Raw genomic sequence first — 115,343 nt, 5'->3', positions numbered from 1 at the left:
CGGCACATCAGCGGGCGGGAGGCGGGTGAACGACCGGCCTGTCTGCTGGACTATTTCCCCGACGACTACCTCGTAGTGGTGGACGAATCGCACGTGACGCTGCCGCAAGTGCGCGGCATGTACAACGGCGACCGGGCCCGTAAGCTGACGCTGGTGGATTACGGCTTTCGCCTGCCGAGTGCGCTCGACAACCGCCCGCTGGTCTTCGAAGAGTTCATGGATCTGGTGCCGCGCCTGATCAGCGTGTCCGCAACGCCCGGCGAACTCGAACTGCAGCTGTCGGAAGGCGTGGTGGTGGAGCAGGTCATTCGCCCCACGGGGTTGCTCGACCCCATCATCGAGATCCGACCGGTGAAGGGGCAGGTGGACGATCTGCTGCACGAGATCCGGCAGCGCGAACGCCGCGGGGAACGCGTGCTCGTCACCACGCTCACCAAGCGCATGTCGGAGGACCTCACCGATTATCTGCAGCAGATGGGAGTGCGGGTGCGCTACATGCACTCCGACATCGACGCCATCGAACGCATGGAGATCGTGCGTGGGCTGCGGCTCGGCGAGTTCGATGTGCTCGTCGGCATCAACCTGCTGCGCGAAGGGCTCGACATGCCCGAGGTGTCGCTGGTGGCCATTCTCGACGCCGACCAGGAAGGCTTCCTGCGCAGCGATCGCTCGCTCATTCAGACCATCGGCCGGGCCGCGCGCAATCTGAACGGCATGGCCATTCTGTATGCCGATCGCATCACCGGCTCCATGCAGCGCGCCATCGAAGAGACCGATCGCCGGCGGGCCATGCAGCGCGAATTCAATGCCGCGCATGGCATTGTGCCGAAGGGGGTCACCAAGAGCGTGGACGAGGTGCGCTTCATCACCCGTGTGGCCGATGCCCGCGACGAGCGCGAAGGGCAGGCACCGGCCCCCAAGAAGCTCGCGAGCGAATCGGCGCCACGCAGTCGCGAAGAGCTCGAGACGCTCGTTGGGGAGCTCGAAGTCGCCATGCGCGAGGCGGCCACGGCTCTCGACTTCGAGGCGGCCGCCCGGTTGCGCGACCAGCTCTTCGAAGTGCGCACCGCGCTCGGCCAGGCGCCCGCGCAGGCGCGAGGGAATGCGGCCGCACCCAAGCGGCCACCCGGCAGCGCGCCGATGCGGCGTGGAGGTGGGCGACGTGGTCGGTAAGCGCGCGGTGCCCCCCACCTTGACGCACCTGCTGTCGCGCGGTGCGCCGCGCAGCCCCGATCGGGATTCGCTCGAAGCGTGGGGGCGCGCGCTGGGAGCAGTCCTGCCGCGACCGGTCTGTCTGGCGTTCGAGGGGGATTTGGGTGCGGGCAAGACCACTCTCGTTCGCGCCATCGCCGACGGACTTGGGGTCCGGGATCTCGGAAGCGTCACCAGCCCGACCTTCTCGCTCGTGCAGGAATACGACGCCCCGCGCGGGCCGGTCCTGCACGTCGATCTCTACCGGCTGCGCAGTGCCGCCGAGTTGGAGGCGTTGGGGTGGGAGGAGATTGTCGATCAGGCCCCGGTGCTGCTCGTCGAGTGGCCCGATCGCGCCTTTGGTACGCTCCCCTCCGACACCATCACGGTGACGCTGGAGCACGACCCGACCGATCCCGCACGACGCTTGCTCAAGGTGCAGCCGCCCGGCCCACGCTGAGGCGGCTGGTCCCACCGAATCCGGGGGGATCGATCAAGGAAAGCACCGAACGAGCCGATCCTGATCAGGGAGTCTGCTCACTGGTGACCCGTCGCGCTTCCGCCGTGCCTCTGTCGTTTCCCGCTCGCTCTGCTGCCCTCTCGCACCCGACCCCCGTTGCCGGTGGTGGTGCGACCATCCGACTCGCCGAGGTGATCTCAGCGCTGACCTTCGCGCTGGACCTCACCGAAGGACAGCGCCCCGGTCACACGCTGCGCACCACGCTGATCGCGATGCGCCTGGGGGCGGAGCATGGCTGTGACGCCGCCACGATGGAGGCGCTGTTTTACGCGGCGCTCCTCAAGGACTCGGGCTGCTCCAGCAATGCCGCGCGCATGGCCGCGGTGTTCGGCAGTCCCGATCAGGAGCTCAAGCGCAACATGCGTCTGGTGGATTGGCATGATCGCTGGAAGCTCGCGCTGCGCACGGCGCAGAGCTGCGGCATCGGTCGCAACCCGCTGGCGCGGATCAAGCATTTCCTGCAGATCGCACAGACGCCCGATTTCACGCGCGAAATCATCAAGGTGCGCTGTGAGCGCGGGGCGCAGATCGCGCGCGTGTTGGAGTTTCCGCCGGCCACGAGCGATGGCATTCTGCACGTGGACGAGCACTGGTGCGGACTGGGGCATCCGGTCGGCATCGCCGGTCACGACATTCCGATCATCTCACGCATCCTGCTGCTCAGTCAGACGGTGGAAGCGTACCTGAGCGAGAACGGGCGGGCCGCGGCACTCGACATGGCCCGGCGGCGGCGCGGGACGTGGTTCGATCCGGCATTGGTCGATCGTTTGGTCGGCTGGCGTCGGGATGACGCGTGGTGGGGGAGCCTCGCTGATGCGGATCACCTCGAAGCGCGCGTCATCGCGCTGGAGCCGGGGCGCGACCCCATGGTCGCCACGGACGAGCGGCTCGATCGCATCGCCCACGCGTTTGCGGCGGTGATCGACGCCAAGACGCCCTTTACCGCGCGCCACTCCACGAATGTGGCGCGCTATGCGGTGGCGATTGTCACCGCGCTCGGGCACGATGCCGGTACCGCCCGCACGTTGCTGCGCGCGGGGCTGCTGCATGACATCGGCAAGCTCGGGGTGTCGAATCGCATTCTCGACAAACCCGGCAAGCTGACCGATGAGGAGTTCGCCGAGATTCGTAAACACCCCCGGTGGACGCTGCAGATTCTGCAGCAGGTCTCGGCGTTCGAAGCCTTCGCACAAGAGGCGGCCCAGCATCACGAGCGCTTGGATGGCCGCGGGTACCCGTGGAATCTCCCGGCGGCGCACTTGAGCGTGGCGGCGCGCGTGCTCGCGGTCGCCGATGTGTACGAGGCGCTGACCGCCGATCGACCGTATCGCGCGGGGCTCGCCGTCCCTCAGGTGCAGGACATCATGCGCCGGGACCGGGGCACGGCGTTCGATGCCGAGATTCTCGACTGCGCCTTCGCCCTCGCCGAGCGGGGCACCTTTGCCATGCTCTCGGAGTCGGTGGATGCCGGGTTCGAGCAGCTGGCGATGCCGGTACCGCGCGGCCTGATCGCCCGGGTCGCCTGAGCGGACTCGCGCGCCACGTCGCCCGCGACCCGTCGGATTGGCCCGCACCAGGGCTGGGGGGCGGCGCGCGAACGCGGTAGAATCCAGCATGGCCGCGCTCGATTTCTCCCGTCCCGTGTTGGTGCTTGAAGCGGCCACCAGTGCCGGCAGCGTCGCGCTCCTGCTGCCGTCGGGCGACACGCCGGCGGTCGCGGTGCCCATGGGTGCCGGCGCGGCTGACGGGCTGTTTCCCGCCATCACGGCGCTGCTCCGCGCCCATGCCGTTGACGTGGGGGCACTGGGCGCCGTCGTCTGCGGCGCCGGCCCCGGCAGCTTCACCTCGCTCCGCATCGCCGCCGCCCTCGCCAAGGGCATCGCCCATGGCGCCGGACGGCCACTCTACGCGGTCCCGTCGCTTGCCCTGGCGGCCGCAGCGTTGCCGAGTCAGGCGGAGGTCGGCGCATTCCTGGTGCACGCCGACGCGTTGCGCGGGGAGCGCTACGCGCTGGAGGTCGTTCGGGACGCGAGCGGGCAGGTCTCCTGGTCGGAGGCGCCACGCCGCCGGTCCATCGACGATCTGCGCGAAGCGTCGGTGCCGCTGGTGTCGGTGGGGCCGTCGCCCGCGGCGCTGACGTCGGCCTATGAACTGTGGCCGGAGGCCAGCGCCGCGCGGCGCGCGGATGGGCGCTGGCGCGAGGCACCAGTCGACCTGCGCGGGTGGGAGCCGCTCTATGGCCGTCTCGCGGAAGCGCAGGTGAAGTGGGAGGCGTCGCACGGTCGCCCGCTTCCCGATGTGCGCGACGCGTGAGGATGGTCGCGTGAGGATGGGCGCGTGAGCGATGCCGAGGACCGCCCGGTGCGAGACGGCCGAGCGCCGCACCGTCCACGGGTGGAGATCCGCCCCATGCACGGCACCGACGTACGGGCGGTCGCGACGATCGAGGCGTCGGCCTTCTCCGACCCGTGGCCAGCCGAGGCGTTCGACTCGCTGATCGGGCGCCCGCATGCGCGGCTCCAGGTGGCCGTTGACGCCGAGGGGACCATCCTCGGGTACTGCGTCGTGATCCGCGCCCTCGACGAAGGCGAGGTGGCGAATATCGCGACCAGTACGGCGGCCCGCGGATGCGGGGTCGGGGGGGCACTGCTCGACGAAGCCCTTGCACACGGTGACGCCACGGGGGTCGCCAGCATGTTTTTGGAGGTCCGCGTCTCGAACGACGCGGCGCGCGGGCTCTACGAATCACGCGGGTTCCGACCGGTCGGGCGTCGCCGGGGTTACTATCAACGCCCGGATGAGGACGCGCTGGTCCTCCGGCGCGACGCCCCCGCGGGTGCGGGTGCCGGACCCGGCCGCTGACCCACTCGTTCGAAAAACACCACGCGCGTTGTTCTGGTTTGGTGGGTGTCAGCCGCCTCCCCTAGCTTACGCCGCGTTCCCCATCCCTACTGCACTTTCGAGGAGGCACTGTGAGCCGCAGCCTGAACAAGGCCATTCTGATTGGCAACGTCGGGGGCGACCCCGAGATCCGCTCCGTGGGCACCGGCTCACGGGTTGCGCAGTTCTCGCTCGCCACGAGCCGCACCTGGAACGACCAGGGCGGCAACCGGCAGGAGAAGACCGAGTGGCACCGCTGCGTGGTCTGGAACAATGCGCGCGGCCCGGGCCTCGTGGACGTCGTGGAGAAGTACGTGAAGAAGGGTGAGAAGATCTACGTCGAAGGTGAGATCGAGTATCGCCAGTGGCAGGACAAGGACGGCCAGACGCGCTACACCACGGAGATCAAGGTGCGTGAGCTCATGCTCCTCGGTGGTGGCACCGGGCGTGGCGGCATGGGGGGCGATGACATGGACAGCGCGCCGCGCCGTTCGTCGGCGCCCGCCCCGCGGGCGGCCGCGAAGCCGGCGGCCGCGAGTGGCGGGGATGATTTCAACGACTTCCCCGGCGCACTCGAAGACGAAGACGACGATCTGCCGTTCTGAGTCGGTAGGCTGATGGGGGGCGCCGGCTTCACGGGCCGGCGCCCTCTGCCGTCAATGTGCAGCACGATGGTGTAATGCTTGGCGCCACCCACGTGATGGTGAGCGCGTTGCCTGTGTCGTTTCGGCGCGTCCCCTAAGTGGATTCCCGGAGCATCCGCCCCGGGCCAATCGCGCCGCATGGCGCGCGACCTTCTTGCTCGTGAGGCCTCCTGATGCGCGCTGCCGATCAGGCGCACTCGACCCCGACTCATACGGATGGGCACGCCGCTGGCGCGCTCCTCAAGTTGCTGGTGGCCGTGATCGCCACGCTGGCCCTGCTCACCATCTGGCGCCCGTCCGTCGTGGGTGCGCAGGAGGCCTCCAAGGCCGCGCCCCAGGCGGCGCCGCAGCCCCCCGCGGAAGCGAAGCCGGCCGCCGCCAAGCCGGCCGTCGCGACGGCGCGCACGCACGTCGTGAAGCCCGGCGAAACGCTGTGGGCACTCGCTGCGCGCTACTACGGCGACGGACACGCGTGGCAGCAGCTGGCGAAGGCCAACAAGATCGCCACCGATGGTGACAAGCCGCCCCTCGAGATCGGCATGACGCTGCAGGTGCCGGTCTCGAAGAAGGTGGCGGGCACCAAGGCCGCCGCCGTCGCGGCGGCCCCCGCGGATAGCACGGTCCCCAAGGTGGCGCTGATCAAGGCGGGCGAAGGAACCCTCCCCGCGCCGCCCGCCGAGTCGAAGGCCGAAGCGAAGGCCCCGTCCGGCTCGCTCGCCGCGCAGACGGCCGGCAAGGGCAACGCGTCCGGCAAGGGCGCTTCCCGCCCGGCGCCGAAGACGCCCAAGGATGCGGCCGCGCCCGTGGTGAGTGCGGCGGCGCCCGCGGCGCCTGCACCCGCCGAGCCGGAGTCGCTCGCCCTCCAGCGCCGTCAGCAGACGTTGCTCGGTCGTGAGGGGCGCGTACGCATCGGGCTGGTGAGCAATGATGACCAGACGGCCTCGCGGAAGAGCTCTGAGGTGCTGACGGTCTTCCATCGGGACATTCCGGATGCGGCCGAAGCCGAGCGTCGGACGAAGGCCGTGTTGCGGCCCAACACGCCGGTGCCGCGGCAGGGCGAACTCGACGCCGCGCCGTACCTCCTGACCGAAGCGGAGCATGCGCAGGCCGGTTCGATCGCCGGTCGCATCGGGGCGCCGCAATCGGAGCTGGAAGCGTATCCCGATCGGGCGTTGCGCAGCGACGAAATCGCGCTGCGGGCGGCCCCGAAGAAGAGCTTCCGCGTGGGCGAGGTGTTGCAGAGCTACGCCAGCATGCCCTCGTCGATCAAGGGGCGGCTGGTGGCCGTCCCGACGGGTGTGGTCGAAGTCACCGCGGTGCGCCCGAACGGCGAGGCGGTGGCGGTGATTCGCGAGCAGTCGGCGCGCATCGAGCAGGGGCAGCGACTCGCGCCGGCCGCCGGTGCGCCGGCCCCGCGGATCGATGCCGAGAAGCTGTCGACGCCTGACGTCGCCACCACGGTGGTATGGCTCGACCCGTCGCAGACCATCCCCACGTTGCAGAGCTATCTGCTCGTTGGCGCCGGCTCGGCGAAGGGCGTGAAGGCGGGTGACGAGTTTGCCCTCTACCATCATCCCAAGGGTGGCACCGAGGCGCAGATGGCGGTGGCGCGCATTGTCCGCGTGGGCGGTGACTATGCCGCGGCGGTGATCGTGCGGCAGAGCGGCGCCGATATCCACGCGGGGATGACCGCTCGGCGCATCGCGAAAGCGCCCTGAATCACAGCGCTGACGCGCTTCCATCTTTCCACACGCGCCGGGCGCCCCATGGGCCCCGGCGCGTGTTTACATTGCGGGACCTTCCACCACTAACTGAGAGGCAGACCGCGGCATGGCGAACACGATTCTGGTGACGGGCGGGGCCGGCTTCATCGGCTCGCATGTGGCCGACCGCTTCCTGGCCGAAGGCTGGAGCGTCACCATTCTCGACGATCTGTCGAGTGGCCGTGAGGAGAACATTCCGGCGGCCGCGCGCTTTGTTCGCGGCGACATCACGACCCCCGAGGCGGCAACGCTCGTGCGCGAGGGGCGCTTCGATGTCATCTGCCATCTCGCCGCACAGATCGACGTGCGTCGCAGTGTGAATGATCCGGCGTACGACGCCACGAAGAACATTCTGGGTACGCTCAACATCATGGAAGCCGTGCGCGCGAGTGGCTATCCGACGCGCACGATCTTCTCGTCGACGGGCGGCGCGTTGTATGGCGACTTCGAACCGCCGCCAAGCCCGGAAACGCAGGAGAAGAATCCGGAAGCGCCCTACGGCATCGCCAAGCTGTCGTGCGAGTACTATCTCGCCTACTACGGCCGCGTGCATGGCCTCGACACCGTGGCGTTGCGCTACGGCAATGTGTACGGCCCGCGTCAGGATCCGCATGGCGAGGCGGGCGTCGTGGCGATCTTCTGCAACCGGCTTCTCGACGGACGGGCGCTCACCGTCTTCGGCGACGGTGAGCAGACGCGCGACTACGTCTACGCCGGCGATGTGGCGGGGGCCAATTTCGCGGCCGCCACGGCGACGCTCCCGCCAAAGGGACGGCTCGATGCGCGCGCCTTCAACATCGGCACCGGCGTCGAGACGTCGGTGAACACGCTCGCCGAAACGCTGCGCGCGGTGTCGGGGGCCACGGCACCCATCGAGTATGCGCCGGCGCGCGCCGGTGAGTTGGCGCGGTCCGCGCTGAATACGGCCAAGGCCCGGGAGATCCTTGGCTGGACGCCCAAGGTCTCCGTGCGCGAAGGGCTGGAGCGCGCATTCGAATTCTTCGCCGCGCGTCGGCGCGGAGCGGGCCAGTGATCGCTGGCGGAACCGGGCTGGTGGCGCTGCTGCAGCTGTCCACGACCAATGGGGCCGCGAACACGTCGATCTTCGCGCTGATCGCGAACAGCGATGTCGTCACCAAGGCCGTGCTCGTGCTGCTCGCGCTGCTGTCGCTCCTCTCGTGGGCGCTGATGTTCGCCAAGTGGCGCGCGTTCTCGGGCGCCGAGCGCAACGGCGACACGTTTGTGCGGGAGTTCGAGCGTGCGCGCGGCATCGATGAAGCGGCGCTGTTGGCGCAGCGGTCGAAGCCCAGTGCGTTCACGGCGGTCTTCGCGCGGGCGGTGCAGTTCCTCAATGACACCAAGCCCGCGCTCGGCGCCACGTCTGATCGCACGGCGCGACTGTCCGGCTCCCAGGTGGAGGCGCTCCGGCTGGTGCTGGACGCCGAAACGGGGCGGGAGCGGGAAGAGCTTGGCCGCTTCATCCCGTGGCTCGCGACGATCGGCAGCGTCAGTCCGCTCATCGGCCTGTTCGGCACGGTGCTCGGGGTGATCGAAGCCTTCCAGGGGATCGCGACCAAGGGCTCCGGCAATATCGGGGCGGTCGCGCCGGGTATCTCCACGGCGCTCCTGGCCACCGCCGCGGCGCTGGCCGTGGCTATTCCCGCGGCATTCGCCTACAACGTGTTCGCGGCGCGACTCAATCGCTTTGACAGCGCGCTCGAGGGCTTCGGCTCGGAGCTGATCGCACTCATGGTGCGCGAAGGGCGGATCTAACGCATGCGTCGCGGCCGCCGCGGGGAGCGCATGGGCGTGAATGGCGAGATCAACGTGGTCTCGCTGATCGACGTCATGATGCTGCTCATGGTGATCTTCATGATCACGGCGCCGATCATGACCGGCGGCGTGGACGTGTCGTTGCCCAAGGCCGATGTGGCCCCGCTCGAACCGAAGAGCGGGTTGGTCGTCACCATCGATCGACGCGGCAAGATCTTCATCGACGACGTGCCGATGTCCTTCGCGGAGTTCTCCGGCGCCATCAAGGCGTTGCACGAGAAGAAGGGCGGGGGCGGTGTGCTGGTGCGCGGGGATGAGGGCGCGCAGTACGGCATCATTCTCCGTGTGGTCGCCGCGATGAAGTCGCAGGGGATCACCGAGGTGGGGCTGATGGCCGAACCAGAGGAGAACCGGTGACGCACGCCGCGCTCCGCCCGGATCTCCGTCCGGCGGGACGCACGCCATCGCGACTGGGGAGCGGGATCGCGGCCTCGGTGGCCGTGCATGTCGCGCTGGTGCTCCTGGTGCTCTGGTGGGGCGGCCGCCCCGAGCCGGCACGCCCCCCGGTGTATCGGGTCGAGCTGGTCGGGCAGCTTGGGCCGCGCCGGGTGGGGGTGGAGAAGTCCACGGAGGCCGCGGCCCCCGCCCCCGACGCCGCGGGGGCCGAACGGGTGCCGGAGGAGAAGCCTGCCCCCACCACCAAGGCGGTGAAGAAGGCCGCCGCCACCCCCAAGGCCACGCCGTCGCCCGCCAAGAGCAAGAAGGCCGGTGACAAGACCGCGGCCAAGTCGAGCGCCAAGGCGGCGCCGCAGGCGGGGGCGGGCGCGAATGGCGGCAAGAAGGGCGCCGATGTCGTCAACATCAAGACCGACGGGATCGAGTTCCCGTATCCTGGGTACCTGAACCAGATCACCCGCCAGATCGCCCTCAATTGGGATCCGAGCAAGGTCTCGGCCGCGCTGATCACCGAGGTCAAGTTCACGATTCGGCGGGACGGCTCGGTGACCGACATTCAGGTGGTCAAGCGCTCGGGCGACATGCTGTACGACGCCGACGCCCGCGGCGCCATCGAGGCCGTCGGCGCCGCCCGCAGCTTTGGCCCGCTCCCCAGCGGGTGGAAGGACGACGTCCTGGTGGTCTACTTCACGTTCGATTACTCCTTGCGCCCCAAGTGATGGCTCTGCGTTTGCCCTCCCGGTTCCTGCGTCCCATCCGCGCGACCGCGGCCCTGTTGCCGGTGCTGGTCGGTCTGGCGCTTCTGCCGGCACCGGCCCTGCGCGCCCAGGACGCCCCCGGCGTTCGCCTGGGCCTCAAGTACGTAGCCGGCGAAAAGAAGGCGCTGATCGTCCTCCCGATTGCCGGCACGCGCGGCGACTCGCTCGCGCTCATGCTGAGCCGCGACTTCACCAACAGCGACCGCTTTTCGGTGGTGTCGACCTCGGCGGCGCCGCCGGTGAACGGCTCGCCGAACTACCCGCTGTTCTCGAAGCTGGGCGTGGATGGCATCGTGCAAGTGACCATCCTCCCGTCGGGGTGGGCTCGCGTAGCCCTGCATGACGTGGGGCTCAAGGTCGTGAAGAACACCCGCGATTTCCCGCTCCCGGCGCCGGTGCTGTCGCCCGCCTGGCGCATGGCGGTGCACGGGATCGCCGACGCGGCCGAGGAATGGATCACCGGGCAGCGCGGGATCGCCCAGACGCGCATCGCCTTCACCCGCGGCGGGCGGATCTACACGGTGGATTCGGACGGGGCCAATGTGACCGCGGTGACGCCAAGCGGCATGTCGCCCCAGTGGCTCCCGACCGGGCGGGGGATCGTCTACCACGTCCTCGACGGCGTGCGCAACCCGATCATGTACACCGACCTCGTGACCGGTGCGCAACGCACGATCGCGAGTGCCCCCGGCGTCGAGCACAGCTCGGCGGCCGTCTCGCCCGACGGCCGCACCGTGGTGTACGCGCGGGGCACTGAGTCGGGCACGGACCTCTACGCCCAGCCGCTCGAGGGCGGTCCGGCGCGGCGGATCACCGTGGGGCGGGGGCGCGCCTCGACGCAGCCCAGCTTCAGTCCCGATGGCCAGCGGCTCACGTACATGAGCGACCGTTCGGGGCATCCGGAGGTTTATATTTCCGACGTGGACGGCGCCAACGTGGACCTGCTCACGTCGGGGTCGTTCGGCGATAACGATTACCGGTCGGGACCCGATTGGTCACCCGACGGGCGGCTGGTGGCGTTTTCGTCGCGCAACAACAAGACGTTTCAGATCATGACGATCAATCTGCGTGATCAGACCACGCGCATCGTCACCACGGACGGACGCAACGAGGATCCCTCGTGGGCGCCCGATTCGCGGCATCTGGTGTTCACCTCGACCAAGTCGGGGACGCGGCAGTTGTGGATCGTTGATACGGAGTCCGGCGCCACGCGGCAGTTGACGTTTGGTCCGGAGGCGCGGTTGGCCGCCTGGTCGCCGCGGTTGTTGTCGCAGTAAGTCGTTCGCCGTGGTGTGGTTCGTTCCTGGTCATTACTCCCCTCCCGAAACGGAGTTGCCGACATGATGCGCGTTGCTCGTCCGATGCTGTTGATGGCGTCCGCTGCCCTGGTCCTTGGTGCGTGCAAGAAGAAGCCGGTGGCCGAGCCGCCCAAGCCGGCGCCCACGCCCGTGGAAGCGGCGCCCACGCGTCCGACTGCTCCGGCGCCCGCGCCGCGCGACACCATGGCCGAGTACAACAACAAGGTCGCCACGGCGCGTGCGAAGCTGCTCGAGACGATCTACTTCGAGTACGACGCCGACGAGCTCCGCGATGATTCGAAGGCGATCCTCGACGAGAAGATCGCGATCCTCAACGCGAATCCGAATCTCAAGGTCCGTATCGCCGGTCACTGCGATGAGCGCGGCAGCGATGAATACAACATCGCGCTCGGTCGGCGTCGTGCGGTCGCTGCGAAGCAGTATCTGACGGACCGCGGGATCAGCGAAGCGCGCATCGAGACGCAGTCGTTTGGTCGCGAGCGTCCGGCGGTGCCGGGCTCGAGCGAGGAAGCGTGGTCAAAGAACCGTCGCGACGAGTTCGAGATCCTCGCGGGCGGCGAGACGTTGAAGCCGGCCAAGTAAGCGGATGCGCCACACCGGAGACCAGAAGATGATGCCCACCCGACTGTGGCGCTTTGGACGATGCCTTCCCCTCGTGGCCGTGGTGGCCACGGGGGGCTGTTTTGCCACCCGTGGTGACGTGCGGGTCCTGCAGGGCGATATCGCCCAGATGCGCACCGATGTCCTGAAGAACCAGCAGGAGCAGCGGGAGGCGCTCAATCAGGTGGCGCGCCAGCTGCAGGTGGCCAGTGATTCCCTCGCCCGCGTGAGCGCACGGACGGTCGGCCTGCAGGGTGATGTGCGCGGCGAAACGCGCGCCATCCGGGAGCAGCTGCTGCAGGTGCAGACGCTGCTCGGGCAGAGCCAGGCCACGATTGCGCGGCTGCGGAGCGAACTCGAAGCCGTGCGGAATGCCGCGGTGCCGGCCGGCGTCCCGGCCGCACCCGCCGCGCCGACCCCCGGCGCGCCCGCCGGTGCGGTGCCACCAAAGGCGACGGGCGATACGGCGACCACGCCGGTGGCCAGCCAGCCCGGCCCGAGCCAGCTCTACCAGAAGGGGCTCGACCTGATCAACCGGAATGCCTACGCCACCGGTCGGGCCGTGCTGCAGGAGCTGCTGACCTCGTATGCCACGTCGGACCTCGCGCCCGACGCGCAGTACTACATCGCCGAGTCGCTGTTCCGCGAGAAGAACTGGGCGGCGGCCGACCCCGCATATGCGGCGGTCGTGTCGAGCTACCCCAATTCGTCCCGTGTTCGAAACGCGCTCTACAAGCGGGGGCAGGTGGCCGTGCAGCAGGGGAACATCCCGCAGGCCCGGCAGTACTTCGAGCAGGTCATTGCGCGGTTCCCGCGCAGCGACGAAGCCGAGCTCGCGGCGGAAACCCTGAAGACGCTGCGCTGAGTCCAGCGCCGACCCCGAATCTCGCATGGCTGGAAGTCACTCCGCGGAAATGCCGTTCCTCGAGCACCTCGAGGAACTGCGCTGGCGTCTGTTCCGCTGCGCCGTGGCGATCGCGCTCGGCGTGGGGAGCTCGTTCGGGCTGCTGTACTCGAAGAAGGTGGATGTCATCGGCTTTCTGGAGCAGCCGATCCTCCCCTATCTGAAGCAGCCGTTGGTGGTGACCCACGTCGGTGACCTGTTCGACATTGTGATGAACGCGTCGATCACGCTGGGCCTCATCGCGGCGTCTCCGGTGATCGTCTGGCAGATCTGGGGCTTCCTGTCGCCGGCACTCTACGGCCACGAGAAGAAGGTCGTGATCCCCGCGCTCGTCTCCGCGGCCTTGCTCTTCCTGGCCGGCATGGCGCTGAGTTTCTACTACGTGTTGCCGGTGACGCTTGGCTTCTACGCCAGCTTCCAAAGCGAGTCGGTGCAGATCATGCAGACCGTGGAGGGCTACATGTCCTTCGTGACCTCCATGTGCCTCGCGTTCGGGGCAGTGTTCGAGCTGCCGGTCGTGATCGCGATGATGTCCGCGCTGGGCATCGTACAGCCGCAGTATCTCTCGCGGTTCCGCCGGCATGCCCTCGTGGGTTGCCTGATTGCGGCGGCCATCATTACGCCCGGTAGTGATCCCACGTCGCTGATCCTGCTGACGATCCCGCTGTACTTCTTGTACGAAGCGTCCATCACCGTGTCGCGGGTCATCGCGCGGCGCCGTGAGGCGCGGCTCTCCGCCGAGGTCGCGTGAACGCTGGGCCGGGCCTCGCGCGCCTCGTCCGGCGCGTTGGTCGCGGAGGCGGGAAGCTGCTGAGCGCCACAGCGCTCGTGCTTGCCGCGCTGCGTCCTGCCGAGGGCCAGCGCCCGACCGGGCGCCCCAGCACGATGCAGCCGCCCGCCGGTGGGCAGGCGGGCGGCAAGCGCTCGCCGAACGACAGCACCCGGGCACTGAGCAAGGAGCGGCGCGTCTTCGACTTCGCGGCGCCCGACTCGGCGATGCGCGAACTCCTCGACAAGGAGGGGTACAAGCGGGTCCTCTATCAGGGCGACACCGTCAAGTTCGACGCCGTGACGCGGCTCCTCACGCTCAAGGGCAAGCCTTCGGGCGTGCAGCGTGACGAAACGATGCTGGTCGGCGATTCCATCGTCTACAACGACTCCACCAAGAAAGTGGTGGCGCTCGGCGACACGGTGCTGCTGCGCGATCCGACGCAGCAGGATGCCGACGACTTCATCGCCAATGGCCGGATCGAATACGATCTCGAAGCCAAGCAGGGGATCACCGGTGCCTTCTCGACGTCGGTCGTGTCGGGGCAGCGGCTCTTCCTGACGGCGCGCCGCAGTACGATCCTCGCCGATACGCTCGTCAGTGGCCGTCATCTCGTGTACGCGAAGAACGGCTCGTTCACCTACTGCGATCACACCGAGCCGCATTTCCACTTCACCACCAAGGACATGAAGTTCGTGTCCGAAAATGTGATGGTGGCGCGGCCGGGCATCTTGTACATCGGCGAAGTGCCGGTCTTCTGGATCCCGTTCTTCTTCCAGGACGTGCGCTCGGGGCGCCGGTCGGGCATGCTCACGCCGAATTTCGGTGTCGCGGAACTCTTCCGGAACAGCCCGTCGTATCGGCGCAGTGTGCAGAACATCGGCTACTTCTTCGCGATCAACGACTTCATGAACGCGGAGGCGTCGTTCGACTGGCGCAGCGGCGCGCGCGCCACGGCCACCGATCCAGGCTTCCTGCGTGGCAATGCCGAGCTGCGCTACAAGTGGCTCGATCGGTTCGTGAACGGCGAGCTGGCGTACTCCTTTCAGGACTTGCGGAACGGCACCACGAATTCGTCGTGGACCCTGAATCACAATCAGGATTTTTCCCGAAACACCCGGCTCACGGCACGGCTCAACTGGGTGCAGAACACCCAGGTGCAGCGACAGACGGCGATCAATCCGTTTCAGTCGATGGCGACGATCCGGTCGCAGCTGAATTACCAGACGAAGGTCGGCCCGGCGCAGATCTCGATCGGTGGCTCGCGCGTGCAGTATCCGGGGCGGTCGCAGGTCGACATGGACTTCCCCTCGCTGAACGTGACCGCGGGCACGCTGCAGGCCGGCGCCGCGTCGTGGACGCCCAGCTTGCGCTTTTCGCTGAGCGGGCAGAGCAAGATGGACCAGGGCATTCAGTTCCCGTTCGTCTACAAGGCCAGCACGACCGGCGGGATCGACAGCTCGCGCTTCAACGCCAGCCGGCGCAACATGCAGTTCGGCTTCGATACGCCGATCAAGTTGTGGGACTTCCAGTGGCAGAACTCGTTCACCGTCAGCGAGAACGTCCGCAACTATCCGGAGCAGCGCGAGATCATCGGCGTGCGGGATACCTCCCAGCGCGTCATTCGCGTCTTCGATCGCACCTACGAGACGAACGTCGACTGGACCACCGCGTTCAATCTGCCCCGATTCTTCCAGGGCACCTGGAACATCGCGCCGTCCATCAGCGTCGCGAACGTCGATGGCGCCTCGGGCCTGTTCGTGCGCACCGAGCGCAGTGGCGGCAAGTTCGTCAGCCAGTCCAAGCGCCTGAGCTACAGTGTCGGTGCCTCGCCCACGCTGTACGCGATGCTCCCGGGGCTGGGGCCGGTGGCCAAGCTGCGTCACTCGATCAGCCCGGGCATCAGCTGGTCGTACTCGCCGGCGGCGAGCGTGAGTGACGAGTACCTGCAGGCGTTGGGGCGCACGCGCGTGGGCTATCTCGGCGCGCTCGCGCAGAATCGCGTCACGCTCTCGATGAACACCAACCTCGAGGCCAAGCTCCGGGCGCCGGCCGACTCGTCACCCGAGAGCGGCAAGAAGATCAAGCTGCTCTCGCTCAACTTCTCGTCGCTGACCTACGACTTCGTGCGCGCCGACAGCACGGGCAAGGGCTTCACCGACAAGATGTTCAACATCTCGGGGCGCACGGATTTGTTGCCGGGGCTGGATTTCCGCACGGCCTACGATCTCTTCCAGGGTGACCCCATGTCCGATACGGCGACGTTCAGCCCGTATCGCACGGACTTCGGCGTCACCTTCTCCATGGACAGCAAGTCCGCCCTCTTCGCGTTCATCGGGCGTCTGCTCGGCTTGAAGAGCGAGGTCGCGGTGGATTCGGCGGGCGCGCCGGTCTCACCCGGCGGCGAGCGTTCGCTCGGCGAGCAGAACATCACGCGGCAGTCGCGCAACATGAACGCGGCCGGTGGCGCGAACATGCGCGGGCTCCAGATGGCGTTGCCCTCGGGCGGTGGCTGGCGCCTCAATCTCCAGTACAACGCGGCTCGCCAGCGGCGCCCGCGCGGCGGGACCCAGATCGTGAACGATCCGGCCGCGTTGTGCGAAAATCAGCGCTCGCTGGGCATCCTCGTGTATCAGAACTGTCTGCTGCTGGCGCAGAGCGCCCCCGCCACGGGGCTGAACACCGGGCAGAGCGCCATCGGCGCCCCCGTGTTCATTCAGCCGCCCACGCAGAACGTCACGGCCAATCTGTCGTTCAACATCACGCCGAACTGGGCGGCCCAGTGGAGTACGCAGTACGACGCGGTGCGCAAGCGCTTCTCCAGTCAGCAGGTCGGCCTGCAGCGCGCACTCCATGACTGGAACGCCGTGTTCTCGATGTCTCAGGCGCCGAACGGCAATTTCTCGTTTAATTTCTTCATCGCCCTCAAGGCGCAGCCTGAACTGAAGTTCAACTACGACCGGCAGACGTTCCGCAACTCCTCGTTCTAGCCGGTGTCCTCCCGCCTGCTGTCTTCCCGCCCCCGGGCGACAGGAGACCCCTCTGTGCTCCAGCTCGACGGTCGTTCCCTCCGCATCGCCGATGTCGTGGCGGTAGCCGATGAACGCGTCCCGGTGGCGTTGTCCGCCGAGGCGCGGGCCCGCATGCAGCGCACCCGTGCCGTCGTGGATGGCGCAATTGCGAAGGGCGCGCCCGTGTACGGCATCAACACCGGCTTCGGTAAGCTCTCCGAAGTCACCATTCCGAACGATCGGCTCGCGGCCTTGCAGCGCAATCTCGTGCGCAGCCATGCGGCCGGCGTGGGCGATGCGTTACCGGAGCGCGAGGTCCGCGCCATGATGCTGCTGCGCGCCAACGTGCTGGCCACCGGCTACGCGGGGGCGCGCCCCGAGGTCGTGGACGCCGTGCTCGCCATGCTGAATGCCGGCGTGTGGCCGGTGGTCCCGGAGCAGGGAAGTGTCGGTGCGAGTGGTGACCTCGCGCCCCTCGCGCATCTGGCGCTGGTCCTGATCGGTGAAGGGATCGCGCGCTATCAGGGGCAGGAAGGGGAGGCGGCGGCGATCCTGCAGGCGGCCGGGCTCACGCCCCTGACGCTCGCGGCGAAGGAGGGGCTGGCGCTGATCAACGGCACGCAGGCCCACACCGCGGTGGCCGCGCTGGCCGCGGCCGAATTGGAGCGCCTCTGGCGCGCGGCGCACATCGCTACCGCCATGAGCCTCGAAGCGCTGCTCGGCACCCCCGACGCGTTCGATGCGCGCATCCAGGAGGCGCGTGGCCAACTTGGGCAGGCCGAGTCCGCGGCGATCCTCCGGCGACTGCTGGGCGAGAGCGAAGTGCGCGAATCGCACCGGTTCGGCGATCCCCGGGTGCAGGATGCCTACGCGCTGCGTTGTGTGCCGCAGGTGCATGGCCCGGCCCTCGATACCCTGCGCTTTGCGAGTGCGATCATCACGCGCGAGCTGAATGCGGCGACCGACAACCCGCTCGTGATGGAGAGCGGGGAGCTGCTGAGCGGTGGCAACTTCCACGGGCAGGCGGTGGGGATGGCGAGTGACTTCCTCGCGATCATCAGCGCGAACCTGGCGGTGGTGGCGGAGCGTCGTATCGATCGGCTCGTGCACCCCGATCTCAATCAGGGGCTGCCGGCGTTCCTGGCGGCGGAGCCGGGGCTGGAGTCGGGACACATGATGTCGCAGGTCACGGCGGCCGCACTCGCGAGCGAGTGCAAGCAGCTGGCGCATCCGGCGAGTGTCGATTCCATCCCCACCGACGGCAACAAGGAAGACATCGTGCCGATGGCGATGGGCGCGGCCACCAAGTTGCGGCGCTCGGTGCGAAACCTCCGGCACGTACTGGCCATCGAGCTCATCACCGCGGCCGAAGGCCTCGAACATCGGCGGCCCCTGCGAAGCAGTCAGCCCGTGGAAGCCGCGCACGCCATCGTCCGTCAATTCGTCGCGAAGGCGGCCGGAGACCGCTCGCCCTCCCCCGACATCACCCGCCTCGGTCTGGCGCTCGCCGCCGGGGCCTTTGACTCGATTACCGACCCGGTGCTCGCATGACCACCCTCGCCATGCCTTCGTCCACCGTCTCCGGCCCGCGTCCGGTACGCGCGCCCCGTGGGGCCACGCTTCGGTGCCGCGGGTGGGAGCAGGAAGCCGCGCTCCGCATGCTGATGAACAACCTCGATGCCGAGGTGGCGGAGCGCCCCGATGATCTCGTGGTGTACGGCGGCACCGGTCGTGCCGCGCGCAGCTGGGCGGCCTTCGACGCCATCGTGCGCACACTCGAGACGCTGGCCGACGACGAAACGATGCTCGTGCAGAGCGGCAAGCCCGTCGCCGTCTTCAAGACGCATGTCGACGCGCCGCGCGTCTTGCTGGCGAACGCCAATCTCGTCGGCCGCTGGGCCACGTGGGCCGAGTTCCGCCGCCTCGAGCAGCTGGGGCTCACGATGTACGGGCAGATGACCGCGGGCTCGTGGATCTACATCGGCTCGCAGGGCATCGTGCAGGGCACGTACGAAACGTTCGCGGCGGTGGCCGACCGACACTTCGGTGGTACGCTCTCGGGGCGCCTGGTCGTCACGGCGGGATTGGGCGGCATGGGGGGCGCGCAGCCGTTGGCCGCGGCCATGAATGGGGCGGCGGTGCTCGGCGTGGAGATCGACGAGTCGCGGATCGACATGCGGATTCGCACGCGCTACTGCGACCGGAAGACGGCGTCGCTCGATGAGGCCCTCACGTGGCTGCAGGAGGCGCAGGCCGAGCGGCGCGGATTGTCGGTGGGCTTGCTGGGCAATGCGGCGGAGGTGCTCCCCGAACTGGTGCGACGCGGCATTACGCCCGATGTCGTTACGGACCAGACCAGTGCGCACGACATGCTCGTGGGGTACATCCCGGCGGGGCTGTCGCTCTCGCAGGCGGCCGCGTTGCGTCGCGAAGACGAGGCGGCGTATCTCGAGTGCGCCACCGCGAGTGTGGTGCAGCATGTGCGGGCCATGCGCACGATGCAGGATCGGGGCGCGATCGCCTTTGACTACGGCAACAACATCCGCACGGTGGCGTTCGACGCCGGCGTGGACGACGCGTTTCGCATTCCTGGTTTTGTGCCCGAGTACATCCGCCCGCTGTTCTGTGCCGGCAAGGGGCCGTTCCGCTGGGTCGCGCTCTCCGGCGATCCCGCCGATATCGCGCGCACCGATCGTCTCGTCCTGGAGCTCTTCCCCGAAGACGCCGCGCTCAAGCGCTGGATCTCGCTGGCGCAGGAGCGCATCGCCTTTCAGGGGCTGCCGGCGCGCATCTGCTGGCTGGGCCAGGGCGAGCGCGCACGCTTTGCGCTGGCGCTCAACGATCTCGTGGCGCGGGGCGAAGTCTCGGCGCCCATCGTGATCGGGCGCGACCACCTCGACACCGGCAGCGTGGCCTCGCCGTTCCGCGAGACGGAGGCGATGAAGGACGGCAGCGATGCGATCGCCGATTGGGCGATTCTCAACGCGCTCCTCAATACCGCGAGCGGGGCCTCGTGGGTCTCCTTCCATCACGGCGGCGGCGTGGGCATTGGCAACTCCCTGCACGCGGGGCAGGTCATTGTTGCCGATGGCACCGAGCGGATGCGGCGCCGCCTCGAGCGCGTGCTCACGAACGACCCGGGGATCGGGGTCGCCCGTCACGCGGAAGCGGGCTACGACATCGCCATTGCCACAGCGGAACGCGAAGGCATTCGCCTGCCCATGCGGGAAGGCTGATGCTGTCGAGCCGGTACCGGCCCTGGCACATTCCGATCTTTCTGTCGAAGTACGCGTGGTTGCGGGTGCGGAAGCGTCCGGTCTTGCTCAACTTCGAAGTCACGATGCGCTGCAACGCGCGCTGCGGGTTCTGCGATTACTGGCAGACCCCGGCGAGCGAGAAGGAGCGGGAGTGGGCCAACTTCGCCGCGATCACCAAGCACTTTGCGCCCATGCTGGTCACCTTCACCGGGGGCGAGCCGCTGCTGCGGCGCGACCTCGAGGACGTGGTGCGGGCCGTGCGGTCGTCCGTGCGCTATGTGTACGTGCAGCTCATCACGCACGGGGCGCTGCTGTCGCTCGATCGGGCGCAGTCGCTCTGGGACGCCGGCGTGGATCAGTTCAACATTTCGCTCGACTATCTCGACGGGCGGCATGATGACGCACGCGGGATTCCGGGGCTGACCGCCAAGATTCTCGATGTGGTGCCGCGCATGCGCGCCGCCGGTATCGGCGGCGTGCGCTTCAATACGGTCATCAAGAACGACAACCTCGATCAGATCCTGCCGATCGTGCACAAGGCCGCGGAGCTGGGCGGGGGCGTGAACTTCTCGGTGTACACCGCGCTCAAGAACGGCAATCGGGAGTTTCTGTTCCAGGAGCAGGACCCCGCCGCGCTGGAGCGCGTGGTGGAGCAGCTCCTCGCCTACAAGAAATCCCGCCGCGGCGTCATCACCAACTCCGATTACTACCTCGAGCAGATCCCGCGCTACATCCGCGGCGAGATGAACGAGCCGTGTCAGAGCGGGTCCACCACGATTCACATCGATCCCCAGGGGCAGGTGCGGCGTTGCCCGGACTTCAAGCCCGATGGGCCGTGGGAGTCGTATCAGGGGTACGAGCCGATCAACTGCAACGCCTGCTACTACGCTTGTCGCGGTGAGGCGCAGGCGCCGCTCCGTTTGATGTCGCGCGTGCGCGATGTGTTCGCCACCGTGGAACCTGCCGCGTCCTGACCCTTTCGCCGCCTCCCGCCATGTCTGAGATCACGCTCTTCGTCAACGCGGCGCAAACCGTCACCGCGCAGGGGCCGGCACGGGCGCGGAAGGGGCGCGAGATGGCCGATGCCGGCGTGCGCGAAGGCATCGGCGTGGCCGTGCAGGGTGATCGCATCATCGCGGTCGCGCCCGATGACGAGTTGCACCGGACCTACCCCGGCGCCCACGTCATCGACTGTGCGCGCGGCGTCCTCGCGCCCGGCTTCGTAGACAGTCATACGCACACCGTCTTCGGGGCCGCGCGCTTTGCCGAGCACGAACTGCGCGCGACCGGCGTACCGTATCTCGAGATCGCGCGCCGGGGCGGCGGCATTCACAGTTCCGTCCGCGACCTGCGTCAACGCACCAACGAGGAGCTCCACGCCCTCGCGCTGCCGCGGCTGCGGGCGCTGGCGGCGGGGGGCGTGACCACCGTAGAGATCAAATCCGGCTACGGCCTCACGGTCGCCGATGAGCTGCGAACGCTCCGCGTCATCCGGTCGCTCGCCGGTGACGCCACCGTCAACATCATCGCCACGTGCCTCGGCGCCCACGAGGTGCCACTCGAGTACCGGGAGCAGCCCGGTGGGCGCGAGGCGTGGATCGCGGCCATCTGCGACGAACTGTATCCCGCGGTTGGGGCCGAACAGCTCGCCGACTTTGCCGATGTGTTTTGCGAGCCGGGCGTCTTCACCGTGGACGAGGCACGGCGTCTCCTCACCGCGGCCCGTCCCTTTGGAATGCGCCCCAAGCTCCACGCCGACGAGCTCCATGACGGCGGCGCGGCCGTCCTGGCCGCCGAGCTGGGGGCGGTCAGCGCCGATCATCTGGCGGCGATCTCCCCCGCGGGGATTGCGGCGCTCGCCGCCAGCGAGACGGTCGCCACGCTCCTGCCGGGGACCATGCTCTTCCTCGGAACGGGCCGCCAGGCGCCCGCTAGAGCCCTGATCGAAGCCGGGGCGGCGGTTGCCCTCGCCACCGACCTGAACCCCGGCACATCGCCCCTCCAGAGCTTCCCGCTCGTCCTGACCCTCGCCGTCTCCGAGCTCCGGATGTCGGCCGGGGAGGCGTGGGTCGCCGCCACCGTCAACGGCGCGGCCGCACTTGGCCTGGCGGGGGTCACCGGGCAGCTCGTCCCGGGCTTCCGGGCCGATCTCGCCGTACACGGCGTGGACGACTACCGGGCGTTGCCTTACTGGTTCGGCGAGCGTCTGTGTACTGGATCGTGGGCTGCCGGCCGGCCGTGTCACGTGGCACGGTAAAGACGCATCGCGGCGGCTCGGGATCTCTGCGTCTCCGCGTGACAGGGGGTGCCCGACGGGGAACCCTCGTGGCGCGGAGTGCACCACGTCCGGTGGTCGCCGGCGTGGGTCTACCGCCTCTCGGAGTCAGCCTCGAACGCAATGTCCAACGCCGCGAAGCACCGAAAGAAGGCGGCTGAGTTCGAGCAGCTGAAGCAGATCGACCGGGCGATTGCCGCCTATATCAAGTCGATCGAAGAGAGCGAGTCCGCCGGCGAAGAGGTGGATGTTGCCCTTTTCAACAAGGTGGGCGATCTGGCCCTGCGCCAAGGGCGTGTGCCGGACGCGATCACGTATTACGAGCGCGCCGTCGAGCACTATGCGACGTCGGGGCTCTTCAACAACGCGATCGCCCTCTGCAACAAGATCCTGCGCAGCGCGCCCGGGCGCGCGAATGTGTATTTCACCCTGGGCCGCATCTGCGCCCGGAAAGGATTGCGCGGCGACGCCACCAGGAACTTCCTCGAATACGCCACGCGCATGCGCGAGGAAGGGCGGGTCGAGGAAGGCATGCGCGCCCTCGCCGAAATTGCCGATCTCTCGCCCGAGCTGACCGAAGTTCGGAAGTTCGTGGACGAGTACGCGCAGCGCGCCGGGATCACCCTCCCGCGTCGCATGACGCCGCCCATCGCGCCCAAGGCCGTCGAGGACGGCACACCGCGGCCGCCGCAGCGCGAGGAGAAGTCGCAGGACCTGGTGTTCATCCAGGTCGACTACGGCCAGGCCGAGCCGGCCCCGTTGTCGCGCCATGTCCGGACCCCCGTCAAGAGCCGCACGCCCGTCCGGGCCAAGCCCGCCGTCGATCCGCTCGCGGCGGCGATTATCGAGCCCGGCCCGGGGCTCCAGCTCCTGCGCAACATGGCCACGCCGCGCGATCTGACGCCGGTGGCCACCGCGGCGATCGTCGCGCTGCCAGTGAGCAACGACGGCCAGCCCGGCTCGATCATCGACGACGCGATCCCGGCACCCGTGGCGGAGCCGGTCTTCGATATGGTGCCGGTCGTGCCGCTCGACGGGCTCGAGGCGAATGGCGAGTACATCGCCGACGTCCCCGCGCTCGAGGGGCTGACCGTCGACGAGACGCCGGCGGAGGCGGGCGACGCGCTCCCCGAGCCGCACGTCGAAGGGTTGCCGTTGGTGCCGCACGAACTCGAAACGGCGGCGTTCGGCCACGTGGACCTGCTCCAGGATGTGGTCGTCGAAGATTTCGAACACGCCGCGGAAGATCCGACGATCGCGAAGATCATCGCGACCGAAACGCCGCCGTTTGTGGACGCGATCGTGGTCGACCCCACGCCGATCGCGACCGCGACGATCGGCGAGGTGGTGCCGCCCGCGGTCAGCGATGCCGTCATCGACCCCACGCCGCTCGATGTCGAAAGCGTGCCGGAGCTTGAAGCGGCCATCGCCGAGGGCGAGGCCGCGGCCGTGGCGTTCGAGAGCGAGCCGGTGGAGCTCGAACTCGGTGATGTGCCCCTGATGGACGTGCCCGCCGTGCAGGTGGCCCGCATCACGCCGCTGATGCTGGACTTCGACCTGGATACGGTGGAAGAGCACGCGCCCCCGACGCGCCCGCCCTTCCGCGTCGATCCGCACGACTTCATCCTCCCCGGCGAACTGCCGCCGCTGCTCCTCGACGACGCCATTGTCGATGCCGGGCTGGCGGCCGCGAGCGCCCCGCGCCCCACGCCGCGCGCTGTGACGCCCATCGCGGCGGCGCCGGCCATTGCGGCGACGACCGACGACGTGCCGGTCACAACCGAGGCCGACGCGGACGACGATCTCCTCGACGTCGAAGCCGACCTGGCCGCCCTGTCCACGCCGGCGCCTGCGAACCACCTAGCGAACGCGGCTGACGAGGCCGTAACCCCAGTCGTGGACCTCGAAGCGGCGCCCGACACCGACGAGACGCCGGTGCCGCTCGACGAACCCGTCGAGGGCGCGGGCGACCAAGCGGGGCAGGAATCGGTCGAGGAATCGGTCGAGGAATCGGTCGAAGAATCGGTCGAGGAATCGGTGGAGGCCGCGGTCGAGCGAGGGGGCGAGGCCCCGCGGGACGCGGCGGTCGACACGGCGGACGCCTCGCACGCGGACGCGGAGATCGAGACGTCGGCCGAGGACGAGTTGCCCACGGCCGAAGAATTCGATGCCGCCGCGGACTCGCTCGACCCGGTGGAGGTCGCGACCCCCACCCCCATCGCGTCGCGCGCGGTGATGCCGACGCCGTCGCTGCCGATCGCGGCGGTCGCGGCCGAAGCCACCATTGTGGCGTCCTCACGTCGCGACGCGCTGCGGGCGGCGGTGAGCCGCTTGCCCCACAACTGGATGCTCCGCCGGCGTTTGGCCGAGGCGCTCTTGGAATCGGGCGAGCGCGAGGAAGCACTGACGGAGCTGGAGACGGCGCGTCAGGGCTTCATCGACAATGGCGATCTGTCGACGGCCGCCGATATCGGCGACGAGATGGTGCACGTCAGTCCGGAACGGGTCGCGTATCACCAGCGTCGGGTCGAACTCGCCGTGGCGATGCACGACCTGCAACGGCTGCGGATGGCCTATCTCGATCTGGCCGACGCGCTGGTGCGGTTGGGCGAGGAAGGGCGGGCCCGGGCGGTCTACGCGCGCGTCCTCGAGATCGATCCGCTGGACGATCGGGCCCGGACCGCGCTCGGGGCCGCCGCCCCGCCGCCGCCGCCGCCCTCCCCGCGTCCGGACGACGATTTCGTCGATCTCACGACGTGGCTCAAGGACGATGACGGCCAGGCTGGCGACACCCGCCTCCGGATGCGGGAGCCGGTCATCAGTGGCGACGAGCAGGCCGACTTCGACGAACTCCTGCGGCACTTCAAGGAGGGCGTCGCCCGGTCGCTCGGCGAGGACGATTTCGAGAGCCATTACGACCTCGGGGTCGCCTATAAGGAAATGGGCCTCCTCGACGACGCGATCGCGGAGTTCCAGAAGGCGCTGCGAAGCCACGGGAACCGACTACCGGCGTACGAGGCTTTGGGGCAATGTTTCGTGGAGCAGGGCCGACATCAGGTTGCGGCCACCGTCCTGACCCGGGCGTTGCATGAGCCCGGACTTGGCGATGAGCAGCGGGTCGGGGTACTCTACCTTCTCGCATTTTCGTGCGAGGCCCTGCAGCGATTCGACGAAGCCCGTAGCTATTATCAGCGCGTGTACGCCACCGACATCCAATTCCGAGACGCGGCCGCCCGCTTGGCGGCCCTGGAGCATATCGCGCGATGACGCTTTCCACGCGGACTCCGTCCGCGCTGGCCGCGGCATTGCGTGACATCCAGGCTCCTGTACGCGACGAGCTCACCCTCGTCTCGCAGGAGCTGTGGCGCATCGTCGCCGCCGATGTACCGCTGGTGCAGGACGTCCAGCAGCATCTGATGGGCATGAAGGGGAAACTCTTCCGCCCGACGCTGCTGCTCTTGTCCGCGAGCATCGAGCAGGCGCCGCCGCCGCGCGCCACCACCTTTGCGGCGGTGGTGGAGCTGATGCATCTCGCCACGCTGATTCACGACGACTCGGTCGATCACTCGGCGCTCCGTCGCGGCATGCCCACCGTCAACTCGCTCTTCAGTCACCAGGTCTCGGTGATCATGGGCGACTACCTCTATCTGCGCGCCCTGCGCGAGCTGGTGGAGATCGGCGATCTGGAAGCCATGCGCGCGATCACCTTCGCGTCGAACGAGATGACGCTTGGCGAGATTCGCCAGCTCTCGGCGTACGATGCGCTGGCGTTCTCCGAGCAGGACTACGAAACCCTCATCCGCGCCAAGACCGCCGCGTTGTTCATGGCCGCCTGTGACGTCGGCGCGCTGATCGGCGCGCCGAGGCATCGTCGGGCGCTCACTCGCTTCGGCGAGCGCCTGGGGATGGCCTTCCAGGTGGCCGACGACCTGCTCGACTACACCGAGCAGCAGGAGATGACCGGCAAGCCGAGCGGGCTTGATCTCAAGGAGCACAAGGTCACGCTGCCGCTCATCGCGGCGCTGCGTTCGATGTCGCCGGCGGCGCGGGCACGGGTGGAGGCGTTGTTCGCGGCGCCGGAGCCCGATGATGAGTCCATCGCCGAAGTCGTAGGGATCGTGCGGGACTCGGGAGGCCTCGACTACGCCCGTCGTCGTGCCGACCAGTTCTCCCACGAGGCGGAGGAGGCGCTGGCCGAGCTGCCGGACTGCCCGGCAAAGACCTCACTCGCGGATTCCATCGCTTACGTGGTGGAGCGGCGCTGGTGATGGCCCGCGGCCCCTCCAAGCATCGGCCCCTGTTTCATGTCCTCGTGCTGGCCAGCGGGTTCATTTCGGGGGGGCTGCTCGCCCAGGTGTCCCGCCGGTTCCTCCCGGCTGGGGCCGTTAAGGAGTTTCTAACAACCGGGGTGACCCCTTCCCTCGGGCCGCTCCACGTGGACCTGATTATATTGAAGTTCGCGGTTGGACCCGTCGCCCTGGATGTCTCGCTGTTGAGCCTTCTGGGAGTTTTGATCGCCTACCTCATCGCGCGGTCCCTCTTCTAGGAACATCCCATGAACTTCGGCAACTTCGGCTTCGGCGAGATTCTCATCATCCTCGTGATTGTGCTGCTGCTCTTTGGAGCCAAGCGCATCCCCGAGATTGCCGGATCCCTCGGCAAGGGCATCAACGAGTTCAAGCGCAACCTGAGCGACGCCCAGAAGCAGATCACCGACGCGCCGCGCACCGAACAGCGGATCGCCCCGGGGACCCCGGTCGACGCCCGCGAGGAAGAGCGCCCGGAACCCAAGCGCCTCATGCAGTAAGTCGGTCGGGCAGGCGATGGGAGCATCTCCCGGAGCTCCCGAGACAAAAAAGCCCCCGCGATGCCTGGCATCGCGGGGGCTTCTTCGTGAGCGGGATCAGGTGCCCGACTGACGGCGCAGCTGGGCGAGGACGGTCGACCGCTTGTCCTCGACCTTCACGCTTTCGCGCAGATTCGTCAGGAACTCTTCCACCTTCTGCTGGCGGAGCGACTGCATCATCTGCTGGCGCAGCAGCGACTTTTCCGTCTCGAACGCCGTCTTCTGGGCATCCGTGCGGCTGTCGACGCGCAACACCACCATGGCGTCCTGCCCCTTGAACGGGCCGCCGACCTGGCCAACCGGCACGGCGAACGCGCCGCCCACCGCGGCCGTGTACTGGCCAAGGCCCGGCACGGCATTGATGCGCGAGAACGGCTGGCTCTTCTCCACCGAGAGGCTCTTGGCCGCGGCCGCGGTCTCGAGCGTGCCCGACTTCGCGGCGGCCACGAGCTGCTCCCCGATCGGGCGGAGCTTCTCGATACGCTTGTCGCGCGCGAGGCGGCGCTGGATATCGGCCTTCACCTCGCTGAGCGGCTGCTGCCCACCCGGCGTCAGCGAGTCGATGCGGGCAAGGTAGTAGGCGTCCGGTGCATCGAAGAGATCGCTGGTCTCACCCGGGCGCACGCCCGAGAAGGCCCACGCGCTCACGCTCGGCACGTACCGGCCGGCAAACGACAGCGGCTCGTTCTCGATGGTCACCACGCTCACCGGCGTCACGCCGAGCGACTTCGCGGCGTCATCGAACTTCTTGCCGTCTTCGAGGTTGGCAGCCTTGCTCGCCAGCGAGTCGGCGCGGCGGTCGGTCCGCGTCGCGCTCGAGTCGCTCTGACCCACCGCCACCAGAATGTGGCTCAGGTCCAGCGTGTCACCGTTGCCCTTGGCGTTGAGCTTGATGATGTGGTAGCCGAACTGCGTCAGGATGGGCTGCGAGATCTCGCCCACCTTGAGCGCGTACGCGGCGGCTTCGAAGGCCGGCACGTACGAGTTCTTGCCACGCTTGCCCAGCGCGCCACCCTGCGCAGCGGACACCGAGTCGATCGACTCCCGCTTGGCCACATCCTCGAACTTGGCACCGCCCACGACTTCGGCGCGGATACGCTCGGCCTTGGCCTTGGCGTCGGCCGAGTCCAGCGCGGTCACCGTGCGCGGCACCGTGAGGAGCGACACGACCGCGCGGCCCGGCTTCTCGAAGCGCTTCTTGTTGCGCTCGTAGAACTGCGAGATCTCGGCGTCACTGACGGAGACCGTCGTGTCACTGCCCAGGAGCTGCGGCCCGAGCACGACGTAGCTCACCGATGCGCTGTCGTGACGATCCCGGTAGATCTGCCACAGGCGCTCGTCGGAGAAGTACGCACCGCTCGCCACCTGATCGAAGAGCTTCTGCTTCGGGATCTCGGTGCGATAGTAGGCCTCGAGACCGGCCAGCATGCCGGACTGGCGCGCCATCGGGCTCGCCAGCAGGCGCTGGTACTTCTCAATGTCGAACTGGCCGTTGGTCTGCAGATCCGGCGACTGCATGGCCGTCGGCGGCGGCGCCACCTTGGCGGCCTGCAGGATCTCGTCGTCGGATACTGTAATGCCGCGACGCTTGTACTCCTGCTGGAGCAGGATCTCGTTGACCAGCTCGTTGAACGCGCGATCCTCGAGCGTCTTGCGCTCATCCAGCGTCAGGCCGCGACCATTCTGCTGTTGCTGCTGCTGCTCGAGGGAATTGACCGCATTCTGCCAGGCCGTGAGGAGGATCTCCTCGCCGTTGACGGAGCCAATGGCCGTGGACGTCGTGACCGGCTGCCGGCCCGCGAGGCCGGAGGTCTCGTACAGCAGGAAGCTGCCGACGAAGGCCACGATGAGGATGATCCAGATGTATTTCGCGGCGCTCCGCATCGATTGCAGCACGGGGCGGCACTCCTTGGGACTGGTAAGAACGGCGGGAACGGAAAGGCACACGCACCTCCCCGAAGAAGGGCGTGTGCCGCAGAGTCCGGAAACCTAGCGGTCGTGTTCCGCTAAAGGCAAGACAGGTCACGACTTCGCCGAATGGCTGCTGATTGACTTCCCGGCGCGTGCGGACAATAAGTACACGGGAAGACCACCGGTCAGACTCGCGTCCGTCGCTCGCTGTGACAGCCTTGGCCAGCACCGGGCGTTTCCTTCGGGCCGTCTGTGACGTCGTTCGGGGACACCACTTGAGGGCATCGCACGGATGAGTACCGCTCCCCGGATCGACGAGCTCCGGAAGAAGTTCGAGGAGAACCCGCGTCGCTATTTCGCGCCGCTGGCCAATGAGCTGCGCAAGGCAGGCGACCTGAGCCAGGCCATCGCGCTCTGCCGCGAGCACCTTCCCAAGCAGCCAGGCCACATGAGTGGCCACATTGTCTTCGGGCAGGCCCTGTTCGAGAACGGGGATCTGGAAGAGGCGCGGACCGTCTTCGAACAGGCGCTGGCCCTCGATCCGGAGAACCTCATCGCGCTCCGCCATCTGGGTGATATCGCCCGTCGCCAGGGCGATGCCCCATCGGCGCGCCGGTGGTACGAGCGGGTCCTGGAGGCGGACCCGCGGAACGACGACATTGCCGCCCAGTTGGCGACCCTCTCGGCGTATGCGACCCCGGCGCCGACGGCGGCCCCGGTCGCGGTCACGCCGCCGACCAGTGCCGCGCCCGTCAGCCAGATGGTGACGCCGGTCGATCTCGCGTCGATCGAGGTGCCCGACTTCGCCGCGCCGATACCGGCGGCCGACACCGAGGCGCTGGCCGTCGAGGCCGTTGCCACGGAGCCCGCGCCGGCGGCACCGACGACCGCGGCGGTCACCCCGCTGGGGACGGTGGCGCAGGATCTGCTCGCGCTCTCGCCGCTTCAGGCGGCCAGTGAACTGCCGCCGCTGCCCGAAGAGGAGCGGGTATTCCTGGACCTCGAGGCCATCGAAGCCGCCGCCTCGGAAGTCGAGGCCATCGCGCAGGCCGAGGAGCAGGCCAAGAACGACCCGTTCTTTGGGCGGCTGGCCGACGCTCCCACCGACGAGGTGATCGCGGCCGCCGAAGCCGAAGCGGAGGCCGCGTTCGAGGAAGGATTTGTCGCAGCGGAATGGCCCGATACCACCGATTTGGCCGTCCGGGCCGCAACGCCCCGGTCGGCGACGCCGGTGGCCGTCGACGTGCCGGCGGAAGTCGTCGAGGCCTTCGGACGGGAGGCCACCGACGCGGTCGCGGCGGAGCTGCCGGCCCCTGAGGTCGAACTGGCGCTGCCCGACGAGGAAGATCTGCCGTTCACCAACGCCCCCGAGGCGGTTGTCGCCGAGGCGGTGGAAACGGCGGTCATTGCCGAGGAGGCCTCGCCCATCGACGTCGCGGAGGAAGAACCGGTCGCCGCGGTGGAGGCGGAGGCCGACGATGAGCCTGTCGCCGAGGTGACGGTGCAGGATCTGGGGATACAGGTCGGCACCTCCATCCTCGATTTCGAAGACCCCGAGACGTTCGCGGTGCAGGAGACGCCCGCGGAGGCCGAGCTCGCGCCGGTGGTGATGCAGGAGCCGGAGTCAGAGCCCGAGTCCGCGACGGAACCGGTGCAGGAGTTGCCCTGGCTCGCCGAACCGGTCACGCCCACCGACGATGTCGAAGAGATCGTCGAGGCGTTTGCCGAAGACGCCCGGGCCAAGGGCGAACCCGACGACGTCGCCGTCGTGGCGATGCCGATGGCGCTCGTGGCTCAGGTCGACGACAAGCACGAGGCCAGCTTCGCCGACGTGCTGGACGAGCCGATCGCCGCGGAGGCGGACGCCGAGTCGGCCCCCGCGATGGCGAATACGGCCGACATCGCCAGCGGGGCCTTCGTCACGGAGACGATGGGGGAACTCCTGGTCTCGCAGGGCTTCCTCGACCGCGCGATCGCGGTCTATGAGGAGCTGGTGCGTCGCCGCCCGTCGGATCCCGTGCCGCTTGGGCGCCTGGCGGAGCTGCGGGCCGAGCAGGCGCGCGTGGCGGCGGCGAGTATGCCGGCCGCGCCGGAACCCACGCCGGAACCCGTATCGGAAGCCACGCCGGAGCCCGTCGCGGCGGTGCGCACGGCTCAGGCGTGGTTTGCGGCGCTCGCCGCCCGACGCGTGGAGCGCCGGACGCCGACCTCCACGGCGGCAGTGCCAACGCCGCGAAACGCCACGCCGATCGCGAGCGCGCCGGCGGTCCACGAGCCCGCCATCCTCCCGCCGTCCGTCCCCACGCCCGTGCGGGTGACGCCCGTGGGCGCGATCCCGGCGGAAGACTCGCTGGCGTCGCTCTTCGGCGGCGACAGCGCCGGCGGCGACGACACGGCCGCGCAGCAGTTCGCGACAGCCTTCTCGGGGGCGGCCGTGGAAGGCGCCCGCGAGAACCTCTTCGCCAGCGGCGCCATGGCCGCGGTGCGCGAACCCACGCCGGTCGCCCCCGTGATGGCGCAGCCGGAGTCGCTGGCGCCCGCTGGCGCCGGCTTCTCCTTTGACCGATTCTTCCCGGACCCGGCGACGACGCAGACGGTCTCGCCGTCCACTGCCAGCGCCGCGCCGACCCCGGCCGCGCCCGGGACGCCCACGTCGTCACCGGCTGCGGAGAGCAAAGCGGCCGACGATCTGGCGCAGTTCTCGGCCTGGCTCAAGGGACTCGGTAATCCGTGATCATTGGCATCCTGAACGGCCCCAATCTCAACCTCCTCGGGACGCGCGAACCCGCGATCTACGGAACCACCACGCTCGCGGAGATCGTGACGCGCCTCGAGACCGTCGGGGCCTCACTCGGGGTGGAGATTCGGGCCGCGCAGGCCAATGGCGAAGGGCAGCTGATCGACACGCTGCATGCGTGGCGGGGAACGGTGCAGGGGGTCGTCGTGAATGCCGGCGCGTATACGCACACCAGTCTCGCGTTGCGGGACGCCTTCAGTGCGACCGCCCTCCCGTTCGTGGAAGTGCACCTCAGCAACATTTACGCGCGAGAACCGGAGCGGCGGCACTCGATGCTCGCGGGGGCCGCCATCGGGTTGATCTGCGGCCTGGGCGCCGACGGTTACGAGTTCGCGCTCCGGGGCCTCGTGGCCACGCTGCGCGCGCGGGGCTGAGCCCCGTGGGCCGGCCGTGAACTCGCCCGACGTCCGCACCGACACCCGCCCGGCGCGCCTCGCCGCCCTGCGTGAGGCCCTGGGAAAAGCCGATCTCGATGCGCTGCTGGTCAGCGCGCTCCCGAATATCCGCTATCTCACCGGGTTCTCGGGGAGCAACGCGATCCTGCTCGTGAGCGCGCTCGAGTGCGTGCTCCTCACCGACTTCCGGTACGCGACGCAGGTCGAGGCCGAGGTGGGCGACGCGGCGTCGGTGCGGATCGAGCCGACCAGCCTGTGGAACGGCGTGTGGCCCTCGCTCACGGCGATGGCCGGCGTGGAACGGGTCGGCTTCGAGTCCGCCCATCTCCTGCACAAGGATTTCACGCGCCTGTTGGAGCAGGGGACGCGCTGGCTGTGGCGTCCCGCCGTGGATCTCGTCGAGGGGCTGCGCGAGATCAAGGACGCGGGGGAGATTGCCGCCATCGAGCGCGCGGTGGGGATGGCCGAACGGGCGCTCACCCGGACCCTGGCGATGGTCCGCCCGGGCCTCACGGAGGCGGCGTTGGCGGGGATCCTCGAGCACAGTCTCCGCGACGAGGGCAGCGAGGCCTATCCATTTGCCAGTATCGTGGCATCCGGACCGCGCTCGGCGCTCCCGCATGCGGGTACATCGGACCGGGTGCTGGCGCGCGGCGATTTCGTGCTGCTCGATTTCGGCGCCGTGGCCGACGGCTACTGCTCGGATGTGACGCGGACCGTCGTGCTCGGGAAGGCCTCCGAGCGGCACCGGGAGATTTACGAGATTGTTCGTGAGGCGAACGCGCGCGCTTCGGGCGCGCTTCGGGTTGGAATGAAGGGGATGGCTGCAGATGCGGTCGCGAGAGAGTACATTGACGCCCGCGGGCACGGTGAGGCATTCGGACATTCCCTGGGCCATGGCATCGGCCTGGAGGTGCACGAAGGCCCTCGTCTGGCCCGCACGATCGAGACGTCGCTGGCGGCCGGCATGGTCGTGACGGTTGAGCCCGGGATCTACCTCCCGGGCTTCGGCGGTGTCAGAATCGAAGACGATGTGCTCATTACGGCGTCGGGTCCCCGGGTACTGACCGGGTTGGACCGGACGCTGCTCGAAATCGACTGATCGACCGCCTGACCTCGCCGGCGCCCTCGGGGCGCCGCGCTTTTCTCCAGCCTGCTCCCCGCCATGATCGACTTGCGCTACGTGAAGAAGCTGATCGAGATGCTCGACGGCTCCACGGTGGATTCCATCGAGATCTCCTCCGATAAGGGGATGAAGCTCCGGATCTCGAAGAGCCCCCAGCGCGCGGCCATGACCGTGGCCCCCGGGATGGCCGCCATGCCGGCGCCGGTCGCCATGCCGGCCGTGTTGCCCCCGGCCCCCGCGGCGCGTCCAGTCGAGGAGGGAGGGGCTCCGGCGCCGAAGGCCGAGGCATCGAAGTCTGCGGCCCTCGAGATCAAGTCGCCCATGGTGGGGACGTTCTACTCGGCACCTGAGCCGGGCGCGAAGCCGTACATCTCCGTCGGCGATCGTGTCAGCAAGGGCCAGATCGTCTGCATCATCGAGGCGATGAAGATCATGAACGAGCTCGAGTCCGAATTCGACGGCGTCGTGCGTGAGGTGAACGTCACCGATGCACATCCCGTGGAGTACGGCCAGGTGCTCTTCCGCATCGACCCGACCGGCTGAGATATGACGCAATGACGACGGCGACCGGCGTTGAGAAGCCTGCCCGAAACGGAACAGCTCCTGCGCCCACGTTCGACCTGAAAGCGGCCCTCCAGAAGATGGTGCGGGAGGGCGCGTCGGACTTGCATCTCAAGGTGGGTCGCCCGCCGACATTGCGCCTCCATGGCGATCTCTTCCCGCTCGATCTCCCGATCCTGCGTCCGGAAGAACTGCGCACCCTCGCCGAGCAGCTGCTGCCCCCGGCACAGCTGCGTGAGTTCGTGGAAGTGCGCGAGGCCGACTTCGCGATCAACGTGCCGGGGATCGGCCGGTTCCGCGTCAATGTGTATCAGCAGAAGGGCACAGTGGCCTTCGCCCTGCGCTCGATCGCCCACGCCGCGGCGAATATCCGCGATCTCAACCTGCCGCCCGTCCTCGAGCAGATCGCGCTCAAGCCACGCGGGCTGGTGCTCGTCACCGGCGTGACCGGCTCAGGCAAGAGCACGGCGCTCGCGGCCATGGTGCAGTACATGAACGAGCGGCGCAGCGCGAACATCATCACGATCGAAGATCCGATCGAGTTCGTGCATCGCGATATCAAGTGCCATATCAATCAGCGTGAAGTGGGCACGGACACCGCCACGTTTGCGCAGGCACTGCGTCGCGTGCTCCGCCAGGACCCCGACGTCATCATGATCGGTGAGATTCGCGACCTCGAGACGCTCGAGGTCGCGCTCAAGGCGGCGAACACCGGTCACCTCGTCCTCTCGACGCTGCACACGACCGACGCCACGCAGTCGATCAATCGCGTCCTGTCGTTCTATCCGCCCGACAAGCAGGGCGAAGTACGCTTCATGCTGGCCACGGCGCTCAACGCCGTGATTTCGCTCCGGCTCGTGCCGCGCGCCGACCGCCCGGGACGCGTCCCGGCCTGCGAGGTGCTGGTCAACACCGAGGCGGTGCGCGACCAGATCCGCGACGTGCAGTCGGCGCTGAATATCCCGGACCTCATTCGGGAAGGCTCGGTGGCGTACGGCATGCAGAGCTTTGACCAGTCGCTCATGGAATGGTTCTCGCGCGGCGTGATCTCGTACGAGAACGCGCTCTTCAACGCGACGAGCCCCGCCGAGTTTGCCCTCCGGACGCAAGGGGTGGGCGGCGCCAGCGACACGTCGTGGGATGACTTCCAGCAGGGCAGCGAGGCCACGTAACGCCGTAAAGGACTGGCGGAGAGGCAGCGGGTCCGCCACCATTACTGGATGTTCAAAAAGGTCCTCATCGCCAACCGCGGGGAAATCGCCCTCCGCGTCATTCGCGCGTGCCGTGAACTCGACATCCAGACGGTCGCCGTGTACTCGGAAGCCGATCGGGAGTCGCTCCATGTGCGCTTCGCCGACGACGACGTGTGCATCGGGCCGCCATCGGGGCGTGACTCGTACCTCAAGATTCCGCGCCTGATCGCGGCGGCCGAGATCACCGGGGCGGACGCGATTCACCCCGGCTACGGCTTCCTGGCGGAGAACGCGGAGTTCGCCGAGACCTGTCGGGCCTCCGGCATCACCTTCATCGGTCCCACGCCGGAACAGATCCGCGTGATGGGTGACAAGGCGTCCGCCCGCCGTGCGATGCAGGAATGTGGCGTGCCCATCGTCCCCGGGACGCCGGGACCGGTGGAGGATCCGGAAGAGGCGCTTGAGTTTGCGCGCGGCATTGGCTTCCCGGTGATCATCAAGGCGGCCGCCGGTGGCGGTGGCAAGGGCATGCGCGTGGCGCGTGATCCGGATGACTTCCTGCGGTCGTTCCAGCTGGCGCGGTCGGAAGCGCTGTCGGCGTTCGGCAACGGCGATGTGTACGTCGAGAAGTTCCTGGAGCGCCCGCGGCACGTCGAGTTCCAGATTCTCGGAGACACGCACGGCAACGTCATTCATCTCGGCGAGCGTGACTGCTCCGTGCAGCGCCGTCACCAGAAGCTGATCGAGGAAGCGCCGTGCCCGGTGATGACGCCTGAACTGCGCGAGCGCATGGGCGAAGCGGCCACGCGCGGCGCGAAGGCGATCAATTACGTCGGCGCGGGCACGATCGAGATGCTGCTCGATGAGGATGGCTCGTTCTACTTCATGGAGATGAACACCCGCATTCAGGTCGAGCATCCGGTGACGGAGCAGCTCACCGGGGTGGATCTCGTGAAGGAACAGATTCGCGTGGCAGCAGGGCTCCCGCTCTCGGTGAAGGAGCTGCCCCCGTTCCGCGGGCACGTCATCGAGTGCCGCGTGAACGCCGAAGACCCGGCGCGCAATTTCCAGCCGTCGCCGGGGAAGCTTGAAGTCTTCCATCAGCCCGGTGGGCCCGGCGTGCGGATCGATACGCATGCCTACGCCGGCTACACGGTGCCGCCGTTCTACGACTCGATGATCGCCAAGCTCATCGTGCAGGGCTCCACGCGTGAAGAAGCGCTCAAGCGCATGCAGATCGCGCTGGAGAGCTTTGTGATTGAGGGCGTGAAGACCACCATGCCCTTCCTGGCGCGCGTGATGCAGCACCCGGGGTTTCAGGCCGGCAAGGTGCACACGAAGTGGCTCGAGTTTGAGGGATCGGATCTCCTCAAGGAGCCCACGTAGTGCGGATCGATGTGCTGCTCGGTGAGGCCGCCGTGGCGCCCGCCGATGTAGCGGATCGCGTGGTGGTGGTCATCGATGTGTTGCGGGCCGCCACCACGGTGGCCACCGCGCTCCATCACGGGGCGCGGGTCGTGATTCCGTTCGAGACGGTCGACGAAACCGCCACCCGCGGCAAGGCCTATGCGCGCGGCGAAGTGAAGCTCGCCGGCGAACGGCGCATGAAGCGCATCGATGGCTTCGATCTCGGGAATTCGCCGGCCGAGTACACCCGCGAGGCCATTGCGGGCTTCCCCATTCTGTACACGACCACCAACGGCACCGCGGCTCTGGCGGCGACACATGGCGCGCGCGCCTGCTTCTTCGCCGCTTTCGTGAACGCCGCCGCCACCGTGGCGGCCGTGCGTGAGGCCGCGGGCACCGATCACGATGTGCTGATCATCTGTGCCGGTTCCGACCGGACCATCGGTCTCGAAGATGTCGTATGTGCGGGTCGCCTCGTGCGCGGCCTGGTCGACGGGATGACCGGCGTCACTCGCGGCGACGGCGCCCGCGTCGCCGAACTGGTGGAACGCCCGTTCGTCGGTGGCATCGCCTCGCTCGCGCACGAGGCCGAGCATGCGCGCGCGCTGGGGGCGGCCGGATTCGAGACGGACGTGGCGGCCTGCCTGACACTCGACCAGTTTGACGTGGCGGTGCGCTATCATGATCGGCAGCTGCACCTGAACACGCCGCTCGCCTCGACCCGATAGCGTCGCCATTCCCGCGACCCGGGAGGGACCCATGGATCGCAAACTGCTGCAGCGCGAACTCACCGCGGTGGCCCTGAGCCTGCTCGCGGTCTTTTTGCTGGGCGCGCTCGTCTTTCAGCAGACCACCACCGGGAATTGCTTCGATGCTACCGGGCCGTTCGGGCCCATCGGCACCATCGCCCGCTGCACCCTGGTCAAGGCGGTCGGGATTCCGGGGCTGGTCCTGGTGGCCTTCGGCGCCCTCGTGGTCGCCCTGGCGCTCTTTGGCCGCATCCAGCGGGCGAATGACGCCAGCGACTGGAGCGTGCTGTTCGGTGGCACCGTGGCGCTTGTTCCGGTCGCCATCGGCCTCGCCATGGGAGGCATGGCCGCCGACGTCGACTACGCAGGGTTGTGGGGCAGTTTCGTCGCCGAGTACCTCCGCAAGTTCCTCGGCAGCGCGGGCGCCTGGATCTTCTTTGTGCTGGCCACCAGCGCGCTCACCGTGGCGACGCTGCGGTGGAATCCCATTCGCATGCTCCTGGGGCCCGGGGCGCCCAAGGCGGATCCCGCCGCCACCGGGCGCCGGACGCTGGCAGAGCAGCTCGAGCCGGATCCGGAGGAACTCCCGGCGATCGATCCCGCCCTCGCACGCGAGGTGCTTGGCGCCGCCGCGCTGTCCACCAAGCGCGTGAAGGAGAAACCGGCACCGGAGCCGGAGCCGGAACCCGAGGTGGAGGCGCCGCGCAGCAAGGCGAAGAAGAAGAGCGACGGGCGGGCGGAAGCCACCGTCGAGGCGGCACTCGATGCGGCCGCCGAACCGACGCCTTTCTCCGACGAACTGCCGCCGACCAAGCTGCTCTCGCCGCCGCCGGCCAAGAACACCGAAGCCGGACAGAAGGAGCTGGACCTCGCGGGGCAGAAGCTCCTCGCCACCTTGCGCACGTTCAAAGTGGAAGGCGAGTTGGTGGGACGGACGTCAGGTCCCACCGTGACGCAGTTTGAAATCGAACCGGCGGCCGGGGTGAAGGTGCGCCAGATCGCGGCGCTCGCCGACGATCTCGCCCTCGCCATGCGCGCGCCCAGCATCCGCATCGTCGCGCCGATCCCCGGGCGGGGCGCCGTCGGCGTGGAAGTGCCCAACCCCACGCCCGAGATGGTCGTGCTGCGGGAGGTGCTCGAAAGCGCCGACTTCCAGCAGGCGCGTGCGGCGCTGCCGGTGGCGCTCGGCAAGGATCTCGAAGGGCGCCCGGTCATCGCCGATCTGGCGAAGATGCCGCATCTGCTCATCGCCGGCTCCACCGGCTCGGGCAAGTCCGTGTGCGTGAACACCATCATCACGAGCCTCGTGTACCGCCATACCCCGCGGACGCTGCGCTTTCTGATGGTGGATCCGAAGATGGTGGAACTGAGCGTGTACAACGCGCTCCCGCATCTGCGGCACAAGGTCATTACCGACAATCGCGACGCCGCGGCGGTGCTCAAGTACGCCGTGATGGAGATGCAGACGCGCTATCGGCTCCTCGAAGCCAATGGCTGCCGCAATCTGCAGGAGTTCAACCGGCGCGTGACGCAGCACGAACAGGGGCAGGGGCCGGCAGTGCTCAAGCCACGGAGTCCGGACGTCGCGTTCGAGGATCGGACGTATACCGGCGGGATCCTGCCGTACATCGTCGTGGTGATCGACGAAATGGCCGATCTCATGATGACCGTGCAGGGCGAGGTGGAAACGCCCATCGCGATGCTGGCGCAGAAAGCGCGCGCGATTGGCATTCACCTCATTCTGGCCACGCAGCGCCCGTCGGTGAACGTCATCACGGGCCTCATCAAAGCCAACTTCCCCTGCCGGATCGCGTTCCGCGTGGCCTCGCAGGTGGACAGCCGCACGATCATCGATGGCGCCGGCGCCGAGATGCTCCTCGGCAATGGTGACATGCTGTTCATTCCGCCGGGGAAATCGGAGGCCGCCCGCCTGCAGGGGGCGTATCTGTCCAGCGAAGACACCGAGAAGCTGCTGGGCTGGTACGGTGAGGCGCGTGCCCGTGCCGAGGCGGCCGGGGCGGTGGCCGCCGGCACCGATGAGCCGGACATCCTCGAGTATGTGCGGGCAATCGAAGCGAAGGAGGCGGGGGGCGACGACGATGCGTCGGATGGTGACTCCGACGAGCGGGATTCGCGCTTCCGGGAGGCCGCCGAGGTGGTCATCCAGCACCGTCAGGGCTCGACGTCGCTGCTGCAGCGTCGGCTCAAGATCGGCTACGGGCGCGCCGCCCGGATCATCGATCAGCTGGAGGCGGCGGGCGTGCTGGCCCCGTCCGAAGGGGCGGCCCGTCCGCGGGACGTGCTCGTCGGCATCCAGGACCTCGATCGCATCTGTGGTGGCGGTGACTAGTCACAAGCGGACGTCAATCCACCCCCGATCGCCGACTCGCGCCGCGATCCTCTTGGCGCTAAGGCGACCGGCTGCGTATTGACGCGACCGTCGTATCCCGCGACAATAAGCGGCAATCCTGTCGTCCCCTCCTTTCCGGCACGACAGCCTACCAACGTTGCCCGGGCTTGTGTCTCGCCCGGGGTGCATGACCTCGACGTTTTTCCCTCCTCCCGAGGTGTGTGATGTCCCTGTTTCACGTCCGCCGCTGGTTGACCTCTGCTGCGCTCGTGCTGGGGTTTGTCTCCCTGGCTGGGCAGCTTCAGGCGCAGGGCGGCGCCATCACTGGCAAAGTCACCGATGAAGGCACCGGTGCAGCGATCGATGGCGCGCAGGTAAGCATTTCCGGTACCAAGCTGGGCGCCGCGACGGGCGCCGATGGCTCCTATCGCATTACGGGTGTCCCTGCGGGCACCTTCGCCGTATCCGTCCGCCGCATCGGCTTCGAGCCGCAGACGGTCGTGGGCAAGAAGGCCGGCGATGTCGTGAACTTCGCCCTCAAGGCGCGTGCCGCGCAGCTGACGGAAACGGTCGTCACCGCGAGCCGCAGCCGCCCCGAAAAGGCGCTCGACGCGCCGGCGCAGATTTCGGTGATTTCGAGTGAGCGCATCGCCGAGCGTCCGGCGGTCACGGTCACCGACCACCTCCGCGCGACGCCCGGTATCGACATCAATCGCGGCGGTCTCGCGCAGTCGAACGTCGTGGCGCGTGGCTTCAACAACGCGTTCAGCGGCTCGATGCTGATGCTGCAGGACTACCGCTTCTCCGGTGTCCCGTCGCTCCGCGTGAACGTGCCCTTCCTCTTCACCGGCACGAACGAAGACATCGATCGCATCGAAGTCCTCCTCGGCCCGGCGTCGGCGCTCTACGGCCCGAACAGCTCGAACGGCGTGCTGCACGTGATCACGAAGTCGCCGTTCGCCCAGCAGGGCACCACGATCAGCGTGGACGGCGGCGAGCGGTCGCTGATGCGCACGGGCATTCGCACGGCGCAGAAGATCAACGACAAGCTCGCGTTCAAGCTGTCGGGCGAGTACTTCAGCGCCCGTGACTGGGAGTACAACGACCGGTCGGAGCCGACGACGTTCCCCACCACGACGAACGTCCCGGCGTCGCGCCGCGGCGCGGTCAACCAGCGCGACTTCGACCTCGAGAAGTACACGGGTGAAGCGCGCGTGGATGTGCGGCCGGCCGAAGGGGTCGAGGCCATCACGACGGTCGGCTACTCGAAGGTGGGCAAGGGCATTGAGCTCACCGGCGCCAACGGCTCGGCGCAGATCCGCAACTGGACGTACCTCAGCGCGCAGCAGCGCTTCCGCTGGAACCGCCTTTTCGTGCAGGGCTTCCTGAACTCGAGCGACGCCGGCAACGCCAGCGCCACCGATGACAAGGGCACGTACCTGCTCCGTTCGGGGCAGCCGATCGTGGACCAGTCGCGCGTCGCCGCCGGTCAGCTCCAGCACGGCTTCGACCTCGGCAAGAAGCAGAGCTTCACGTACGGTGCGGACTACATCTGGACCAACCCGCGCACCGGCAACACGATCAACGGCCAGAACGAAGACGTCGACAACGTGACGGAGTACGGCGCCTACATCCAGTCGTCCACGAAGCCGACGGATAAGCTCGAGCTGCTCTGGTCGGCGCGTGGCGACGCCAACAACGTCATCAAGGGGCAGTTCTTCTCGCCCCGCGCGGCCATCCTGTTCAAGCCGACCAAGAACCAGAACTTCCGCGCGACGTACAACCGGGCCTTCTCGACGCCGGCGAACTTCTCGTTCTTCCTGGATCTGATCCAGTCGCCCAACGTCGGTGGCTCGGGCTTTGACGTGCGCGCCCGCGGCAATCCGCCGAAGGAAGGTTTCCAGTTCAACCGCAGCTGCGGCACCGGTAGCGCGTTCGGCAGCTACTGCATGAAGTCGGTGTACACGCAGAATGGCGCGTTCACCGGCGCCTCGGCCGCTGCGGCGTTCCCGGGCGCCATCCAGGCGCTCGCGCCGCGTCTCACGCCGTCGATCGCGGGTGGCCTCCAGGCCGCTGGTATCCCGGCCGCGCAGGCCGCCGCGCTCGCCGCCGGCATGGTGCAGTTCCTCGGCACCCGCACGCCGAGCAACGCGGACCTCGCCACGCGCGTGTCGTACATCTCGAGTGCGACCACCGCGCTTACGACCGATCAGCTCACCGACATCTCGCCGCTCGCCGCGTCGTTCAACGACACGTACGAACTCGGGTGGAAGGGGCTCATCAACGAAGGCAAGATCCGGTACGACGTGGCCGCGTGGCGCCAGCGCCGCGGTGACGTTGGCACCTCGGCCGCGCTCTCCACGCCGAACGTGTTCTTCGGCAACCCGCAGCAGCTGGGTGGGTACCTCGGCACGCAGATCGCCACGTTCCTCATCTCGCAGGGTGTGCCGCAGGCGCAGGCCGCCGGTGCCGCCGCGGCGCTCGCGAACGGCCTGACGCCGAGCGTGGCGTCGCTGCCGGTTGGCGTGGTGACCTTCAACAACGGCCAGACGCTGCCGAATGCGGTGTATGCCACGTACCTCACGTCGAAGGGCGAGATCTGGGTGACCGGCCTCGACATGGCGGCCGACGCGCAGATCAGCGACCGCCTGACGGCCGACATCGCCTTCAGCTGGCAGAACCGCGGCGTCTTCCCGTGGATCAACGGCGGCAATGGTCTCCCGCTCATGTCGAACTCGCCGCGCTCGCGCGGCTCGCTCGGCCTGCGCTACCGCAACGAGGCGAAGGCGATGGGCTTCGAGTTCCGCGGCCGTTACAACGAGGCCTACCCGGTCAACTCGGGCGTCTACGCCACCAACTTCGCCTTCCCGCTCGCCCTCGGGCAGACGGGCTATACGGTGGGCGCTTCGGGCGGTGCCGGGCGCTGCCCCACCGCGCCGACGGGCACGTTCTGCTACGAGAACGTTCCGGAAGCGGTCATCTTCGATGCCCAGGTCTCGAAGAGCTTCGAGATCGGCGGTAACCAGAAGCTGATGTGGTCGATCAACGCGCAGAACCTGTTCGACAATCGCGTCCGGACCTTCCCGGGTGTGGCCGAGATCGGTCGCATGCTCACCACGCGCCTCTCGTACAGCTTCTGATCATGGAATCGTGACGGCGCTGCGTCATCTGACGCATCGCCCGGCCGGCGCGGGGTGGTACCTTTGGGTGCCGCCCCGCGTGTCATTTCTGCCCCTGTGTGCCTGATGCCGGTGATTCTTCGCGATCCACACGCCCGCCCCGTGATCGGGCACCGAGGCAATCGGGCCCACGCGCCGGAGAACACGATTCCGTCGCTGCTCGAAGCCGTGGCCCTGGGCGTGGACGCGCTGGAGTTCGATCTGCACGTGTCCCGCGACGGCGTCCTGGTCCTGATGCACGACCCGACGCTCGATCGAACTACGGACGGCACGGGCGCGGTGGCCCAGTACACCGCCGCCGAGCTTCGCCAGTTCGACGCGGGCGCGCGTTTCACGCGCGACGGCCGAACGTTCCCGTGGCGCGGACGGGGGGCAGGCATCCCGACGTTCGACGAGGTCATCGAGTCGCTGCCGCGTGACCTCCCGCTGATCATCGAGCTCAAGACACCGGCGGCGTCGCTGTTGCTGCGTGACGCCGTTGCCCGCCACGCGCTCACCGACCGCATCATCGTGGCCGGCTTCGACCCGGAGAGCACGCGACCATTGCGCGATGCCGGCTTCTGGCTCGGCGCGAGCACGCCGGATGTCGCGCGCCTGCTCCTGCCGGCCCTGCTGCGACGCCCCGTCGCACGCCCCTGGTTCCAGGCGCTGTGCATTCCGCCCTTCTACAACGGCATCCCGGTACCGATCGCCGCGCTGGCCCGCGCCACCAAGCCCTTCGGCAACGTGACCCACGTGTGGACGGTGAATGACCCCGCCCAAGCGCAGCGCCTCTGGCGCAACGGCGTGAACGGCATCATCAGCGACGACCCCGGCCTCATCCTCGCCGCCCGCACCGGCGCCTAAACCCCCCGCCGTTCCCGCCCCACGTATACGCAGTACGTATGCGCGGTTTGTCTGCGCCGTACGTATACGCCTCTCGTCCAAAAAGCCCCGCCCGCGTTCGTTCGATGACACACGCCGCCACGATCCTGGCTATCGTGGCCGCCATGACGAAACAGCGACAGGCACTCGGGCTCCTCGGAGAGCGGATCGCGGCGAAGTGGTTGCGTCGCGATGGCTGGGCGGTCGTGGCGCATCGCTTTCGCAGCGGGCATCGCGACATCGATCTCGTTGTGCAGCGCGGCGACGAGGTGGCGTTCGTGGAAGTGAAGGCGCGGCGCGGTGACGGCTTTGGTTCCCCGGTCGAGGCGGTGCATATCCGGAAGCAGCGGGAACTGGGACGGTCGGCCCGGGTTTGGGTGGATCGCCACGGGTCGCCGGCGCTCCGGTACCGATTCGACGTGGTCGGGGTGTTGGTAATCGGTCAAAAGATCCGTATTCGCCACATTCCAGACGCATTTCCCCTCAAATGAGGCGGGCTCATGTGGACGAAATGCCCAGTTGTCCACATCGAACTTTCTTCGTACTTTATTCGGGTCTTCTTCCTGTCCGCGTTCTTCCCCAATTTTCGCGGGCCAGGGCATGGCAGGCTTCACCCCTCACGACGGCGGTTCTCATGGCGGCAACGATGACGGACGACAAGCGCAAGGCCCTGGCGCTCGCGGTCGCGCAGATCGAAAAGAGCTGTGGCAAAGGCTCGATCATGCGCTTGGGCACGGACTCCAAGGTGCGAGTGGAGTCCATCCCGACTGGAGCGATCAATCTCGATGCCGCGATCGGCGTGGGTGGTATCCCGCGCGGTCGTATCACCGAGATCTACGGCCCGGAGTCGAGCGGTAAGACCACGCTCTGCTTGCATGTGGTGGCGAACGCCCAGCGGGCGGGTGGCGTCGCGGCCTACATCGACGCGGAGCACGCGCTCGACACGGAGTACGCCAAGAAGCTGGGCGTCGACGTCGAGAACATGCTGATTTCGCAGCCCGACACCGGCGAGCAGGCGCTCGAGATCTGCGAGATCCTCGTGCGCTCGGGCGCGGTCGATGTGATCGTGATCGACTCGGTGGCGGCGCTGGTGCCGAAGGCGGAAATCGAGGGCGACATGGGCGACTCGCACGTCGGCCTGCAGGCGCGCCTCATGAGCCAGGCGCTCCGCAAGCTCACCGGTGCCATCGCCCGCTCGAAGGTCTCGGTGGTCTTTATCAATCAGCTGCGCGAAAAGATCGGCGTGATGTTCGGCAACCCCGAGACGACCACGGGTGGCAAGGCGCTCAAGTTCTACGCCTCGCTCCGTCTCGACATCCGCCGCATCGGACCGGTCAAGGAAAAGGAAGACGTCATCGGCTCGCACGTCCGCGTGAAGGTCGTGAAGAACAAGGTCGCCCCGCCGTTCAAGCAGGCGGAGTTCGACATCATGTACGCGGAAGGGATCAGCCACACCTCGCTCCTCGTCGACATCGGCGTCGAGTCGGGGATCATCGACAAGTCGGGCGCCTGGTACAGCTACGGCACCCAGCGCATCGGGCAGGGCCGCGAGAACGCCAAGCTGTTCCTCAAGGACAACCCGACGCTCATGGCCGAAGTCGAAGAGAAGGTGAAGCAGGTGTTGGGCGTGAAGAGCGGCGATGTCGCTCCGGTAGAGGAAGCGGAGGACTAACTCCTCCGCCACTCGGCGAATCAGGGCCGAGGGGGTCGCTCATGGTGGGAAGTGGTGCCCGGATCACCACGGCTCATCATGGGTCCCCTCGGCCCTCGCTGTATCCCTCCCCACCCAACCCGCCGTCCAGCTTCCGTAGTTCAGCTTCCGCCGTCCAGCTCCCGTAGTCCCAGCTTCCGCCGCCGGCCCCCGCCGTACGCCTTCCCGCCGTACGTCTTCCCGCCGTACGTCTTCCCGCCGTACGTCTTCCCGCCGTACGTCTTCCCGCAGTTCCCGCCGCCGCCGCCTCACCCCGCCCATGTCCCCAACCCTGAAGGACATCCGCGAAAGCCCCAAGCGCCCCGGCCGCTATCTCCTCTCCCTCAGCGACGGCCGGCAGCTCCTGGTGGGCGTCGCCGTGCTCGCCGACACCGGCGCGACCCGACCGGGTGTCGAACTCTCCGAGAGTGCGCTGGCCAGGCTCACCGAGGAGCACGTCATCACCGATCTGGCGGATCGTGCCCTCGACTACCTCGCCCGCGGTCGGCGGACCCGTCGTGAACTCGAACTCCGGTTGCGGAAGCGCGAGGCGACGCCGGCGCAGATCGCCGCCGCGCTCGACCGACTGGAGCAGAGCGGCGTGCTCTCCGACGAGGCCGTCGCCGAAGCCGAAGCGGCCGCGCGGTTGCGCCGCGGCGAGGCGCCGGCGCGGGTTCGGCAGCAGCTCCGGAAGAAGGGCGTCAGCGGCAAGGCGGTGCAGGACGCCATTGCCGGTGCCATCGCGCAGGATGGCTTTGACGAACGCGCCGCGTGCATGGAGGCGGCACGGAAACGGGCGCGCACCCTTAGGAACGACGATCCCGAGGCGGCACGGCGCAAGCTCCTCGGCTTCCTCCTGCGGCGCGGCTACGGTGGCGGGGTGGCCCGAGACGCCGTGCGTCAGGTATTGAGCGCCCCCAGCGAGGACTAGCAGGAGGAGCTCCCGGGGCGTCTCGGTTATATTGCCGAGATGCACGCGTCCGAAATCCGCGCCCGATTCCTGGCCTACTTCGAAAAGAACGGCCACGCCATTCGCCCGAGCTCCGCGCTCGTGCCCGCCGATGACCCCACCCTGCTGTTCACCAACGCAGGGATGGTCCAGTTCAAGAAGGTGTTTCTCGGGATGGAGGACCCGCCGGAGGGAAAGCGGCGCGCCACCACCTCGCAGAAGTGTGTCCGCGCCGGAGGTAAGCACAACGACCTCGAGCAGGTCGGCCACACCGCGCGTCACCACACCTTCTTCGAGATGCTCGGCAACTTCTCGTTCGGTGATTACTTCAAGCGCGACGCCATCAAGTTCGCGTGGGAGTTTGTCACGGAAGAGTTGAAGATTCCGCGCGAGCATCTGCGCGTCACGGTCTTCCACGAAGACGACGAAGCGCGGCAGCTGTGGAAGGAGGTCGCCAATGTGCCGGAGAACCGGATCTACGGACTCGGGGCGAAGGACAACTTCTGGCAGATGGCCGACACCGGCCCGTGCGGTCCGTGCACGGAGATCTACGTTGACCTCGCCAAGCTGGCGCCGGATTGGGCGTTCCCCAAGGATGCGCACGGCGAATGGACGAACACGGACCTCGAGGAGTACTCGCTCGACGCCTTCGTGGAAGGCGCCGAGGCGGGTCGCTTCCTCGAGATCTGGAACCTCGTCTTCATGCAGTTCGACCGGCAGGCGGATGGCACCCTGGTGCCGCTCCCCAAGCCGAGTGTCGATACCGGCGCCGGCCTTGAGCGCATCGCCGCCGTGCTGCAGGGCGTGACCAACAACTTCCACACCGATCTCTTCCGCCCGCTCATTCAGAAGGTCGAAGAGGTGGTGGGGATTCAGTATCCGTATCGCCCGGGTGTCGGACTGGGGACGGCGTTCGGCAAGGACGGCAAGGAGATCGATCCCGCGTCGTTCCGGGTCCTCGCGGACCATGCCCGCGCGGTGGGCTTCCTGCTCGCGGATGGCGTCTTCCCGAGCAACGACGGGCGCGGCTACGTGCTGCGTCGCATTCTCCGTCGCGCGGTGCGTCATGCGTGGTTGCTCGGCCGCCGCGAGCCGACGCTCGTGCACGTGGTCGATGTGCTCATCGACACGATGCGCGATCTGTATCCCGAGCTACACGTCCGTCGCAAGCACATCCTTGAGACGACGCGCGCCGAGGAGGAGCGCTTCCTGGCAACGATCGATGCGGGGATGACGCGCTTCGATGAACTCGCGCCCGAAGGATCCACGCAGGGGTCGACGCACATGCGCGGGTCGATCAGCGGTGACGATGCGTTCCGTCTCTACGATACGTTCGGCTTCCCGATCGATCTGACGGAGCTCATGGCGCGCGAGCGCGGCTACCTCGTGGATATCGCCGGCTTTGAACAGGCGCTCGCAGCGCAGCGGAAGCAGTCGCAGGACGAGCGGAAGTCCAAGCAGATCACGGTGGCCGCCGACGACTTCGCCGATCCCACGCAGTGGACGCACGACCAGCAGCATGCGGCCGGCCTCGGCCGATTCGTGGGATACGAGACGACGCACACCGAGACGGTGGTCACCGCCGTGCGCCAGCTCCCGGATGGCCGCGTGGCGGTCATGCTGCGCGAGACGCCCTTCTATGCCGAATCCGGCGGACAGGTGAGCGATCACGGCACCATCGCCGGCGAGGGGTGGAGCGTCGCGGTGAACGAGGTGCGCAAGATCGATGGGCGCATCGCCGCGATCGGGACGCCGTCGGGTGAGATCACCTTCGGGAAGGCCAAGGCCGTGGTCCCGCGCGATCGTCGTCACGACACCGAGCGCAATCACACGGCCACCCACCTGCTGCATGCGGCGCTCCGGAAGCATCTGGGCGAACATGTGCATCAGGCCGGCTCGCTCGTGGCTCCCGATCGTCTGCGCTTTGACTTCACGCATCATGGCCCCGTGACCGGCGAGCAGCTGGCCGCGATCGAGGCCGAGGTAAACGCAGGGGTCTGGACGGCGGCGCCCGTGAACACGAAGGAAGAAGCCTACGCCGACGCGGTGGCGCGTGGCGCGATGGCGCTCTTCGGCGAGAAGTACGGGGACGTCGTGCGCGTCGTGGAGATTCCGAGCCTTTCGGTCGAGCTCTGCGGCGGGACGCACGTGCGCAACACGGCCGAGATCGGCCTGCTGCGCATCGTGTCCGAAAGCGGCGTCGCGGCCGGCGTGCGCCGCATCGAGGCGGTGACCGGGCCCCGCGCCTTCCAGTTCCTCGCCGAGCGTGAGAAGGCGCTGCTGCAGGTGGCCAGCCGTCTCAAGGTCCCCATGGCGGGCTATACCAGCGGCGCCGAGCAGATCGAGAAGAAGCTCGACGGCCTGCTCGAAGAGCGGAAGCAGCTGGAGAAGCGCCTCGACGAGGCGATGCGCGGCGGGGCGACGGGTGGTGGGCTCGCCCAGCAGTTGGTCGCCGCCGCGTCGGACGCCGGTGGGGTGCGTCTGGTAGTCTCGAAGGTGGATGTGGCCGACGTGAAGGCGCTGCAGGCGCTCGGCGACGCGGTGCGTGAGGCCCTCGGCAGCGGCGTCGCCGTGCTGGGCGCGTCGCTCGCCGATGGGAAAGGCGCGCTCCTCGCTGTGGCGACCGACGACGTGCGCGATCGTGGCCTTCGGGCCGACGCGATCGTACGCGACGTGGCGGCGACCGTCGGCGGTCGTGGCGGTGGCAAGCCGCACATGGCGCAGGCGGGGGTCGAAGCGGCGCAGGTTGAAGCGGCGCTCGCGTCGACCGTGGGCGTTGTCACCAAGCTGGCTGGCACGTGACGGCCATGCCGACCAGTACGGCGCAGACCGTGGGCGAGTGGATCGATCGGATCGAGCCCGCGCCGCCCACGGCGCTGCACGCGCGGCTCCGGGATCTGCTGGCGCCCGCGGTCGCGCGCCCCGTGGTCGACGTGCCGGAGGCGTGTCTCGAGGCCGGTGAGCAGCTGCTGGATGCCCTGCTGGCGAGTGGCTCCACCTCGCGCGATACCGCCCTCGACCTGCTCGCCGTGGACTCGCTCGTGACCTACGCCTTTCAAGCAGCGGCCGACGATCCGTCGCAGATGGAAGCCCGCGCGGCCCGAGCGATGGCCCGGATTGCCGCGATTCCCGGAGCCATGCGGGGGTGATTCACCTCCGGCGAGGGTGCTGACATGATCGACGTGCACACGCACCTGCTGCCAGGCGTCGATGATGGGTCCCCTTCATTCGACGTCTCGCTTCCCGTACTCGAACGCTTTGTCGGACAAGGCGTTGAGGTGCTCGTCTGCACGCCGCACTTGAATGCGAGTCAGGCGGCGAACGCGCCCTGGGAAAGTCATCGCGCGCTCTTCGACGAGCTCAAGGCGCGCGCGCCGAAGGGCATCACGCTCAAGCTTGGCTGGGAGATCATGCTCGATTCGCCGGGCGTGGATCTCACGGCGCCGTATCTCGCACTGGAGGGGTCGCGTGCCCTCCTCGTGGAGTTCACCCGTGGCGGTCTGCCGCCGGGCGCGACCAACGAACTGCGGCGGATTACCCGCATGGGGCGCACCCCCATGCTGGCGCATCCGGAGCGGTACTTCGGTTGCACCCTCGAGCTCGTCCGCGAGTGGCGCAAGATCGGGGTGGTGATCCAGACGGATGCCTCGGTCCTGATGGGCCGCGGCGTGCCGTCCGAGCTCGCGCGCGACATGCTCGCCGAGGGGCTCATCGATATCCTCGCTTCGGACAATCACGGCGATCACCGCTCACTGGGGGCGGCGCGCGACTGGCTCCTGGAGCGCGGCGGGGCGGAGCAGGCGGAACTGTTGCTGCACGCCAATGCCGAGGCGGTGTTGCACGACGAAGACCCGATGCCGGTGCCGCCGCTCAAGCGCGGTGTGCTCGGCGCCGTGAAGAAGTGGTTCGGCCGCGGCTGATGCCCAGGTGCCGGCGGCCGTCGCCTTTCCCTGACGATTTCCGATGACGACCTCACACGATCCGACCGCGGTCGCGCCAATCCTTGGCGCCCTGCGCGAACTGGCAGACACCGCCACCCGCACCGCCGCGCAGCTCGAGCAGGATCTGGGCGCCGCGCTGGCGATGGTGCAGGCCACCGTGGCCCGCGGCGGTACGATCTTCTTCTGCGGCAATGGCGGGTCGGCTGCCGATGCGCAGCACCTCGCCACCGAGTACGTCGTGCGGTACATGCGGAATCGTCGTCCGTATCCGGCGGTGGCCCTGACGACCGACTCCTCGCTGCTGACCGCGACCGGGAATGACTTCGGGTTCGATCACATCTTCGAACGCCAAGTGCAAGCGCTGGCAAGAGTTGGCGACCTGCTGGTCATCCACTCCACGAGCGGCAATTCGCCGAATGTGCTGCTCGCGGCCGATGCGGCGCGCGAGAAAGGCGTCGCGGTGCTCGCGTTGTCGGCCAAGGATGGCGGTGCCCTGAAGGCAAAGGCGGACCTGTGTCTCGTCGTGCCCACGACGCGCACCGATCGGGCGCAGGAACTCCACTTGTGCATTCAGCACGCCATCTGTGATGCCATCGAGGCCACGCTATGATCAACCTCTCGGGAAAGGTCGCGCTCGTCACCGGCGGCGCCCGCGGCATTGGCGCGGCGTGTGCGCGCCTGCTGGCCCAGGCTGGCTGCGACGTGGGGATCGCGTACCGTTCGCGCGACGCCGAAGCGGACGCCGTGCTGGCGGAGATCGGTGCCGCCGGTCGGCGCGGCTTTGCGTACAAGGGAGACCTGTCGACCCGCTCGGCCAATGACGCCTTTGTGCAGGAGGCCGTCGCGCAGTTCGGCCGCGTGGACATCTTCGTCGGCAATTCGGGTATCTGGCCGGACATCCCGGTGTCCGTGCGCGACCTCGATGATGATCGCTGGCGCCAGACGCTGGCCACGAACGTGGACGGGATGTTCTTTGGCGCCCGCGCAGCGATCCGCCACATGCCGAATGGTGGTCGGCTGATCTTCATCTCGAGTACCGCCGGGCAGCGTGGGGAGGCCGGGCACGCCGATTACGCCGCGTCCAAGGGCGCCATGATCTCGTTCGTGAAGTCGATGGCGGTGGAGGTCGGCCCGCGTGACATCACGGTGAATAGCGTCGCGCCGGGTTGGGTGGATACCGAAGCGGTGGCACGCCCCTTCGCCGGCGAGGGCGTGGAGCGCATTGCCGCGAACATCCCGCTGGGCCGGGTCGCCTCCCCGATGGACATCGCGGGGCCGGTGCTCTTCCTGGCGAGTCCCTTGGCCCGTCACGTGACCGGGGAGATCCTGAACGTGAACGGCGGGAGCGTGCTCTGCGGCTGACCGACAGCCAGGCGCGCGCCCTGCGGCCGCCGGGCACCGTCATCGAGATCGCGCGGACCTTACAGGACGCGGGATTCGAGGCCTGGTGCGTGGGCGGAGCCGTGCGCGATGCCTTGCTGGGGCTGGCCCATCTCGACTGGGACCTGGCCACGTCGGCCACGCCAACGGAGGTCCGCAAGCTGTTTCGCCGCACCGTACCGGTGGGGATCGAATTCGGGACGATTGGCGTGCTCGATCGCGACGGCCGCATGCATGAGGTCACGACCTTTCGCCACGATGTCCAGACCGACGGACGCCACGCGGTAGTCGCATTCGGCGCGTCGCTCGATGAGGATCTGGCACGGCGTGACTTCACCATCAACGCCATCGCGTACGATCCCATCGCGAAGACGCTGCGCGATCCGTTCGACGGGCAGGGCGACCTCGCGCGCGGGGTCGTGCGCGCGGTGGGCGTCGCGGACGAACGCATGCGCGAGGATCGGTTGCGGGCCCTGCGGGCCATCCGGTTCGCGTCGCGGTTCGGTTTCTCCCTCGACGACCACACGTGGGCGGCGATCGTGGCCAGCGCGCCGTTCCTGACCCGGCTCTCGCCGGAGCGCGTGAAGCAGGAACTCGAGAAGACCATGGAACAGGCGCCGGCGCCCTCGGTGGCCTTTGCGCGATGGCGCGACGCCGGCGCCTTCACCGCGCTCATCCCGGCGCTCGCTGCGGTGACCGACGGGGATCTCGCGGCCATCGATGCGCTGCCGCGGCCAACGCTGCCGGCGCGGCCGCTGCGCCTGCCACTGCGGATCGCCGCGCTCTTCAGCGCGCTCAACGGCCGCGACGCCGAGGCGGCCCTGCGCGCCCTGCGTTTCTCCAACCAGCAGATCACGGTGGTGTCGAGTCTCGTCGAGCGGTGGGATCGGCACGGAGCGGAGCTCACACAGCGTCTTCGCACGCAGCAACTTCCCGACGATGCGGCCCTGCGCCGGCTCGCCGCGTCGGTGGGACGCCTGCGTGTGGCCGGCTTCGTTCGACTGGCCGCAGCCCGGTGGGCGCACGATGCCGCCATCCCGCCGGCCCTCGTGCGCACGCTCTATCGACGTTTGACGGCGATTGCCTTCCGCGATCCCATCGAGATCGCGGACTTGGCCGTCGACGGTGACGACCTCCGGCGCGCCGGCGTCGGTCCCGGGCCGGCGCTCGGCCGGATACTCCAGCAGCTGGTGGACTGGGTGGTCGAGGACCCGGCGCGGAATGCGCCCGAGCGGCTGCTCGCGCAGGTCCAGATCCTGCAGCGGACCGCGGGATGACCGCGCTCGAGGCCGGATCGGTGGAGCTCGCGCGCTTTGCGGTGCGTCCGGAGTGGTTCGTGTGTGGCATGCACGCCGGTATGCACTGCATCCAGGCGTGGGCGCCGGCCGAGCGCATCGTCGAGCATTTGCACGCGCTTGCCGCGCATCTGGCCAGCGTCGACGACGACACGGTGGACGTCTTCGTGCATGACCACCGAAGTGCCCGCCGATGGGCTGGTGCCCGGATCCCCCTCACCGACGTGCGTGATGCGGTGAGCCGCATCCGGCTGCCGCTGGCCGCGTACGGTGAGGTGGAGTTGAGTATGGCCACCGCCACGGATCAGCTGGTGCTGGCGCCCGCTCTGCTGCTGGTCGTGTATGCCACGACGCCGCGCTGGCCCTTTCTCTGCGAGGCCCTCGGCCTGGTCCAACGCGACACGGTGCCCGCACCGACGTGGGGGACCGTGGCGGATCACGCGGCGCAGTCGCGCCCAGGTGATGCGGATGCACGTACGCCGCTGGTCGCGGCGCTGGAATCGTTCGCCGAGCGGCTGGGGCTGATGGCGGTGGTCGAATGAGTAAGCCCACGCGTCCGACGGGACCCTCGCTCTTCTCCTCGCGGGTGCCCGAGCCGTTGGCGGCGCGGCTGCGTCCGCGTACGCTCGAGGAGTACCTCGGGCAAAAGCATCTCCTCGCGCCGGGGATGCCGCTCCGCGAAGCGCTCGCGCGCGGTGTGGTGGATTCGATGGTCTTCTGGGGCCCACCGGGCGTGGGCAAGACGACCCTCGCTCGGTTGCTGGCGCAGAGTGTGGACGCCCAGTTCGTGAGTTTCTCGGCGGTGAGCGACGGCGTCGCGCGGGTGCGCGAGATCGTGGCGGAAGCGCAGGATCGTCGCGATCGTGGCCGTGGCACCATCTTGTTCGTTGACGAGATCCATCGATTCAATCGCGCGCAACAGGATGCCTTCCTGCCGCACGTCGAGGCGGGAACGGTCATTCTCATCGGCGCGACCACCGAGAATCCGAGCTTTGCCCTGACCGGAGCACTGCTCTCGCGCCTGCGAGTGATGGTGCTCGAGGCGATCCCCACCGAAGAGCTCGAGGCGCTGATCGATCGCGCCCTCACCGACGAGGATCGCGGCCTCGGTGCGCGAGATCTGCGCATCACCGCTGAGGCGAAGCATGTGCTCGCCGAGAGTGCGGACGGCGACGCACGCAAGCTCTTGGGAGTGCTTGAGGCCGCGGCGGCGCTCATGGACGACCACGCCGAGTTGACCACCGCGCAGGTCGAAGCGGCGATGCAGTATCGGGCGCCGCGGTACGACAAGTCGGGTGAGGAGCACTACAACCTCATCTCCGCGCTGCACAAGGCACTTCGCGGGAGCGATCCGCAGGGCGCGCTGTACTGGTTGGCGCGGATGATTCAGGGCGGCGAAGATCCACGCTACATCGCGCGACGCATGATCCGGATGGCCACCGAGGACGTCGGGCTGGCCGATCCGCAGGCGCTCAGCGTGGCGATGACGGCCGCGCAGACCTACGAGCGCCTCGGGTCACCGGAGGGAGAGCTCGCGCTCGCCGAGGCCGCGGTGTATCTGGCCACGGCGCCGAAGTCCGCCCGCGTCTACGAGGCCTGGAAGGCCGCCATGGATGTGGCGCGCGACACACCCGCGGCGCCCGTCCCCATGCATCTGCGGAACGCCCCGACCTCGCTCATGAAGGAACTCGGCAATGGCGACGGGTACCAATACGCGCACGCTGTGCCGGAGGCATATATCCCGCAGTCGTACCTACCCACCGTCCTGGGCGATGTGACGTTCTACGAACCCGGCCCGTTCGGATTCGAGAAGGACATTGCCCGCCGCTTGAGCTGGTGGGCGTCGTTGCGCGCCAAGGCGGAAGGGCGCAGCGACGATCACGCAGCATCGGACCATCGTTCTCAGGGAGACGAATCATGAAGGCTGTCTCGTCCATCTTCGCCGCAGGGCGTCGCCGCTGGCTGCGCACCAGTGTGGTCGCCGGTACGGTGCTGTTCGCGGGCTGCGCCACGCTCGGTCGCGCGTCGTTCAAGGAGCCGGTGGTGACGCTCAAGGAAGTGACTGTCACCGGGCTCGGCCTCACCGGCGGGAGCGTCGATGTGGTGCTGTCGGTGTATAACCCGAATGGCTACAAGCTCGATGCGCTCAAGATGACGTATCTGGTTGACGTCGACTCCGTGAAGCTCGGCAGTGGCGCGCTCGACAGCCGGTTCGTCGTGCCCAAGAACGATTCGTCGGTCGTGCGGCTGCCGGTGAGCTTCACCTACGCCGGTATCGGCCAGGCCGGCCGGGCGCTCCTGCAAAAGGGGCAGGTGAACTACCGGGTGCGCGGCGATTTCACGGTGGCGACGCCGCTGGGCAACTTTACCCGTCCGTACGACCGGACCGGGCGCTACTCTTCAGTGGCGGGCAACGGGCGCTGAGGCGCCCACCCCCGCCTTCATGCAGGCTTCGCTGGACGCATCTCCGGACCGGTTCCCATCAGTCGCGATATCATCTCTCTGACGCCGCCCATCGAGCGGGCCATCCTCGTCAGCGCCCCGTTCAAGCGGAGCATGGCGAAGCACTTCGTGGAGGAACATCTCGAAGAGCTCGGCCGACTCACGGATACCGCCGGCGCCGTGGTGGTGGGTCACGTCACCCAGCAGCTGGATCGCCCCAATCCGAGCACCTATCTCGGCAGCGGCAAGGTGGAAGAGCTCAAAGTGCGCATTCAGGAGCTCGGTGCCACCCTCGTCATCTTCGACGATGAGCTGACGCCGGCGCAGGGCAAGAATGTCGAGCAGATCGTGGGGACCCGCGTGATGGATCGTGCGGAACTCATCCTCGACATCTTCGCCACGCGCGCGCGCTCCAGCGAGGCGCGCATGCAGGTCGAGCTCGCGCAGCTGGAATACATGCTGCCGCGCCTGACGCGCATGTGGACGCACCTCGAGAAGATGCGGGGTGGCATCGGTATGCGCGGCCCGGGTGAAACGCAGCTCGAAACCGACCGACGGCTCATTCAGCACCGCATCCGCGTGCTCAAGGAGCGGCTGGCTGATGTGGAACGGGCGCGCGAGATCCAGCGCCAGGGGCGGCGCACGCACTTTCGCGTGGCGCTGGTCGGGTACACCAACGCCGGGAAGTCGTCGGTCCTGCGGGCGATGGCGGCTGATCAGTTGGTATTTGTAGAAGACCGACTGTTCGCCACGCTCGATCCGCTCACCCGTGAGGTCGAGATCGGGGATGGGTACACGGCGTTGCTCACCGACACGGTGGGTTTCATTCGGAAGCTGCCGCACCATCTGGTGGCGTCGTTCCGCGCGACGCTCAGCGAAGCCCGTGAGGCCGATCTGCTCCTGCATGTGATCGACGCGAGTCACCCCGCGTGGGAGGAGCAGCGCGACGTGGTGGACGGCGTGCTCACGGAGTTGGGGCTGCACGATCGGCCGCTCTTGTACGTGATGAACAAGATGGATGCGGTACCCGCCGACATGCTCGAGGCCGTGCGCGCGCGGGTGGCGAATCTGATGCCGAACTCGCTGTTCGTGTCGGCGCTGGCGCCCGACGGCCTCGAACCGCTCAAGACCGCGCTGCGCGATGCGCTGCGCAATGAACGGCCGGTGCTCGAAGTGCGTATCCCGGCATCGAACGGGCGCCTCATCGCCGAGGTGCACCGTGACGGCGAAGTGCTGGAGCAGGAGCACGACGACGACGTCATCGTGATCAAGGCGCGGCTGGATGAGCGGGCGATTGGTCGGCTGCGTCAGCACGGCGCGCGGGTGACGGTCACCAAGGGCGTGACGCGGCCGCACTCGGTGGCCACCGCTGAGGTCCCGCTGCCGTAGGCGCCGCTCGCCTCACCGAAACGCAAACGGCCGGGCATCCCGAGGGATGTCCGGCCGTTCCGTGTGTACCGAGTGGGCGCGCAGGGACTCGAACCCCGGACCTCTGCTGTGTGAAAGCAGCGCTCTAACCAGCTGAGCTACGCGCCCGTCGAACTCCGCCCATGCGCTGGGCGGATCGAAAACGTAACGGCGTGCCGCAGATGGGGGAACCCCCCAGTCCGCTCCGGTGCCGAAAACGAACGCCCCGGCCGCGGCATCCGCCGAGGGCGGAGCGCCAGGGCCGGGGCAGTGGTCCGGGTGGGACTTGAACCCACGATCGATCGATTATGAGTCGACTGCTTTAACCGACTAAGCTACCGGACCGTACCGCATACGGGACCGCGCTGGGTGCGCCCGCAGTTGTCACAGTATGGCGTCATTCCCGGACGGGCGCGAGCCCACCGCCGTCACATCAGGTGGCACGCTAGGTGGCACTCTGATGCAGGTCGAACGCCTCGAGCACTTCGTCGGCCGAGACGGTCGCGGCGCCCAGCTTCCCGACCTCGACCCCGGCGGCGTAGTTGGCGATCACCGCGGCTTCGAGCGCGGTGGCACCGGCGGCAAGCATCGTGGCGAGATACGCGGTCACGGTGTCGCCCGCACCCACGACGTCGTACACCTCGCGCGCGGTGGTGGGTACACGGTGTACCCCGCCGTCGGGCGAGACGAGCGCCATGCCGCGCTCGCCGAGCGTAAGCAGCAGGTGCTCGACGCCCAGGCGACGGAAGGTCTCCGGCAGCGCCGCCGGCGAATCGAGATCCACCGCCGCGCCGAGCGCACTCTCCAACTCACGCCGGTTCGGCTTGAACACGGTGGCGCCCCGATACGCGAAGAAGTTGCGGAACTTGGGATCCACGACGATCGGGAGGCCGCGCGCGCGCGCCAGGGCGATCGCCCCTTCGATGACCGCGGGAACGAGCACGCCCTTGTTGTAGTCTTCGAACACGAGCGCGGTCGCGTCGGGGAGCGCGCGCGCAATCGCCTCGAGCACCCGCGCCACGTCGTCGGACGACAGGTCGGCGTCGTCCTCCTCATCGAACCGAACCAACTGCTGCGAACGGGCCATCACCCGCGTCTTGGTCGTCGTGGGGCGATCCACGGCCACGAGCGAGCGGGCATGCATGCCGCCTGACGTGAGGCGTTCACGCAGCGTATGTCCAGGGAGGTCATCGCCGATGACGGCGACGAGGTCGCAGCCCGCCCCGAGCGCCGCGACGTTCTGTGCCACATTCGCGGCGCCCCCGAGGGCCAGTTTCCGGTCACGTACGCGGACCACCGGCACCGGCGCTTCTGGGGAGATGCGATCCACGTCACCACGCAGATACACATCGAGCATCGCGTCACCCACGATCACGACATGCTGTGAACGGGCGGCGGCCAGGAGGGCCTGGAGCCGTGCCCGGGAAATCCAGGAAGTCATGCGCGGAAGCTACATCCACCGGGGGGCTCCGCGCATTACCTTGGCCCCGTGACCACACTTCGCGCCGACACGCCGCCGCCAGCTGCACACCGGGCCACCTCACCGATGCTGGTGTTGGCGCTGTCGCTGGTGGGCATCTCGCTCGCGGCGCCCCTCATCCGGCTGTCCACCGCCGATGCACTCGTGATCGCGACCTGGCGGCTCGGCTTCTCGATGCTGATCGTGGGCGGCGCGCTGTTCATCGGTCGCGGCTGGCGCGAGTACGCCGGGTTGCGGGCCAGCGAGTATGCCTTCGCGCTCGGGGCGGGCGTCCTGCTCGCGCTCCACTTCTGGGCGTTCAATGCGTCGTTGCGCTACACCAGCGTGGCGGCATCGGTCGCCCTCGTGAATCTCCAACCGGTGCTGATCGCCGCGGCCTCTGCGCTCTGGTTGTCGGAGCCGCCGTCGCGTCGGCAATGGATCGGCGTCGCCATCGCGGTGGTCGGGGCCCTCGTGGTCGGCGCCGCCGATGTGCCGGGCGGGTTGGGCGGCTTGCAGGCGGCCCTGGTGGGCGGCGGATCGCGCGCCCTCTTTGGCGACCTGTTGGCGCTCATCGGGGCGGTCACGGCGGCGGGTTATTACCTGATCGGGCGACGCCTCCGGCGCCGACTGGGGCTCTGGCCCTACGTGGCACTGGTCTATGGCGCGGCCTTCGTCACCTGCGTCGCGCTGGCGCTCCTCACGCATCGCCCGCTCGCGCCGCAGCTCCCACGCGAACTGGCCATCTTCGCCGGTCTGGCTATCGGGCCCATGCTCCTGGGGCACACGGGGATGAATTGGGCGCTCGGGCACCTGCCGGCGTTCGTGGTCAACCTGACCACGTTGGGAGAGCCGGTGGGGGCCACGCTGCTGGCGGCCCTCCTGCCGGGGATTCACGAGGTGCCCGGGGCGCTGACCCTGGGGGGCGGCGTCCTGGTGCTGGGTGGGGTGCTGCTGGCGGCCCGGAAGTAGCGGCGGGGCCGGCGACCGGTGTACGCCGGGGAGGGATTATCTTCCCTCCGTGTGGATTCCTGACTTTCTCTCGCCGGCAGGCCAATCGGTCGGCCATGGCTTCCGGGCCCCCCTCGAACCGCGCTCGCTCGACGTCCTGGTGACCCGCAGCGGGGCGGTGGAATCACGCCATCGCGTGCATGCGGCGGTCGTGGACGCGGCGGGTACGATGCTCGCCGGCGCGCGCGATCCCGAACTCAGTGTCTGGTGGCGCTCCTGCGCCAAGCCGTTCCAGGTGATGCCGCTCCTGCGGAGCGGCGGATTCGATGCCTTGCAGTGGGACGTCGCGCAGCTGGCGCTTGCCTGTGCCTCGCACGGGGGCGAGCCGGAGCATGTGGCCATTGCGCAGGGCATGTTAGCCACGCTGGACCTCGAGGAAGGGGATCTGGCCTGCGGACCGCACGAGCCGCTCGCCTCGCGCGGCGCGCGCCTGCTGGCGCAGGCCGGGGAACGTCCGACGCGCTTGCACAACAACTGCTCCGGCAAACATGCGGCCATGCTGGCCCGGGCCCGGCAGATCGGCGCGCCCACGGCCGGGTACGAGACTCCCGCGCATGCGGTGCAGCAGGACTGCCTCGACGCCGTCGCTGAGTGGGCGGCGCTGCCGAGCCCCGAGATCGGGGTTGGGGTGGATGGCTGTGGCGTGTCGGTCTTTCGCCTCCCGCTCGCCAACATGGCCTTCTCGTATGCGCGGCTCGTGCACGCCGCCGCGCAGGGCGATACGCCGGCGCGGCGCGTCGTCAGTGCGATGACCGCGCAGCCGTTCCTGGTGGGGGGCACCGATCGGTTCGATACCGTGCTGATGGACGCCTGCGGTGGGAATGTCGTCTGCAAGATCGGCGCGGAGGGCGTGCACACCTTTGCCATCGTCGATCGCGCGATCGGCTTCGCCATCAAGGTCGAGGACGGCACGCCGCGCGCCCAGTATCCGGCCGTGTTGGCACTGCTCGACGCCTATGGCGCGCTCCCGGATCCCCTTCCCGATGCGTTGCGGGAGTACATCCGGCGCAGCATCCGGAACACCCGCGGCGAAGCCGTCGGATCCATCGTCGTGGGCGATCTCGATGTGGGCGACCGCCTGGAGCTCACGGCGTGAGCGAGACCGCACCGGTGGCCGATGCGCGCGAGACCGCGGCCGCGCGTTCGAATGACCCCACGCGCGTCGATTCGATGACGCACGACGCCGCGGCCGGCATTACGCTCAGCGTGTGGGATGCGGAAACGGCGGCGCTGGTCACGCTCGCGGCGTTGCTCGCCGGGGGTAGCGAGGCGCAGGTGCGCGAGCAGCTCGCGGTGGCCGCCGCCGGGGTTCGCCCCGAGTGGGTCGAGGAAGTGATTCTGCAGACGTACCTCTTTGCCGGCTTTCCGCGGGCGCTCAATGCGGCGCGCGAATGGCGGCGCATCTCCGGGCGACCGGCACCGGACGTCGATCCGCACGCGATCGACGAACCGGCCCGCCGACGGACGGAGGGGGAAGCCACCTGTGCCACGGTCTACGGGCGCTTCTACGATCGGCTGCGCGTCAACATTCGCGACCTGCATCCCGCGCTCGATCAGTGGATGATCGAGGAAGGCTACGGCAAGGTGCTTTCACGCACGCCGCTCGATCTCGCCCGTCGCGAACTGTGCATCGTCGCGGCCTGTGCGATCGCGCGGCAGGATCGCCAGCTGCACTCGCATCTGCACGGCGCGTTGCATGCCGGGGCGGCCCCGGCGGTCGTCTCGGCGGCCCTCGATGCCGTGGCCCCGTTTCTCGAGCAGGATGAGGTCAAGCGCGCCCACGGGCTGTGGGCGCGGGTGTTGGGCAAGTAGGCGCCGCATGCGCCGCGGTGGCCGTCCGCGTCACCGGGCGTTGCACTCTTCGTTGCACCGTTCGTTCATTCAACTCCAGGTTCCATGTTTGTAGATCGCGTCCTCGTGAAAGTCGAAGCCGGCACCGGTGGATCGGGACAGACGTCCTTCCGCCGCGAGAAGTACGTGCCGCTGGGCGGCCCCGATGGCGGCGATGGCGGCCGCGGCGGTGATGTCATCGTGCGCGCCGACCGGAACCTCGCCACGCTCCTCGATTACACCTATCGCGACAAGTGGGCGGCCGAACGCGGCCAGCACGGCGAAGGATCGAACCGGACGGGCAAGTCCGGCGCCGACATCATTCTGCCCGTGCCGCCGGGCACGGTCATTCGCGATGCCGACACGAACGAACTCCTCGGCGAAGTGCTCGAGGAGGGCGACTCCGTGCTCGTGGCCAAGGGCGGGCGCGGCGGCAAGGGGAACGCCTTCTTCGTCACCGCCACGCATCAGGCGCCACGCGAGTGGCAGCCCGGTGAAGAAGGGGAAGCACGCACCCTCGAGCTCGAGCTCAAGCTCATCGCCGACGTCGGGCTCGTGGGCCAGCCGAATGCCGGCAAGAGCACGCTGCTCTCCGTCATCTCCGCGGCGCGCCCTAAAATCGCCGACTATCCGTTCACGACGCTCTCGCCCAATCTCGGCGTGGTGCCACTGAGCGACCATCGCACCTTCGTGGTAGCTGATATCCCGGGGATCATCGAAGGGGCGCACGAAGGGAAGGGGCTCGGGCTGCAGTTCCTGCGGCATATCGAACGCACGCGGTTGCTGGCCTTCATGATCCCGATCGACGCGATGGACTGGCAAGCCGAGCTCGATCAGCTGCGCCACGAAGTGGCCGCGTACTCGGAGGAGCTCGCGAAGAAGCCCTTCTGTGTGGTCTTCTCCAAGCTCGATCTGCTCGGCGAGCACTATGTCCCCGAGGTCGAGGCCCCGGGCGCGTTCGGCATGTTCTCGATCAGTGCGGCCGGGCGCATGGGCCTCGATGCGCTGCTCGATGCGTGGTGGCGCCAGCTGCTCGCCATGCGCGCCGCGGCGGAAAAGGTCGAGAAGGATGCTCAGCTCCTTCCCTGAGCATCGGGCCATGCGGGTGCTGGAAGTCGCCGCCGATGATGCGGCGTATCCCGTCGCGTTTCGGGAGCTCGCCGATCCTCCGGCGCGCATCTACACACGCGGCACATTCGCCGTGGCCGAACCGCCGGCGGTGGCGATCGTCGGCACGCGCAACGCCACCAGCTATGGCATGCGCATGGCGCAGTCGCTCGCCTCGGCGTGTGCGCACGCTGGCATCTGCGTGGTGAGTGGACTCGCCCGCGGGATCGACGGCGCCGCCCACGACGCGGCGCTCGCCGCGGATGGGCGCACCGTCGCGGTACTGGGCACGGGCCCCGATGTCCCGTATCCGCCGCGGCATCGCGCGTTGCAGGAGCGGATTGCCGCGCAGGGTTTGCTGATCAGCGAGTTTCCACCGGGGAGCACGGGCCACGGGGGGGCGTTTCCGCAGCGGAATCGCCTGATCGCCGCCCTGGCCCAGGTCACCGTCGTGGTGGAGGCACCGGAGAAGAGCGGCGCACTGTACACCGCCACGTATGCGGCGGAGCTCAGTCGGCGGCTCGCGATCGTCCCCAACGCGGTGGACGTGCCGCAGGCCCGGGGCAGTAACGCCCTCATGCGCTCCCACAACGCGACGCCGATTCTCAGCACGGACGACCTCCTCGCGCTGTTCGATATCGACGCGCGCCCGCCACACGGCCCGGTGGTGAACGGCGACGCGGCGCTGGTGTGGGACGCCATCATGCTCGGCGCTGATACGCCCCGCCTCATCGCCGAACGCACGGGGCTCGCCCTCGCGGCCATTCAGGGAGCCCTCGGCCTCCTCGAAATCGACGGACTCGTGCACTTCGACGCTGCCGGCCGCATTCGTTCGGCGCTCGCCTGAACGCCGCCGTGTCTGCCACGCGCCACCTGTACGTGCACGTGCCGTTCTGTGCGCGGCGGTGCAGCTACTGCGACTTCTCCATTGCCGTCCGTCGCGAGGTGCCGCGGCGCGCCTTCGCAGAGGCGATTGGTCAGGAGTGCACCCGCCGCGGCATTCGTGAGCAGAGCGGTGAGCTGACCACCGTGTATCTCGGCGGCGGTACCCCCTCACGACTCGGCGCCGACGGCGTCGCCGCGCTCCTCGATGCCCTCCGGGAGCACGTCGCGTGGGGGGGCGATGGCGAGGTCACGCTGGAGGCCAATCCGGAGGATGTCACGCCGGCGGCGGTGCGCGCCTGGCGCGTCGCGGGCATCAACCGGATCAGCCTCGGCACGCAGAGCTTCGATGATCGCGTGCTGCAGTGGATGCATCGGGTCCACGATGCGGAGGGCGCGCGGCGAGCGGTGGACGCGATACGCGCGGGCGGCATCGAAGACCTGTCGCTCGACCTGATCTTCGCCACGCCGGAGGGTATCGACCGCGCGTGGGACAGCGAGCTCGACGCGCTCATCGCCCTCGCGCCCACGCACGTGTCGCTGTATGGGCTGACCATTGAGTCACACACCCCGCTCGGTCGATGGCATGCGCGCGGTGCCGTTACCGAAGCGAGCGAGGCCCGGTACGAACAGGAGTTCCTGCGCGCGCATGAGCGGCTCGCCCAGGCCGGCTACGAGCACTACGAAGTGTCGAACTACGCCCGTCCGGGACATCGCGCCGTGCACAACAGTGCCTACTGGACGGGCGCGCCTTACTTGGGCCTGGGCCCAAGCGCGCATGGCTTCGATGGCAGCGTTCGCCGTTCGAATATCGAGGCGTATGCCGCCTGGGCGGCGGCGCTCGAGCGGGGGGAGGATCCGCTCGGCAGCAGCGAGCGCCTCACGACGGACAATCGCCTCGCCGAAGCGGTGTATCTCGGGTTGCGAACCGTCAGCGGGCTGGCCGTGACCGATCGCGAGCGGGCGCACGTCGCGCGCTGGCGCGAGGCCGGTTGGGTAACCGTTCGTGAGGACGCGGATGGCGCACGGCTCGTCTGCACGGCGACCGGCTGGTTGCGCCTGGATGCGCTCGCTGCCGACTTGACAGCGTTCCGAAGCGACTCGTAGCGTTCGCACATGGCGCCAGGCGGTGAGCTCTCCGAGCGGGAGCGACAGGTACTCGAGGCAGTGATTCACAGCTACGTGGCAACCGCGGAGCCAGCCGGCTCGCGCACGTTGTCGCGTCGCTTCGGGCTGGGGATTTCGCCGGCGACCATTCGCAACACGATGAGCGATCTGGAGGAGAAGGGCTTTCTCTTCCATCCGCACACCTCGGCGGGGCGCATCCCCACCGACAAGGCGTATCGCACCTACGTGGACTCGCTCATGCGCGTCGATCCGCTCTCGGGTGAGCAGCGTCGGCAGTTGCACGAGCAGATCACGTCGGGCGGATCGGCCATCGAAGTCATCCTGCGGCGGGCGGCGCAATCGCTCGGCATTCTCACCCAGGAGTTGGGCGTCGCCCTCGGTCCCCGGCTCGAGAAGTCCACGTTGCGGCAGGTCGAGCTCGTACGCGTCTCCAGTGACCGCCTGCTGATGGTGCTGAGCCTGACCGGCGGCGCGGTGCGCACGATCTTCGTGGAAGTCCCCGGGGTCATCGCCGACGAGGCGCTCATCGGCGTGACGATCGTGCTGAACGAACGCCTCGCGGGGCTGACGCTCACCGAAGTCCGGACCTCGCTGGCGGCGCGTCTGCGGGACGTCCAGACCACCGCCGAGGCGGCGGAGCTGCTGAATATCTTCGTGCAGGAAGGCGATCAGATGTTCGGGCGCGCTGCCGAGCCGGTGCCGCTCGACAGCGTGGTGATCAGCCCCGCGTCGCTCCTGGCAGACCAGCCCGAGTTCGCGAGTGGGGAACGGATGCGGCAGCTGATGGAGCTGACCGAGACGCGGCAGCAGCTGGCCACGCTGTTGGCTTCGCGTGCGTCCGGCCCCGGCATCTCGATCACCATCGGCAACGAGCACGGTGACCCGAAGCTCGAGCCGTTCACGGTGGTGACCTCGGAGTACTCGGCGGGGACCTTGAGCGGCGTGATCGGGGTGATCGGCCCCACGCGCATGCCGTACGACAAGGTCATTGCCCTGGTCGAGCATACTTCCCGGCTGGTCAGCGACCTCCTCTGCTAGGCGCCGCCGGGCTGGGCGGCCGTCCGAAATCCGCCGCGGCCCCTCGAAAAGCCGTCCCGAACCATCGATATTTCCACGGTTAAGCTCGCCCCGGGCCGCTGGCTCAGGGGCGCGTGTCGTTTTCCTGTTGGCTCCGGCCACCTCCCGATCTGTCCATGGCTGATTTCTACGCGGTCCTCGGCGTACCGCGCGACGCTTCCGACGACGATATCAAGAAGGCGTATCGCCGGCTGGCGACGCAGTGGCATCCCGACCGCAATGGCGGATCGAAGGAGGCCGAAGAGAAGTTCAAGGAAATCACCGAGGCCTATGACGTGCTCCGCGATGCGCAGAAGCGCGCGGCGTACGATCGCTACGGCGAGGCCGGACTGCGTGGCGCCGGCCAGCAGCAGTATCAGCACGTCGATCTCTCCGACGCGCTGAACATCTTCATGCGCGACTTCGGGTTCGGGGATGTGTTCGGCGGCGGCGGTGGTGGTGGCCGTCGTGGCCCGCGCAGTGGCGCCGACATGAAGCTCCCGCTGGCGCTGTCGCTCGCCGAGGTGGCCACCGGTGTCGAGCGCACGGTGACGCTCAAGGTGCTCGAGTCGTGCGACAAGTGCGAAGGCAGCGGCGCCGAGCCCGGGACAAAGCCGCAGACGTGTGGGACGTGCGGCGGTGCCGGTGAAGTGCGTCGGGCGCAGCGCTCCTTCTTTGGGCAGTTCGTGTCGGTGGCGCCGTGCCCGACGTGCGCGGGCGAAGGCGTGGTGGTGGCGAGCCCGTGCAAGAAGTGCCGCGGCGAAGGGCGCGTGCGCGCTGAACGCACGCTCAAGATTCAGGTCCCGCCGGGCGTCGCGACCGGGCAGTACATGACCCTGCGTGGGGCCGGCAACATCGGTCCGCGCGGCGGCACGCGTGGCGACGTGCTCGTCGTGTTCGAGGTGGACGACGACGAGCGCTTCGACCGCGACGGTGAGGATCTCTTCTGCGAGGCGCTGGTCACGTATCCGCAACTCGTCTTCGGGGCCGACATCCGCGTGCCCGGGCTCACGGGCGAATTGTCGCTCCGCGTGCCCGCCGGTACGCAGAGTGGCACGGTGTTCCACCTGCGTGGCCGTGGGTTACCGCGCGTGAACGCCTCGGGCGTGGGCGATCTGCACGTGAAGGTGCAGCTCTGGACGCCGCAGTCGGTGGACGGCGACGAGAAGCAGGTCATCGAGCGGCTCGCGCAGTTGCAGGGCGCGGCGCCGCCGCAGCGGGAGAAGGGGTTCTGGTCGAAGATGAAGGAAGCACTCGGTGCCTGAGCCCACCACCGAGCGTTGGATCAGCGTTCGCGTCCAACCCGACCTCGCGTCGGACGTCGCCCGCGAAGCCTGTCTCGCGGCGCTCTTCGCCGTCGGCGCGCAGGGCGTGCACGAGGACGGCCTGGCGCTAGTGACGCACTTCCCGCCCGCCACCGATCTCGAAGCCGTGCATCGCGCGCTCACCGAGGCGGATGAGCAGGTGGTGATCGAGACCGCGCCGGTGCCGGATATCGACTGGAGCGAGGCGTGGAAGTCGCGCATCGCGGCGCACACGTTGGGGCCGCTCACGGTCACGCCGCCGTGGCTCGCCGAGGGGCGCGATCCGGCCACGACGATCGTCATCAATCCCGGCATGGCGTTCGGCACCGGTGAGCATCCCACGACGCGCGGCATCGTGCGACTGCTGCCGGCACAGCTCACCGCAAACGCGACCGTCGCCGATCTCGGGGCCGGGAGTGCGGTGCTGGCCATCGCGGCGGCCAAGCTCGGCGCGGCGCGCGTGTATGCGATCGAGCTCGACGCCGATGCGATTCCGGACGCCGAAGAGAACGTGGCCCGTAATGGCGTCGCCGATCGGGTGCATGTGTTCGAGGGCGATGCCGCCGCGTTTCTGCCGCTGGTGGCGCCAGTGCAGCTCGTGCTGGCGAACATCATTTCGTCGGTGCTCATCGAACTGCTGCCGGTGATCGCCATGGGATTGACCGACGGTGGCACCGCTATTCTGAGCGGCATCCTGCGCGAGGAGCGCGACACGATGTTGCAGGTGCTGGCGGCGCATGGCTGGCGGGTGCTCGCGGAAGACGCGGAGGAGATCTGGTGGTCGGTATCGATCGCGAGGGCGTAGCCGCTGGGCGTCCGCAGTTCATCACCACCGAGCCGTTTGCGGTGGGCAGCACGTGCGTGCTGGACGAGAACGCCGCGCGGCACATGCGGGTGTTGCGCCTCGCCGCGGGCGCCGTGGTCGGGCTGCGCGACGGCGCGGGGCAGATCGGCGAAGGCCACGTCGTGCTCCTGACGAAGTCGCAGGTGCATCTCGAAGTCACCGCCGTCGCGGATGTGCCACCACTGCCGGAGGTGCATCTCCTCGTGCCGGTCGCTGATCGGGACCGCATGCTCTGGTTGGCCGAGAAGGCGGCGGAGCTGGGCGCGACGAGCTGGCGTCCGGTGCTGTGGCGCCGGTCCCGGTCGGTGTCGCCTCGCGGGGAGGGGGTGAACTTTCAGGCCAAGGTGCGCGCGCGCATGGAAGGCGCCCTCGCGCAGTCGGAAGGCGCCTGGCTCCCCCAGCCCTTTCCCGAGGCCAACCTGGAGCGCGCCATCCTGGCCGCGCCGGTTGGCGATCGCATCGTTCTCGATCCCGCCGGCCCGCCACTGGTGGGAGCCTCGGCCGCCCCGTTGCAGGCGCCGGTCGTGATCGCCGTGGGGCCGGAGGGGGGCATCGAGCGGGACGAGCTCCAGGCACTGGAGGAGGCCGGATTCCGCCGGGCCAACTTGGGGCCGTCCATTCTGCGTTTTGAGACCGCGGGGCTGGCCGCGCTCGCCATGGCCCGGACCGCCCTGTCCGGCTCGTCCGGCGCCCCGAGCGCCGCCACTGAGGAGACCGTCTGAGATGTCCGACTGCATCTTCTGCCGCATCGTCGCCGGATCGATCCCGGCCACGCTGGTCGGGACCAATGAGCACGCCATCGCGTTCCGCGACCTGCATCCGCAGGCCCCCACCCACATCCTGGTAATCCCGCGGACCCACGTCGCCTCGCTGGCCGACCCGCTTCCCGACGCGACGATGGCGGGGGTGCTCGGGCTGGCGCGGGAGGTGGCGGCTGCCGAAGGGCTGGTCGCCGGCGGCTACCGGGTCGTGACGAACATCGGGGCCGACGGGGGGCAAACGGTCCCCCATCTCCACTTCCACGTCCTCGGCGGCCGCGCTTTCCACTGGCCGCCAGGGTGAGCCATCGCCGGTCCCGGCCTAACTCGTGGCCGGTCTGGCGATTAGGTGGTGTGGGGGGTGTACGCGGGACCTTGACCCGCCCCGCCGGGACAGGTAGGATTCAAGGCTGCCCCGAAAGGGGCGGGCGCGCCGCATTTGTGTCGGCGACCCAGTCACCCATTTTCGCGACCACTCCGAGGCTCAGTTTGTCCGAAGTCATCATCCACGAGGACGAGAATTTCGAGCGCGCGCTCAAGCGCTTCAAGAAGAAGTGCGAGAAGGCCGGCATCCTCTCCGACCTGCGGAAGCACCGCCACTACGAGAAGCCGTCGGAGCGTCGTAAGCGCAAGATGAACGCGGCCGTTCGCAAGAATCGGCGTACGCGAAACGGGTGAGCCATCCCGTGGACGCCGGCAGCGCTTCGGACAGCGCGACGCTGCTGGCGCGATTGCAGGGTGACCAGGCAGCCGCCCGGCGAGAGCAGCAGAAGGACCGCGTCCTCCTCCTCGGCATGATCATCGCCGAGGCCAAGAACCGCGAGCTGGAACTGCGCCGGGCCCTGACCGACGACGATGTGCTCGACGTGGTGCGCAAGGGCGTGAAGAAGCGCCGCGAATCCGTCGAGCTGTATGCGAAAGCCGGGCGCACCGACCTCCTGCAGAAGGAGCAGGATGAGATTCTGGCGCTCGAGGCGTACCTCCCGGCCCAGGTCGATCCGGCCGAGATCCGCGCGGCCGTGCGTGCCGCCATCGAGGGCGGAGCCGCCAACGTGGGCGCGGTCATGGGCAAGGTCATGCCTGCGTTCAAGGGCCGCGTAGAAGGCGGCGTCATCAACGCCATTGCCCGCGAGGAACTCGCGGCGCGTTAGCCGGGGTAGGGTAGGGCCATGAACGCGCACGCGCTCGGAATTCTCGAGTTTCCCCGGATGCTGGCCCACGTGGCCGGACGGGCCTCCTCTTCGCCGGGTGCTGCCGCGGTGCGTGCGCTGCGCCCGCGCACTGATCGCGACTGGATCGAGGCCGAACACGCCCGCGTGAATGCCGTTCGCGCGCTGCTGCAGAGCGAACTCGGATGGCCGAGCGAACCCATTCCCGAGTTGGGCGACGCGCTGCGTCGCCTGCGCATCGAAGGGCTCACGTGGAGTGCCCTCGAACTGCTCGCCGGGGCCACCCTGCTGCGCTCCTCGCGCCGCATGCGGGAAGCGCTGCGTGATCCCCGCCGCCCCGCCATCCCGCTCGCCTACCTGACGGCGTACGCGCAGGCGCTGGTGGATCTCCGTCCGCGCGAAGACGCCATCACGCGCGCCATCAGCGATGATGGCACCGTGCGGGACGACGCCTCGCCGGCGCTGCGTCGTGTCCGCAAGGAACTTCGCCAGGCCGAAGGCGAGTTGGTGCGCCTCCTCGAGCGCGAAATGGGCAAGCTCGAGCCGCATCATCAGGTCAGCGATCTCTCGGTGACCATGCGCAATGGCCGGTGGGTCATGCCGATGCGCCGCGAGGCCCGCGGATACGTGGGCGGCATCGTGCACGACAGCTCAGGCACCGGGGCGACGATCTTTGTCGAGCCACCCGCCGCCGTGGAATTCGGCAATCGGGTGCGTGAACTCGAGATCGAGGAACAGCGCGAAGTCGAGCGTGTCCTGCGCGAGCTCACCGAGGAGCTCCGCCCGTATCACGACAGCATGCTGGCCGCATTCGAGGCGCTCGTCGCCCTCGATGCACTCTATGCGCGTGCGCGCTACAGCGTGGAGGCGAACTGCGCGCCGTTGACCTTCTGCGCCCCCGCGGAAGGATTGAGCATCGTCGATGGGCGCCATCCGCTGCTCCTGGCCGGCGGCACCGCGGTGATCCCCTTCGACCTCACGCTCGCCCCCGACGAGCGCACGCTCCTCGTCTCCGGCCCAAACACGGGCGGCAAGACGGTCCTGCTTAAAGCGATCGGCCTGTTGGCGGCCATGGCCCAGTCGGGGGTGCCGACGCCGGTCGGCGCGATGAGTCGCCTGCCGGTCTTCGACGACATGTTCGCCGACGTCGGCGACGAACAGAGCATCGAGGCGAGCCTCTCCACCTTCAGCGCCCACCTCAAGAACCTCGGCGAAATCCTGCGCTCGGCGACGGACCAGTCGTTGGTGCTCATCGACGAGCTCGGGTCGGGCACCGATCCCGCGGAAGGCGCGGCGCTGGGCGGTGCCATTCTCGAAACGCTGACCCAGCGCGGCACGCTGACGTTGGCCACGACACACCTCGGGCAGCTGAAACTGCTGGCGACCGAGGTGTCGGGCGTGGTAAACGCGTCCCTGCAGTTCGATGCGGTGCAGCTGGCACCGACCTATCGGCTGCTCAAGGGCGTTCCGGGGCGCAGCTATGGCTTGAGCATTGCGCGGCGGCTGCAGTTGCCGGACGCCGTGATCACGCGCGCCGAAGAGCGACTGCCCGCCGGTGAGCGCGATCTGGCGGTACTGCTCGCCGACGTGGAAGCCCGCGAAGGCGCCCTCACCGAACGTGAGCGCCTCATGGAGCGCGAGCAGGACAAGCTCCGGGCGCGCCTGGCCACGGTGAGTGATCGCGAGCTCAAGGTGCGCGAGCGCGAACGCGAATCCGAGCGCCATGCGCGACAGGAAGCGCGTCGCTTTCTCCTGGAAGCGCGCGGGCAGGTCGAGCGCGCGATCGCCGACATCCGCGCGAAAGCCGCCGAAACAACGACCGCGTTCGATGAGGCGGCGCGTGCCGCACGACGGTCCATCGAGGAGGCTGCAGCGGAACAACAGGGGGCGGCCGACGCCGTGGTGCAACGCGGCGCGCGTGACAAGGCGCGTGCCGAGCAGAAGCGTGCGGGCCAGTCGACGCCCGCGCTCTCGGCGCCCAAGACCGCGTCTACAGCGGCGGTCGCGCCGCTCGCGGTCGGCGACACCGTGTTGGTGGGCACGCTCGACGACAAGGTCGGGCGCATCGTCCAGATCCGTGGCAGCGAGGCGCGCGTGACGGTCGGCTCCCTCACCCTGTCGGTCCCCCTCGCGCAGCTCCGACGAACGGCGGCCGCCCCAGCACCAACGGTGAAGATCAACCTGGTCGGTGATGTGCCGGAGGTGGAACCGGTGCGAGAGGTGGACGTCCGGGGGCTGCGCGTGGATGAAGTGGACGATCAGGTCTTGCAGGCGCTCGACGCCGCCGTCCGCAACGACCTCCGCGAGTTGCGCATCATCCACGGCAAGGGCACCGGTGCCCTCCGGGCGCGGGTCGGCGAGATGCTCAAGAAGGACACCCGCGTGAGCGGCTTCCGGCTCGGCGCGTGGAATGAGGGGGGCGCGGGCGTCACGGTGGCCGAGCTCTCCTGACGCGAGCATGGCGGCCATCACCCCGGCGCGCTTGATTCCGAGTATGCCCCGCCGTCTGTCCCGCCCATGATCCCCGACGAAACCGTTGAGCGCGTCCGCGCGAGCGCGGATGCGGTGGCGATCATTGGTGAGTTTGTGCCGCTCAAGCGATCGGGCGGCAGTTGGCGCGGGCCGTGCCCATTTCATCAGGGCAAGAATCCAAACTTTTCGGTCACGCCCTCGACGGGGACGTATCACTGCTTCGTGTGCCACGAGAGCGGTGACGTGTTCACCTTTGTCCGCAAGCGGCTCGGGCTCGACTGGCCGGCGGCCGTGAAGTTCGTGGGCGAGAAGGTTGGGATCGAGGTGATCGATGCGCCGCGGCGGGCGCAGGCACCGGATCCCAACGCGCCCAATTACGAAGCGCTCACCGCCGCTGCGGAATGGTTCCAGCAGCAGCTGCGCGATGAATCCGTTGGCCGTGAGGCGCGGGCGTATCTCGACGGCCGCGGGCTCGACGCGTCGGCGCAGGAACGCTTCGGTCTCGGCTTTGCGCCGCGCGAGGCCCACGCGCTGCGGCGATATCTGCACACGCTCGGGATCGACGACAGTCGGCAGTTGGAGTGTGGGCTGCTCGCGCTGCGTGAGGGAGAGACCGAGCCACGGGTTCGCTTCCGCGGGCGCGTCATGTTTCCGATTCACGATGAACTCGGACGACCGGTGGGTTTCGGTGGCCGCGCGATGGGCGACGAGCAACCGAAGTATCTCAACAGTCCTGAATCGGTCGTGTTTCAGAAGCGGCGGACGTTGTACGGTCTGCACACGGCCAAGCAGGCGATGCGCCGCGCCGAGCGCGCGATCATCGTGGAGGGGTATCTCGACGCGATGCGTCTGGCCCTCGCCGGTATCGAGGAGGCCGTGGCCCCGCTGGGCACCGCGCTGACGGAAGAGCAGGCGGCGCTGCTGATGCGCTATGCGCAGGAGATCTATCTCCTGTACGACAGCGACGAAGCTGGACAGAAGGCCACCTTCCGCTCGGGGCACGAGCTGTTGCGCGTGAAGGCGACGGTGCGTGTCGTCTCCCTCCCCGATGGTGAAGATCCGGATTCCTTCGTGCGCACACATGGCCGTGCGGCCATGGAGGCGCAGCTGTCGCAGGCGATCGATCTGTTCGACCGCCAGGTGCAGATGGTCGAACGGCGCGGCATGTTCGCGGATCTCAAGCTCCGTCGCCGCGCGCTCGATCGCCTCCTGCCAACGATTCGCGCCGCGGTGGACCCATTGACGCGTGACATGTATCTCACGCGACTGTCGGAAGCGACGGGGCTCGACAAGAGCACCTTGTCGGTCGAAGCCGAGGCCCTGCCCGCGGCAGACCGTCGCCGCACCGGAGGCGGTGCGCCAAGTTTTGACGCGCCACCGGCGTTCGATGGACCGCCGCCGGAGGCGGGACCGACGGAAGACGCCGAGCCACGCCCACTGCCGCCCCCGCCCGGCGAGCAGCGCCAGCCGTGGCGCGGCAAGAAGTACAAGCAGGGGCCGGAGTGGAAGACCTCGCCCATTCCTCCCCGCGCCGGCAAGGACGAACCGGTCGAACGGGCACTCGTGCGCGCCATGCTCTGGGATCGCGGAGTGGCCGAACGCGTAGCCGAACGTCATCCCCCCGATTCGTTCAGGGATGCGCGCTATCGCGAACTCTTCGAGACCCTGCTCAATGCGCCGCTCGATGACGATCTGGAGCAGATCGCCGAACGCCTCTCCCCGGCCGCGCTGCCACTGTTGCGCGAACTGACGGAGACGGAGCCGGTCGAGGCGAGCAGCGCCGACCTGGACCTCAACCTGCGCAAGCTGGCCGTCCGCAGTATCGACGAGCGGCTCGAGCAGGTCATGCGGGACATGGCGCTGGCCGACAGCGGTGAGGCGAAGGACCAGCTGCTGCGCGAGAAGCTGGAGTTGACCCGAGAGCGGAACGCCATCTTGCCGGTCCGCAGTCCACGCACTAAACCCTAGGAGCGTGGTGTGAGTGACTTCCCTGGAGGGGTAGTGAATCCGGAACTGCAGGCATTGTTGGTGGTGCAGGACGATGATGCGGTCATTCGTGGCATCGAAGAGCGGTTGGCGGCGATCGCGCCACGGCTCGCGGCCATGGATGCGGCCCACAAGGGTGCGGTGGCCAATCTGGCGCGCACTGAGGCCGCGCTCGAAAAGGAACTGGCCCGCCAGCGTGATCTGGATGCCCGCATCACCGATCATCGGCTTCGGCATGACAAGAACGTCGAACTGCTCAACAACGCCGCCAAACTGAAGGAAGCCACGGCGGCCGCCGCGCAGGTGGAGGCGGCTCGGCGGACCCTCGCCGAGGAAGAGAGCGAGTTGCTGGCGATCACGCGGCGCATCACCGATCTGCGGACGGCGGTCGCGGCGCATCGGGACGCCGTGGCGTCGATCGCGGCGGAACAGGCCAGCGCGCGGGAGACGCTCGGCGCCGAGCGCGGCACCCTCGAGGCGGAGCTGACGGCGGCGCGCGCCAAGCGCGTCGAGTCGGCGCGCCATGTCGGCACAGGCTTGCTCGCCAAGTACGACCGGGTGCAGACCCGCCGACGGACCACCGTGGTTGTGGCGCTCCACGAGGACTTCTCCTGTGGCGCCTGCGAGACGGCGATCCCGCTCCAGCGCCGCCCGGCGATGTCCTCCGGCACCGTGGTCGAGCCTTGCGAGGGGTGCGGCGTGCTGCTGTACTATCGGGTCGCACCGCCGCCGGCGTAGGGCGCGGCGCCGAGCTGCCCGGGACATGGTCCTCCCTCTAGATTGGCTCGGGTGACCGTCATCGCCCCGCTTTCCACGCCCGCTGATCTGCCGCCACTGCGGCCGGCTGCGCGTTGGGTGCCGATCAAGGAGCCATCCGCCGCGGTGGTGCGACACTTGATGGACGCGCTCCTCCTCCCCGAGCCCGTCTGTCGGTTGTTGGCGAGCCGGGGCTACGGCGAACCGGAGGCCGCCAAGCGGTTCCTGCGCCCCCGGCTCGAGCACCTCGAACCCGCCGACACGCTGCATGACGCGGAGCGGGCGGTGGCGCGGATCGCCGACGCGGTGCGTCGCCAGGAAACGATCTTCGTCCATGGCGATTACGACGTGGACGGCATGTCCTCGACCGCGCTGCTCACCCGCGTCCTGCGCGGACTGGGGGCACAGCATGTCGTCCCGTTCGTTCCGAATCGGCTGACCGACGGCTACGACCTCGGTCCGGCTGGCGTGTCCGCCGCACTGGCCGCGAAGGCGACGCTTGTAGTGACGTGCGACTGCGGCACCAGCGCGGTGACCTCGGTGGCGGAGCTGACGGCGGCCGGCGTCGATGTGATCATCACCGATCACCATCTCCCCGGCAGTACACTCCCGGCGAGCTACGCGATCTGCAATCCGCGCCACCCGCAGTGCCGCTCGAGCGACAAAGATCTGGCCGCGGTGGGGGTGGCATACAAGCTCGCGCTCGCCCTCTGCGAGGCGATGGGCGTGCCGCCGGCATTGGCCCATCGCCAACTGGATCTGGTCGCGCTCGCGACCATTGCCGACGTGGCGCCTCTGCGGGGCGAGAATCGCGTGCTCGTGCGCTACGGGCTCAAGCTGCTCGCCGAGACCACACATCCCGGGCTGCGGGCCCTTCTGCGTTCGTCCGGGCTCGACGCGAAGCCGCTGACCGCCGGGCGGGTGGGCTTTGTGCTCGCGCCGCGACTCAACGCCGCCGGGCGCATCGCCGACGCCAAGCTCGGCCTCAAGCTGTTGCTCTGCGAGCGGGAAGACGAAGCCAACGTCGTCGCGCGCGAACTCGAGGAGCTGAATCGGGCGCGGCAGGAGCTGGATCGCCACGTGCTCGACGACGCCATGCGACAGCTCGATGCGCCCGGCATGCGCGATCGGTACGCGCACGTGCTGCACCGCGATGGGTGGCATGCCGGCGTGATCGGCATCGTCGCGTCGCGCATCGTGGAACAGACGGCGCGCCCGGCGGTGCTCGTGGCCGTGGAGCAGGGCATCGGGAAAGGCTCCGGTCGCTCCATCAGCGCCTTCGATCTGCACGGCGCCCTCGGGGAGTGTCGCGAGCTGTTCGTGAAGTACGGCGGCCATCGGGCGGCCGCTGGCCTCACCATGGACGCCGCGCACCTCCCGGCGTTCGCCGAACGGTTCGACCAGGTGGCGCGCACGCGGCTCACCGAAGCGGATCTCACGCCTGAACTGCGCGTGGATCTCGACGTGCCGATCGATGACGTCGGCGAGGAGCTCGAGAAGCTGCTCAAGCACTTCGAGCCGTTCGGGATTGGCAATCCGGCACCGCTGTTTCGCACGGCCGGGGTGCGCGTGGCCGCGCCGCCGCGACGCATCGGCAGCGACGGGCTCCGCGTGGCCTTCGACCGGGCGCGCGGCACGATCGATGGCATCGGCTGGGGGCTCGCCCCGCGCGCCACGCTGTTCGATCCCGCCCACCCCGTCGATGTGGCCTATCGCCTCGAGCGCGACGAATACCGGGGCGTGTCCAAACTGCAGCTGCGCGTCGCGGATGCGCGCCTCTCCGGAGCCGACTGATGCGCATCATCGCCGGCCGGTGGCGGGGGCGTCGCATCACGGCGCCAGCGGGCGAGATCGTGCGCCCGACGGGCGATCGCGTGCGCGAAGCCTGGATGAGCATCGTGCACCAGTTGCTTCCGGACGCCCGGGTGCTCGATCTGTGCGCCGGGAGCGGTGCGCTCGGGCTCGAGGCGCTGTCGCGTGGGGCCGCGCGGTGCGACTTCGTCGAGCAGGCCCCCCGGGTGATCAAGACGCTGGAGGCCAACCTCGCCGCCCTGGGCGGTCACGAGGGCGCCGTGATCCGGCGAGACGAGGCCGTGCGCTTCGCCGAGGCGCTGCCGGCCGAGGCGTACGACGTGGCCTTTGCCGATCCCCCGTATGCGAGCGACATCGCCCCCCGGCTCGCCGCGCACTGGATGGCGGTCCCTTTCGCGAGTGTGTTCGCGGTGGAACATTCGTCGGAGGTCGTTCTCCCGGGCGGGGGAGAGACACGCCGGTACGGGACCACCGCCCTGACGTTCTTTCGCGCCCATCCCTGACCGCGCCCTGCTGATGTCCACGCCCCTGCTTGCGCTGTATGCCGGATCGTTCGACCCGATCACCAACGGGCACGTGGATCTCATCACGCGCACGCTCACGTTTGCCGACCGCCTGATCGTCGCGGTGGCCAACAACATGAACAAGCAGCCGCTGTTCAGCGTCGAGGAGCGCATCGGCTTCATCCGCGAAATCACGGGCGCCGATTCACGCATCGAAGTGCGTTCGTTCAGTGGGTTGCTCGTGAACTTCGCCAAGGAAGTGGGCGCGCGCGTGAATGTCCGTGGCCTGCGCGCCGTCAGCGACTTCGAGTACGAGTTCCAGATCGCGCTCATGAACCGCCACCTGCGCCCCGAGCTCGAAACGGTGTTCATGACGCCGTCGCTCGACACGACGTACATCAGCTCGAGCATGGTTCGCGAAGTGGCCAAATTCGGTGGCGACGTCACCGGGCTGGTGCATCCGGTCGTGGCCGAGGCGCTGGTGACGCGGTACGCCGAATCGCGGGCCTCCGTGGCGCGAGACGTGGTGGCACGCGCGGCCGCGGCCGCCGCGGCGGCGGGCCCGGCATGACGACAGGGGCCGACACGGGGCCATCGGCGGCCACGGCGTTCCTCGACTCGCTGCACGAGCGCGCGGGGCGGGCGCCGCGCACGATCCTCTTTCCGGAGGCCACCGATATCCGCACGGCGCAGGCGGTGCTCGCGCTGCAGAAGCGGGGATCGGTGCGCCCGGTGCTGGTGCGCCGCAGTGATGCCCCGACCGGCGTCGTGCCGATCGGGGTCCAGCTGCTCGATCCGCTCGATGATCCGCGGACCGACGCGGTGGTGGCGCACCTGCTGGCCCGTCGCGGCGGGAAGGGGTTGAGCCGAGACGACGCGGAGCGGTTGGCCGTCGATCCGTTGTACTTCGCCGATTCGCTGGTGGCGATGGGGATCGCCGACGGCTGCGTGGCCGGCGCAGTGCATACGACCGCTGACGTGTTGCGGGCAGCGCTCTGGACGATCGGCGCCGCGCCGGGCGTGCGGACGGTGTCGTCCAGCTTCTACCTCATCGTGCCGCCGTTCCGCACCGGCGCGCCGGAAGTGCTGACCTTTACCGATTGCGCCGTCCTCCCCGATCCCACGGCCCGCCAGCTGGCCGATATCGCGCTGGCTGCGGCGGCGGACCGACGGCGCATCGTCGGGGACGAACCGCGCGTCGCGTTCCTGTCGTTCAGCACGATGGGGAGCGCGGACGCCCCGTCGGTCAGCAAGGTTCGCGAAGCGGTCGCGCTGGTGCGCGCCGAGGCGCCCGAGTTGACCGTCTCCGGCGAGCTGCAGGCCGACGCGGCACTCATCCCCGAGATCGCGGCCCGCAAGGCGCCCGGCGAGGGTGCCGCCGGCCAGGCCAACGTGCTGGTGTTCCCCTCGCTCGACGCCGGGAACATCGCCTACAAGCTGGTCCAGCGGGTGGCCCATGGCACAGCCATCGGCCCCATTCTGCAGGGGCTGGCGCGCCCGTGCAGTGACTTGTCCCGCGGGGCAACGGCCGACGACATTGTGCATGTCGCCGCGATCACGGCGCTGCAGGCCACCGGCCCGCACGCGCCCCCGATCACGACGGCGTCGTGACCCGTTTGCCATTGCGCCTGTACACGCCGCCCGCCGGCCCCACGCGAGACCGCCCATGAGCTTCACCCTCGATCGTACCGATGACCTCCTGCTCGTGACGGTGGACGGCCAGCTCGTGGTCGCCAATCGGCAGGAGTTCAAGCAGGCGATCCTCGACGGGATGGAGCAGGGCGCACGCGTGGTGATCGTGGATTTCACGAACTCGCCCTACATCGACAGCTCCGGGCTCGGCGCGCTGGTCTCGCTCAGTCGCCGCCTGCGCGATGCCGGCGGTGACCTGCGGCTCGTCGGTCTCAACGACGACCTGCGCTCGCTCTTCGAACTCACGCGCCTCGACCAGCTCTTTCCCCTCTTCGCCACGCGCGACGACGCCGTGGCGGGTCGCTGAGTCTCGCTCGCGGACGCGCCGCGTGAGCCCGTCTGTCTCACCTCGTTCTGCCAAACGCCGCGGTGCCGCGGCCGCGGAGTCGCCGATGGAGCACGTGCGTGAGTGGACGCTGGCGACGGATGTGCAGCGCATTCCGGCGGTGATCGACGAGATCGTCGGTCTCTGTCGTGCGGCGGGGTATTCGGCGCGCCACTGTCAGCTGAATGTGCCCGTGGCCGTCACGGAGGCGATCGCCAACGCCATGCTTCGCGGCAACGGCAACGCGCCCGAACGCCGTGTGCTGGTGTTGGCGGTGGTGAGCGAGCACCGGTTGCTGGTGGAGGTCACCGACGAAGGGCCGGGCTTCGACCTCGGCGCGGTGTCGCAGTCACCCGATGACGCCGACTGGTTCGAGCGGGAACGCGGGCGGGGCGTGTTTCTGATGCGCTCGCTCATGGATCTCGTGGAGAACGATCGCGTCGAGCATCCGCACGGGCATCGGCTCCGCCTTACGCTCCACCGCGCATGACCGAAGTCACCGCCCTTCTGGCCGCCTTTCTGGAGGCCACCGGGCGTGAGGCCGCGATCTGGGAGCGACGGGAAGGCAGCGTGACCCCCACGCTGCTGGGAAGCTCCTCCGAGGCCTTCGCCGAGCGTACCGAGCCCGGGGTCCGCGCGTGGGACGTCGCCACGTGGGCGCGCGCGCAGGCGCTCCACGCGCAGCTGGTCACGACCGGAGAGGGCGTGGGCTGGCTCTTCGTGGAGCCCGGTCATGCGGCCGATGCCGATCGCCTGCTCGGTCGGCTCGTGCCCCTCATGCGTCGCCTCACCCGCGAACGCGATGGGGCCACGCGCGAGCTCGTGGAGCGCTACGAAGAGATCAATCTGCTCTACGCCATCGGCGAACTGCTCGGCAGCTCCACGTCAGTGGAGAGCGTGGCGGACACGCTGCTCGCCGAGCTCGCCGAAACGGTCGGCGCGCCGCGCGCGGTGTTTCTGCAGACCAACCGGTCGCAGGGCATTCTGCGCCCGATCGCGGCACTGGGGCTCAGCGTCGATGACTATCCCCCAGTGCACTTTGATGCGACGGGGCACATCGCGGTGCGCGCCTTCCGGAGCAGCGGGGCCAGTACCGAAGACGGCATCGCCGGCATCTCGGCGGACCCCGTGCTCGCGCCGCAGGGGGAACCGTTGCTCGCGGTGGCGATCACGCGCCCGTCGTCGAGTCTGCACATCACCGGCAGTTATCCGGCCGTTGGCACCCGACGTGGCGCCGATCCGACGCCGCCGATCACGGTGCCGCTCAGCGTCCCCATGAGCAGCGCCCCCCTCGGTGTGCTCGTCCTCGCCGGTCGGCGCGGCGGGCATCCGTTCAGCGCTGGCGATCGCAAGCTGGCGCTCGCGGTAAGCACCCAGGTCGGCACCGCGATGCACAATGCGTCGCTGGTGCGCGCCGCCGTGGAGCGGCAGCAGCTCGCCCGGGAACTGCTCCTCGCGCAGGAGCTGCAGCTCAAGTTGATGCCGAAGCCGGCGGTCGTGCATCCGGAGGCGCGGGCCGCCGCGCGCGTGGAGGCCGCCGAAAGCGTCGGCGGCGACTTCTATCTGCTCGCGCGGCTCGATCAGTACCGCACCGGCGTGCTGATCGGCGACGTGTCCGGGCATGGCTATCAGTCCGCGCTGATCATGGCACTCGCGTTGAGTGCGGCGGCCATTCATGTGCAGGCCGCGTTCGATCCGTCCATCGCGGTGGAGTCGGTGCAGCGCTCGCTGCAGGACGAACTCGAGAGCACGGAGATGTCCGTCTCGATGTGCTACGCCGTCATCGATTCGCGCGCGCAGGAAGTGCGGTATGCCAATGCCGGCCATCCCCACTGCTTCAAACTGTCCGCCGACGGCCAGTGCGTGCGCATGGGCGCGGTCGCGCCGCCGCTCGGCTTTGGCGACGGCACGGTGGAAGAAAGCGTCATGCGCTGGCGCGCCGGTGATCGGCTCGTCTTTCTGACCGATGGCGTCATCGACGCCCGCGATGCACGCAATACCCGACTCAGTGAGGCGCAGGTGATCCGTACGCTCGAGGCGACGCCCGCCGATGCCACCCCTGATCAGATCGTCGCGGCCGTGTTCGCGCGGGTCGATGCCCATATCGGGCGCACGCCACTCAAGGATGACTGCACGGTCGTTGTGGTGGACCGGCCGTGAGGCAGTCCCGACGCCCGCGCCCGGATGCGTTGCCCGCACCACGCAAGCGCTTCGGGCAGCACTTCCTCAAGGACGATCGCGTGCTCGATTCGATCGCCGACGCGCTGGGTGACGTGCGCGAGCACACGGTGATCGAGATCGGCCCCGGTCGTGGTGCGCTGACGGACAAGCTGGTCGAACGCGCGGGGCGCCTGGTGGCCATCGAACTCGATCGCGATCTCGTGGCGCATCTCCGCGCGCGCTACGCGGCGCGCCCGCACGTCTCGATCGTGGAAGGGGACGTGCTGCAACAGGATCTGGGGGCGCTGGCCGGCGGCCCGTACGTGCTCGCGGGGAATGTGCCGTATTACATCACCACGCCGATCATCTTCCACGCGCTGACGGTGCCGCGCCCGGAGCGCGCGGTGTATCTGGTGCAGAAGGAAGTCGCCGATCGCATGGCCGCGCCACCGGGCGACAAGATCTATGGGGCCCTCAGCGTCAATCTGCAGGCGCTGGTGCAGGTGGAGATGATCCGGAAGGTGCCGCCGAAAAGCTTCAATCCGCCACCCGCCGTGGACTCGGCCGTGGTGCGCGTCACCCCACGCGCCGATCCGGTGATCGAGCCCGCGCTCGAAGCGCGCTATCGACAGTTTGTTCTGGCGGCGTTCGGCTTGCGCCGCAAGCAGCTCATTCGCGTCGTGCGGACGGCCGCCAATCTTGATCCTGAGCGGGCCGCGGCGGCGATTGAGGCGGCCGGTCTGCCTACCGACGTCCGCCCCGAGATGCTGTCACCCGACGACTTCGCCCGACTGGTGCGCGCCCTGCCGGGATGAGGCGCCACGCGGCGATTCAGGCCGCGCCCTGATCGAGCAATTCGCTGTTCGTGAGCGCGAACGAGAGCCCTTCGAGCTCCATCGCCATGTTGACGGACTTGAGCGAGACATGCGGCGGTACGGCAATCTGCGCGGGGGCGAAGTTGAGGATCGCCCGGATGCCGGCTTCGATCAGCGTATCCACGACCGCCTGGGCGTTCTCACTCGGTATCGCGAGCACCGCGATGCGCGCGCCTTCGCGCTGCACATCCTTGGCGACGTCGGCCATCGGGCGAATGGTGGACGCGCCCCACGTCGTGCCGACCTTGGCCGGATCATTGTCGTAGACCCCCACGACCGTGAAGCCGCGCTGCCGAAAGCCACGATAGTTGGCCAGCGCCGCCCCGATCTTGCCGGCCCCCACGATGATGACCTTCCACTCCTGACCGAGTCCCAGGATCTCACGGAGGTGGGCGGTGAGCTCGTGCACCGGATAGCCGAGCCCCCGCTTCCCGAAGGAGCCGAAGAACGACAGGTCCTTGCGCACCTGCGCCGGGGTGGTCCCGCACAGATGGGCGAGCTCATCACTCGAGGCGGTCTGCTGGCCGTGGGTGTCGAGGTCTTCGAGGTACCGGAGGTACATCGAGAGGCGACGAACGGTAGAGTCGGCGATGCGCTTCACAGGACGGGCAGAACCTCAGGGGGGAGTGCTTGTGAAATTCTTCACAAAGGGTAGTAAGTCGCGCCGCGTTCCACCAGCACCCCAGCTATCTTCCCCCCGTGCATTCCCCGAACTTCGGCACCCGGGCCACGCCACGCCCGACCACCCTCTCGGCACGCGCCGTCCGCCGCCTCGCCGACGGCCCCCTCGACGCCCAGACGCTCATGCGCGACGTCTGTCAGGTTGATCGGCTGCAAGCGGATGCCGCGGAGCGGATGGCCCTCGCGCTCCTGTCGAGCCATCCGGAGTTCGTCCGGTTGCCCAGCGGGCACTGGGCGCTTGCGGAAGGCGTCGCGGCTCCGGTCGCGGCGGCCGCGGCGGTGGCCCCCGGGTCGGTCCCGCCGGGATCGGCCGAGACCGGTGAGCGCCGTGCGGCGCCGGAGGTCGGTGCCGGGCCACGTCTCGCGGATATTGCCTTCGCCGTCGTGGACGTGGAAACCACCGGGACCCGAGCCAGCGGCGGGGATCGCATCACTGAGATCGCCATCGCCTCGGTGCGCGGCGGTGAGGTCACCGAGGTGTACACGCAGTTGATCAACCCGGAACGCCCGATTCCGCCGTACATCACCCAGCTCACGCAGATCAGCTGGGAGATGGTCAAGGATCAACCCTGTTTTCGCCACGTGGCCGACGAAATCGTCCAGCGACTGGCCGGCGCCGTCTTCGTGGCCCACAACGCCGCCTTCGACTGGCGGTTCGTGAGTGAGGAGCTGCGCCGCGGGACCGGGCGCGAACTGGCCGGCCCGCGGCTGTGCACGGTGCGTCTGGCGCGGGTCCTGCTCCCCGAACTCAGTCGCCGCTCGCTCGATCACGTGACGCGGCACTTCGGCATCGAGATCGAGGCGCGCCATCGGGCCGCCGGCGATGCCGTCGCCACCGCGCAGGCACTCTGTCGCATGCTGACGCTCGCCGAGCGCGAGGGCATCCACACGTGGGACGACCTCGAGGGGTTGGTCCGGGCCCCGATGCGACGCGGGCGTGCCTCGGCCTCCGATCGCCGTCGGCGCGCGTTCCCCCTTCCTGCCGTTGAGGATTACATCGCGTGAGCTTTCCGGAGCCTCTCATCGACACCCGCACCCTGGGACGTTGGCGGATTCACGCCATTCAGGCCGGTGGCCAGCAGCTCGACGGGGGGGCGATGTTCGGCGTCGTCCCCAAGACGCTGTGGGAGCGTCGGCTCGCCGCCGACGCCAAGAACCGGATCCCGATGGGGATGCGCTGCCTGCTGATCGAGCACGATGACGGTCTCGTGCTGCTCGACACGGGCTCGGGGAACAAGGAGACCACCAAGTTCCACGACATCTACGGCATCGAGAATGGCGGGGCCGACGGGCGCACGGCGCTCGAAGATGGGATTCGGGCCGCCGGCCATCGTCCGGAGGACATCGCGCTCGTCATCAACACCCATCTGCACTTCGACCACGCCGGCGGGAATACGTGGCGGGCGCCGACCGGGGAGGTGCTGCCCACGTTCCCGAACGCCCGCTACGTGGTGCAGGCGGGGGAGTTTGCCTACGCCACGCACACGAACGAGCGCACGGCGGCGAGCTATTTCCCGCCGAACTGGGACGCCATCGTGGCGCAGGGGCGGTTCGACCTGATCGACGGTGACCGGGAGATCGTGCCGGGGATCAGCGTGCGGCGGACGCCGGGCCATACGCCGCATCACCAGAGCGTGCTGCTGCGGTCGGGCGGGGAGGTCTGCTGCTTTCTGGGGGATGTCGTCCCGACGGCGCACCATCTCCCGTTGCCGTGGATCATGGGGTACGACGTGGAGCCGCTGGTGACGCTGGAATCGAAGCGGGCGCTGCTGGCCGACGCGATGCGGGAGGAGTGGCTGCTCGTCTTTGAGCACGACGCCCACGTCGGCTTCGGGCGGGCCGCCCACGACGGGAAGGCCTATCGGCTGGCGGACGGGGGCTGACGGCGGGGCGGAGGGCGCTCTCGCGCGCTAACCTTCGCACTGGCAGGACTTTCCACGGGATCCCCCCTTGACCGGCCGCCGAGACCGTCTAGGTTTCCCCTGCTAGTCTTACAATCGAGCAAGTGGATCGGCAGCGACGCCGCTCCCACCCTTCGGCCCTCACGCCCGGTTCAGCCGGCGGAGGTGTGCTGCTGGAGTCCATCGAACCGGCTTCGCCCGTGGTCCGTCTGCACGCATGCGTGTGGAGATCCCATTGGGCGGGAACGCCGTTTGCGACGCGGGCTCCACACAGGGGTCCGCGTTTTCTGTTTCTTCTACCGGAGTACGCACTATTCAGGATTCGACGAAGCGTCCGCCTCGGGTGAACCGGCAGATCCGGATCAGCCCCGTTCGCGTGATCGGTGCCGATGGCAGTCAGCTGGGCATCCTGGAAGTCGACGCCGCACTGTCGATGGCCGCGGAGCAGGGACTCGATCTCGTCGAGGTGGCGGCAGCGGCTCGGCCCCCCGTCGTTCGCATCATGGACTACGGGAAGTTCAAGTTCGAACAGGCCAAGCAGGCGCGGCTCGCGAAGAAGAAGCAGCACATCATCCATCTCAAGGAAGTGAAGTACCGCCCTGGGATCGATGATCACGACTTCGATACGAAGACCCGCCACGCGCGGAAATTCCTCGAAGAAGGCAACAAGGTGAAGGTGACGCTGATGTTCCGCGGCCGACAGATCGCGCACCCCGAGCTGGGGCGGGCGGTGGTCGAGCGGGTCGGGCAGGAACTGGCCGATCTCGCGAAGGTCGAAAGCGCCCCCACCATGGAAGGGAAGTCCATGACGATGATCCTCGCGCCGAAGTGATCACCCTCGGGTGATCGGCGCGTGATCCATGCAGGGCCGCTCCACAAGGGGCGGTTGACCAGAGCCGTGAGCGAATCATGCCGAAGATGAAGACCCACAGCGGCGCCAAGAAGCGCTTCTCCGTGACGGGATCGGGGAAGGTGCGGCGCCTGAAGGCGTACAAGAGCCACATCCTGACCAAGAAGGACGCCAAGCGGAAGCGTAATCTCCGTCGCCCGGCCATCGTCGAGACCAACGGCGAAGCCAAGCGTATCAAGCGTCTCATCCTGGCCTGAGGATCTCCCACTATGCCACGCGTCAAGTCCAACGTCGTTCGTCTCAAGCGCAAGAAGCAGATCCTCAAGCACGCCAAGGGCGCCTTTGGTGGCCGCTCGAAGCTGTGGAAGGCCGCCAAGGAAACCGTGGAGCGCGGCTGGCGCTACGCGTACCGCGACCGCAAGAACAAGAAGCGCGATTTCCGCCGCCTCTGGATCGTGCGTATCAACGCCGCCGCGCGCCTGCATGACATGTCGTACTCGGTGTTCATCAACGGCCTCCACGCCGCTGGCATCGAGATCGACCGCAAGGTCCTCGCCGACCTCGCCGTGCGTGAGCCGGAGGCCTTCGCGGCCATCGCCGCGCAGGTCAAGCAGGCGATCGAAGCGAAGTCTGCCGCGTAATCCGCGGTCGTAGTTACTTTGCGAGGGCCGGCGTCACTGCGATGCCGGCCCTTCGTGTACCCGTCTCCGATTTTCCCGTGCAGCTCTCCGATTATCTCGCCCAGGCCGAGGCCTTGGCGGCCGAATGCCGGGCGCTCCTCGAGGGCCTCGAGCCGGCCACGCGGCTCGATGTCGCCAAGGGGCAGCTCAACGCCCTCAAGGACGACCGCCTCGCCGCGCTCCAGGGCGGCCTCCGCGCGCTGCCCCCCGAGGATCGCCGGGCCGCCGGTGGCGCCTTCAACACGCTCAAGACGGCCATCCAGGATGCGCTCGACGCCTTCGCCGCGCGACAGGCCGCGGCCTCCGGCGCGGTGGCATTCGACGCCACCATGCCGGCGCGGCGCACGTGGCGGGGCTCGCTGCATCCCGTCACCATGGTGATCGACGAGATCGCGGACATCTTCCGCGAGCTCGGGTTCACCATCGCGCTCGGCCCGGAAGCGGAAACGGAGTGGTACAACTTCGGCGCCCTGAACTTTCCGAGCGATCATCCGGCGATGGAGCTGCACGATACGCTCTATCTCGGCGAGCACACGCTGCTGCGCACCCACACGTCGCCGGTGCAGGTGCGCTCGATGCAGCGCTTCGCGCCGCCCGTGCGCGTGCTCGCGCCCGGGCAGGTGTATCGGCGCGACTTCTTCGATGCGACGCACGCCCCGGCGTTCATGCAGCTCGAAGGGCTCGCCATCGACGAAGGCGTCAGCTTTGCCGATCTCAAGGCCACCCTCGCCGAGTTTGCGCGCCGTTTTTACGGTGCCTCACGGCGGGTGCGCTTCGGCCCCTCGTACTTCCCGTTCGTCGAGCCCGGCGCGCAGATGGACGTCGAAGTGGACCTCGGCGACGGCAAGGGGCTGCGGTGGGTGGAGATCATGGGGTGCGGCATGGTGCACCCGAACGTGATCGAAGCGGCCGGGCTCGATAGTGAGAAGTACACCGGCTGGGCCTTCGGCATGGGCCCGGCGCGTATCGCCATGTCGCGGTACGGCATCAACGACATTCGCATCCTGTACGACTCGGATGTGCGCTTCCTGGAGCAGTTCGCGCGATGATCGTTTCCCACGAGTGGTTGAAGCAGTTCGCGCCGCACACGCTGAGCGCGCCGGAGATCGGTGAGGCGCTGAGCCGCCATTGCGTCACGCTCGATAATCTCGAATCGTTGGGCGGTCAGCTCGCGCCGTTCGTCGTGGCCCAGGTCGTCGAAGCCGGTCGCCATCCGAATTCGGATCACCTGTGGGTGACCAAGGTCGATGACGGCAGTGGCACGCTGCTCGACGTCGTGTGCGGCGCCCCCAACGTGGTGGCGGGGAACAAGTATCCCTTCGCCCGCACCGGCACCGTCATGCCCGGCGGTCTCAAGATCGAGAAGCGCAAGATTCGCGGCGAAACGTCGAACGGCATGCTCTGCTCGGCGCGGGAGCTCGGCCTCGGCGAGGAGCACGATGGCATCCTCACGCTCGACACCGACGCCGCGCCGGGGACGCCGATCACCGAGGTTATCCGCGTCGCCGACGCCCGGCTCGAGCTCGACGTCCTGCCGAATCGCCCCGACCTGCTCTCGCACCTCGGGATGGCGCGCGAGGTCGCCGCGATCACCGGCGCCGCGCTCCAGGTCGTACCCACCGATCTGACGGCCACGCCGAGTGCGCTGCCGGCGATCACGGGCGGCACGAGCGCCACCGGTGTGCACGCGCGCGTCACGGTGGAAGACGCGGTCAGTTGCCCGCGGTACGTCGCGGTCGTGATCCGCGGCGTGACGGTTGGCCCGAGCCCGAAGTGGCTCAGCAGCCGCCTCGAGGCCATTGGGTCGCGCAGCATCAGCAATGTGGTCGACGCCACCAACTACGTGCTCCATGGCTTCGGCCAGCCGGTGCATGCGTTCGATCTCGCCAAGCTCTCCGGCCAGGCGATCGTCGTGCGTCCCACGCGCGCGGGCGAGCAGCTCGTTACGCTCGATGGCCAGACGCGCGCGCTGGCCACCAACACCACCTGCATCTGCGACGGCGCCGCGCCGGTGGCGCTCGCCGGCGTGATGGGCGGGCGTGACAGCGAAGTCACCGACGGCACCACCGACGTGCTGCTCGAAGTCGCGGTCTTCGATCCCAAGTTCGTGCGGCGTGTGCGCAAGGCGGTCGGCCTCAGCACCGATGCGAGCTATCGGTTCGAGCGCGGCATCGATGCCGGCAACACGCTCGACGTGGCGCGCCTCGCCGCCGCGTTGATCACGCAGGTCGCTGGCGGTGAGGTGGTGGAAGTGCTGGATGTGGGCAGCGCGCCGGCGCCCACGGCGCCCGTCACGCTCCGCCCGGCGCGCCTCGAGCGGCTGCTCGGCATGCCCGTGAGCACCGGGGAGATCACGCGTCGCCTCATGTCGCTCGGTTGCACGGTGACCGCCGCCGGGGACGCGCTTGCGGTGACCGCACCGTCGTGGCGCCATGACCTCGGCCTCGAAGTTGATCTGATCGAAGAGGTCGCGCGACTGATCGGGTTCGATGCGCTGCCCGATGAGCTCCGGCCGTTCCGGGCCGGTTCGGCACCGGATCATCCGCTTCATCTCGCCGGGCGGCGCGTTCGCGACGTGCTGGTGGGGCTGGGGCTCGCCGAAACGCGCCCGATGCCGTTCACCGCGACCGGGAGCGAGCACTCACCCCGCGTGCGCAATCCGCTCGCGGAAGACGAACCCTTCTTGCGTGCCTCGGTCCTCGATACGCTGGCTCGCCGGGCCGAGTACAACCTCTCGCGCATGCAGGGGAACCTCCGGCTGTTTGAGATCGGCAACACGTTCACGCCGCGTGCGGGCCGGCTGCCGCTCGAAGAGGTGCGGGTGGGAGCGCTGCTGATGGGCGCCCGGCGCCCGGCACATTTCACGGAGCCGAATCCGCCCGCGTACGACATCTGGGATGCGAAGGAGCTGGCGGAGCGGTTGCTCACGGCGGCGTTTCCAGGGGCGACGGCCCAGCTCGTGCCCGGCGACGTGAACACGCCGTGGACGCTGGAAGTGCAGGGGCGTCGCGTCGGCCATGTGGAGCGCGTCGCGCTCGACCGGCCGGTGTGGGCGTCGGACGCGTGGGGGGTGGAGATCACGCTCGGCGAGATGTCGAGTGACGATGTGGCGCCGGCCGGGCAGTCCGCCCACGCGCCGGCGGTGCGTGAGTCGGGCGCGGCCACGGCCGTGCGTTTCGTCCCGCTCCCGACGACGCCGGCGGCGGAGATCGATCTGGCATTGGTCGTGCCCGACAGCGTTGCCGCAGCCGCGGTCGAGGCGACCTTGCAGCAGGCTGGCGGTGAGCTGCTGGAACGCGTGCAGCTGTTCGACGAATTCCGCGGGGAGGGCATCCCGGCGGGGGCTCGCTCGCTGGCGTGGCGGTTGACGTTCCGGCATTCCGAGCGCACGCTCAGAGATAAGGAGATCGAGGGGCGACGCGCCAAGCTCCTCGAGGTGTTGGACAAGGAGCTGGGGATTCGCCCCCGCGCCTCCTGATCCAACGGGCACTTCACACGCTTCCCGATGCGTTCCGACGTCGCCGCATTCCGCGAGCTCGACACCCTCGTCCGTAACCTCACGGAGCAGCTCGCGGGCTATCGCCGCCGCGCGCTGGCGGCCGAGGCGCGCGCGCGTGAACTCGAGCAACAGCTGGCAGGCACCGAGGGGCAGCTCGTCGAAGTGCGGGCCGCGGCCGAGCAGTTCCAGGCCGCGCGCGATGACGCCACCGTGCGGGCGCGTCAGTTGCACGAGCAGCTCGAGGCGGCGCGCGCCGAGATCGCGCGCGTTCAGGCCTCGTTCGCCGAGATCGCGGCCCGGGCGACCCCAGAGGCCCGGGATCAGGAGCTGGCCCGTGAGAACGAGCGGCTCCGGGGCCGCCTCGGGGAGGCGCGGGAGCGGGCGACGCAGCTGGGTGAGCGAATCCGGTTCCTGCGTCAGCAGGTCAGCTTGGGGGCCGAGCGATGATGGACATGCGGACGGTCGTGAAGGTCAAGATCATGGGCGAGGAGTACACGCTCCGGACGGAGGCGTCGCCCGACCACACCCGCGCGGTGGCGGAGCACGTGGATCGGACGATCCGCGCCATTACGGGCAGCGGCGCCTCGGTGGAGACCCACAAGGCGGCCATCCTTGCCGCGCTCCAGATCACGGATGACCTGTTCCGGGAACGGGCCGCGGCCGAACTCCTGACCGACGACATCCGTCAGCTGGCCAGCGACATCCGCCCCCTGCTGCCGCCGGGGTTGCGCGGCGACGAGCTGGCCGCGGGCTAAGCCGCGCGCCCCCGGGTCGGGTTCGGACCCGGGGCGGCAACCTGTTGCGGCCCTTGGCGTTCGTCCGTACGTTGGGGGGAGTCGCCCGGTACGCCGTGCCGACCTGTGCCGCTTGCGAATCGCGTGTCCGCGAGCGCGCGGCTGGTCACACAGGGGTACCACCGGCGTGTTCATAGATCCGGCTGCTCAACGATCAAGGACCCGCGCGACGTCGCGGTGGAGTATAGATCATCATGGGAGACCTTCCCCTCGCGCCGTTCGTGGGCGCCCTGGGCGTACTCTCGGCTGTGATCGCCTTTGTGCTCGGACGGAAGTCCGGGCGTCAGGTTGAGATCGCCGAGCAGCAGCGTGCGAAAGCCACGGCCGAAGACACGGCCGGCCGGATTCTCGACGAGGCCAAGCGGGAGGCCGAGACGTTGCGCAAGGGCGCGATTGTCTCCGGCAAGGAGGAAGTGCTTCAGCTTCGTGAACAGCACGAGGTCGAAGTCCGCCAGCGCCGCGGCGAGGTCGAGAAGGAAGAGAAGCGCGTCATGGAGCGCGAGGCGCAGCTCGATCGCGCGCGTGAGTCGCTCGAGGGACGCGAGCAGGAGCTGCAGCGCCGCCAGAGCGACATCGGACGCCGGGAACAGGTCGCCGCGTCGCGTGAGCAGGAGCTCGAGAAGCTGGTCGCGGAAGAGCGTCGCCGCCTGGAGCAGCTCGCCGGGCTGAGCGCGGAGCAGGCAAAGGCCGAACTCGTGCGTCGCCTCGAAGATGAGGCGATGGCCGATGCCGCCAGTCGCCTCCGCGAGATTCGCGAGTCGGCCAAGCGGAACGCCGAGCGGGAGGCCAAGAAGATCGTGGCGCTCGCGGTCCAGCGCGTGGCGGCCGAAACGACGGCCGAAACCACGGTCTCGGCCGTGTCGCTGCCCAACGACGAAATGAAGGGACGTATCATCGGGCGTGAGGGCCGGAACATTCGGGCCTTCGAACTCGCCACCGGTGTGGACGTGATCATCGATGACACCCCCGATACGGTGGTGGTGTCGTGCTTTGATCCGGTCCGCCGGGAAACGGCGCGGCTGGCGCTCGAGAAGCTCGTGAGCGATGGCCGCATTCATCCCGGGCGGATTGAGGAAGTGGTCGCCAAGGCTCGCAAGGAAGTGGACGCCGCCATCATCGAAACCGGCGAGCAGGCCGCGTACGATGTCGGGGTCGCGGGTTTGCATCCGGAGCTGGTCAAGCTCATCGGGCGCATGCGGTGGCGCACGAGCTACGGGCAGAACATTCTCGCGCACAGCAAGGAAGTCGCGTGGCTCGCCGGCATGATGGCCGCCGAGCTCGGGCTGGACGTCGCGCTCGCCAAGCGTGGCGCGCTGCTCCACGACATCGGCAAGGTGCTCACGCACGAGCATGAGGGCACGCACGTGCAGCTCGGTGTGGAGGTCGCCACCAAGTACGGCGAGAACCCGCTGGTGGTGAACTGCATCGCGGCCCATCACGACGACGTGCCGCATGAGAGCGAAGTGTCGGTCCTCGTGCAGGCCGCCGACGGCATTTCCGGTTCGCGCCCCGGCGCGCGCCGCGAAGCGTTCGAGACGTACGTGAAGCGCCTCGAGGGGCTCGAGAAGATCGCGTCGAGCTATCGGGGCGTGGAGCGCGTCTTTGCCATTCAGGCCGGACGCGAAGTGCGGGTGGTCGTGACGCCGGAGCAGGTGGACGACGCGCGCATGACCGCGCTCTCGGAAGAGATCGCGCGGCGCATCGAATCCGAGCTGCAGTATCCGGGGCAGATCAAGGTGGTGGTGATTCGCGAAAGCCGGGCGGTGGATTTTGCGCGCTGAGCTGATCGACGGAAAGGCGATCGCCGAAGCGATCCGCGGCGAGGTCGCGGTAGACGTGGCGCGCCTCACCGCGCTCGGCGTGGTGCCGGGGCTCACGGTGGTGCTCGTGGGCGACGACGCCGCCAGTGCGACGTACGTCGGGGCGAAAGAGAAGGCGTCGAAGGCGGCGGGGATGAAGGGCGAAACGATTCGCCTCCCCGCGGCGACGACGCAGGCGGAACTGCTCGCGCTCGTCGAGCGGCTGAACGCCGATCCGACGGTGCACGGCATTCTCGTGCAGATGCCGCTGCCGAAGCATATCGATCCCGACACGGTCATTCGTCACATCCTGCCCGAGAAGGACGTCGACGGCTTTCACCCAGTGAATGTGGGCAAGCTGCTCATCGGGCACACCGATGGCTTCGTGTCGTGCACACCGGCGGGCGTGATCGAACTGCTGCTCCGCAGCGGTGTGGAGACGCGCGGGGCCGAAGCGGTGATCGTTGGGCGCAGCAACATCGTCGGCAAGCCAATGGCCGCGCTGCTCGTGCAGGGGCGTGCTGGCGGCGACGCCACGGTGACCGTGTGCCATAGCCGGACGAAGGATCTGGCGGCGCACACGCGTCGCGCCGATATCCTCATTGCGGCCATCGGTCGCGCCGAGATGATCACTGGCGACATGATCAAGCCGGGCGCCGTGGTGATCGACGTTGGGATGAACACCAAGCCCGATGCCACGAAGGCGAAGGGCACGCGGCTCTGTGGCGATGTGCACTTTGACAGCGCCGTCGAGGTCGCGTCGAAGATCACGCCGGTACCGGGTGGGGTCGGGCCGATGACCATCGCCATGCTGTTGCGCAATACGGTGCGCGCAGCGGAACGCACGCTGGCCTGAGCATGCCCCCGCGTCGCACCAGCGGCTATGGGCCGTCGGTGCCCGCCGACGCGCCGCCGGGCAGCGCCCCGGAAGCGGCGATCCCCGTGCACACCCTCACGGCGGCCGCCAAGGACGTCATCGAAGGCGCATTTCCGCCGGTGTGGGTGCGCGGCGAGGTGAGCAACTTCATCAATCACCGCAACGGCCACTGGTACTTCACGCTCAAGGACGCCGAAGCGCAGGTGAAGTGCGTCGTGTGGAGTAGTGCAGCGCGGCGCATTCCGGCACCGCCCGACGACGGCATGCAGGTGGTGGCCCTCGGGCAGATGACCGTCTGGCCGGTCCGCGGCGATCTCCAGTTCTCCGTGCGCGCCATCGAAGCCGAAGGCGACGGGCTCTGGCGCAAGGCGCTGGAGCAGACGCGCGTGCGGCTGGAAGCCGACGGCCTGCTGGATCCGGCCCGGAAGCGCGCCTTGCCGGCGTTTCCGCGCCGTATTGCCGTGATCACGAGCCCCGACGGCGCCGCGATGCACGACATCATCACCGTGACGCGCAGTCGCAGCGCCGACGTGGAACTGGTGATCATTCCGGCGGCCGTGCAGGGGGACGCCGCCCCGGAGTCGCTCGTGGCGGCGATCGAGCGCCTGGGCCGGTGGCGTGACGCCGACCTGCTGATCATCGGGCGCGGCGGTGGCAGCCGCGAAGACCTGTGGGCGTTCAACGACGAGCGGGTCGCGCGCGCCCTCGCGGCGTGCCCGATCCCCACGGTCTCGGCGGTCGGTCATGAAACGGACATCTCGATCTGCGATCTCGTCGCCGATGTGCGAGCCGCCACCCCGTCGGCCGCTGCCGAGCTGGCGGTGCCGGCGCGACGCGAGGTCATCGCCCGGGTCGCCGCGCTGGCGACGCGCCTCGCCAACGCGGCCAAGCGCCGCGAGGATCGGGCGGTGGCCACGCTGAAACAGACGCGGGAGCGGTTCGCCATGGCGGGCGCCCGGCTTGCCGAGCGTCGTCGCGCACGGTTGGAAGGCGTGGCCGGGCGACTGCATGCGCTCTCCCCGCTGAGCACCCTCGCGCGGGGCTTCGCGGTGGCGCGAACGCCTGGGGGTGCTACTTTGAGCGTACGTAGTGCGTTCACCCCGGGTGCAGCCTTTGAACTCTGGTTGCAGGACGGGATCGTCGAAGCGGTGGCCGGCGAACAGCGGCCGCTGCCCGACGGGATGCCGACCAGCCTGACCAGCCCCACCCCGGAGGAGCGGACGTGACCTTCGAGCAATCGCTCGCCCGACTGGAAGAGATCGTGCGCGATCTCGAGCGCAGCGACCTCGACCTCGATCAGGCCCTGCGCCTGTTCGAGGAAGGGATCGGGCATCTGCGTACCGCCGGGGATTCGCTCAAGACCGTGGATGCCCGGGTGCAGCAGCTCGTCGAGGCCGCCGACGGCTCGTTCTCCGTCACCGAGCTCGCGAGCTGACGCCGTGGACGCGACCATGCTGACGCCAACGCCACCGCTCTCCTTCACGCGGGAACGCGCCGATGTGCAGCGCGCGCTCGACGGCTTCTGCGCGCGCTGGTTGGGTGACATCGCGCCCCTGACCGCCGAGGCGATCCGCTATGCGCTCCTCGGCGAAGGCAAGCGCCTGCGCGCGATCCTCCTCATCGAGGCGTATCGGGCCTGCGGGGGGACCGGCGATGCGACGGAACTCGCCGCCTCGATCGAAGTCGTGCATGCCTATTCGCTCGTGCACGACGATCTGCCGTGCATGGACGACGATGACGTGCGGCGCGGTCGCCCGACGGTGCACCGCGTGTATGGCGTACCGGTCGCGACCGCGGCCGGGCTCGCCATGGTGCCGCTGGCGGCCCGGAGCGCGTGGCACGGCGCCAAGGCCATGGGGCTGGCCGACGAGGTGGCGGCGGCGATCGTCCGCGACCTCATGAACGCCTCCGGGGCTGGCGGGATGATCGGCGGGCAGCTGCTCGACCTCGAGGCCGAGGGGGTCCACCTCACCCTCGACGGGATGGAGCGCGTCCACCGCCTCAAGACCGGGGCGCTGATCATGAGCGCCGTCACGGTGGGGGCCCGCGCCGCACTGGCGCCGGATGCCCGGGTGGAGGCGCTCGCCCGCTATGGCGCCGCCATCGGGCTGGCCTTCCAGATCGCCGACGACGTCCTCGATATCACGGCCACGACGGACCAGCTCGGAAAGACGGCTGGGCGGGACCTCGATCTCAACAAGAGCACCTACCCGGCGCTCCTCGGAATTGAGGGAGCAATCGAACGGGCTGTGGCGTTGGTCGACAGCGCCTGTTCGTCCCTGGCCAGTGAGGGGTTGCTCACCCCCACGCTCGAACAACTGGCTCGGTACATCGTCGAACGCCGGTCCTGACCCCCGATCTCATGTCCATCCTCGAAGGCATCCAGTCTCCCGCCGATATTCGTCGCCTGTCTCGCGACGAACTGCGCACACTCGCCCAGGAGATGCGCGACCGGCTCATCGACGTGTGCTCCCGCACCGGCGGCCACATCGGGGCCGGGCTGGGCGTCGTGGAGCTCACGATCGCCCTGCACACCGTCTTCGACACGCCGACGGACCAGTTGGTGTGGGACGTGGGACATCAGGCGTACCCGCACAAGCTGCTCACCGGGCGCAATGCCCGCATGGAAACGCTGCGGCAGGAAGGCGGGCTCTCCGGCTTCCTCAAGCGCACCGAGAGCGAGTACGACACCTTCGGCGCCGGCCACGCGGCCACGGCGATCTCCGCGGCCCTCGGCATGGCCGCGGGTCGCGACGTGCTCGGCGAGTCGTTCAAGGTCGCCGCGGTCATCGGCGACGGCTCGCTGGGATCGGGGCTCGCCTACGAGGGGCTGAACAACGCCGGCCACTCGGAGCGCGACTTCATCGTCGTGCTCAACGACAACGAGATGTCCATCGCGCCCAACGTCGGCGCGATGCACAAGTATCTCACGAGCATTCAGCGCAACCCGCTGTACAACCGGCTGCGCTCGCGTATCGGCGACATCGTCGATCATGCGCCGGGCCCGTTCCAGTCGGCCGGGACGCTGCTGCGGAAGTGGGAAGAGAGCGTCAAGTCGTTCCTGACGCCGGGCGTGCTGTTCGAAGAGCTCGGCTTCCGCTACTTCGGCCCGATCGACGGCCACGACATCGATGCGCTGCTCGACACGTTCACGGCGGTGCGCGATCTCAAGACGCCGCGCCTCGTGCATGTGATCACCAAGAAGGGGAAGGGCTTCCCGGCCGGTGATCACGGGGAGAAGTGGCATGCGCTGCCGCCGGGCCACGATCCCTCCACCGGCAAGCAGCTCAACGTCACGGCGGGCAATCCGGCGTACACGGCGGTCTACGGCAAGGGGCTCGTGGAGCTCGGTGCCGAGCGCGCCGATGTCGCGGTCATCACCGCGGCCATGCCGAGCGGCACGGGGACGACCCAGTTCGGAAAGCTCTATCCGAACCGGTTCTTCGATGTGGGCATCGCCGAAGGCCATGGCGTGACCTTCGCCGCCGGTCTGGCCACGCGGGGCGTCCGTCCGGTCGTCACGATCTACTCCACGTTCCTGCAGCGTGGCTACGACAACGTGATTCACGACGCCGCGATTCAGAAGCTGCCGGTCGTCTTCGCGATGGATCGCGCCGGACTGGTCGGGGAAGACGGCGAGACGCATGCCGGCCTCTACGACATCGCGTACATGCTCACCGTGCCCAACATGACGGTGACGGCGCCCAAGGACGGCACGGAGATGCTCGGCCTGCTGCGTGCCGGCGTCGAGCAGAACGAGGGGCCGTTCTGTCTGCGCTACCCGCGCGATGCGTCGCCCGATGTGCCGGTCGAGATGAAGGACATTCCGGCCACGCCGTACGCCACGTGGGAAGTGCTGCGGCGCGGGAAGGAGGTGGCCATCCTCGCCGTTGGCACGATGGTCGGGCCGTCGATGGCCGCCGCCGAGGCGCTGGCCGCCGAAGGGCTCGATGTCACCGTCGTGAACTGCCGCTATCTCAAGCCCTACGATCAGGTGACGCTCGCGGCGATCCTCGCCGACCATTCGCACGTGCTGACCGTGGAGGAAGGCATTGTGATCAACGGCTTCGGCGCGTACATGAGCACGGTGATCAATCGACAGGCGCCGGGCGTGCGGGTGGCCGTGCACGGCGTCCCCGACAAGATCATCTACGCCGCGCCGCGCAAGAAGCAGCTCGCGGCGATCGGACTGGACGCCGCCGGGATCGCCGATCGCGTGCGCGCGTTGCACGAGTCGGAAGCCCTCGCCGGCTGATGCGAGTCGGCGTCATTGGTCATCGCGGGTATGTCGGGCTGCCAGCCATTCTGGGGACGCTGCTCGATCTGGCACCGGAATACGGACTGACGCTCGCCTTCGAGAACGATCTCTGGGAGATCGCCGAAGAGGGCGAGCGACTGGGCGAGGCGACGTCGTGCGACGCGCTGATCACCCTGGGTGGTGACGGCACGTTGCTCCGTGGCGCGCGCTATCTCGATGGCCATGCTGTCCCCATTCTCGGCATCAATCTCGGACGCCTCGGGTTTCTGACGAGCTGCAGCGGCGCCGAGTTCGAGGAGGGCGTGCGGCGGTTTGCGCAGGGGCACTATGAGGTCGAGCCGCGTATGGCCCTCGAGTCGTGCGCCCTCAACCGCGATGGCGAAGAGCGCTGCGCCTGGCGCTCGCTCAACGACGTGGTCCTTCACAAGGGCGGATTCGCGCGCGTGGTGCGCTTCTCGGTCTTCGTGAACGACGAACCCATCGGCTCCTACTCGGCGGACGGGCTCGTGATCTCGACGCCCACCGGATCCACCGGCTACTCCCTCTCCGCAGGCGGGCCGATCGTGGTGCCGAGCATGGACAGCATCGTGCTCACGCCGGTGTCGCCGCACACGCTGGCGATGCGTCCGCTGGTGCTGCCGGCCGAAGTCGAAGTGAAGGTGCGCGCCGATGACGGGCCGGAAGAACTCCTCGTCACCATCGACGGGCAGGTCGGCACCACGTTCACGGGTGGCGAGACCCTCGTGATCCGTCGGGCCCCGAGCCCGGTTCAGATTGTGCGGTTCCCCGGCACGACGTTCTTCACGCGGCTGCGTCGCAAGCTCGGGTGGGGCGGGTTGTCGGAACGCGACGGCGACACGGTCTGAGTCGACGCGTCTGATCTCCACGCTCGCGGTCGTCACCGATGCTCGTTGAACTCCGCATCCGGAACGTCGCTGTCATCGACACCGTCGCCCTGCCGCTGGCGGCGGGGCTGAATGTTCTCACGGGCGAAACGGGCGCCGGCAAGTCGCTGATCATTGGCGCCCTGGGCATGTTGCTGGGGGAGCGCACGGCCGCCGATCGCGTACGCCCCGGCGCCGAGCGCGCCACCGTCGAAGGCGTGTTCGACATCAGTGCCCAGCGTGACCTGCGGCAGCGGCTTGATGCGCGGGGGATCGAAGCCGAGGAGGATCTGCTGGTCCTCAAGCGCGAGGTGCTCGCGGCGGGTCGCTCGCGCGCCTGGATCAATGGCGCCCCCGTCAGCGCGAGTGTGTTGGCCGACGTCGGCAGCCTGCTCGTGAGCGTGCATGGCCAGCACGAGTCGCGGCAGTTGCTCGAGCCCGACGCCCAGCGCGATGTGCTCGATGCGTATGCGCAGTGCGAGGAGGTGCGCGCCCGCGTGGCGAGTGCATACGCCGACGTGCAGGCGCTCCGCACGCGCGAACGCGAACTCGAGCAGCAGCGGACCGATGCCGCCAAGCGCGCGGACTATCTGCGCTTTGTCGTGCGGGAGATCGACGAGATCAATCCCGTGGTCGGCGAAGATGAGGCACTCGATGCCGACATCCGCCGCCTGTCGCACGCCGAAGAGCTGCAGGGGCTCGCGGCGCAGGCGGCGTCCGCCATCAGTGGGGAGGAGCGCGCCGCGCTCACGCGGCTGGCGCAGGTGCGTCGCGCCCTCGCGTCGCTGATGCGGATCGACCCGTCGCTCGAGCGGCTCCAGGCCGGGTTTGATGGCGCGGTGTACGCGCTGGAGGAGTTGGCCTCCGAGCTCGAAACGTATGCCGAGGAGATCGAGGCGGACCCTCAGCGGTTACGGGTGCTCGAGCGCCGCCGCGATGCGCTGCTGGGGCTGATGCGCAAGCACGGGCCCACCGTCGAGGAGGTGCGGCGCACCCTCGACGAGGCGCGACGCGAGTTGGAGCTGGTGGACCACGGCGCACTCGATCTGGCGGCCATCGCCGAGAAGCGCGCGACGGCGGAGGGCGCCCTCGTGGAAGCGGCCGCCGAGCTGACGCGCGCCCGGCAGTCGCACGCGAAGCGTCTCGGCGATGCCGTGAGCGCCTTGCTCCCCGATCTCGGCATGGCGCACGGCCAGGTGCAGGTTCAGCTGGCGCCGCGGGAGAGCATCGGCCCCGACGGCGCCGAACAGGTCCAGTTTCTCGCGGCACTCAACGCTGGCAGTGACCTGCGCCCGCTCGGGCGACTGGCGTCGGGCGGCGAACTGTCGCGCGTGATGCTTGCCCTCAGCACGGTGCTCGCCAGCCTGCAGCAGGTCCCCACGCTCGTGTTCGACGAAGTGGACGCCGGCGTGGGTGGCGCGGTGGCCTGGCAGGTGGGCGCGCTCATGCGGCGCGTGGCCGCGCATCATCAGGTGCTGGCGATCTCGCATCTCGCACAGATCGCCGCGCGGGCCCATCACCACATCGTGGTGCAGAAGAGCGCGGTGGGGACGGTCACGACCTCAGATACATCGGTCGTCGTTGACGAAGCGCGCGTGGTGGAGATCGCCCGCATGTTGGGCGGCGATGCCGATCGCGAAGTGAGCCGGGCGCACGCCCGCGAACTCCTCGATCGCGGGGCGGAGGCACCCGAGGCCGTGCCGAAGCGCAGCGGCACGAACGCGAGCGCCGCCGCGGGCGCTCAGCGCCGCGGAAAGCCGCGGTAGACGCGCAGTTCGAGACGTTCGGTGGCGACGGCGGGCACCGCACCGCCGCTCGCACCCAGCGGCTCGGTGTGCGTGTAGATCACTTCGGCCGGGAAGCGACTCCGCCCGCGCGTGTAGCTCGCCAGCGTCGAGAACGTGGCGCCGATGGACACCGCGCGGAGCGTGCGTGACGGCGTCAGGTCGGTGGTGACGCCGCCGGCCAGCGAATCGGCGCCGAGGGCGCGATAGCTGTCCTCACCCCAGTGGCGCAGCAAGAGCGCGCCGGAGAGCCCAAAGAACTGACCGATCGCCACACGCGGTGCGAGTTCGAGGTCATACCGCATGCCCAGCGCACGCGTCGCCTGACCCACCTGCACCGGCGCGAACAGTCCGGCGACGTCGCGAAATGGGAGAATCACCGCCACCGCATCACTCAGGGGCTTGGCGGCCCGGAGCGTGGCCGACAGCCACAGGCGCCGCGACCATACCAGATCGGTGGTGCTCCGCACGAGCAGGGCGTTTGCGCCTTCGCCGATCGGCACGTCGAACGCGTCATCGGTGCGATCCGCACCAGCCACGCCAAAGCGCCACCCCGCGGTGATGGTGCTGCGCACCGCGCGCCGATTCTCGAAGAGGCGCGTGACCTGATCCGCGCGGAACGAATCGAAGAGGAGATAGGTCGCGGTCAGGTCGATGTCGCCAATTCCGGCGCGGCGCGTGTTGCCACGCGTGGCGTACCCCACGCGAAACGCGCTGTCGGACGCGATGCGCGAAAAGCCGCCGCCCGGGCCCATGATCGTGGTGGCGGGCACCGGGGCCGCGCTGCTGGTGAGGTTCGTGATCCCGAGGGCCACGAAGTCGGAGCGCAGGGCCGCGATCGTGGCGGAGACCGCGGTCTGCACGCTCGAACCGCTCACTGGCACCACCGGTGCGCCGGCGGCCGTGCCCGTACCGTACAGCGCTGCGAGGGCCGAGCGGACCGTGAGCGAGCGCGAGAGGAGCGTCTGCGCCCCCATGGCGTTGGCGCGGATGACATCACACCCCGTCGCCGCCGCGACCGCGCAGCGCGCCAGTTCGCCCGACAGCGTGGAACGCGCGGCGTCGATCTGCGCGAGGAGGGCGCCGTTGGTGCCCCGGGCCCCACTGCCGGTGGCCGTCGCCGCCGGATTGATCCCGATGTCCGTCGCCGCCCCGGTGCGATTCAGCAGGAACTGCGTGGCATCACGCGACTCCACATACGGCACGACGAGGCGCAGCGACAGCCGCTTCGTCACGCCGTAGTCCACGGAGAGCGGCGCGATGCTCTGGCGAACAGCCGCCCGCGTCTCGAGCGCCCCCAGTGACAGCTGGAACTTGCTGTCGCCGGTCAGCGTGCGCAGGGCCGTCTCGGCCGCGCTGAGCGTCGGAAACTGCGCGACGCCGGCTGCCGACGTGTTGAAGCCCCCATAGAGCGGCTGGCGCGTCAACCCGCCACTCCCATTGGGGGTGTAGACGCTCGTGTAGTCGTTCCAGAGCCCCCCGATGCCGAAGCGCCAGCCGCGCTTGGGCAGGGGGATCGCATCGTCTCCGACCCCGGTGACGGTCTGCGCCGCGGCCGACTGGGCGAGACCATGCCAGGCCGCCAGAAGCAGCGCCGCCACGCACACGCGGCGCGGGAAGTGGTCGAAACGAGAGGTCACGGCAACAGGGACAGAGACAGGCCGGTCATCGAACGTCACCGGCCGAACCGGCTAGATTAGCCCCCCATGAGAGCAGGGTCAACGAAGCGGTCCGGCCTCGCTCACGTTCCGCTCCTCCTGTCGCAGCAATCCCGTGCATATCCCGTCCGTCCCCTGGCAGCTGACTGGTAACCACTGGCTCACCTTGCCGTGCATCAATCCCGCCGATGGCGCGGTGCACGCGCTGGGGGTGTTGCACCGCGGCGCCCGCGCCGCCATCGAGTTTGCCGGCGCCCCCGACTTTGCCTCCGGACGGGGTACCCCGCTGCTGGGCCCGGTGTTGCGCGTCGAAGGGGAGATCCGCGCGCTGGCGGCCGAAGGGATCGCGTGGGAACGGGCGGCGGGATGGCTGCCGACCTTCACCTGCACGGTCGGCTCGTTGCTCGTCCGCGGCACCATCTTCGCGCCGTACGGACGCGATGCGGACATGGCCGGCGCGGTCTATACCCTCGCCATCGAGAATCGTGGTGAGCGGGACCTGGCGATCGAGGTGGCCCTCGAGGGCACGCTTGGGCACCGGCAGCAGCGCGTGCGCACGCCGCGCCCCTTCGACGACGAGCACGTCGTCAGCCTCGGCGCCGATGACGTGATTCTTCTCGAGGGCGCCGCGATCCCCGGGATGGCAGCCGTCGCGCTCACGGCCGATGGACCGGCCACGCTGGAGGTGCCGGCCGGTTCGTCGCGCACGCCCGCGCCGTTCGCCATTCGGCGGGCGCTCACGGTACCGGCACGCGGCACCGTGCAGACCGCCTTCTATCTCGCCGTGGGTCCCGAACGCGATGGCGCGCAGGCGACGGTCGGCGTCCTGCGTCGGCGCGGTTGGCGGGCGTTGCTCACCGCCACGCGGGAAGCGCTGCTCTCCCTCGAACAGGTGACCGGTGTCGAGTGGATGGATCGCCTTATTCATCGCAATCTGCTCTTCGCGTACTTCTACGCCGTGGGGCGCGGACTCGATGACGCGCAGTACTACCTCGTGCGCTCGCGCGCACCATGGCACGCAGCGGGATGCACGGTGCGCGACTGGGAGGCGCTGATGTGGACGCTGCCGGCGGTGCAGCTCGCCGATGGCGGGCTGGCCCGCGAGCTCCTGATGCGTGCCTGCGAACTGCACGGCTACGCACCCGGGCAGGGCGTGCACTATCTCGACGGGACGCTCTTTCAGCCGGGGTTCTGTCTCGAGGGGCCGGCGGCCTTCGCGATTGCGACCGATCGCTACATCCGCGACACGCGCGATGAGCAGATCGTCGAGGATCCAGTCGTGGCCGATACGCTCTATCTCGCCTCCGACGATATCGCGGCGCGGCGTGACGAGCACGTGCCCCTCTATGGCACCGAGGTCACGCTGGCGGGCGCGCCCGCGCCGTACCCGTTCACCCTGCACGGCAATGCCGTGGTGGCGCTGGCCCTTGATGTGTTCCGCCGTACGCTCGACGAAGAAGCGGCGGCGGCGATCGAAGACCCGGCCGCGGTGCGGGCGGCCATTCGCCGCCACTTTGCCGTGGATCGTGGCGAGAAGGCCCGACTGGCGACCGCGGTGGATCTGGCGGGCGGCGCGGCCCTCGAGGACGATCCGGTGGGATCGCTCCTGTGGCTCCCCATGCACGAGGCGATCGATCGCGACGATACGCTCTTCCGGCGCACCGCCCGCGCCGTTCGGGCGGCCGACCAGCCCGTCGAGGCGGCGCGGCCGTTGGTGCCCGAGCTCGCCCGGCTGCTGGGCCCCGAGGGGCAGGAGGTCCTCAGCTGGCTCCGACGGGCGCCGCTCGACAATGGCATTGCCGCCGAACTGGTGGACGGGGAGGGGCGCGCCTTGGGGAACGGCGCCGACGCCGCGCTGGCTGGATTGCTGGCCTACACGGTCTGGTATGCGGCTCACGCGCTGGGGCTCCGCGAGTAGCCCCGACGCCCCGCCGCATCCGCTTGTCCGGCCGCGGCGGGGTCGCTAAGATGCTCCCCGTGGGTTGAAGCACGCGGGAATAGCTCAGTTGGTAGAGCACAACCTTGCCAAGGTTGGGGTCGCGGGTTCGAGTCCCGTTTCCCGCTCTGTGAAGGATTTGGTCGAGCATGACATCGCAACGGGAGCGCCTCGCGCTCCCGTTTTGCGTTGGTGCCTGCGTCGAGGTAAGCTGGTCAGGCCGGACCCGGGTGGCGAAATCGGTAGACGCGAGGGACTTAAAATCCCTTATCCGCAAGGGTGTGTGGGTTCGAGTCCCACTCCGGGTACTCCAGTCAACGCGAGGGCCGCGGCCCACCGCGACCCCGTCGGCCGTCGTGACGGCGGATCAACTCGATTCAGGGAGCAGGGCGTGCGAACGGTCCAGGATACGAAGGGCGTGACGTGGATTTGCCTCGAATTGCCGGAAGTACCGGTCGACCAGCGTGCGGCCGCCGGCAATCGTGACGTCGTGGCCATTGAATGCAACTCGGGGGCCGACCGCGCCATCGCGCTCGTGGCCCCGGGGTGGGATGATGATCTCGATGACGCCGCCCTGGTGCAGGTGATCACCAGCGCGCTGACCTGAGATGACCATATCGCGCTTCGCCGATCCGGCGCCCGTCGGCCACCACATCAACGGCCAGCGTATCGCCGGCGCGAGCGGTCGCACGCAACCGGTGTACGACCCGCTCGCGGGGCGCGCGGCGCGCGACGTGGTGCTCGCCTCCGAGGCGGAGGTGGACGCCGCCGTGCGTGCCGCCCATGACGCGTGGCAGAGCTGGCGGGACGTCCCCGTGCTGCGGCGCACCCGCATCCTCGCGCGCTTTCTCGAACTGCTGCACACACATCGCGACGAACTCGCGGCCATCATCACCGCCGAGCATGGCAAGGTGTTCGCCGATGCCCAGGGCGAGGTCACGCGCGGCATCGAAATCGTGGAATTCGCGTGCGGGCTACCCACGCTCCTGAGTGGGCGGCACAGCGATCAGGTGAGCACCGGCATCGACAACTTCACGTTGCGCCAGCCGCTGGGCGTGTGCGTGGGCATCACGCCGTTCAACTTTCCGGTGATGGTGCCGCTGTGGATGATTCCGGTGGCGCTGGCCTGCGGCAACACGTTCGTGCTCAAGCCAAGCGAACGCGATCCGTCGGCGTCGCTACGGCTCGTGGCGCTCCTCGAGGAGGCGGGGCTGCCGCCGGGCGTGCTCAATGTGGTGCAGGGCGATCGCGTGGCGGTGGACGCGCTGCTCGCACACCCCGACGTCCGCGCGGTGAGCTTCGTGGGCTCCACCCCAGTCGCGCGTCATGTGCACCAGACGGCGACGGTGCACGGCAAGCGCGTTCAGGCGTTGGGTGGGGCCAAGAACCACCTCGTGGTCATGCCGGATGCCGATCCGACGCAGGCGGTGGATGGCCTTGTCGGGGCCGCCTTCGGCTCGGCGGGCGAGCGCTGCATGGCGATCAGCGTCGCGGTCCTCGTTGGCGCGGCGGGCGATGCCATCATGCCTGCGCTCGAGGCACGGACCCAGGCGCTGGTGGTTGGCGACGGCATGGAGGCCCGGACCGAGATGGGCCCCATCGTGACCGCCGAGGCGCGTGACCGGATCGCCGGTTACATCGCGGCGGGCGTGGAGGCGGGGGCGACGCTCCGGGTGGACGGTCGGGCGCACCCGGCGGCCCGCGGCGACGGGTACTTCCTGGGCGGCACGCTCTTCGATCATGTGACCCCCGACATGCGCGTGTATCGGGATGAGATCTTTGGGCCGGTGCTCTGTTGCGTCCGTGTGCCCGACTTCGAGGCGGCAGTCGCGCTGGTGAACAGCCATGCCTTTGGGAACGGCGTCGCCTGCTATACCCGGAGCGGTCACGTCGCGCGTGAATTCACCCGCCGCGTTGAGGTGGGGATGGTGGGGATCAATGTGCCGATCCCGGTCCCGATGGCCTGGCATGGCTTCGGCGGCTGGAAGTCCAGCCTCTTCGGCGACCACCACGTCTACGGCGAGGAAGGGGTGCGCTTCTACACCCGGCAGAAGTCGGTCATGCAGCGCTGGCCGGACGACGTCGCGGAAGGCGCCAGCTTCGTCATGCCCACGTCACGCTGAGGCGCGATCGGTATATCTTGTGAGGCATGTCCGACGTCGTCGCCCTCGCCTCCGAGCTCCTCGCCATTGAGTCCACCACCGGTCGCGAACGCGACGCGGTGGACTTCGTCTCCCGCTGGCTGGTCAACCGCGGCTGGAACGTGTCGCTGCAGGAGGTGGAACCCGGCCGCTCCAACGTCTGGGCGACCCGGAAGGGGGGCGGCGTCACGCTCTCCACGCACCTCGACACGGTGCCCCCGTTCATCCCGCCGCGGCTCGACGGCAATCGCCTCTACGGGCGTGGTGCGTGCGATGCGAAGGGCATCGCCGCCGCGATGATGATGGCGGCGCAACGTTTGGCGGAGCAAGGCGAGGAGCGGGTTGATCTGCTCTTTGTCGTCGGTGAAGAGAAAGGCTCACCGGGCGCGCGCGCCGCCAATCGCCTGCCGGCGACGAGCCGCTATCTCGTCAACGGCGAGCCCACCGAGAGCAAGCTCGCCTCAGGGTGCAAGGGCGCGCAGCGCCTCATTGTGCGGGTGCGCGGTCGGGAGGCCCACTCGGCCTACGCCCACCTGGGGAGCAGCGCGCTGGAGCCGCTGCTCGAATTGCTCCCGCAGCTCAAGCAGCTCACCCTGCCGACCGACGACGTTCTCGGCGCGACGACGTACAACATCGGCGTGCTGCGCGCCGGCACCGAGGCGAACATTGTCCCGGGGTTGGCTGAGGCCGAGCTCATGATCCGGCTGGTGGGTGATGTCGCGCCGGTGAAGGCGGCCTTCGCCGCGTGGGCTGGCGACAAGGCGGAGTTGGTGTGGGGCTCGCACATTCCCGCGCAGCGCTTTGATGTGCTCAGCGGGTTCGAGGTCGAACCCGTAGCCTATACCAGCGATATTCCCCTGCTCGACAAGTGGGGCGCGCCGCTGCTGTTCGGGCCCGGCTCCATCCACGTGGCCCATACGCCGCTCGAGTACATCGACGTGGCGGAACTCGAGGCGTCGGTCGACGCCTACGCTCGCATCGTTCGCACTCTTCTCGCATGACGACTCCTGTCACTCGTTGGCCGGTCGCCGTTCTCGGCGCGACCGGTGCCGTGGGCCAAGCATTCATTCGCTGCCTCGACGGCCATCCCTGGTTCGATCTCATCGAAGTCGCGGCCTCCGAGCGCAGCACGGGCAAATCGTACCGTGACGCGGCGCGGTGGCTCGAGGGCGTGTTGCCGGCGAACGTCGCGCGCCTGACCGTGAAGGGCTGCACCCCCGACGAGGTGACGGCGCCGATCGTCTTCTCCGCGCTCGATTCCGGTGTGGCCGGCGACGTCGAGGCCGCGTTTGCGAAGGCGGGGCGGCTCGTGCTGTCGAACGCCAAGAACTACCGCATGGCGCCGGACGTCCCGCTCGTGATCCCCGAAGTGAACGGCGACCATCTGGCGCTGCTCGAACACCAGCGCGCCGTGCGCGGCTGGCCCGGGGGCATCGTCACGAATGCCAACTGCGCCACGACCGTCATGGCGGCCGCACTCGCGCCGCTGCATCAGGCGTTCGGGGTGCGCCAGATCTTTGCGACCACGATGCAGGCGATCTCCGGCGCCGGCTATCCCGGCGTGCCCTCGCTCGACATCCTTGGCAACGTCATCCCGTACATCGGCGATGAAGAGCCCAAGATCGAGACCGAGATCGTGAAGCTGCTCGGGACCTACGCCGGGACGTCCATCACGCCGGCCCCGATCGTGACGAGTGCGCACGCCAACCGCGTGCCGGTGGAGAACGGCCACACCGTCTGCATGTCGGTGTCGTTCGAGACCAAGCCCACGCCCGAGCAGGCGCTCGAGGTGCTCCGTGCCTATCGCGGGTACGAGGCGGTGCGCGGACTGCCGTCGGCGCCGGAACCGGCGCTCATCATTCGCGATGAACAGGACCGGCCGCAGCCGCGGCGCGATGTGCAGATGGGGCGGGGCATGGCCACGACCGTCGGTCGCGTACGCGCGGACCATCTCTTCGATCTCCGTCTGGTCGCGATGTCGCACAACGTGGTCCGCGGCGCGGCCGGGGGCTCGGTGCTCAACGCCGAACTGTTGGTGAAGCTCGGCATGCTGACGGGGCTCACGCAGTGATCGTCTGCAAGTTCGGCGGCACGTCGGTGGCCGACGCGGAGGCGATCGGGCGGGTGATCGAGATCGTCACCAGCAAGCAGGCCGAACGCCCCGTGTGCGTGGTGTCCGCACTCGGCGGCGCGACGAATCAGCTTCTGGATCTCGCCCACAAGGCGGCCGCCGGCGAGCTGCTCACCGCGTTGCAGATCATCGAGCAGCTGCGCGACCGGCATCTGCGCGTGGCGCATGACCTGCTGGCGGGCACGCCCGAGGCGGATGCGGTCTCCGGTGAGATCGGCACGGCCTTCGACGAGCTCGCGCATCTGGCCGAAGCCTTTCGCACACTCGGGTATCTGACGCCGCGCTCGCTCGATACGGTCGCCGCCATTGGCGAACTGCTGTCGTCGCAGATCGTGGCCGCCGCCTTCCGCCGCCGTGGCTACGACGCGGTGTGGGTTGATGCGCGTGACGTCATGATCACCAACGACTTCTTCACGCGCGCCGAGCCCGACGCCGAGGCGATCGCCGACGCCTGCCGCGCGCGCCTCGTGCCGATGTTGCAGGACGGCAAGATCCCCGTGCTGGGTGGTTTTGTGGGCGCGACCAGCCAACGCGTCACCACCACGCTCGGTCGCGGCGGCTCTGACTACTCCGCTTCGCTGGTGGGGGCGGCGATCGACGCCACCGCGATCGAGATCTGGACGGACGTGGATGGCATGCTCACCGCCGATCCGCGCATCATTCCATCGGCACGGCTCATCGAGCGGATCAGCTTCGAGGAGGCGGCAGAACTCGCGGCGTTCGGCGCCAAGGTCCTGCACCCGGCGACCATCGCGCCGGCCGTGCAACGCGGCATTCCGGTGTTCGTGTACAACTCGCGGAAGCCGCAGGGCACCGGCACCATGATCGCGTTCGATGCCCCACGACTTCCCGTCCGTGCGCTGGCCGGCAAGCGGAGCACCACGCTCATCAAGCTGCGGTCCACGCGCATGCTTCTCGCGCCGGGCTTTCTGCGTCGGGTGTTCGAGGTCTTTGAGAATCACCGGACCTCAGTGGACGTCGTCACGACCTCCGAAGTCTCGGTCTCGGTGACGCTCGACGACGAAACGCATCTGGGTGAGATTCTGCAGGACCTCGCCGCCTTCGGTGATGTGGCGGTGAACCGTCGCGCCGGCGTGCTCGCCATTGTGGGTGCCGGCATCTCCGACGCCAGCAGTGCGATGGCCCAGGCGCTGGCGGCGATCGGCCCCATCCCCGTTCACATGGCGTCGCTCTCGGCCACGGGCATCAACTTCACGCTCGTCATCGACGACGAGCACGTGATGCCCGCGATGCAGCGCCTGCACGCCGCCTTCTTCGAGCAAGCGGCATGAGCCACGCGCCGGTACGGGTGGCCCTGGTGGGCATGGGCAAGATGGGGCGTGCGCTTGATGCGCTCGCGTCCGATCGTGGGTGCACCATCGTGGCACGCCTCGATGCGCCGGAGATGAGCCGCGGCCTGACCGCCGCCGATCTCAACGGCGCACAGGTCGCCATTGAGTTCACGACCCCCGAGTCGGCACTCCCGAATGCGTTACGGCTCCTCGCGCTCGAATGCCCGGTGGTCATCGGCACCACGGGGTGGACCGGGCAGCTCACGCAGCTCGAGGCCGCTGTGGCGACGCATCGGTGTGCGGCACTCTGGTCGCCAAACTTTTCGGTGGGCGTGCAGCTGTTTCTGCAGATCGCCGAAGACGCGGCGCGCCGGGCCCGTGACGTGCTCGGATTCGATGCGCACATTGTCGAGACGCATCACACGGCGAAGAAGGACGCGCCGTCGGGGACCGGGATCGCCATCGCCGAGCGGGTGGAAGCTGGCCTTGGGCGCGCGGTGCCGATCAGCAGCGTGCGCGTGGGCTCGGTGCCGGGCACCCATGAGCTCATTCTCGACGCGCCGTTCGAACAGATTCGCCTCGTCCACGAGGCCCGCGATCGGCGCGTGTTCGCCGATGGCGCCCTCACTGCGGCCCGATGGCTGGCGTCCGCCACGCCGGGAGCGGTGTATACCATGCGTGATGTTCTTGCCGGAGCCGCTTCATGAGCCCTACCGCCCGTCTGACGGGGTGCGGAACCGCCCTCTGCACGCCCTTCACCGCCGCCGGGGCGCTTGACGAGGCCGCCCTGCGCGCTTTCGTGGAGTGGCAGGTCACCGAAGGCGTGCACATGGTCATCCCCTGCGGCTCCACCGGCGAAGCGGTGACGCTCTCGCCCGCGGAGCATCGGCGCGTGGTCGAGATCACCGTGGAACAGGTGAACGGCCGGGTGCCGGTGATCGCTGGCGCGGGATCCAACGACACGCAGCGGGCCATCGCGACGTCTCGGGAGATGAAGGCCGTCGGTGCGACGCACCTGCTGCACGTCACGCCGATGTACAACAAGCCGCCGCAGCGTGCGCTCCTGGCGCACTTTCGCGCGATCGCGGATGCGTGCGACCTGCCGATCGTGATCTACAACGTGCCCGGGCGCACGGCGGTCAATCTCGAAGCGAAGACGTGCCTCGAGCTGGCCGCGGATCCGCGCTTTGTGGCGGTGAAGGAAGCCTCCGGCAACATGGCGCAGATTGCGACGATCATTCGCCACCGGCCAGCGCACTTCACGGTGCTGTCGGGCGACGATGGACTGACGCTGTCGGTCATGGCGCACGGTGGTGACGGCATCATCTCGGTCGTGTCCAACGTCATGCCAAAGGCCGTGGCGCAACTGTGTGCGGCGATGGCCCGCGGCGATCTCGCCGCGGCCCGCGCGCTCGATGCGCAGCTCGCCCCGGTGACCGACGCCTGTTTTGTGGAGAGCAACCCGATTCCCGCGAAGGCCATGCTCGCCATGATGGGCAAGATGCAGGATGTCCTGCGCTTGCCGCTGGTTCCGCTTGCCGACACGCATCGCCCTGCCGTGCGTGCCACGCTGAGCGCCGCCGGCATCTCGCTCCCCTAACGCGGGTTCCGCGTACCGTACGCGTCCTCGTCTCTTCTCGAGTCCGACCCATGGCTTTCACGCTCGCCGACCTCGAAGCGCGTTTCAACGATCCCCTCCTGCTCGATGGTGGGGCACCGCTGGTGCACGACGCGCAGCACCTCTTCGATCATGCGATTTCGCTGCTCGAGCGCGGCGAGATCCGCGCAGCGCAGCGGGATGCGCAGGGCACCTGGCACGCCGTGCCCTGGGTAAAGCGTGCGATCCTGCTCGGCTTCCGCCTCGGCAAAGTGGTGGAGATGGGGAATGCGGGCGCCTTCAGCTTCCTCGACAAGCACACGTATCCCACGCGTGAGTTTCGCGTGGAGCATCAGGTGCGCATCGTGCCGGGCGGCACGACGGTACGGCGCGGGTCGTATCTCTCGCCGAACGTGGTGTGCATGCCACCCGCGTACATCAACGTGGGCGCGTACGTTGGGCGCGGCACGATGGTCGATTCGCACGCCCTGGTCGGGAGCTGTGCGCAGATTGGCGAGCGCGTCCACCTCAGCGCAGCCGCACAGATCGGTGGCGTACTGGAACCGATCAATGCCTCGCCGGTCGTCATTGAAGACGACGTGATCGTGGGCGGCAATTGCGGTGTGTACGAAGGCACCGTGGTGAAGGCCAAGGCCGTGCTGGGCGCCGGGGTGATTCTCACGCGCGGCACGCCGGTGTACGATCTGGTAAAGGAGACGGTGCATCGCGCGAGCGCCGACTCACCGCTCGTCATTCCCGAAGGGGCCGTGGTGGTGCCGGGGGCGCGGCGCGTGACGTCCGCGTTTGGTGAGGCGCAAGGGTTGTCGCTGCAGACACCGGTCATCGTGAAGTACCGCGACGACAAGACCGATGCCGCCACCGCACTCGAGGCCTGGTTGCGTTGACCGACGCCGTGCCGCTGGTGGTGCGGGGGCGCATTCGCGCCCCCGGTGACAAGTCGATCAGCCACCGGGCGCTCATCTTTGCGGCCATGGCGAGCGGCGCGTCGCGCATTCGCGACATTCTCGCGTCGGCCGATGTGCAGGCGACGGCGGCGGCGCTACGAGCGATGGGCGCGGAAATTCCCGCGTTGAGCGACGATTTCGTGGTGCAGGGCGCGGGAGTGCGCGCGCTGCACTCACCGGCGCATGCGCTCGATTGCGCCAACAGCGGCACCACGACGCGGCTGCTGACCGGGTTGGTCGCCGGTCTGCCGGGCGTCGTGGCGCGTTTCGAAGGCGATGCCAGCTTGAGCCGCCGCCCCATGCGGCGCGTGGCGGGGCCGCTCACCGGCATGGGAGCGCAGATTGCGTTCCTGGGGGCGCCCGGACACGACGGACTGCCGATGGAGGTGCACGGCGCGGCGCTCTCGCCCCTCCACTTCGTGAATCACACGGCGAGTGCCCAGGTGAAAGGCGCGCTGCTCCTCGCCGGGCTGGCGAGTGGCGTGGCGGTCACCATCGAGGAGCCCACGCCATCGCGCGACCATTCCGAGCGCATGCTTCGTGCGCGGAACGTGCAGCTGGCGGTGCACGACGGGCGCGTGGAGTTGGCTGCCGCGCAGACGATCGCGCCGGCCGATGTCATCGTCCCGTCGGATCCGTCGTCGGCCACGTTCTTTGTCGCGCTCGCGGCGATGGCGACAGGCGGGGAACTGACCCTCGAGAATGTCTGCCTGAACCCCACGCGCACGGGCGCGTTCGATGTGCTGCGTCGGATGGGCGCGAGCATCACCGAAACCGACGTCCGCGACGTGGGCGGTGAACGCATCGGCAGCCTCGTGGTGACGCCGTCGGCGCTGCGCGGCACCGAGATCGGTGGCGCCGAGATTCCGCGCTGCATTGACGAGCTGCCGATGATCGCCTGCCTGGCCACGCGCGGTACGGGTGACACGTACATCCGCGACGCCCACGAGTTGCGCGTCAAGGAGAGCGATCGCATCCGCGCGGTGGTGGACAACCTCCGCGCGATCGGCGCCAACGCCGAAGAGTTTCCCGATGGCATGCGCATCACCGGCACGGCGGCGCCGCTCGCCGGTCATGTGGTGACGCACGGCGATCATCGCTTGGCGATGGCGTTCGGGGTCCTGGGCGCGCTCCCGGGGAATCGCATCACGATCGATGATCCGGGATGCGTCAGTGTCTCGTATCCGACCTTCTGGCGCGACCTCGCGACCGCGATTGGTCCGGTGCTCCCCGACGCCCCCGCGGCGCCGGCGCGCGTGCCGCTGGTGATTGCGATCGACGGCCCGGCGGCATCGGGGAAGAGTTCGACCGCGCAGTGGGTCGCCCAGCGACTCGACGTGCGGCATGTGGACTCGGGCGCGTTCTACCGCGCGGTGACGTGGCTGGGGCTGACCAGTGGTGTCGCGCCGGAATCGTGGACGCCGGAACAGTTATTGGCCCTGGCCGGGCGCATCAGCTGGCGGCTGACTGACCGTTCCGTCCTCCCGCAGGTCGACGGCGAGGCCCGGGACGAAGAGCTCCGGGATACGCCGGTCACTCGCCAGGTGTCCCGCGTCGCCCAAATGCCCGCCATCCGGCAGTGGGTGAACGAGCAGGTCCGCGCCGCGGGCGCGGCCGTGGACGTGGTCGTGGACGGACGGGACATCGGCACGGCGGTCTTTCCCAATGCCGCCCTGAAGATCTTCCTGATTGCGGATAGCTGGGAGCGGGCGCGACGCCGGCTCATTCAGCGCCTCGGCCGGCGCCCGACCGACGCCAAGATCGCCGAGGAAACCGAGGCGCTGGTGGCCCGGGACGCCCAGGATGCCACCCAAAGCGCCCCGGCGCGCGACGCGGTGACGATCGATACCACCACCGTGACGCAGGAAGAGCAGGTGGAGCGGATCGTGGCGCTGGCGAAGGCGACCCGGGACAGGCTCCGGTCGACGGGTTGAACTGGCCGGCGGGTTCCCCTATGTTCATGGGTTCCCGCCATTTACATGGCCTTTTTCAACCCTCATCCCGTTCGCGGCGGGAGACGTTCCGCGAGTCTGGAGAACCCACACCACATGAGCACCGAACTGAGCCCCGAGCTCGCCGCCGAGATCGCAGCCGCGCAGGCCGAGATGGACAACGATGACGCGCCGATCTATGGCAAGCTGACCGCGCGCGAAAAGCGCGATCTGCAGAAGAGCCAGCTCCGCCCCCTCGCGAACCGCCGCCCCGAGCTCTACGAAGAAGACGAGTTCTCGTCGGACGAGTACGAGCGGATGATGGAGCTGTACAACGGGACGCTGGCGTCGATCGAAGAGGGTGAGATCGTCAAGTCGCGCGTTCTGGAGATCCGCGAGAACCTTGTCGTCCTCGACATCGGCTTCAAGAGCGAAGGCACGATCCCGCTCGAAGAATTCAAGGACATGCCCGACCTCAAGGCGGGCGATGAAGTCGAAGTCCTCCTCGAGCACCTCGAGGACCAGGAAGGCTCGGTCGTCCTCTCGAAGAAGAAGGCCGACTTCATGCGCGTGTGGGAGCGGATCCGCGTCGCGTACGAGAACGATCAGCCGGTGGAAGGCACGCTCGTCAAGAAGATCAAGGGCGGTGTCGTCGTCGACCTCATGGGCGTCGACGCGTTCCTCCCGGGTTCGCAGATCGCGCTGCGTCGCGTGCCGAACATCGACGAGCTCCTGGGCCAGAAGTACGAGTTCAAGATCATCAAGCTCAACAAGCGTCGCCGCAACATCGTGGTGTCGCGTCGCGTGATCCTCGAGACCGAACGCGCGGGCAAGCGCGAGAAGCTCATGAAGGAGCTCGCGAAGGATCAGGTGCGGAAGGGCGTCGTCAAGAACATCACCGACTTCGGCGCGTTCATCGATCTCGGTGGCGTCGACGGCCTGCTCCACATCACCGACATGTCGTGGGGCCGCATCTCGCATCCGAGCGAGATGGTCCAGATCGGCATGGAGCTCGAGATCAAGGTGCTCGACATCGATTGGGAGCGCGAGCGCATCTCGCTCGGCCTCAAGCAGCTGCAGAGCTACCCGTGGAAGGACGTCGCCGCCAAGTACCCGGTGGGTACGCGCGTCAACGGCAAGGTCGTGTCCATCACGAACTACGGCGCCTTCATCGAGCTCGAGCCGGGCATCGAAGGCCTCGTGCACATTTCCGAGATGAGCTGGACGCGCAACGTCCGTCATCCCTCCAAGATCGTGTCGATCGGCGAGGCCATCGAGGCGGTGGTGCTCAAGGTCGACGAGACCGAAGAGAAGATCTCGCTCGGCATGAAGCAGACCGAGCAGGATCCGTGGGTCATCCTCCCGCTCAAGTACCCGGTGGGTACGCGCATCAATGGCAAGGTCCGCAACCTGACCTCGTTCGGCGCCTTCGTCGAAATCGAGCCGGGCATCGACGGCCTCATTCACATCTCCGACATGTCCTGGACCAAGCGCGTCCAGCACCCGTCGGAAGTGGTGAAGAAGGGCGACGCGGTGGACGTGGTCATCCTCAACATCGACAGCGAAAACAAGCGCATCTCGCTCGGCCTCAAGCAGGCCGAGGAAGATCCGTGGCTTCGCATCGGTGAGACCTACCCGGTGGGCACGGAGCTCCCCGGCAAGGTCGTGCGCCTGATGGACAAGGGCGTGGTCGTCGATCTCGGCAACGACATCGAAGGCTTCGTGCCGGTCAGCCAGCTCAACCCGGAAGGCACGGTTACGAATCCGGCCGACTTCACGTACGAAGGCATGAACTTCGTGATGCGCGTGCTGGAGGTGGATCCCATCCACCGCCGCATCGTGCTGGCCGTGACGTCGATCCCGGAAGAGCAGCCGCCCAAGCCGGCCGAGCCGAGCAAGGTGCACAGCTCGGAAGACGAACTCGGTCTCTGAGTTCCTGGCAGCGTGAAATGAT

At 68.6% G+C, this 115,343-nt stretch carries 103 protein-coding genes and 4 tRNA genes (1 of these 107 running past the window's edge); 101 read left to right on the top strand and 6 right to left on the bottom strand.

Going from position 1 to position 115,343, the window contains the following annotated elements:
• The 24 genes from uvrB to K2R93_08040 all read left to right on the top strand — a co-directional run.
• A protein-coding gene (gene uvrB, locus K2R93_08155; GenBank protein MBY0489800.1) for an excinuclease ABC subunit UvrB crosses the window boundary here: on the top strand, positions 1-1,173 show its 3' portion. The gene continues 927 nt to the left of window position 1, outside the view; 1,173 of the gene's 2,100 nt are visible here — the last part of the coding sequence; the start codon falls outside the window, past its left edge; its stop codon occupies positions 1,171-1,173.
• Positions 1,163-1,651 carry a tRNA (adenosine(37)-N6)-threonylcarbamoyltransferase complex ATPase subunit type 1 TsaE gene (gene tsaE / locus K2R93_08150; protein ID MBY0489799.1) on the top strand — a complete coding sequence of 163 codons (489 nt, stop codon included), beginning with the start codon at positions 1,163-1,165 and terminating at the stop codon, positions 1,649-1,651. Before uvrB ends, tsaE begins: the two co-directional genes overlap by 11 nt.
• An 83-nt stretch (positions 1,652-1,734) precedes the next feature.
• Entirely contained in the window at positions 1,735-3,237 is a 1,503-nt protein-coding gene (locus K2R93_08145) for an HD domain-containing protein (GenBank protein MBY0489798.1), read from the top strand.
• Between the two features lie 88 nt (positions 3,238-3,325).
• Positions 3,326-4,024, top strand: a complete 699-nt coding sequence (tsaB, locus tag K2R93_08140) for a tRNA (adenosine(37)-N6)-threonylcarbamoyltransferase complex dimerization subunit type 1 TsaB (GenBank protein MBY0489797.1) — start codon at positions 3,326-3,328, stop codon at positions 4,022-4,024.
• Positions 4,025-4,120: 96 nt separating this feature from the next.
• On the top strand, positions 4,121-4,573 hold the full coding sequence (gene rimI / locus K2R93_08135) for a ribosomal protein S18-alanine N-acetyltransferase (GenBank protein MBY0489796.1): 453 nt from the start codon (positions 4,121-4,123) through the stop codon (positions 4,571-4,573).
• A gap of 110 nt (positions 4,574-4,683) precedes the next feature.
• Positions 4,684-5,196 (top strand): single-stranded DNA-binding protein, encoded by a 513-nt coding sequence (gene ssb, locus K2R93_08130; GenBank protein MBY0489795.1) that lies wholly within the window; start codon positions 4,684-4,686, stop codon positions 5,194-5,196.
• A 212-nt stretch (positions 5,197-5,408) separates the two neighbouring features.
• Positions 5,409-6,953 (top strand): LysM peptidoglycan-binding domain-containing protein, encoded by a 1,545-nt coding sequence (locus K2R93_08125; protein ID MBY0489794.1) that lies wholly within the window; start codon positions 5,409-5,411, stop codon positions 6,951-6,953.
• Positions 6,954-7,065: 112 nt separating this feature from the next.
• On the top strand, positions 7,066-8,031 hold the full coding sequence (locus K2R93_08120; protein ID MBY0489793.1) for a GDP-mannose 4,6-dehydratase: 966 nt from the start codon (positions 7,066-7,068) through the stop codon (positions 8,029-8,031).
• Positions 8,028-8,771: a MotA/TolQ/ExbB proton channel family protein gene (locus K2R93_08115; GenBank protein ID MBY0489792.1), complete on the top strand. Its 744-nt coding sequence runs from the start codon at positions 8,028-8,030 to the stop codon at positions 8,769-8,771. Before K2R93_08120 ends, K2R93_08115 begins: the two co-directional genes overlap by 4 nt.
• Before the next feature lie 3 nt (positions 8,772-8,774).
• Entirely contained in the window at positions 8,775-9,188 is a 414-nt protein-coding gene (locus K2R93_08110) for a biopolymer transporter ExbD (protein MBY0489791.1), read from the top strand.
• Entirely contained in the window at positions 9,185-9,946 is a 762-nt protein-coding gene (locus tag K2R93_08105) for a TonB C-terminal domain-containing protein (GenBank protein ID MBY0489790.1), read from the top strand. Before K2R93_08110 ends, K2R93_08105 begins: the two co-directional genes overlap by 4 nt.
• Entirely contained in the window at positions 9,946-11,262 is a 1,317-nt protein-coding gene (locus K2R93_08100; protein MBY0489789.1) for a hypothetical protein, read from the top strand. Before K2R93_08105 ends, K2R93_08100 begins: the two co-directional genes overlap by 1 nt.
• 63 nt (positions 11,263-11,325) lie before the next feature.
• A complete protein-coding gene (gene pal / locus K2R93_08095; GenBank protein MBY0489788.1) occupies positions 11,326-11,886 on the top strand; it encodes a peptidoglycan-associated lipoprotein Pal in 561 nt (186 codons plus the stop codon).
• Between the two features lie 28 nt (positions 11,887-11,914).
• Positions 11,915-12,769: a tetratricopeptide repeat protein gene (locus K2R93_08090; protein ID MBY0489787.1), complete on the top strand. Its 855-nt coding sequence runs from the start codon at positions 11,915-11,917 to the stop codon at positions 12,767-12,769.
• A 25-nt stretch (positions 12,770-12,794) separates the two neighbouring features.
• The gene (tatC, locus tag K2R93_08085) at positions 12,795-13,559 is read left to right on the top strand and encodes a twin-arginine translocase subunit TatC (protein ID MBY0489786.1); all 765 of its coding nucleotides are present in this window, start codon (positions 12,795-12,797) and stop codon (positions 13,557-13,559) included.
• Entirely contained in the window at positions 13,556-16,567 is a 3,012-nt protein-coding gene (locus K2R93_08080; protein MBY0489785.1) for a hypothetical protein, read from the top strand. Before tatC ends, K2R93_08080 begins: the two co-directional genes overlap by 4 nt.
• A 54-nt stretch (positions 16,568-16,621) precedes the next feature.
• Positions 16,622-18,139, top strand: a complete 1,518-nt coding sequence (hutH, locus tag K2R93_08075) for a histidine ammonia-lyase (GenBank protein MBY0489784.1) — start codon at positions 16,622-16,624, stop codon at positions 18,137-18,139.
• Entirely contained in the window at positions 18,136-19,824 is a 1,689-nt protein-coding gene (gene hutU / locus K2R93_08070) for a urocanate hydratase (protein MBY0489783.1), read from the top strand. Before hutH ends, hutU begins: the two co-directional genes overlap by 4 nt.
• On the top strand, positions 19,824-20,819 hold the full coding sequence (locus K2R93_08065; protein MBY0489782.1) for a radical SAM protein: 996 nt from the start codon (positions 19,824-19,826) through the stop codon (positions 20,817-20,819). Before hutU ends, K2R93_08065 begins: the two co-directional genes overlap by 1 nt.
• Before the next feature lie 20 nt (positions 20,820-20,839).
• On the top strand, positions 20,840-22,102 hold the full coding sequence (gene hutI / locus K2R93_08060; GenBank protein MBY0489781.1) for an imidazolonepropionase: 1,263 nt from the start codon (positions 20,840-20,842) through the stop codon (positions 22,100-22,102).
• Between the two features lie 141 nt (positions 22,103-22,243).
• A complete protein-coding gene (locus K2R93_08055) occupies positions 22,244-25,387 on the top strand; it encodes a tetratricopeptide repeat protein (GenBank protein ID MBY0489780.1) in 3,144 nt (1,047 codons plus the stop codon).
• Complete coding sequence (locus K2R93_08050) at positions 25,384-26,388, top strand: polyprenyl synthetase family protein (protein ID MBY0489779.1); 1,005 nt, start codon at positions 25,384-25,386, stop codon at positions 26,386-26,388. Before K2R93_08055 ends, K2R93_08050 begins: the two co-directional genes overlap by 4 nt.
• A complete protein-coding gene (locus tag K2R93_08045; protein MBY0489778.1) occupies positions 26,388-26,666 on the top strand; it encodes a DUF4321 domain-containing protein in 279 nt (92 codons plus the stop codon). Before K2R93_08050 ends, K2R93_08045 begins: the two co-directional genes overlap by 1 nt.
• 9 nt (positions 26,667-26,675) lie before the next feature.
• Complete coding sequence (locus tag K2R93_08040; GenBank protein ID MBY0489777.1) at positions 26,676-26,927, top strand: twin-arginine translocase TatA/TatE family subunit; 252 nt, start codon at positions 26,676-26,678, stop codon at positions 26,925-26,927.
• Between the two features lie 96 nt (positions 26,928-27,023).
• On the opposite strand, the gene K2R93_08035 is transcribed toward K2R93_08040, so the two are convergent.
• On the bottom strand, positions 27,024-28,862 hold the full coding sequence (locus K2R93_08035) for a peptidyl-prolyl cis-trans isomerase (protein ID MBY0489776.1): 1,839 nt from the start codon (positions 28,860-28,862) through the stop codon (positions 27,024-27,026).
• Positions 28,863-29,169: 307 nt separating this feature from the next.
• Between K2R93_08035 and K2R93_08030 the strand changes: the two genes are divergently transcribed.
• The 23 genes from K2R93_08030 to hflX all read left to right on the top strand — a co-directional run bounded on the left by K2R93_08030 (position 29,170) and on the right by hflX (position 56,584).
• The gene (locus tag K2R93_08030; protein ID MBY0489775.1) at positions 29,170-31,611 is read left to right on the top strand and encodes a tetratricopeptide repeat protein; all 2,442 of its coding nucleotides are present in this window, start codon (positions 29,170-29,172) and stop codon (positions 31,609-31,611) included.
• The gene (gene aroQ, locus K2R93_08025; protein ID MBY0489774.1) at positions 31,608-32,048 is read left to right on the top strand and encodes a type II 3-dehydroquinate dehydratase; all 441 of its coding nucleotides are present in this window, start codon (positions 31,608-31,610) and stop codon (positions 32,046-32,048) included. Before K2R93_08030 ends, aroQ begins: the two co-directional genes overlap by 4 nt.
• Positions 32,049-32,064: 16 nt before the next feature.
• Positions 32,065-33,171 carry a Xaa-Pro peptidase family protein gene (locus tag K2R93_08020; protein MBY0489773.1) on the top strand — a complete coding sequence of 369 codons (1,107 nt, stop codon included), beginning with the start codon at positions 32,065-32,067 and terminating at the stop codon, positions 33,169-33,171.
• Between the two features lie 63 nt (positions 33,172-33,234).
• Complete coding sequence (accB, locus tag K2R93_08015) at positions 33,235-33,738, top strand: acetyl-CoA carboxylase biotin carboxyl carrier protein (GenBank protein ID MBY0489772.1); 504 nt, start codon at positions 33,235-33,237, stop codon at positions 33,736-33,738.
• A gap of 11 nt (positions 33,739-33,749) precedes the next feature.
• A complete protein-coding gene (locus K2R93_08010; protein MBY0489771.1) occupies positions 33,750-34,928 on the top strand; it encodes a PilT/PilU family type 4a pilus ATPase in 1,179 nt (392 codons plus the stop codon).
• Between the two features lie 48 nt (positions 34,929-34,976).
• A complete protein-coding gene (accC, locus tag K2R93_08005) occupies positions 34,977-36,335 on the top strand; it encodes an acetyl-CoA carboxylase biotin carboxylase subunit (GenBank protein ID MBY0489770.1) in 1,359 nt (452 codons plus the stop codon).
• Complete coding sequence (locus K2R93_08000; protein ID MBY0489769.1) at positions 36,335-37,084, top strand: 2-phosphosulfolactate phosphatase; 750 nt, start codon at positions 36,335-36,337, stop codon at positions 37,082-37,084. Before accC ends, K2R93_08000 begins: the two co-directional genes overlap by 1 nt.
• 31 nt (positions 37,085-37,115) lie before the next feature.
• A complete protein-coding gene (locus tag K2R93_07995; GenBank protein MBY0489768.1) occupies positions 37,116-39,455 on the top strand; it encodes a DNA translocase FtsK in 2,340 nt (779 codons plus the stop codon).
• 224 nt (positions 39,456-39,679) lie between these two features.
• Complete coding sequence (locus K2R93_07990) at positions 39,680-42,595, top strand: TonB-dependent receptor (protein MBY0489767.1); 2,916 nt, start codon at positions 39,680-39,682, stop codon at positions 42,593-42,595.
• A gap of 105 nt (positions 42,596-42,700) precedes the next feature.
• Positions 42,701-43,480, top strand: coding sequence for a hypothetical protein (locus K2R93_07985; GenBank protein MBY0489766.1), 780 nt, complete (start codon positions 42,701-42,703; stop codon positions 43,478-43,480).
• Positions 43,481-43,584: 104 nt separating this feature from the next.
• Positions 43,585-43,989: a YraN family protein gene (locus tag K2R93_07980; protein ID MBY0489765.1), complete on the top strand. Its 405-nt coding sequence runs from the start codon at positions 43,585-43,587 to the stop codon at positions 43,987-43,989.
• Between the two features lie 155 nt (positions 43,990-44,144).
• A complete protein-coding gene (gene recA, locus K2R93_07975; GenBank protein ID MBY0489764.1) occupies positions 44,145-45,170 on the top strand; it encodes a recombinase RecA in 1,026 nt (341 codons plus the stop codon).
• A 298-nt stretch (positions 45,171-45,468) separates the two neighbouring features.
• Complete coding sequence (locus K2R93_07970; GenBank protein MBY0489763.1) at positions 45,469-46,119, top strand: recombination regulator RecX; 651 nt, start codon at positions 45,469-45,471, stop codon at positions 46,117-46,119.
• Positions 46,120-46,158: 39 nt separating this feature from the next.
• Positions 46,159-48,939 carry an alanine--tRNA ligase gene (alaS, locus tag K2R93_07965; GenBank protein ID MBY0489762.1) on the top strand — a complete coding sequence of 927 codons (2,781 nt, stop codon included), beginning with the start codon at positions 46,159-46,161 and terminating at the stop codon, positions 48,937-48,939.
• 5 nt (positions 48,940-48,944) lie between these two features.
• On the top strand, positions 48,945-49,286 hold the full coding sequence (locus K2R93_07960) for a hypothetical protein (GenBank protein ID MBY0489761.1): 342 nt from the start codon (positions 48,945-48,947) through the stop codon (positions 49,284-49,286).
• 24 nt (positions 49,287-49,310) lie between these two features.
• The gene (locus K2R93_07955) at positions 49,311-50,057 is read left to right on the top strand and encodes a hypothetical protein (GenBank protein ID MBY0489760.1); all 747 of its coding nucleotides are present in this window, start codon (positions 49,311-49,313) and stop codon (positions 50,055-50,057) included.
• 43 nt (positions 50,058-50,100) lie between these two features.
• The gene (locus K2R93_07950; protein ID MBY0489759.1) at positions 50,101-50,688 is read left to right on the top strand and encodes an SIS domain-containing protein; all 588 of its coding nucleotides are present in this window, start codon (positions 50,101-50,103) and stop codon (positions 50,686-50,688) included.
• Positions 50,685-51,440 (top strand): glucose 1-dehydrogenase, encoded by a 756-nt coding sequence (locus K2R93_07945; protein MBY0489758.1) that lies wholly within the window; start codon positions 50,685-50,687, stop codon positions 51,438-51,440. Before K2R93_07950 ends, K2R93_07945 begins: the two co-directional genes overlap by 4 nt.
• 101 nt (positions 51,441-51,541) lie before the next feature.
• Complete coding sequence (locus tag K2R93_07940; GenBank protein MBY0489757.1) at positions 51,542-52,735, top strand: hypothetical protein; 1,194 nt, start codon at positions 51,542-51,544, stop codon at positions 52,733-52,735.
• Positions 52,732-53,295, top strand: a complete 564-nt coding sequence (locus K2R93_07935) for a hypothetical protein (GenBank protein MBY0489756.1) — start codon at positions 52,732-52,734, stop codon at positions 53,293-53,295. The genes K2R93_07940 and K2R93_07935 overlap by 4 nt, the downstream gene beginning before the upstream one ends.
• Entirely contained in the window at positions 53,292-54,674 is a 1,383-nt protein-coding gene (locus K2R93_07930; GenBank protein ID MBY0489755.1) for a replication-associated recombination protein A, read from the top strand. The genes K2R93_07935 and K2R93_07930 overlap by 4 nt, the downstream gene beginning before the upstream one ends.
• A complete protein-coding gene (locus K2R93_07925) occupies positions 54,671-55,177 on the top strand; it encodes an LEA type 2 family protein (protein ID MBY0489754.1) in 507 nt (168 codons plus the stop codon). Before K2R93_07930 ends, K2R93_07925 begins: the two co-directional genes overlap by 4 nt.
• A 132-nt stretch (positions 55,178-55,309) precedes the next feature.
• Complete coding sequence (gene hflX, locus K2R93_07920; protein ID MBY0489753.1) at positions 55,310-56,584, top strand: GTPase HflX; 1,275 nt, start codon at positions 55,310-55,312, stop codon at positions 56,582-56,584.
• 73 nt (positions 56,585-56,657) lie between these two features.
• Here hflX and K2R93_07915 read toward each other — a convergent pair.
• The 3 genes from K2R93_07915 to rfaE1 form a co-directional block, all read right to left on the bottom strand.
• Positions 56,658-56,731, bottom strand: a tRNA-Val gene (locus K2R93_07915).
• 142 nt (positions 56,732-56,873) lie between these two features.
• A tRNA-Ile gene (locus K2R93_07910) sits at positions 56,874-56,947 on the bottom strand.
• Between the two features lie 100 nt (positions 56,948-57,047).
• The gene (gene rfaE1 / locus K2R93_07905) at positions 57,048-58,043 is read right to left on the bottom strand and encodes a D-glycero-beta-D-manno-heptose-7-phosphate kinase (GenBank protein MBY0489752.1); all 996 of its coding nucleotides are present in this window, start codon (positions 58,041-58,043) and stop codon (positions 57,048-57,050) included.
• Positions 58,044-58,091: 48 nt separating this feature from the next.
• Here rfaE1 and K2R93_07900 point away from each other — a divergent pair, with 48 nt between their 5' ends.
• The 24 genes from K2R93_07900 to rsmA all read left to right on the top strand — a co-directional run bounded on the left by K2R93_07900 (position 58,092) and on the right by rsmA (position 81,671).
• Positions 58,092-59,033, top strand: coding sequence for a DMT family transporter (locus K2R93_07900; GenBank protein MBY0489751.1), 942 nt, complete (start codon positions 58,092-58,094; stop codon positions 59,031-59,033).
• 49 nt (positions 59,034-59,082) lie between these two features.
• A complete protein-coding gene (locus K2R93_07895; protein ID MBY0489750.1) occupies positions 59,083-60,168 on the top strand; it encodes an asparaginase in 1,086 nt (361 codons plus the stop codon).
• Positions 60,165-60,884 (top strand): carboxymuconolactone decarboxylase family protein, encoded by a 720-nt coding sequence (locus tag K2R93_07890; GenBank protein ID MBY0489749.1) that lies wholly within the window; start codon positions 60,165-60,167, stop codon positions 60,882-60,884. Before K2R93_07895 ends, K2R93_07890 begins: the two co-directional genes overlap by 4 nt.
• 84 nt (positions 60,885-60,968) lie before the next feature.
• A complete protein-coding gene (gene obgE / locus K2R93_07885) occupies positions 60,969-61,991 on the top strand; it encodes a GTPase ObgE (GenBank protein MBY0489748.1) in 1,023 nt (340 codons plus the stop codon).
• Positions 61,972-62,856, top strand: a complete 885-nt coding sequence (gene dprA / locus K2R93_07880; GenBank protein ID MBY0489747.1) for a DNA-processing protein DprA — start codon at positions 61,972-61,974, stop codon at positions 62,854-62,856. The genes obgE and dprA overlap by 20 nt, the downstream gene beginning before the upstream one ends.
• 8 nt (positions 62,857-62,864) lie before the next feature.
• Positions 62,865-63,998, top strand: coding sequence for a radical SAM family heme chaperone HemW (hemW, locus tag K2R93_07875; protein ID MBY0489746.1), 1,134 nt, complete (start codon positions 62,865-62,867; stop codon positions 63,996-63,998).
• Positions 63,999-64,007: 9 nt separating this feature from the next.
• Complete coding sequence (gene hrcA, locus K2R93_07870; protein ID MBY0489745.1) at positions 64,008-65,057, top strand: heat-inducible transcriptional repressor HrcA; 1,050 nt, start codon at positions 64,008-64,010, stop codon at positions 65,055-65,057.
• Positions 65,058-65,212: 155 nt separating this feature from the next.
• Positions 65,213-66,340, top strand: a complete 1,128-nt coding sequence (gene dnaJ / locus K2R93_07865; protein MBY0489744.1) for a molecular chaperone DnaJ — start codon at positions 65,213-65,215, stop codon at positions 66,338-66,340.
• The gene (locus tag K2R93_07860; protein ID MBY0489743.1) at positions 66,333-67,184 is read left to right on the top strand and encodes a 50S ribosomal protein L11 methyltransferase; all 852 of its coding nucleotides are present in this window, start codon (positions 66,333-66,335) and stop codon (positions 67,182-67,184) included. The genes dnaJ and K2R93_07860 overlap by 8 nt, the downstream gene beginning before the upstream one ends.
• On the top strand, positions 67,157-67,945 hold the full coding sequence (locus K2R93_07855) for a 16S rRNA (uracil(1498)-N(3))-methyltransferase (protein ID MBY0489742.1): 789 nt from the start codon (positions 67,157-67,159) through the stop codon (positions 67,943-67,945). The genes K2R93_07860 and K2R93_07855 overlap by 28 nt, the downstream gene beginning before the upstream one ends.
• Position 67,946: 1 nt before the next feature.
• On the top strand, positions 67,947-68,285 hold the full coding sequence (locus K2R93_07850) for a histidine triad nucleotide-binding protein (GenBank protein ID MBY0489741.1): 339 nt from the start codon (positions 67,947-67,949) through the stop codon (positions 68,283-68,285).
• A 185-nt stretch (positions 68,286-68,470) separates the two neighbouring features.
• Positions 68,471-68,659 (top strand): 30S ribosomal protein S21, encoded by a 189-nt coding sequence (gene rpsU, locus K2R93_07845; GenBank protein MBY0489740.1) that lies wholly within the window; start codon positions 68,471-68,473, stop codon positions 68,657-68,659.
• An 8-nt stretch (positions 68,660-68,667) separates the two neighbouring features.
• Positions 68,668-69,132, top strand: coding sequence for a GatB/YqeY domain-containing protein (locus K2R93_07840; protein MBY0489739.1), 465 nt, complete (start codon positions 68,668-68,670; stop codon positions 69,130-69,132).
• Between the two features lie 18 nt (positions 69,133-69,150).
• Positions 69,151-71,601, top strand: coding sequence for an endonuclease MutS2 (locus tag K2R93_07835; GenBank protein MBY0489738.1), 2,451 nt, complete (start codon positions 69,151-69,153; stop codon positions 71,599-71,601).
• A gap of 66 nt (positions 71,602-71,667) precedes the next feature.
• Positions 71,668-73,590 (top strand): DNA primase, encoded by a 1,923-nt coding sequence (gene dnaG / locus K2R93_07830; protein MBY0489737.1) that lies wholly within the window; start codon positions 71,668-71,670, stop codon positions 73,588-73,590.
• A 9-nt stretch (positions 73,591-73,599) separates the two neighbouring features.
• Complete coding sequence (locus K2R93_07825; protein ID MBY0489736.1) at positions 73,600-74,346, top strand: hypothetical protein; 747 nt, start codon at positions 73,600-73,602, stop codon at positions 74,344-74,346.
• Between the two features lie 51 nt (positions 74,347-74,397).
• Positions 74,398-76,158 (top strand): single-stranded-DNA-specific exonuclease RecJ, encoded by a 1,761-nt coding sequence (recJ, locus tag K2R93_07820; protein MBY0489735.1) that lies wholly within the window; start codon positions 74,398-74,400, stop codon positions 76,156-76,158.
• On the top strand, positions 76,158-76,679 hold the full coding sequence (gene rsmD / locus K2R93_07815; GenBank protein ID MBY0489734.1) for a 16S rRNA (guanine(966)-N(2))-methyltransferase RsmD: 522 nt from the start codon (positions 76,158-76,160) through the stop codon (positions 76,677-76,679). Before recJ ends, rsmD begins: the two co-directional genes overlap by 1 nt.
• A gap of 13 nt (positions 76,680-76,692) precedes the next feature.
• Complete coding sequence (gene coaD / locus K2R93_07810) at positions 76,693-77,250, top strand: pantetheine-phosphate adenylyltransferase (protein MBY0489733.1); 558 nt, start codon at positions 76,693-76,695, stop codon at positions 77,248-77,250.
• The gene (locus tag K2R93_07805; protein ID MBY0489732.1) at positions 77,247-78,290 is read left to right on the top strand and encodes a phosphotransacetylase; all 1,044 of its coding nucleotides are present in this window, start codon (positions 77,247-77,249) and stop codon (positions 78,288-78,290) included. The genes coaD and K2R93_07805 overlap by 4 nt, the downstream gene beginning before the upstream one ends.
• Before the next feature lie 55 nt (positions 78,291-78,345).
• Positions 78,346-78,678 (top strand): STAS domain-containing protein, encoded by a 333-nt coding sequence (locus K2R93_07800; protein MBY0489731.1) that lies wholly within the window; start codon positions 78,346-78,348, stop codon positions 78,676-78,678.
• Between the two features lie 85 nt (positions 78,679-78,763).
• Positions 78,764-79,186 carry an ATP-binding protein gene (locus K2R93_07795; protein ID MBY0489730.1) on the top strand — a complete coding sequence of 141 codons (423 nt, stop codon included), beginning with the start codon at positions 78,764-78,766 and terminating at the stop codon, positions 79,184-79,186.
• Entirely contained in the window at positions 79,183-80,856 is a 1,674-nt protein-coding gene (locus K2R93_07790; GenBank protein ID MBY0489729.1) for a SpoIIE family protein phosphatase, read from the top strand. The genes K2R93_07795 and K2R93_07790 overlap by 4 nt, the downstream gene beginning before the upstream one ends.
• A complete protein-coding gene (rsmA, locus tag K2R93_07785; GenBank protein MBY0489728.1) occupies positions 80,853-81,671 on the top strand; it encodes a 16S rRNA (adenine(1518)-N(6)/adenine(1519)-N(6))-dimethyltransferase RsmA in 819 nt (272 codons plus the stop codon). Before K2R93_07790 ends, rsmA begins: the two co-directional genes overlap by 4 nt.
• Positions 81,672-81,687: 16 nt before the next feature.
• Here the strand turns inward: rsmA and K2R93_07780 are convergent, their stop codons facing one another.
• A complete protein-coding gene (locus tag K2R93_07780) occupies positions 81,688-82,332 on the bottom strand; it encodes a redox-sensing transcriptional repressor Rex (protein ID MBY0489727.1) in 645 nt (214 codons plus the stop codon).
• Between the two features lie 98 nt (positions 82,333-82,430).
• Here K2R93_07780 and K2R93_07775 point away from each other — a divergent pair, with 98 nt between their 5' ends.
• The 17 genes from K2R93_07775 (at position 82,431) to recN (ending at position 99,720) form a co-directional block, all read left to right on the top strand.
• Positions 82,431-83,417: a hypothetical protein gene (locus K2R93_07775; protein MBY0489726.1), complete on the top strand. Its 987-nt coding sequence runs from the start codon at positions 82,431-82,433 to the stop codon at positions 83,415-83,417.
• On the top strand, positions 83,414-84,295 hold the full coding sequence (locus K2R93_07770; GenBank protein ID MBY0489725.1) for an MBL fold metallo-hydrolase: 882 nt from the start codon (positions 83,414-83,416) through the stop codon (positions 84,293-84,295). The genes K2R93_07775 and K2R93_07770 overlap by 4 nt, the downstream gene beginning before the upstream one ends.
• Positions 84,296-84,656: 361 nt before the next feature.
• Positions 84,657-85,145 carry a translation initiation factor IF-3 gene (gene infC, locus K2R93_07765; protein ID MBY0489724.1) on the top strand — a complete coding sequence of 163 codons (489 nt, stop codon included), beginning with the start codon at positions 84,657-84,659 and terminating at the stop codon, positions 85,143-85,145.
• Between the two features lie 77 nt (positions 85,146-85,222).
• Complete coding sequence (gene rpmI / locus K2R93_07760; GenBank protein ID MBY0489723.1) at positions 85,223-85,420, top strand: 50S ribosomal protein L35; 198 nt, start codon at positions 85,223-85,225, stop codon at positions 85,418-85,420.
• A 12-nt stretch (positions 85,421-85,432) separates the two neighbouring features.
• Positions 85,433-85,804 (top strand): 50S ribosomal protein L20, encoded by a 372-nt coding sequence (gene rplT, locus K2R93_07755; protein MBY0489722.1) that lies wholly within the window; start codon positions 85,433-85,435, stop codon positions 85,802-85,804.
• 77 nt (positions 85,805-85,881) lie between these two features.
• Positions 85,882-86,892, top strand: a complete 1,011-nt coding sequence (gene pheS, locus K2R93_07750; protein MBY0489721.1) for a phenylalanine--tRNA ligase subunit alpha — start codon at positions 85,882-85,884, stop codon at positions 86,890-86,892.
• A complete protein-coding gene (gene pheT, locus K2R93_07745) occupies positions 86,889-89,321 on the top strand; it encodes a phenylalanine--tRNA ligase subunit beta (GenBank protein MBY0489720.1) in 2,433 nt (810 codons plus the stop codon). The genes pheS and pheT overlap by 4 nt, the downstream gene beginning before the upstream one ends.
• Before the next feature lie 27 nt (positions 89,322-89,348).
• Complete coding sequence (locus K2R93_07740; GenBank protein MBY0489719.1) at positions 89,349-89,789, top strand: hypothetical protein; 441 nt, start codon at positions 89,349-89,351, stop codon at positions 89,787-89,789.
• A complete protein-coding gene (locus K2R93_07735; protein ID MBY0489718.1) occupies positions 89,786-90,097 on the top strand; it encodes a cell division protein ZapA in 312 nt (103 codons plus the stop codon). Before K2R93_07740 ends, K2R93_07735 begins: the two co-directional genes overlap by 4 nt.
• Positions 90,098-90,330: 233 nt before the next feature.
• Complete coding sequence (gene rny / locus K2R93_07730; protein ID MBY0489717.1) at positions 90,331-91,917, top strand: ribonuclease Y; 1,587 nt, start codon at positions 90,331-90,333, stop codon at positions 91,915-91,917.
• Positions 91,907-92,791 carry a bifunctional 5,10-methylenetetrahydrofolate dehydrogenase/5,10-methenyltetrahydrofolate cyclohydrolase gene (locus K2R93_07725; GenBank protein MBY0489716.1) on the top strand — a complete coding sequence of 295 codons (885 nt, stop codon included), beginning with the start codon at positions 91,907-91,909 and terminating at the stop codon, positions 92,789-92,791. Before rny ends, K2R93_07725 begins: the two co-directional genes overlap by 11 nt.
• A gap of 2 nt (positions 92,792-92,793) precedes the next feature.
• Complete coding sequence (gene xseA / locus K2R93_07720) at positions 92,794-94,038, top strand: exodeoxyribonuclease VII large subunit (GenBank protein MBY0489715.1); 1,245 nt, start codon at positions 92,794-92,796, stop codon at positions 94,036-94,038.
• The gene (gene xseB / locus K2R93_07715) at positions 94,035-94,247 is read left to right on the top strand and encodes an exodeoxyribonuclease VII small subunit (GenBank protein MBY0489714.1); all 213 of its coding nucleotides are present in this window, start codon (positions 94,035-94,037) and stop codon (positions 94,245-94,247) included. The genes xseA and xseB overlap by 4 nt, the downstream gene beginning before the upstream one ends.
• A 4-nt stretch (positions 94,248-94,251) precedes the next feature.
• Positions 94,252-95,163 (top strand): polyprenyl synthetase family protein, encoded by a 912-nt coding sequence (locus tag K2R93_07710; protein ID MBY0489713.1) that lies wholly within the window; start codon positions 94,252-94,254, stop codon positions 95,161-95,163.
• 11 nt (positions 95,164-95,174) lie between these two features.
• A complete protein-coding gene (gene dxs / locus K2R93_07705) occupies positions 95,175-97,067 on the top strand; it encodes a 1-deoxy-D-xylulose-5-phosphate synthase (protein ID MBY0489712.1) in 1,893 nt (630 codons plus the stop codon).
• Positions 97,067-97,936, top strand: coding sequence for an NAD(+)/NADH kinase (locus K2R93_07700; GenBank protein MBY0489711.1), 870 nt, complete (start codon positions 97,067-97,069; stop codon positions 97,934-97,936). The genes dxs and K2R93_07700 overlap by 1 nt, the downstream gene beginning before the upstream one ends.
• 38 nt (positions 97,937-97,974) lie before the next feature.
• Positions 97,975-99,720 carry a DNA repair protein RecN gene (gene recN, locus K2R93_07695; GenBank protein MBY0489710.1) on the top strand — a complete coding sequence of 582 codons (1,746 nt, stop codon included), beginning with the start codon at positions 97,975-97,977 and terminating at the stop codon, positions 99,718-99,720.
• On the opposite strand, the gene K2R93_07690 is transcribed toward recN, so the two are convergent.
• Entirely contained in the window at positions 99,696-101,378 is a 1,683-nt protein-coding gene (locus K2R93_07690) for a hypothetical protein (GenBank protein ID MBY0489709.1), read from the bottom strand. The genes recN and K2R93_07690 overlap by 25 nt on opposite strands.
• Before the next feature lie 133 nt (positions 101,379-101,511).
• Here K2R93_07690 and K2R93_07685 point away from each other — a divergent pair, with 133 nt between their 5' ends.
• The 13 genes from K2R93_07685 (at position 101,512) to K2R93_07625 (ending at position 115,321) form a co-directional block, all read left to right on the top strand.
• Positions 101,512-103,314, top strand: a complete 1,803-nt coding sequence (locus K2R93_07685) for a hypothetical protein (GenBank protein MBY0489708.1) — start codon at positions 101,512-101,514, stop codon at positions 103,312-103,314.
• Positions 103,315-103,387: 73 nt separating this feature from the next.
• A tRNA-Gly gene (locus tag K2R93_07680) sits at positions 103,388-103,460 on the top strand.
• 96 nt (positions 103,461-103,556) lie between these two features.
• Positions 103,557-103,640, top strand: a tRNA-Leu gene (locus K2R93_07675).
• An 83-nt stretch (positions 103,641-103,723) separates the two neighbouring features.
• Entirely contained in the window at positions 103,724-103,939 is a 216-nt protein-coding gene (locus K2R93_07670) for a hypothetical protein (protein MBY0489707.1), read from the top strand.
• Position 103,940: 1 nt separating this feature from the next.
• Entirely contained in the window at positions 103,941-105,455 is a 1,515-nt protein-coding gene (locus K2R93_07665; GenBank protein MBY0489706.1) for a CoA-acylating methylmalonate-semialdehyde dehydrogenase, read from the top strand.
• A 26-nt stretch (positions 105,456-105,481) separates the two neighbouring features.
• Positions 105,482-106,474: a M20/M25/M40 family metallo-hydrolase gene (locus K2R93_07660; GenBank protein MBY0489705.1), complete on the top strand. Its 993-nt coding sequence runs from the start codon at positions 105,482-105,484 to the stop codon at positions 106,472-106,474.
• Positions 106,471-107,544 carry an aspartate-semialdehyde dehydrogenase gene (asd, locus tag K2R93_07655; GenBank protein ID MBY0489704.1) on the top strand — a complete coding sequence of 358 codons (1,074 nt, stop codon included), beginning with the start codon at positions 106,471-106,473 and terminating at the stop codon, positions 107,542-107,544. Before K2R93_07660 ends, asd begins: the two co-directional genes overlap by 4 nt.
• Complete coding sequence (gene lysC / locus K2R93_07650) at positions 107,541-108,896, top strand: lysine-sensitive aspartokinase 3 (protein MBY0489703.1); 1,356 nt, start codon at positions 107,541-107,543, stop codon at positions 108,894-108,896. Before asd ends, lysC begins: the two co-directional genes overlap by 4 nt.
• Entirely contained in the window at positions 108,893-109,603 is a 711-nt protein-coding gene (locus K2R93_07645; GenBank protein ID MBY0489702.1) for a hypothetical protein, read from the top strand. The genes lysC and K2R93_07645 overlap by 4 nt, the downstream gene beginning before the upstream one ends.
• Complete coding sequence (gene dapA / locus K2R93_07640) at positions 109,600-110,496, top strand: 4-hydroxy-tetrahydrodipicolinate synthase (protein MBY0489701.1); 897 nt, start codon at positions 109,600-109,602, stop codon at positions 110,494-110,496. Before K2R93_07645 ends, dapA begins: the two co-directional genes overlap by 4 nt.
• Before the next feature lie 50 nt (positions 110,497-110,546).
• Positions 110,547-111,398 carry a 2,3,4,5-tetrahydropyridine-2,6-dicarboxylate N-succinyltransferase gene (locus K2R93_07635; GenBank protein ID MBY0489700.1) on the top strand — a complete coding sequence of 284 codons (852 nt, stop codon included), beginning with the start codon at positions 110,547-110,549 and terminating at the stop codon, positions 111,396-111,398.
• Positions 111,395-113,392: a 3-phosphoshikimate 1-carboxyvinyltransferase gene (gene aroA, locus K2R93_07630; protein ID MBY0489699.1), complete on the top strand. Its 1,998-nt coding sequence runs from the start codon at positions 111,395-111,397 to the stop codon at positions 113,390-113,392. The genes K2R93_07635 and aroA overlap by 4 nt, the downstream gene beginning before the upstream one ends.
• A 171-nt stretch (positions 113,393-113,563) precedes the next feature.
• Positions 113,564-115,321 (top strand): 30S ribosomal protein S1, encoded by a 1,758-nt coding sequence (locus K2R93_07625; protein ID MBY0489698.1) that lies wholly within the window; start codon positions 113,564-113,566, stop codon positions 115,319-115,321.
• The last annotated feature ends 22 nt before the right edge of the window (positions 115,322-115,343 follow it).

It is taken from the genome of Gemmatimonadaceae bacterium (assembly GCA_019752115.1).
Lineage (GTDB): Bacteria > Gemmatimonadota > Gemmatimonadetes > Gemmatimonadales > Gemmatimonadaceae > Gemmatimonas.
This window is presented reverse-complemented; position numbering and strand designations above follow the sequence as displayed.

Bases quoted from the DNA above. Each gene is read 5' to 3' on its own strand.
- K2R93_07950 (MBY0489759.1), top strand. From the start codon at position 50,101: ATGACGACCTCACACGATCCGACCGCGGTCGCGCCAATCCTTGGCGCC.
- accB (MBY0489772.1), top strand. From the start codon at position 33,235: ATGATCGACTTGCGCTACGTGAAGAAGCTGATCGAGATGCTCGACGGC.
- K2R93_07980 (MBY0489765.1), top strand. From the start codon at position 43,585: ATGACACACGCCGCCACGATCCTGGCTATCGTGGCCGCCATGACGAAA.
- K2R93_07805 (MBY0489732.1), top strand. From the start codon at position 77,247: ATGACGACAGGGGCCGACACGGGGCCATCGGCGGCCACGGCGTTCCTC.
- K2R93_07970 (MBY0489763.1), top strand. From the start codon at position 45,469: ATGTCCCCAACCCTGAAGGACATCCGCGAAAGCCCCAAGCGCCCCGGC.
- tsaB (MBY0489797.1), top strand. From the start codon at position 3,326: ATGGCCGCGCTCGATTTCTCCCGTCCCGTGTTGGTGCTTGAAGCGGCC.
- rpmI (MBY0489723.1), top strand. From the start codon at position 85,223: ATGCCGAAGATGAAGACCCACAGCGGCGCCAAGAAGCGCTTCTCCGTG.
- K2R93_08045 (MBY0489778.1), top strand. From the start codon at position 26,388: ATGGCCCGCGGCCCCTCCAAGCATCGGCCCCTGTTTCATGTCCTCGTG.
- K2R93_07625 (MBY0489698.1), top strand. From the start codon at position 113,564: ATGGACAACGATGACGCGCCGATCTATGGCAAGCTGACCGCGCGCGAA.
- K2R93_08055 (MBY0489780.1), top strand. From the start codon at position 22,244: ATGTCCAACGCCGCGAAGCACCGAAAGAAGGCGGCTGAGTTCGAGCAG.
- rny (MBY0489717.1), top strand. From the start codon at position 90,331: ATGGGAGACCTTCCCCTCGCGCCGTTCGTGGGCGCCCTGGGCGTACTC.
- K2R93_07800 (MBY0489731.1), top strand. From the start codon at position 78,346: ATGAGCTTCACCCTCGATCGTACCGATGACCTCCTGCTCGTGACGGTG.
- K2R93_08065 (MBY0489782.1), top strand. From the start codon at position 19,824: ATGCTGTCGAGCCGGTACCGGCCCTGGCACATTCCGATCTTTCTGTCG.
- obgE (MBY0489748.1), top strand. From the start codon at position 60,969: ATGTTTGTAGATCGCGTCCTCGTGAAAGTCGAAGCCGGCACCGGTGGA.
- xseA (MBY0489715.1), top strand. From the start codon at position 92,794: ATGCCCCCGCGTCGCACCAGCGGCTATGGGCCGTCGGTGCCCGCCGAC.
- K2R93_08010 (MBY0489771.1), top strand. From the start codon at position 33,750: ATGACGACGGCGACCGGCGTTGAGAAGCCTGCCCGAAACGGAACAGCT.
- K2R93_07665 (MBY0489706.1), top strand. From the start codon at position 103,941: ATGACCATATCGCGCTTCGCCGATCCGGCGCCCGTCGGCCACCACATC.
- hrcA (MBY0489745.1), top strand. From the start codon at position 64,008: ATGGCGCCAGGCGGTGAGCTCTCCGAGCGGGAGCGACAGGTACTCGAG.
- K2R93_07945 (MBY0489758.1), top strand. From the start codon at position 50,685: ATGATCAACCTCTCGGGAAAGGTCGCGCTCGTCACCGGCGGCGCCCGC.
- K2R93_08040 (MBY0489777.1), top strand. From the start codon at position 26,676: ATGAACTTCGGCAACTTCGGCTTCGGCGAGATTCTCATCATCCTCGTG.
- alaS (MBY0489762.1), top strand. From the start codon at position 46,159: ATGCACGCGTCCGAAATCCGCGCCCGATTCCTGGCCTACTTCGAAAAG.
- K2R93_07740 (MBY0489719.1), top strand. From the start codon at position 89,349: ATGCGTTCCGACGTCGCCGCATTCCGCGAGCTCGACACCCTCGTCCGT.
- K2R93_07925 (MBY0489754.1), top strand. From the start codon at position 54,671: ATGAAGGCTGTCTCGTCCATCTTCGCCGCAGGGCGTCGCCGCTGGCTG.
- dprA (MBY0489747.1), top strand. From the start codon at position 61,972: ATGCTCAGCTCCTTCCCTGAGCATCGGGCCATGCGGGTGCTGGAAGTC.
- K2R93_07995 (MBY0489768.1), top strand. From the start codon at position 37,116: ATGGATCGCAAACTGCTGCAGCGCGAACTCACCGCGGTGGCCCTGAGC.
- dnaJ (MBY0489744.1), top strand. From the start codon at position 65,213: ATGGCTGATTTCTACGCGGTCCTCGGCGTACCGCGCGACGCTTCCGAC.
- K2R93_07955 (MBY0489760.1), top strand. From the start codon at position 49,311: ATGATCGACGTGCACACGCACCTGCTGCCAGGCGTCGATGATGGGTCC.
- K2R93_08090 (MBY0489787.1), top strand. From the start codon at position 11,915: ATGATGCCCACCCGACTGTGGCGCTTTGGACGATGCCTTCCCCTCGTG.
- dnaG (MBY0489737.1), top strand. From the start codon at position 71,668: ATGATCCCCGACGAAACCGTTGAGCGCGTCCGCGCGAGCGCGGATGCG.
- K2R93_07645 (MBY0489702.1), top strand. From the start codon at position 108,893: ATGAGCCACGCGCCGGTACGGGTGGCCCTGGTGGGCATGGGCAAGATG.
- K2R93_08110 (MBY0489791.1), top strand. From the start codon at position 8,775: ATGCGTCGCGGCCGCCGCGGGGAGCGCATGGGCGTGAATGGCGAGATC.
- asd (MBY0489704.1), top strand. From the start codon at position 106,471: ATGACGACTCCTGTCACTCGTTGGCCGGTCGCCGTTCTCGGCGCGACC.
- pheT (MBY0489720.1), top strand. From the start codon at position 86,889: ATGATCGTTTCCCACGAGTGGTTGAAGCAGTTCGCGCCGCACACGCTG.
- rplT (MBY0489722.1), top strand. From the start codon at position 85,433: ATGCCACGCGTCAAGTCCAACGTCGTTCGTCTCAAGCGCAAGAAGCAG.
- pal (MBY0489788.1), top strand. From the start codon at position 11,326: ATGATGCGCGTTGCTCGTCCGATGCTGTTGATGGCGTCCGCTGCCCTG.
- K2R93_07635 (MBY0489700.1), top strand. From the start codon at position 110,547: ATGGCTTTCACGCTCGCCGACCTCGAAGCGCGTTTCAACGATCCCCTC.
- recA (MBY0489764.1), top strand. From the start codon at position 44,145: ATGACGGACGACAAGCGCAAGGCCCTGGCGCTCGCGGTCGCGCAGATC.
- rsmD (MBY0489734.1), top strand. From the start codon at position 76,158: ATGCGCATCATCGCCGGCCGGTGGCGGGGGCGTCGCATCACGGCGCCA.
- K2R93_08050 (MBY0489779.1), top strand. From the start codon at position 25,384: ATGACGCTTTCCACGCGGACTCCGTCCGCGCTGGCCGCGGCATTGCGT.
- hutI (MBY0489781.1), top strand. From the start codon at position 20,840: ATGTCTGAGATCACGCTCTTCGTCAACGCGGCGCAAACCGTCACCGCG.
- coaD (MBY0489733.1), top strand. From the start codon at position 76,693: ATGTCCACGCCCCTGCTTGCGCTGTATGCCGGATCGTTCGACCCGATC.
- K2R93_07790 (MBY0489729.1), top strand. From the start codon at position 79,183: ATGACCGAAGTCACCGCCCTTCTGGCCGCCTTTCTGGAGGCCACCGGG.
- K2R93_07935 (MBY0489756.1), top strand. From the start codon at position 52,732: ATGACCGCGCTCGAGGCCGGATCGGTGGAGCTCGCGCGCTTTGCGGTG.
- dxs (MBY0489712.1), top strand. From the start codon at position 95,175: ATGTCCATCCTCGAAGGCATCCAGTCTCCCGCCGATATTCGTCGCCTG.
- K2R93_07850 (MBY0489741.1), top strand. From the start codon at position 67,947: ATGTCCGACTGCATCTTCTGCCGCATCGTCGCCGGATCGATCCCGGCC.
- K2R93_07985 (MBY0489766.1), top strand. From the start codon at position 42,701: ATGCCGGTGATTCTTCGCGATCCACACGCCCGCCCCGTGATCGGGCAC.
- rimI (MBY0489796.1), top strand. From the start codon at position 4,121: ATGCACGGCACCGACGTACGGGCGGTCGCGACGATCGAGGCGTCGGCC.
- K2R93_07960 (MBY0489761.1), top strand. From the start codon at position 48,945: ATGCCGACCAGTACGGCGCAGACCGTGGGCGAGTGGATCGATCGGATC.
- hflX (MBY0489753.1), top strand. From the start codon at position 55,310: ATGGCGAAGCACTTCGTGGAGGAACATCTCGAAGAGCTCGGCCGACTC.
- K2R93_07795 (MBY0489730.1), top strand. From the start codon at position 78,764: ATGGAGCACGTGCGTGAGTGGACGCTGGCGACGGATGTGCAGCGCATT.
- K2R93_07835 (MBY0489738.1), top strand. From the start codon at position 69,151: ATGAACGCGCACGCGCTCGGAATTCTCGAGTTTCCCCGGATGCTGGCC.
- tatC (MBY0489786.1), top strand. From the start codon at position 12,795: ATGGCTGGAAGTCACTCCGCGGAAATGCCGTTCCTCGAGCACCTCGAG.
- accC (MBY0489770.1), top strand. From the start codon at position 34,977: ATGTTCAAAAAGGTCCTCATCGCCAACCGCGGGGAAATCGCCCTCCGC.
- K2R93_07930 (MBY0489755.1), top strand. From the start codon at position 53,292: ATGAGTAAGCCCACGCGTCCGACGGGACCCTCGCTCTTCTCCTCGCGG.
- K2R93_07735 (MBY0489718.1), top strand. From the start codon at position 89,786: ATGATGGACATGCGGACGGTCGTGAAGGTCAAGATCATGGGCGAGGAG.
- hutU (MBY0489783.1), top strand. From the start codon at position 18,136: ATGACCACCCTCGCCATGCCTTCGTCCACCGTCTCCGGCCCGCGTCCG.
- K2R93_08100 (MBY0489789.1), top strand. From the start codon at position 9,946: ATGGCTCTGCGTTTGCCCTCCCGGTTCCTGCGTCCCATCCGCGCGACC.
- K2R93_08120 (MBY0489793.1), top strand. From the start codon at position 7,066: ATGGCGAACACGATTCTGGTGACGGGCGGGGCCGGCTTCATCGGCTCG.
- K2R93_07700 (MBY0489711.1), top strand. From the start codon at position 97,067: ATGCGAGTCGGCGTCATTGGTCATCGCGGGTATGTCGGGCTGCCAGCC.
- rfaE1 (MBY0489752.1), bottom strand. From the start codon at position 58,043: ATGACTTCCTGGATTTCCCGGGCACGGCTCCAGGCCCTCCTGGCCGCC.
- K2R93_07660 (MBY0489705.1), top strand. From the start codon at position 105,482: ATGTCCGACGTCGTCGCCCTCGCCTCCGAGCTCCTCGCCATTGAGTCC.
- K2R93_08125 (MBY0489794.1), top strand. From the start codon at position 5,409: ATGCGCGCTGCCGATCAGGCGCACTCGACCCCGACTCATACGGATGGG.
- recN (MBY0489710.1), top strand. From the start codon at position 97,975: ATGCTCGTTGAACTCCGCATCCGGAACGTCGCTGTCATCGACACCGTC.
- K2R93_08030 (MBY0489775.1), top strand. From the start codon at position 29,170: ATGAGTACCGCTCCCCGGATCGACGAGCTCCGGAAGAAGTTCGAGGAG.
- dapA (MBY0489701.1), top strand. From the start codon at position 109,600: ATGAGCCCTACCGCCCGTCTGACGGGGTGCGGAACCGCCCTCTGCACG.
- K2R93_07990 (MBY0489767.1), top strand. From the start codon at position 39,680: ATGTCCCTGTTTCACGTCCGCCGCTGGTTGACCTCTGCTGCGCTCGTG.